The organism is Streptomyces curacoi, from assembly GCF_001513975.1.
Classification (GTDB): domain Bacteria; phylum Actinomycetota; class Actinomycetes; order Streptomycetales; family Streptomycetaceae; genus Streptomyces; species Streptomyces curacoi.
Genome location: NZ_KQ947991.1, coordinates 415,033 through 501,793 on the forward strand (window position 1 = coordinate 415,033; position 86,761 = coordinate 501,793).

The 86,761-nt window shown below is 71.7% G+C and carries 79 protein-coding genes and 2 pseudogenes (1 of these 81 cut by a window edge); 29 read left to right on the top strand and 52 right to left on the bottom strand.

All coding sequences use genetic code 11. The features are described 5' to 3' along the window. Together AQI70_RS27785 and AQI70_RS27790 are read left to right on the top strand one after the other, a co-directional pair. Positions 1 to 140, top strand: partial view of a polysaccharide deacetylase family protein gene (locus AQI70_RS27785; protein WP_062154789.1) — the 3' portion only. Its footprint begins 661 nt before the window's first position; only the last 140 of its 801 coding nucleotides appear in the window; its start codon lies beyond the left edge, outside the window; it ends in the stop codon at positions 138 to 140. Next, positions 133 to 3,987, top strand: coding sequence for a lipopolysaccharide biosynthesis protein (locus tag AQI70_RS27790; protein WP_062154791.1), 3,855 nt, complete (start codon positions 133 to 135; stop codon positions 3,985 to 3,987). The genes AQI70_RS27785 and AQI70_RS27790 overlap by 8 nt, the downstream gene beginning before the upstream one ends. A 36-nt stretch (positions 3,988 to 4,023) precedes the next feature. Here AQI70_RS27790 and AQI70_RS27795 read toward each other — a convergent pair whose 3' ends face one another. Continuing rightward, on the bottom strand, positions 4,024 to 5,436 hold the full coding sequence (locus AQI70_RS27795) for a GH39 family glycosyl hydrolase (protein ID WP_062154793.1): 1,413 nt from the start codon (positions 5,434 to 5,436) through the stop codon (positions 4,024 to 4,026). A gap of 256 nt (positions 5,437 to 5,692) precedes the next feature. On the opposite strand from AQI70_RS27795, the gene AQI70_RS27800 reads away from it, so the two are divergent. Further along, positions 5,693 to 6,787 (top strand): DUF5925 domain-containing protein, encoded by a 1,095-nt coding sequence (locus tag AQI70_RS27800; RefSeq protein ID WP_062154795.1) that lies wholly within the window; start codon positions 5,693 to 5,695, stop codon positions 6,785 to 6,787. Between the two features lie 37 nt (positions 6,788 to 6,824). Further along, complete coding sequence (locus AQI70_RS27805) at positions 6,825 to 7,598, top strand: DUF72 domain-containing protein (protein ID WP_062154797.1); 774 nt, start codon at positions 6,825 to 6,827, stop codon at positions 7,596 to 7,598. Positions 7,599 to 7,750: 152 nt separating this feature from the next. On the opposite strand, the gene AQI70_RS27810 is transcribed toward AQI70_RS27805, so the two are convergent. Next, positions 7,751 to 8,119 (bottom strand): GntR family transcriptional regulator, encoded by a 369-nt coding sequence (locus tag AQI70_RS27810; protein ID WP_062154799.1) that lies wholly within the window; start codon positions 8,117 to 8,119, stop codon positions 7,751 to 7,753. Between the two features lie 70 nt (positions 8,120 to 8,189). On the opposite strand from AQI70_RS27810, the gene AQI70_RS27815 reads away from it, so the two are divergent. Then, positions 8,190 to 9,119, top strand: coding sequence for a GNAT family N-acetyltransferase (locus AQI70_RS27815; protein WP_062154801.1), 930 nt, complete (start codon positions 8,190 to 8,192; stop codon positions 9,117 to 9,119). Further along, on the top strand, positions 9,100 to 9,603 hold the full coding sequence (locus AQI70_RS27820) for a ribonuclease FAU-1 family protein (RefSeq protein WP_062154803.1): 504 nt from the start codon (positions 9,100 to 9,102) through the stop codon (positions 9,601 to 9,603). Before AQI70_RS27815 ends, AQI70_RS27820 begins: the two co-directional genes overlap by 20 nt. Here the strand turns inward: AQI70_RS27820 and AQI70_RS27825 are convergent. Next, complete coding sequence (locus AQI70_RS27825; RefSeq protein WP_062154805.1) at positions 9,600 to 10,214, bottom strand: class I SAM-dependent methyltransferase; 615 nt, start codon at positions 10,212 to 10,214, stop codon at positions 9,600 to 9,602. The two genes, AQI70_RS27820 and AQI70_RS27825, sit on opposite strands and share 4 nt — an antisense overlap. A gap of 138 nt (positions 10,215 to 10,352) precedes the next feature. On the opposite strand from AQI70_RS27825, the gene AQI70_RS38755 reads away from it, so the two are divergent. Continuing rightward, a complete protein-coding gene (locus tag AQI70_RS38755) occupies positions 10,353 to 10,490 on the top strand; it encodes a hypothetical protein (protein WP_107117093.1) in 138 nt (45 codons plus the stop codon). Between the two features lie 34 nt (positions 10,491 to 10,524). Here AQI70_RS38755 and AQI70_RS27830 read toward each other — a convergent pair whose 3' ends face one another. Further along, complete coding sequence (locus AQI70_RS27830) at positions 10,525 to 10,974, bottom strand: GNAT family N-acetyltransferase (protein WP_062154807.1); 450 nt, start codon at positions 10,972 to 10,974, stop codon at positions 10,525 to 10,527. A 168-nt stretch (positions 10,975 to 11,142) separates the two neighbouring features. On the opposite strand from AQI70_RS27830, the gene AQI70_RS27835 reads away from it, so the two are divergent. Beyond that, on the top strand, positions 11,143 to 12,156 hold the full coding sequence (locus tag AQI70_RS27835) for a lytic polysaccharide monooxygenase (protein ID WP_062154809.1): 1,014 nt from the start codon (positions 11,143 to 11,145) through the stop codon (positions 12,154 to 12,156). Positions 12,157 to 12,243: 87 nt separating this feature from the next. On the opposite strand, the gene AQI70_RS27840 is transcribed toward AQI70_RS27835, so the two are convergent. After that, positions 12,244 to 13,152: an esterase/lipase family protein gene (locus AQI70_RS27840; protein WP_062154811.1), complete on the bottom strand. Its 909-nt coding sequence runs from the start codon at positions 13,150 to 13,152 to the stop codon at positions 12,244 to 12,246. Between the two features lie 175 nt (positions 13,153 to 13,327). Further along, positions 13,328 to 13,555: pseudogene (locus tag AQI70_RS27845) on the bottom strand (MarR family transcriptional regulator); the annotation flags it as partial. Here AQI70_RS27845 and AQI70_RS27850 point away from each other — a divergent pair. Then, positions 13,542 to 13,889 carry a cupin domain-containing protein gene (locus tag AQI70_RS27850; protein ID WP_062154813.1) on the top strand — a complete coding sequence of 116 codons (348 nt, stop codon included), beginning with the start codon at positions 13,542 to 13,544 and terminating at the stop codon, positions 13,887 to 13,889. The pseudogene AQI70_RS27845 and the gene AQI70_RS27850 overlap by 14 nt on opposite strands. Positions 13,890 to 13,892: 3 nt before the next feature. Here AQI70_RS27850 and AQI70_RS27855 read toward each other — a convergent pair whose 3' ends face one another. Continuing rightward, positions 13,893 to 14,861, bottom strand: coding sequence for a DNA polymerase Y family protein (locus AQI70_RS27855; RefSeq protein WP_062154815.1), 969 nt, complete (start codon positions 14,859 to 14,861; stop codon positions 13,893 to 13,895). Continuing rightward, positions 14,858 to 18,337 carry a DNA polymerase III subunit alpha gene (locus tag AQI70_RS27860; protein WP_062154970.1) on the bottom strand — a complete coding sequence of 1,160 codons (3,480 nt, stop codon included), beginning with the start codon at positions 18,335 to 18,337 and terminating at the stop codon, positions 14,858 to 14,860. The genes AQI70_RS27855 and AQI70_RS27860 overlap by 4 nt, the downstream gene beginning before the upstream one ends. Positions 18,338 to 18,502: 165 nt before the next feature. On the opposite strand from AQI70_RS27860, the gene AQI70_RS27865 reads away from it, so the two are divergent. After that, the gene (locus AQI70_RS27865) at positions 18,503 to 19,534 is read left to right on the top strand and encodes a hypothetical protein (RefSeq protein ID WP_062154817.1); all 1,032 of its coding nucleotides are present in this window, start codon (positions 18,503 to 18,505) and stop codon (positions 19,532 to 19,534) included. A gap of 303 nt (positions 19,535 to 19,837) precedes the next feature. Here AQI70_RS27865 and AQI70_RS27870 read toward each other — a convergent pair whose 3' ends face one another. After that, complete coding sequence (locus tag AQI70_RS27870; RefSeq protein WP_062154819.1) at positions 19,838 to 20,920, bottom strand: S1 family peptidase; 1,083 nt, start codon at positions 20,918 to 20,920, stop codon at positions 19,838 to 19,840. A 300-nt stretch (positions 20,921 to 21,220) separates the two neighbouring features. Continuing rightward, positions 21,221 to 22,051 (bottom strand): slipin family protein, encoded by an 831-nt coding sequence (locus AQI70_RS27875; protein WP_062154821.1) that lies wholly within the window; start codon positions 22,049 to 22,051, stop codon positions 21,221 to 21,223. Positions 22,052 to 22,141: 90 nt separating this feature from the next. Between AQI70_RS27875 and AQI70_RS27880 the strand changes: the two genes are divergently transcribed. Beyond that, complete coding sequence (locus tag AQI70_RS27880) at positions 22,142 to 23,026, top strand: alpha/beta fold hydrolase (protein ID WP_062154823.1); 885 nt, start codon at positions 22,142 to 22,144, stop codon at positions 23,024 to 23,026. Positions 23,027 to 23,072: 46 nt separating this feature from the next. Here the strand turns inward: AQI70_RS27880 and AQI70_RS27885 are convergent, their stop codons facing one another. From AQI70_RS27885 to AQI70_RS27895, 3 genes are all read right to left on the bottom strand, one after another. Then, positions 23,073 to 23,744: a hypothetical protein gene (locus AQI70_RS27885; RefSeq protein WP_244181865.1), complete on the bottom strand. Its 672-nt coding sequence runs from the start codon at positions 23,742 to 23,744 to the stop codon at positions 23,073 to 23,075. A gap of 122 nt (positions 23,745 to 23,866) precedes the next feature. After that, positions 23,867 to 24,772, bottom strand: a complete 906-nt coding sequence (locus AQI70_RS27890; RefSeq protein WP_062154825.1) for a S1 family peptidase — start codon at positions 24,770 to 24,772, stop codon at positions 23,867 to 23,869. Between the two features lie 411 nt (positions 24,773 to 25,183). Then, positions 25,184 to 26,440: a DUF5685 family protein gene (locus AQI70_RS27895; RefSeq protein WP_208607456.1), complete on the bottom strand. Its 1,257-nt coding sequence runs from the start codon at positions 26,438 to 26,440 to the stop codon at positions 25,184 to 25,186. Between the two features lie 311 nt (positions 26,441 to 26,751). On the opposite strand from AQI70_RS27895, the gene AQI70_RS27900 reads away from it, so the two are divergent. Further along, positions 26,752 to 27,189, top strand: a complete 438-nt coding sequence (locus AQI70_RS27900) for a cell division protein SepF (protein ID WP_004002394.1) — start codon at positions 26,752 to 26,754, stop codon at positions 27,187 to 27,189. A gap of 36 nt (positions 27,190 to 27,225) precedes the next feature. Here the strand turns inward: AQI70_RS27900 and AQI70_RS27905 are convergent, their stop codons facing one another. After that, the gene (locus tag AQI70_RS27905; protein ID WP_004002393.1) at positions 27,226 to 28,416 is read right to left on the bottom strand and encodes an acyl-CoA dehydrogenase family protein; all 1,191 of its coding nucleotides are present in this window, start codon (positions 28,414 to 28,416) and stop codon (positions 27,226 to 27,228) included. 102 nt (positions 28,417 to 28,518) lie between these two features. Further along, complete coding sequence (locus tag AQI70_RS27910) at positions 28,519 to 30,120, bottom strand: MFS transporter (RefSeq protein WP_062154829.1); 1,602 nt, start codon at positions 30,118 to 30,120, stop codon at positions 28,519 to 28,521. A gap of 260 nt (positions 30,121 to 30,380) precedes the next feature. Between AQI70_RS27910 and AQI70_RS27915 the strand changes: the two genes are divergently transcribed. Both AQI70_RS27915 and AQI70_RS27920 read left to right on the top strand, forming a co-directional pair. Next, positions 30,381 to 31,574, top strand: a complete 1,194-nt coding sequence (locus AQI70_RS27915; RefSeq protein ID WP_062154831.1) for a glycosyltransferase family protein — start codon at positions 30,381 to 30,383, stop codon at positions 31,572 to 31,574. Between the two features lie 227 nt (positions 31,575 to 31,801). After that, positions 31,802 to 32,842, top strand: a complete 1,041-nt coding sequence (locus tag AQI70_RS27920) for a phosphatase PAP2 family protein (protein WP_062154833.1) — start codon at positions 31,802 to 31,804, stop codon at positions 32,840 to 32,842. Between the two features lie 92 nt (positions 32,843 to 32,934). Here AQI70_RS27920 and AQI70_RS27925 read toward each other — a convergent pair whose 3' ends face one another. Further along, on the bottom strand, positions 32,935 to 33,150 hold the full coding sequence (locus tag AQI70_RS27925; protein ID WP_062154840.1) for an I78 family peptidase inhibitor: 216 nt from the start codon (positions 33,148 to 33,150) through the stop codon (positions 32,935 to 32,937). Between the two features lie 467 nt (positions 33,151 to 33,617). On the opposite strand from AQI70_RS27925, the pseudogene ctaD reads away from it, so the two are divergent. Further along, positions 33,618 to 35,192, top strand: a pseudogene (gene ctaD, locus AQI70_RS27930) (aa3-type cytochrome oxidase subunit I); the annotation flags it as partial. On the opposite strand, the gene AQI70_RS37820 reads toward ctaD, so the two are convergent. The 4 genes from AQI70_RS37820 to AQI70_RS27950 all read right to left on the bottom strand — a co-directional run bounded on the left by AQI70_RS37820 (position 35,191) and on the right by AQI70_RS27950 (position 38,664). Continuing rightward, complete coding sequence (locus tag AQI70_RS37820) at positions 35,191 to 36,267, bottom strand: helix-turn-helix transcriptional regulator (protein ID WP_079051508.1); 1,077 nt, start codon at positions 36,265 to 36,267, stop codon at positions 35,191 to 35,193. The pseudogene ctaD and the gene AQI70_RS37820 sit on opposite strands and share 2 nt — an antisense overlap. A gap of 7 nt (positions 36,268 to 36,274) precedes the next feature. After that, entirely contained in the window at positions 36,275 to 36,745 is a 471-nt protein-coding gene (locus tag AQI70_RS40950; RefSeq protein ID WP_062154845.1) for a hypothetical protein, read from the bottom strand. A gap of 70 nt (positions 36,746 to 36,815) precedes the next feature. After that, positions 36,816 to 38,117: an ABC transporter substrate-binding protein gene (locus AQI70_RS27945; RefSeq protein WP_062154847.1), complete on the bottom strand. Its 1,302-nt coding sequence runs from the start codon at positions 38,115 to 38,117 to the stop codon at positions 36,816 to 36,818. After that, positions 38,092 to 38,664, bottom strand: coding sequence for an MTB12 C-terminal domain-containing protein (locus tag AQI70_RS27950; protein ID WP_062154849.1), 573 nt, complete (start codon positions 38,662 to 38,664; stop codon positions 38,092 to 38,094). The genes AQI70_RS27945 and AQI70_RS27950 overlap by 26 nt, the downstream gene beginning before the upstream one ends. A 165-nt stretch (positions 38,665 to 38,829) precedes the next feature. On the opposite strand from AQI70_RS27950, the gene AQI70_RS27955 reads away from it, so the two are divergent. The 3 genes from AQI70_RS27955 to AQI70_RS27965 are packed head-to-tail and all read left to right on the top strand — an operon-like array spanning position 38,830 to position 42,679. Further along, positions 38,830 to 39,306 carry a hypothetical protein gene (locus AQI70_RS27955; protein WP_062154852.1) on the top strand — a complete coding sequence of 159 codons (477 nt, stop codon included), beginning with the start codon at positions 38,830 to 38,832 and terminating at the stop codon, positions 39,304 to 39,306. Then, positions 39,306 to 42,005 carry an ABC transporter permease subunit gene (locus AQI70_RS27960; protein WP_062154854.1) on the top strand — a complete coding sequence of 900 codons (2,700 nt, stop codon included), beginning with the start codon at positions 39,306 to 39,308 and terminating at the stop codon, positions 42,003 to 42,005. The genes AQI70_RS27955 and AQI70_RS27960 overlap by 1 nt, the downstream gene beginning before the upstream one ends. Next, positions 42,002 to 42,679 carry an ATP-binding cassette domain-containing protein gene (locus AQI70_RS27965; RefSeq protein ID WP_062154856.1) on the top strand — a complete coding sequence of 226 codons (678 nt, stop codon included), beginning with the start codon at positions 42,002 to 42,004 and terminating at the stop codon, positions 42,677 to 42,679. The genes AQI70_RS27960 and AQI70_RS27965 overlap by 4 nt, the downstream gene beginning before the upstream one ends. Here AQI70_RS27965 and AQI70_RS37825 read toward each other — a convergent pair. Both AQI70_RS37825 and AQI70_RS27975 read right to left on the bottom strand, forming a co-directional pair. Next, a complete protein-coding gene (locus tag AQI70_RS37825) occupies positions 42,612 to 43,169 on the bottom strand; it encodes a transglycosylase family protein (protein WP_107117094.1) in 558 nt (185 codons plus the stop codon). The two genes, AQI70_RS27965 and AQI70_RS37825, sit on opposite strands and share 68 nt — an antisense overlap. A 116-nt stretch (positions 43,170 to 43,285) precedes the next feature. After that, entirely contained in the window at positions 43,286 to 43,945 is a 660-nt protein-coding gene (locus tag AQI70_RS27975; RefSeq protein ID WP_062154860.1) for a LysM peptidoglycan-binding domain-containing protein, read from the bottom strand. Between the two features lie 539 nt (positions 43,946 to 44,484). Here AQI70_RS27975 and AQI70_RS27980 point away from each other — a divergent pair. Then, a complete protein-coding gene (locus AQI70_RS27980; RefSeq protein ID WP_062154862.1) occupies positions 44,485 to 45,267 on the top strand; it encodes a hypothetical protein in 783 nt (260 codons plus the stop codon). A gap of 92 nt (positions 45,268 to 45,359) precedes the next feature. After that, positions 45,360 to 45,710 carry a hypothetical protein gene (locus tag AQI70_RS27985; protein ID WP_004002379.1) on the top strand — a complete coding sequence of 117 codons (351 nt, stop codon included), beginning with the start codon at positions 45,360 to 45,362 and terminating at the stop codon, positions 45,708 to 45,710. A 48-nt stretch (positions 45,711 to 45,758) separates the two neighbouring features. Here the strand turns inward: AQI70_RS27985 and der are convergent, their stop codons facing one another. The 5 genes from der to aroH all read right to left on the bottom strand — a co-directional run bounded on the left by der (position 45,759) and on the right by aroH (position 50,316). Further along, positions 45,759 to 47,240, bottom strand: a complete 1,482-nt coding sequence (gene der, locus AQI70_RS27990) for a ribosome biogenesis GTPase Der (RefSeq protein ID WP_062154864.1) — start codon at positions 47,238 to 47,240, stop codon at positions 45,759 to 45,761. A 79-nt stretch (positions 47,241 to 47,319) separates the two neighbouring features. Further along, positions 47,320 to 47,967, bottom strand: coding sequence for a lysophospholipid acyltransferase family protein (locus tag AQI70_RS27995; protein ID WP_062154865.1), 648 nt, complete (start codon positions 47,965 to 47,967; stop codon positions 47,320 to 47,322). Further along, positions 47,964 to 48,650: a (d)CMP kinase gene (gene cmk, locus AQI70_RS28000; protein WP_062154867.1), complete on the bottom strand. Its 687-nt coding sequence runs from the start codon at positions 48,648 to 48,650 to the stop codon at positions 47,964 to 47,966. Before cmk ends, AQI70_RS27995 begins: the two co-directional genes overlap by 4 nt. Before the next feature lie 221 nt (positions 48,651 to 48,871). Beyond that, on the bottom strand, positions 48,872 to 49,957 hold the full coding sequence (locus AQI70_RS28005; protein WP_062154869.1) for a prephenate dehydrogenase: 1,086 nt from the start codon (positions 49,955 to 49,957) through the stop codon (positions 48,872 to 48,874). Continuing rightward, positions 49,954 to 50,316 carry a chorismate mutase gene (aroH, locus tag AQI70_RS28010; protein WP_062154871.1) on the bottom strand — a complete coding sequence of 121 codons (363 nt, stop codon included), beginning with the start codon at positions 50,314 to 50,316 and terminating at the stop codon, positions 49,954 to 49,956. Before aroH ends, AQI70_RS28005 begins: the two co-directional genes overlap by 4 nt. Positions 50,317 to 50,553: 237 nt before the next feature. Between aroH and AQI70_RS28015 the strand changes: the two genes are divergently transcribed. Genes AQI70_RS28015 through AQI70_RS28030 form a run of 4 tightly spaced genes read left to right on the top strand, consistent with a single transcriptional unit; the run spans position 50,554 to position 53,034 of the window. Next, positions 50,554 to 51,231 carry a hypothetical protein gene (locus AQI70_RS28015; RefSeq protein ID WP_062154873.1) on the top strand — a complete coding sequence of 226 codons (678 nt, stop codon included), beginning with the start codon at positions 50,554 to 50,556 and terminating at the stop codon, positions 51,229 to 51,231. A gap of 36 nt (positions 51,232 to 51,267) precedes the next feature. Beyond that, the gene (locus AQI70_RS28020; RefSeq protein WP_062154875.1) at positions 51,268 to 51,852 is read left to right on the top strand and encodes a DUF6529 family protein; all 585 of its coding nucleotides are present in this window, start codon (positions 51,268 to 51,270) and stop codon (positions 51,850 to 51,852) included. Further along, positions 51,849 to 52,268: a Rieske (2Fe-2S) protein gene (locus AQI70_RS28025; protein WP_062154876.1), complete on the top strand. Its 420-nt coding sequence runs from the start codon at positions 51,849 to 51,851 to the stop codon at positions 52,266 to 52,268. The genes AQI70_RS28020 and AQI70_RS28025 overlap by 4 nt, the downstream gene beginning before the upstream one ends. 22 nt (positions 52,269 to 52,290) lie before the next feature. Next, positions 52,291 to 53,034 carry a nucleotidyltransferase domain-containing protein gene (locus AQI70_RS28030; RefSeq protein WP_062154877.1) on the top strand — a complete coding sequence of 248 codons (744 nt, stop codon included), beginning with the start codon at positions 52,291 to 52,293 and terminating at the stop codon, positions 53,032 to 53,034. Here the strand turns inward: AQI70_RS28030 and AQI70_RS28035 are convergent. The 13 genes from AQI70_RS28035 to AQI70_RS28095 all read right to left on the bottom strand — a co-directional run bounded on the left by AQI70_RS28035 (position 52,960) and on the right by AQI70_RS28095 (position 67,193). Further along, on the bottom strand, positions 52,960 to 53,709 hold the full coding sequence (locus AQI70_RS28035; protein ID WP_062154878.1) for a nucleotidyltransferase domain-containing protein: 750 nt from the start codon (positions 53,707 to 53,709) through the stop codon (positions 52,960 to 52,962). The genes AQI70_RS28030 and AQI70_RS28035 overlap by 75 nt on opposite strands. Before the next feature lie 3 nt (positions 53,710 to 53,712). Further along, positions 53,713 to 54,735: an ADP-ribosylglycohydrolase family protein gene (locus AQI70_RS28040; RefSeq protein ID WP_062154879.1), complete on the bottom strand. Its 1,023-nt coding sequence runs from the start codon at positions 54,733 to 54,735 to the stop codon at positions 53,713 to 53,715. Beyond that, positions 54,732 to 55,448 (bottom strand): NUDIX hydrolase, encoded by a 717-nt coding sequence (locus AQI70_RS28045; RefSeq protein ID WP_062154880.1) that lies wholly within the window; start codon positions 55,446 to 55,448, stop codon positions 54,732 to 54,734. The genes AQI70_RS28040 and AQI70_RS28045 overlap by 4 nt, the downstream gene beginning before the upstream one ends. Positions 55,449 to 55,513: 65 nt before the next feature. Continuing rightward, entirely contained in the window at positions 55,514 to 56,077 is a 564-nt protein-coding gene (locus AQI70_RS28050) for a TIGR03086 family metal-binding protein (protein ID WP_062154973.1), read from the bottom strand. Between the two features lie 109 nt (positions 56,078 to 56,186). After that, positions 56,187 to 57,263: a pseudouridine synthase gene (locus AQI70_RS28055; protein ID WP_062154882.1), complete on the bottom strand. Its 1,077-nt coding sequence runs from the start codon at positions 57,261 to 57,263 to the stop codon at positions 56,187 to 56,189. Then, entirely contained in the window at positions 57,263 to 57,946 is a 684-nt protein-coding gene (scpB, locus tag AQI70_RS28060; protein WP_062154885.1) for an SMC-Scp complex subunit ScpB, read from the bottom strand. The genes AQI70_RS28055 and scpB overlap by 1 nt, the downstream gene beginning before the upstream one ends. Next, positions 57,943 to 59,046 carry a segregation and condensation protein A gene (locus tag AQI70_RS28065; RefSeq protein WP_062154887.1) on the bottom strand — a complete coding sequence of 368 codons (1,104 nt, stop codon included), beginning with the start codon at positions 59,044 to 59,046 and terminating at the stop codon, positions 57,943 to 57,945. The genes scpB and AQI70_RS28065 overlap by 4 nt, the downstream gene beginning before the upstream one ends. Before the next feature lie 18 nt (positions 59,047 to 59,064). After that, entirely contained in the window at positions 59,065 to 59,682 is a 618-nt protein-coding gene (locus AQI70_RS28070) for a hypothetical protein (protein ID WP_079051510.1), read from the bottom strand. Continuing rightward, entirely contained in the window at positions 59,667 to 60,803 is a 1,137-nt protein-coding gene (locus AQI70_RS28075) for a ParA family protein (RefSeq protein ID WP_078504310.1), read from the bottom strand. The genes AQI70_RS28070 and AQI70_RS28075 overlap by 16 nt, the downstream gene beginning before the upstream one ends. A gap of 399 nt (positions 60,804 to 61,202) precedes the next feature. Continuing rightward, complete coding sequence (gene ald, locus AQI70_RS28080; RefSeq protein ID WP_062154892.1) at positions 61,203 to 62,327, bottom strand: alanine dehydrogenase; 1,125 nt, start codon at positions 62,325 to 62,327, stop codon at positions 61,203 to 61,205. A 135-nt stretch (positions 62,328 to 62,462) separates the two neighbouring features. Beyond that, on the bottom strand, positions 62,463 to 64,550 hold the full coding sequence (locus AQI70_RS28085; protein WP_062154894.1) for a tetratricopeptide repeat protein: 2,088 nt from the start codon (positions 64,548 to 64,550) through the stop codon (positions 62,463 to 62,465). A gap of 245 nt (positions 64,551 to 64,795) precedes the next feature. Next, positions 64,796 to 65,422 (bottom strand): NUDIX domain-containing protein, encoded by a 627-nt coding sequence (locus tag AQI70_RS28090; protein ID WP_062154896.1) that lies wholly within the window; start codon positions 65,420 to 65,422, stop codon positions 64,796 to 64,798. Positions 65,423 to 65,504: 82 nt separating this feature from the next. After that, positions 65,505 to 67,193, bottom strand: a complete 1,689-nt coding sequence (locus AQI70_RS28095) for a CTP synthase (RefSeq protein ID WP_062154898.1) — start codon at positions 67,191 to 67,193, stop codon at positions 65,505 to 65,507. 527 nt (positions 67,194 to 67,720) lie between these two features. Between AQI70_RS28095 and AQI70_RS28100 the strand changes: the two genes are divergently transcribed. Both AQI70_RS28100 and AQI70_RS28105 read left to right on the top strand, forming a co-directional pair. Further along, positions 67,721 to 69,523 (top strand): glycoside hydrolase family 15 protein, encoded by a 1,803-nt coding sequence (locus AQI70_RS28100; protein ID WP_062154900.1) that lies wholly within the window; start codon positions 67,721 to 67,723, stop codon positions 69,521 to 69,523. Between the two features lie 106 nt (positions 69,524 to 69,629). After that, a complete protein-coding gene (locus tag AQI70_RS28105; protein WP_062154902.1) occupies positions 69,630 to 71,012 on the top strand; it encodes an FAD-binding oxidoreductase in 1,383 nt (460 codons plus the stop codon). Positions 71,013 to 71,149: 137 nt separating this feature from the next. Here AQI70_RS28105 and AQI70_RS40390 read toward each other — a convergent pair whose 3' ends face one another. Further along, positions 71,150 to 71,374 carry a hypothetical protein gene (locus AQI70_RS40390; protein ID WP_244181867.1) on the bottom strand — a complete coding sequence of 75 codons (225 nt, stop codon included), beginning with the start codon at positions 71,372 to 71,374 and terminating at the stop codon, positions 71,150 to 71,152. Positions 71,375 to 71,668: 294 nt separating this feature from the next. Between AQI70_RS40390 and AQI70_RS28115 the strand changes: the two genes are divergently transcribed. Then, complete coding sequence (locus AQI70_RS28115) at positions 71,669 to 73,321, top strand: PucR family transcriptional regulator (protein WP_062154905.1); 1,653 nt, start codon at positions 71,669 to 71,671, stop codon at positions 73,319 to 73,321. 32 nt (positions 73,322 to 73,353) lie between these two features. Here AQI70_RS28115 and AQI70_RS28120 read toward each other — a convergent pair whose 3' ends face one another. The 6 genes from AQI70_RS28120 to AQI70_RS28145 form a co-directional block, all read right to left on the bottom strand. After that, a complete protein-coding gene (locus tag AQI70_RS28120; RefSeq protein ID WP_062154907.1) occupies positions 73,354 to 74,490 on the bottom strand; it encodes a glycosyltransferase family 4 protein in 1,137 nt (378 codons plus the stop codon). Between the two features lie 313 nt (positions 74,491 to 74,803). Further along, positions 74,804 to 75,562 (bottom strand): hypothetical protein, encoded by a 759-nt coding sequence (locus tag AQI70_RS28125; RefSeq protein ID WP_062154909.1) that lies wholly within the window; start codon positions 75,560 to 75,562, stop codon positions 74,804 to 74,806. Positions 75,563 to 75,716: 154 nt separating this feature from the next. Continuing rightward, on the bottom strand, positions 75,717 to 77,435 hold the full coding sequence (recN, locus tag AQI70_RS28130) for a DNA repair protein RecN (RefSeq protein ID WP_062154911.1): 1,719 nt from the start codon (positions 77,433 to 77,435) through the stop codon (positions 75,717 to 75,719). 236 nt (positions 77,436 to 77,671) lie between these two features. After that, the gene (locus AQI70_RS28135; RefSeq protein ID WP_037890074.1) at positions 77,672 to 78,577 is read right to left on the bottom strand and encodes an NAD kinase; all 906 of its coding nucleotides are present in this window, start codon (positions 78,575 to 78,577) and stop codon (positions 77,672 to 77,674) included. Next, a complete protein-coding gene (locus tag AQI70_RS28140; RefSeq protein WP_062154913.1) occupies positions 78,574 to 79,389 on the bottom strand; it encodes a TlyA family RNA methyltransferase in 816 nt (271 codons plus the stop codon). The genes AQI70_RS28135 and AQI70_RS28140 overlap by 4 nt, the downstream gene beginning before the upstream one ends. Positions 79,390 to 79,396: 7 nt before the next feature. Further along, complete coding sequence (locus AQI70_RS28145; protein WP_062154916.1) at positions 79,397 to 79,717, bottom strand: hypothetical protein; 321 nt, start codon at positions 79,715 to 79,717, stop codon at positions 79,397 to 79,399. Between the two features lie 42 nt (positions 79,718 to 79,759). On the opposite strand from AQI70_RS28145, the gene AQI70_RS28150 reads away from it, so the two are divergent. Further along, positions 79,760 to 80,107 (top strand): SCP2 sterol-binding domain-containing protein, encoded by a 348-nt coding sequence (locus AQI70_RS28150; RefSeq protein WP_062154917.1) that lies wholly within the window; start codon positions 79,760 to 79,762, stop codon positions 80,105 to 80,107. Here AQI70_RS28150 and AQI70_RS28155 read toward each other — a convergent pair. From AQI70_RS28155 to AQI70_RS28170, 4 genes are all read right to left on the bottom strand, one after another. Continuing rightward, a complete protein-coding gene (locus tag AQI70_RS28155; protein WP_063801620.1) occupies positions 80,091 to 80,978 on the bottom strand; it encodes an ABC transporter ATP-binding protein in 888 nt (295 codons plus the stop codon). The two genes, AQI70_RS28150 and AQI70_RS28155, sit on opposite strands and share 17 nt — an antisense overlap. Continuing rightward, positions 80,975 to 82,021: a FecCD family ABC transporter permease gene (locus AQI70_RS28160; protein WP_062154921.1), complete on the bottom strand. Its 1,047-nt coding sequence runs from the start codon at positions 82,019 to 82,021 to the stop codon at positions 80,975 to 80,977. Before AQI70_RS28160 ends, AQI70_RS28155 begins: the two co-directional genes overlap by 4 nt. Positions 82,022 to 82,098: 77 nt before the next feature. Further along, positions 82,099 to 83,142, bottom strand: a complete 1,044-nt coding sequence (locus AQI70_RS28165; RefSeq protein WP_062154922.1) for a FecCD family ABC transporter permease — start codon at positions 83,140 to 83,142, stop codon at positions 82,099 to 82,101. Between the two features lie 84 nt (positions 83,143 to 83,226). Further along, positions 83,227 to 84,255, bottom strand: coding sequence for an HAD hydrolase-like protein (locus tag AQI70_RS28170; RefSeq protein WP_062154924.1), 1,029 nt, complete (start codon positions 84,253 to 84,255; stop codon positions 83,227 to 83,229). A 72-nt stretch (positions 84,256 to 84,327) separates the two neighbouring features. On the opposite strand from AQI70_RS28170, the gene AQI70_RS28175 reads away from it, so the two are divergent. Continuing rightward, a complete protein-coding gene (locus tag AQI70_RS28175; protein ID WP_062154926.1) occupies positions 84,328 to 85,620 on the top strand; it encodes a DUF1015 domain-containing protein in 1,293 nt (430 codons plus the stop codon). A gap of 54 nt (positions 85,621 to 85,674) precedes the next feature. On the opposite strand, the gene AQI70_RS39840 is transcribed toward AQI70_RS28175, so the two are convergent. Further along, entirely contained in the window at positions 85,675 to 86,424 is a 750-nt protein-coding gene (locus AQI70_RS39840) for a tetratricopeptide repeat protein (RefSeq protein WP_079051514.1), read from the bottom strand. Positions 86,425 to 86,761: the final 337 nt, after the last annotated feature.

An 86,761-nucleotide genomic window follows, 5' to 3' on the forward strand; every position in this document is an offset into this window, starting at 1 on the left:
GCATCGAGGAGTTCGGGCGCATGGTCGAGGGCCGTGCGATCGCCCGCACCTTCGCCGGGGACCGCGCCCTCACCAAGGGCTACGCCCTGGTCCGCAGAGCACGACAGGTCCGCCGGAAGGCCATCCGTTCCCGTGTCTGACACGACGACCACGACCGAGCCCGCGTCGACCGACGCGGCGGCGCCCGAGCAGTCGGGGCGCTGGCTTCGCCTGCCCGGCATGGGCAGGTCCTCCGGGGGCAGTCAGCTGTTCCGCAACGCCTACGCCCTGATGATCAACACGGGCATCTCCGCCGTGCTGGGCCTCGGTTTCTGGCTGGCCGCGGCCCGCTACTACTCCGAGTCCGCGGTCGGCCAGGGCTCCGCCGCGATCGCCGCCATGAAGTTCCTCGCTGGGCTGACGGCGGTGACGCTGACGGGTGCGCTGGCCCGGTTCATCCCGGTGGCGGGCCGTGCGAGCGGCCGTCTGATCTTCCGGACGTACGCGGGCAGTTGTGTGGTGGTGGCGCTGGCCGCGGGCGTCTTCCTGCTGACGCTGGACCTGTGGGGGCCGTCGTACGGGTTCCTGAACGGGGCGGCGGGCGGAGTCTTCTTCGTCATGGCCGTCATCGCCTGGAACCTGCTCACCCTCCAGGACGGCGTGCTGACCGGGCTGCGCAGCGCGGTGTGGGTGCCGGTCGGCAACACCGTGTTCTCCGCTGTGAAGCTGGGGCTGCTGGTGGCCTTCGCGGTGGCGATCCCCACCGCCGGGGTGTTCGTGTCGTGGGTCGCGGCGATCGCGGTGTCGGTGCTGCCGCTGGGCTGGCTGGTGTTCCGGCGCCTGGTGCCGCGCCATGTGAAGGCGACCGAGGACCACGCCGCCCCGCCGTCCCTGAAGGAGGTCGGGACGTTCCTGGCGGGCGACTACACCGGCTCGCTGTTCTCCCTCGCCGTGGTCTATCTCGTCCCGGTGATCGTGGCGGCGCAGGTGTCCTCCGAGAACAACGCGTACTTCTACATCACGGCCACGATCGGCGGCACGGTCAATCTGCTCGCCATCAACATGGGCGCCTCCCTGACGGTCGAGGGCTCGCACGACCCGGGACGGCTGGCCGCGAACACCCGGGCCGCGCTCAGGCGCATGGCGCGGATCATGCTGCCGGTCGCCGCGATCCTGTTCTTCGGCGCGCCCTGGATCCTGGGCGTCTTCGGCCAGGGTTACGCGGACGCGGCGACCCCGCTGCTGCGCTGGTTCGCCGTCGGCGCGCTGCTGCGGGTCGTCATGGAGACGTACTTCGCGGTCCTGCGCGCGCAGAGCCGTACCGCCGGACTGGCCTGGCTGCAGGGCCTGCTGTGCGCCCTGGTGCTCGGTCTGACGCTGCTGCTGCTCCCCCGCATGGGCCTGACCGGCGCGGGCGTCGCCGAGATCGCCGCTCTCGCGGTGATCGTCGCCATTGCCGCGCCCAAGCTGTACAGGACGGCGAAGGGCGCCACCACCGTCCCCGAGGACGCGGCCCCCGACGGTGATCTCGCCGACCTGGGGGCGCGCGAGCTTCCCCAGGGGGCGCGGGGGCGCATGCCCGCCTGGGCGCTCGACACGGACACCCTCGCCCTCGGCATCCATGTCGACTTCGACCACCTCGATCGCCGGCCCGACGTCCGCCCGGGGCCGGGTACGCCGCCCACGGGCACCCCGCCGGCCCACCCGGAGCACCGCCCTGCCTGGGCCCGCAAGCCGGAGCTCGGGTTGCCGGTGGAGGAGCGCGAGCCGGGCTCGGAGGCTTCGCTGGGACCCGCCGAGGTGGACGCGCCGTTCGACAGGGCCGAGTTCGACACGGGCCCGGACGACGAGGCCGCACCGAGGGAGGGCGAGGAGGCTGCCGTACGGGAGGAGGCCGTCGTACGGCAGGAGGCCGCCGTACGGGAAGAGCCGCCCATGACCGACGAGGCCGTACGACCGCCCGCCGCGCCCTCGCCCACCTGGCGTGAACGCCTGCTGCCCACCCGGCTCGGGGTCGTCCTCGGCTGTCTGCTGATCGCCGCGCTGCTGCTGTACTGGGTGCCGGCGCTGCGGCTCGGCGAGGCCGACCTGGACGGGATGGGCGGGCTCGGGCTGGTCTCCGTGCTGCCGCTGCCGACGCTGGCCGGCGCCGCGCTGCTGGCGGTGGTGTTCGCCTCGCTGCTGTGGCTGGGCCGGGAGCACAGGGCGCTGCTGCTGGTCACCCTGCTCGCCACGGTCGTGTCCCTGCACTCCCTGCCCGCGCTGATCGAGACCGAGCCGCGGTTCGCGACGGCTTGGCAGCATCTCGGTTTCCTCGACTACATCGACCGCACCGGGTCCGCCGTGCCCGACCTGGACGCGCGCTGGAGCTGGCCGGGCTTCTTCGCGGTGGCCGCCTTCGTCGCGAAGGCGTGCGGGGTCGGCGACCTCACGGAGGTCATCCGCTGGTGGCCGCCGGCCATGCAACTGCTGTATCTGGCGCCGATGTTCCTGCTCGTGCGCTCGATGCGGGCGAGCTGGCGCGCCAAGTGGACCGGCATCTGGGTCTTCGTGCTCAGCGGCTGGGTGGGCCAGGACTACTTCTCGCCGCAGGGCTTCACCTATCTGCTGTACCTGGTGTTCGCGGCGATCCTGCTGGTCTGGTTCCGGGCGCCGCGGGTGATCTGGACCAAGCGGCGGCCCGGCGAGGTCGAGGTCGAGCCGGCGGACCGGCGGCAGCGGGCCGTCCTGCTGATGGTCGTCACCGGACTGTTCGCGGCGAGCGTCCCCGCCCACCAGCTCACGCCGTTCGTGATGCTGGGCGTGCTGACGGCCCTCGTGCTGATCGGCAGGTCCGAACTGCGCGGCCTGCCCATCCTGTTCGGTGTCATGGTGACGGTCTGGATCGGCTTCATGGCCGAGCCGTACTGGTCCGGGCACTTCGACGAGCTCTTCGGCGGGGTCGGCGGCGTCGGCAGCAATGTGTCGTCCTCCGTCTCCGGCCGTATCGAGGGCGGCAGTTCCACCCACAAGCTGGTGCTGTACACCCGCGTGCTGCTGGCCGGCGGTGTGATGGCCATGGCCTGCTGGGGCTGGTGGCGCCGGCGCTTCCACCACTACCGGGAGCGTTCGCTGCCGGTCCTGACCTTCGTGCCGTTCCTGGGCTTCGGCATGCAGTCGTACGGCGGTGAGATGGCCCTGCGGGTCTTCATGTTCGCCCTGCCCGGCGCGGCCCTGCTCACCGGACTCGCCCTCTTCCCGCGCACCGGCGTCACCGCGAAGGAGCGCGACAAGGACAGGGTGAGCCTCGCCCCGCTGGCCGCGCTGATGGCGGGGCTGGTGCTCATGGGCGGGTTCCTGGTGGCGCGCTGGGGCAACGAGCCGTTCGAGCGGGTGCGGCCCGGCGAGGTCGCCGCCATGGAGTACGTGTACGCCCATGACGATCCGAGCCTGCGGCTGCTGTGGCTGAGCGACGACCCGGTCAACGTCGTGACGCCGTCGATGCCGTGGGGCGCCGAGGACATGGAGAAGGTGGAGTACCGGCCGACGCTCGCGCCGGCCGACCCGGTGCTGGTGTCGGGGCTGGTCAAGGCGCTGAAGGACGCGGGCCCGAACTCGTATCTGATGATCAACCGCAGTCAGGTGACCTATCTCCGGCTGGACGTCGGCTATTCGGCGACCTGGGAGTCACGCCTGCTCCAGAACCTGGACAAGCGGCAGGAGCTGAAGAAGGTCTTCGCCAACGCCGACGCGACGATGTACGCGCTGCGGAAGCAGCCGCCGGGCGAGGTTCCGAAGGCCGATCCCGGGCCGATCGGGCCGCAGGTGACCTGGACGCCGTGGTCGGTGGTCGGCGGGCTCGCGGCGGTCTCGCTGATCCTGCTGCTGATGGCGCGGGAGGTCGTCCGGGTGGCGATGGCGCCGAGCGTGCGGCAGCTGCGGTGGCTGCAGAGCAGCTTCTGGTTCTCGCTGCCGCTGCTGGCGGTGCTGCTGGCCTCGCTGGTGCAGCGGTTCCTGACGATCGAATAGGCGGTCGCCCAGGGAGTCGCTCAGCGGTCAAGTGGCTCAGCGCTTGAGCCACTTGACCTCGTACGCCTGCAGCTCGACCTTCTTGCCGCCGATCTTCGCGCTGGTCCGCCGGTCGAGGGTGTTCACGACCAGGACCACCTTGTCCGTGGCGAGGACCCGGACGTCCGGCTTGTCCACGGACACCGCCTCGTACCCGGTGCCCGGCCGGAACTCCCTGCTGAACCGTGCCACCAGGTCGTACATCGGCAGCTTCTCGCCACCGCTCGCGGTGCCGGTCGGCGTCCACAGACAGCCCGGGCAGTCGGCGCCCTTCTCCTCCTGCGGGTTCCAGTAGAAGCCGGAGGAGGCGCCGCCCTTGGCCATGGCGATCATTCCGGAGGCCTGGACGGCGACCCGGCGGGCCTCGGACCAGCCGTGGCGGTCGTCGTTGCCGTCGGCGGGCTCGACGTAGTACTCGGCCCACCACAGCGGCAGGTCGCCGGTCTGCTTCCGCACCCACCGGCTCACGGCCGTGAACTTGTCGGTGGCCGTGAACTCGTCCGGCAGGAGCTCGTCGTCCCGGGTGTAGCTGGAGCCGTCCACGACGGCGAAGTCGGCGCCTGCCTTGTGCCTGTTCCAGTACTCGAAGGCGTCGACGGTGCGCTGGTCCAGAGCGCCCCAGGGGCCGGTGAGGGTCTTCGAGGCCTCCTGCGCGCGCGGGTCGACACTGTCCATCACGAGGTACGGCCCGCCGACCATGATGTCGGGGTCGACCTTCTTCAACGCCTTGTGGACGAGGTTGTAGAGCTTGGTGTAGCCCTCGTAGTCCCAGCGGGCCTCGGCGTCGTTCCAGAAGCCCTTGAACTCGTTCCAGACGATGAAGTGGCGTACGTCCGGGTAGCGCTTGGCGACGGTCACGGCGAGCGCGGCGAAGTCCTCGAAGTGCTCGGGCTCGGGTGCCGTCTCCAGGGCGGCCTGGCTCCAGTCGGTGTTGTCGACGCCGGCCTTGCCGCCCTTCATCCAGTCGGGGGCGCAGCACAGGGTGACGACCGGGGTGCTGCCGGAGGCGCGGACGAAGTCGATCCGGCGGTCCATCGCCTCGAAGTCGTAACGCCCCTCGACCGGCTCGGGGTTGTCGGCGCCCCAGCCCATGATGTGCTGGATCTGCGGCAGTCCCCCGGCGTCCGCGAGCCGTCCCCCGACGCGCTTGACGGCGGCCGGGGCGCCCTCGTCGGCGCTGTGCCGGGTGTGGGTGAACCCCCAGCCCACCTCCGGGTTCGTCGCGTCGGGAGTGGCGGTCGGGTTGCCGTGCACCTTGTCGCCGTCCCGTGAGGTGCCGTCGGTGTTCACGCCGTTCCCCGGCAGTGTGCTGAGCAGGGTCACCACCAGCGCCAGAGCCGCCGCGCCCACCCCGAGCAGCGCGGTGAGCCGCCACCGCCCCGCCCCCGAATTCCACCCATGACGTCCCATCAAGGACAACGGTATCCGGGGGGACAGCCGGACGGGCGGGTTTCGGCGGTACAGGTGCGGCAGCCGGCCGCGGCAGTACAGGTGCAGCAGCCGGCCGCGGCAGTACAGGTGCGGCAGGCGGCCACGGGGGTACAGGTGCAGCAGCCGGCCGCGGGGTGCGGCGGGAGCGGCGGCGCGGTCCCGGGGCGTGGACCGTTGGCGGGACGTGCGGCGGAAACCGGGTGCGCGGGGCCGCCGCGTGCCGGATCATGGCCGCATGTCTGCGAACCCACACGACGCTCTGCCGATCCGGCTCAACGTCGACGACAGCGACTCGCCGTCCGACGTCGTCGACGCGCTGTTCCTCGGCCGCTTCGCGACGGGCGAGCAGCCGTACTCGCACGCGGCGAACATCGACCGCGTACGGTCCGGGGCGACGCTGCTGCCGCCGGGCGCCCGCGTGCTGCGCGCCGCCCGCGACGACGACCGCAGCGCCACGCTGGCGGAGGGCGACGGCTGGACCGTACTGATCTCCCGCTGGAACCGGGGCGCCGACGTCACGGTGACGGCGACCAGCGAGGAACTGGCGGCGCAGGTGCTGGGCGAGGCGACGGACGGCGCGGCGGACGAGCCCGAGCCGCAGCCGGAGAACGTGACCATGGGCTTCTGGTACGTCTCCCCCAGGCGCGGCCCGCACCGCACCACCCGGCAGATCTCGGCGGGCACCTGGGACGAGGTGCGGGCCAACTACACCGCGCCCGTCGCGGACGCCATGGACCGTCTGATGAAGACGACCCCGGAGGACATCGCGGGCCGTCTGCTCCTGCTGCACGGACCGCCGGGCACGGGCAAGACGTCCGCGCTGCGCACGCTGGCCCGCTCATGGCGGGACTGGTGCCAGGTCGACTGCGTCCTGGACCCGGAGCGGCTCTTCAGCGATGTCGGGTACCTGATGGACATCGCGATCGGCGAGGAGGACGGCACGGGCAAGGGGCGCTGGCGGCTGCTGCTCCTGGAGGACTGCGACGAGCTGATCCGCGGCGAGGCCAAGCACACGGCGGGCCAGGCGCTGTCCCGGCTGCTGAACCTGACGGACGGCCTGCTCGGCCAGGGCCGCAACGTCCTGGTCGGCGTCACGACCAACGAGGACCTGGAACGCCTGCACCCCGCCGTCGTCCGACCCGGCCGTTGTCTGGCCCGCATCGAGGTGGGGCCGCTGACCCGCCGGGAGGCGGTGAACTGGCTCGGCACCGAGGAGGGCGTCGGCCGGGAGGGGGCGACGCTGGCGGAGCTGTACGCACTGAAGCGGGGCACGTCCCCGACGTCGCTGCCGGAGCCGCGGGACGGGGCGGACGCGGGGCTGTACCTGTAGCGGGCCGCACGGGGGCACGGGGTGCTTTGATGGACGTATGACCCTGCTTGTCGGCACGTCGGGGTGGCAGTACAAGGACTGGCGGGACGTCCTGTATCCGGCCGACGTCCCCATGCGGCTGTGGCTGGAGGAGTACACGACGCACTTCGCGACGGTCGAGCTCAACAACGCCTTCTATCGCCTGCCGACACGGGAGAACTTCGAGGCGTGGCGGGGCCGGGTGCCGGAGGACTTCGTCGTCGCGGTGAAGGCGAGCCGCTACCTGACCCACATCAAACGGCTTCGGGAGCCCGAGGAGCCGGTGAACCGCCTGATGACCCACGCCGAGGGGCTGGGCGACCGGCTGGGCCCGGTCCTCCTCCAGCTGCCGCCCACGCTGCGAGCGGACACCGAACTGCTGGACGCCTGCCTGTCCTGCTTCCCCGCCGCCACCCGGGTCGCGGTGGAGCCACGCCACGACAGCTGGTGGACGCCGGAGGTCCGTGCGGTGCTTCGGGCGCGCGGTGCGGCCCTGTGCTGGGCCGACGTCGAGTCCCGTCCCGTGACCCCGCTGTGGCGGACCGCCGACTGGGGCTACGTCCGCTTCCACCAGGGCCGAGCCCGGCCCTGGCCGCACTACGGCCGCCAGGCGCTGGACACCTGGGCCCACCGCATCGCGGACACCTGGTCCAGCGGCGAGGACGTCTACGCGTACTTCAACAACGACCCGACGGGGGCGGCGGTGGAGGACGCGATGGCGTTCGCGCGAGTGGCGAGCGGGGCGGGCCTGGAGCCGACCCGCACCCCACGACACCTGCCCGCACCGGCTTAGCACCTGCCCGCACCGGCTCAGCACCCGCCCTCACCGGCTCAGCACCTCCCCTCACCGGATCAGCACGCGCCCGCACCGGCTCAGCACCCGCCCTCACCCGGCTCAGCACCCGCCCTCACCGGATCAGCGAAATCCCTACCGAGGCAGGCGCCCTACCTCCCGTAAGCCGCCCGCAGGGCATCCCGCACGGCGGCGAGCGCCGCGTCCTCGTCCAGCCCCAGCCGCCGGGCCCGCTCCGCGTAGGCCTGTGCGGCCGACGCCAGCTCCCGCTCCGCGGCCGAGCCGGCGGCAGCGACGAACGTGCCGTTGCGCCCCCGCGTCTCGATCACCCCGTCGCTCTCCAGCGCCCGGTACGCCTTGGCGACCGTGTTGGCCGCCAGCCCCAGCGACTCCGCGAGCCCCCGCACGGTCGGCAGCCGGTACCCCACCGGCAGCGCGCCCGACCGCGCCTGCTCGGAGATCTGCGCCCGCACCTGCTCGTACGGCGCGGCACTGTCGTCGATGTGGATCTTCAAGGTCACAGGCCGATTGTCCCGTACCCGCCGGAAAATGAGAGGCACCCGGCCGGATCCCCCCGTAGCGTGCGCCTTCATGACCGTGACCGTGCGCGACCTCCGCCTCGAAGTGCCCGCAGACGTCGAGCGCTTCGCCCACAGCCGCCACCTCGCTCTTCCCTACGTCCTCTGGGTCCCGCAGGCCATCGTCCACCGGCAGGCCCACACCCACCCCGACGCCCACTACCGCTCCCTCGTCGCGGAGGAGGACGGCGAGACGATCGGCACCGCCCAGGTCGGCCTCGCGTACGACAGCCCGGAGCCCGGACAGGGCTACCTCAACGTCTATGTGCGCCCGGACCGCACGCGCCGCGGCGCCGGCGCACTCCTCGTCCGCGCCGCCGAGGAGCACCTGATCGCGCGGGGGGCGACCAAGCTGTTCTCCTGGGTCCTCGACGAGCCGGGCAACCGCGCGTTCGCCGAGCGGCACGGCTATCGCGCGAGCCGCTCCGCCCACTTCCTCCGCCTGGACCTGGCGAACGGCAGGCTCCCGCCTCTGCCGGACCTCCCGCCGGGCGTCGAACTGCGCACGGCCGCCGACTTCGCGGACGACCCGCGTCCGATGTTCGAGCTGGACGCGGAGACGACGTCCGACGAACCCAGCGACATCGACGCCGAGTTCACCGACTACGAGGCCTGGCTCCAGGAGACCTGGAAGCATCCGCTCCTCGACCTGGACCTGACGTCGGTCGCGGTCGTCGACGGCCGTCCCGCCGCCTTCAGCGCCGCCCACACGGACCGCGGCACCCGCTACGCCACGGCGATGACCGGCACCGCCCGCGCCTTCCGCGGCCGTGGACTGGCCAAGCTCGCCAAGAACGCCTCCCTGCACCGCGCCCGCGCCGCCGGCTACAAGGAGGCGTTCACGGGCAATGACACCGACAACGAACCCATGCTCGCGATCAACCGGTCGTTCGGGTACGAGATCTGCGCGACGGAGGTCCGCCATGTCCGCGAACTCGGCTGACCGGGCCCGCCCGCTGGAGGTGGTCCTCGTCAAGGCCGGCCGTACGAAGATCCGTTACGCGGCCGAGCTGATCGCCGACGACGGCACCCGTATCGCCGTGCGCGCCCCCTGGTCCGGCGACGGAGTCCGTGACTTCGGCTTCGTCCGCTTCGAACCGGGCGACGTCTTCACCGAGTACTACTGGCGCGACCGCTGGTACGCGATCAAGGAGGTCCGGGACGCGAAGGGCACCCTCAAGGGCTGGTACTGCGACATCACCCGGCCCGCCACCCTCTCCGGAACCGAGCTGGTCGTGGAGGACCTGGACCTGGACCTGTGGCGCTCGGCCGACGGCACGGACGTACACCGCCTCGACGAGGACGAGTTCGCCGAGAGCGGCCTCGCGGAGCGGGATCCGGCAGCGGCGGGCGCCGCGATGACCGCCCTGGACGAGCTGGAGGTGTTCGCCACCGTCGAGGGCGGCCTGGAGTCGCTGCTGGCCTAGATGCCCGCCAGCACGGCATACCGCTCGTCGTCCACGGCCTTCCCCCACAGCGCCTCGTCGTCCGACAGCCGCTCCACGCGCACCTGCCCGGCGAGCGGGGCGAGGAGGCCGGTGAGCCGGTCGGCCGGTATGCCGACGGGGCTCACCCTCCCCCACACGCCCTCGACCAGCACCAGCCGGCCCCGGGGCCGCAGCAGCCCCGCCCAGTGCCGCAGCACGCGCGCGGGGTCGGGCAGCGCCCACAGGACATGGCGGACGAGCACCACGTCGAACCGCTCCTCGCCCACCGCCGGCGCCGCCGCGTCACCGACGAGGAACGCCGCGTCACGCCCGGCGAGCTTGGCGCGGGCGACGCCGACCATCGCCGGGGACCGGTCGACCCCCGTGACCCGGTGTCCCTGTTCGGCCGCGAGGAGCGACAGGCTGCCCGTGCCGCAGCCGAGATCGAGGACGTCGGAGGCGGGCTCGGGCAGCCAGGACCGCAGCCGCGAGGCCCAGGCCCGGCGCACGTCGGGGTCGCGCAGGCCGTGGTCCGGCTCGTCGTCAAAGGAGGCGGCCGCCGCGTCCCAGTCCACGTCCGCCCCCGTGATGGCGTGTTCACCGTTCGTCATGGCCCAAGAGTGACACCCGCCACTGACAGTCCAATGGTGACTGCCGCCACTGACAGACCTGCACCGATGAGCAACTCTCGCGAAAAGGGTCTACCTCCGTGACAACACGGAACTCGGTAGGCACTGAAGGAGGCAGCCATGCGCCGTGTGACCGTGCAGAAGCCCCTGAAGAGGAAGTCGGACGTCCGCCGGGTCCAGGAGGAGGCGGACGAGCGCCCCTCGGGACGACCGGAGGTCCGCAAGGACATCGCACGCACCTGGTGGCCGGACGGCTGAAACGCCCTGCCGGTCTCACAAGACGGAAAACGCGTCAGGTCAGCCGCTTGCGGTAGTGGACACGGTCGTACGGCCCGTCCATGCGCCGCTCGGTGATCTCATAGCCGTACTTCGGGTAGATCTTCTGGTTCTCCCACATCAGCGCGTTCGTGTAGAGCCTGACCTCGGTCAGGCCGAGCGCACGCGCGTGTGCGTCCACGAAGTGCAGCAGCCGCCGCCCCACGCCCCTGCCGTGCGCGTCGGGGTGGACGGCGATGCTGTCGAGGAACAGATGGTCCTCGTGGGCCTCGACGACGACGAGCCCGAGCACGGGATCGCCGGTCACGAACACCTTCCCCGCGGCCACGTTCGCCCCGTGGTCCGCCTCCATGGGCACGGGCGCCCTTCCGATGCGCTCGATGTAGTGGTGGTAGGCGGCATCGGTCACGGCCTTCACTGCGGATACGTCGGCGGCCACCGCCGACCTGATGTCGTCGTCCGTCATGCGGCGACGGTACCTACCTGATCGCAGTCCGAACACTCCCTTAAGGGGACCCTAAAGATCGCCATCGCCCGCCTTCAGCAGGCGATTTCGCGGCTTTCCCGGGCTAGCTTCTGATCACCCCCACGGGATTCACCCCCACGCGTCAGGACCCCCTTGAGGAGATCTTCCATGCCCGCACGCCGCAAGGCCGCCGTCGTCGCCACCCTCGGCCTGGCCCCGCTCGCCCTCACCGCCCTCGCCACCGCCCCCGCCGCGGCGCACGGTTCGATGGGCGACCCCGTCAGCCGGGTCTCGCAGTGTTACGCGGAGGGCCCGGAGAGCCCGAAGTCCGACGCGTGCAGGGCGGCGGTCACGGCGGGCGGTACGCAGGCCCTCTACGACTGGAACGGCATACGCATCGGTGACGCGGCCGGGCGCCACCAGCAGCTGATTCCGGACGGCAGGCTGTGCAGCGCGAACAGCGAGGCGTTCAAGGGCCTGGACCTGGCCCGCGCCGACTGGCCGGCGACGAGTGTGCGCAGCGGGTCGTACACCTTCAAGTACCGCGTGACCGCCCCGCACAAGGGCACCTTCAAGGTCTACATCACCAAGGCCGGTTACGACCCGACGAAGCCGCTGGCCTGGGACGACCTGGATCTGGCGAACCCGGTGGCCACGGCCACCGACCCGGCGGCCACGGGCGGCTTCTACACCTTCTCCGGCACCCTGCCCGAGCGCTCCGGCAAGCAGTTGCTGTACGCGGTCTGGCAGCGCTCGGACAGCCCGGAGGCGTTCTACTCCTGCTCGGACGTCACGTTCGGCGGCGGCAACGGCGACAGCGGCACCGGCACCGGCACCGGCACCGGCACCGGCACCGGAGCGTCGGCGGCCCCGAGCGCGTCCGCGCCCTCCGAGGAGCAGATCGAGGACGGTGCCGACAAGTCGACGGTCGAGCACCACGGCCATGGGGACCAGGAGGCCGGTACGTCGGCGGAGCCGGTGGCGGGGGCCGAGGACGCGCGGCCCGCCCCGGCCAACGAGCCGAAGGCGGCCGGCGCCGCCGAGAACCTCGCCGAGACCGGTGGGGACGGCAGCACGGCGTATCTCGCGATGGGCGGTGCGGCGACCCTGGCGCTCGGTTCGGCGGTGCTGTTCACGTCGGTGCGCCGACGGGCGGCCGGCGGCGGTCACCACGGCCGCTGATCCACGGCTCGGCTGTTCCCAGTACTCCGGGGTCTGACCGGCGGCTCAGGCCGGTCAGACCCCGGCGGTGTGTCGCCCACTCACGGCTCAGCTGATCGCGGAGGCGCAGGTGGTGGCGGTGGCGTGCGCCGGGTCCAGCGCGTTGGCCACCTCGTGGAAGGCGATCCGGTCGGTCAGGCCCAGGAAGGCGTGCTCGGACAGGTCGACCGCGCACAGGTCCTGGATGAGGACGTTCTTCACGCCGGGACCGGTCAGGAACTGGCTCCGGTACGGCGTGACCACCTGGTCGTACTTGGTGGCTATGACCGTGTAGCGGACGCCGGGAACGGTGTCGCCGCCCTCATTGAGCCTGGTCATGAAGTCGGATCCGGCCATCTGCTGGGCGAGGGCGGGGGTGGCGGCGGTGATCAGGTCCTCGGCACCGGGGAAGTACGGCAGCAGGTTGGTGAGCCCTGCCAGATCGGTGCCGTGGTTGTTGGGCGCGATGCCGACGAGGGCGTTCACCTTGGCGGCGCCGCCAAGGAACTTGAGGTAGTAGCGGGGCATCATGCCGCCCTGCGAGTGGCCGACGAGGTCGGCCTCGGCGGCGCCGGTCGCGGCGAGCACCTTGTCGACGTAGGCGGACAGTTGCTCGGCCGACTTGTCGATGGGGCCGAGGGCATGGAAGAACGGCACGCCCGGCAGCTGGCCGTAGTCGAGGGAGAAGACGCAGTAGCCGCGGTCCGTCAGGTAGGGCGCGAGTCCCAGCCAGTTGTCGACGGAGTTGGCGAAGGTGCCGTGTACGAGGACGACAGGGCGGGGGTGGGCGGCGGACGGCTTGCAGGAGTAGTCGTTCCAGCCTCCCCCAAGCTCTCGGCTCCGCTCGAGCAGGGGGGACCCCCAGCTCGAGGTCGCCGCCGCGTCGGCCGCCTGGGCGGTGGTGGCGGGGACGACGGCGACCGCGGTGGTCAGCAGCAGTGCGGCCAGGGGTCTGAGCACTCGTTTCCAGGGCAGCATCGGGTGATCTCCTTGCGGCTCAAAGGGGAGGTGCGACGGCCTTACGCCCTGTGATCCGGATCACGAGGATGCTGTTCACCCGTCAAGTTACGGGCGGGTAGGAGAGGTGTGAAGTTACGCGTCAGTAAAAACTTCCAGTGATAGTCAGGGCCGGTTCACGACTTCTGAGGAACCCTCACCAGGCGGGCCGGATGGGGCCATGGGGTGCGATGCGCACCAGCCGGTCGAGCAGTGCCCGCACGTCACCCTCACCCAGCACCTCGGCCCACGCCCGTACGGCCTCCGCGGCCGCGTCCTCGGCCGCACGCGTGCAGGCCCACCCCCGCTCGGTCAGCACGACCAGCCGGGCGCGCGCATCGCCGGGGTGCGGCCGGCGCTCGGCATACCCCTTGCGCACGATCTCGTACGGTGCCCGCTTCGTGTCGTACGCCACTCCGCTCACGGGAAGCAGAGAACTGTGCGCCTGGCGGGGAGAGATCCCGCCCGGCGCCAAGGCGCCCGCGCACACCGTCAACAAGGAGGAGATCCTGCACGTACTCGACGGCGATCTGCTCGTCGCCCTCGACGGGGACACGGTCCGCATCACCGCGGGCGACACGCTGATCGTCAATCCCGGCGCGACCCTCGCCGTCGAGAACCCGACCGACCGGACCGCGACGACCTGGGTCACCACCTCCATCGGCCTGGAGGCCGAACTGTCCGACGGGACACGTGTCGCACCCCCGTGGGCACGTTGACGCCTACGCCGCCAGCGCCCCCGGCATCACCGCACGCGGCCCGAACTTCGCTCGCGCGCGGTCGGCGACCTCCTCGATCCGGCGGGCCTTCTCATCGAGCGGGTCGAAGGTGAGCTGGTAGGAGGCCTGCTCGGCGGGGTCGAGGCCCTCGGCGCGCAGGGCGAGGGCGCGGACGCGGGCGCGCTGGAGACCGAGGGCCTCGTACATGCCGTACGCCGCCCTGGTCAGCGCCGCCGAGTGGGCCGTCGGTTCCTTCAGCGTGCGGCTGCGGGTTGTCGAGGAGCGGTCGGCGTAGCGGACGGTGAGGGTCAGGGTGCGGCAGACCTTGTCCAGGGCGCGCAGCCGGGCGCCCAGTTCCTCGGCGGCGGAGAGCAGGGCGCGGCGGTGCCGGTCGGGGTCCAGCTCGTCGCGGGTGAAGGGACGTTCGGTGGCCAGCGAACGGGACACGGCGTTCGGCACCACCCGGCCCCGGTCGATTCCGCTCGCCTTCTCGTGCAGATCCCGCCCGGCTTTCGCGCCGACCAGCCGCTGGAGCGTGGACAGGGGTGCGGCGGCGACCAGGCCCAGGGTGTCGAGGCCGTACTCGCACAGGGTGCGGGCGGTGGCGGCACCGACGCCGGGCAGTGCGGCGACGGGCTTCTCGGCGAGGAACTCCGCGACGGCGTCCTCGGGGACGGCGCAGGTCACCCCGGGCCGGGCGTCCCGCAGTGCCACGCGGGCCAGCATCGGGCCCGGGCCGGCGCCGATCGCACAGTCGACCCCATGGTGGGCGAGGGCGCGCACCCGGATCACCGACGCCAGCTCGACCGCGTCGCGCCCGAAGTACCGCTCGGCACCCCGCAGATCGGCCAGCGCCCCGTCCGGCGGCAGCGCCTCGACGACCGGGGTGAAGTCCTCCAGCAGTCCGAGCAGCCCCGGCAGGGCCGCCTCGTCCGTCGGCGGCAGCTGGAAACGTACGCAGAGGATGGTCATCCCGCACTCCCCGGACTCTGATGCCACAACTTCCTTACCTGTGAGGGCTCTTGACCCGCCGGGCGCAGATCGGCCCACGGGTTCAGTTCGTATCCGGTGGACATCTGGATGCGCCGCCCCCGTGCCGGATCCCCACCGTCCCCCTCCGCCACCGGCTCCGCCAGCCGCGCCGCCACCACGTCCAGCCCGCCCTCGGCCCGCAGCTCGATCAACTCGGCGAGGTTCCAGGCGGCGGACCCCACCACACTCAGACTGCGCGGACCGCGGCGCTGCACCACCCCACGCACCAGCAGCAGCCAGGAGTGGAAGACGGTGTGGGCACAGGCGTCGTGCGAGTCGTCGAAGAAGGCGAGATCGACCAGCCCCGTACCGTCGTCCAGCGTGCTGAAGATGACCCGCTTGCCGGACCGGATCGGCGGCGTCTGGGTGGCCGCCTTGGCGCCCGCGACCAGCACCGTCTCACCGTGCCGGGCATCGCGCAGCCGACGTGCGCTGACCACGCCCAGCTCCGCCAGGAACTCCCGGTGGTCGTCCATCAGATTGCGCGAGGCGTCCATGGACAGCACGCCCAGCTCGGCGCTGAGCCGCTCCGCCGAGGTGAGGTCGGGCAGCCCGGCCGGGGCCGTCTTCCGCCCGCCGGCTGGGGGTACATCCCACACGTTGAGTAGTGGGGGAGGGAGTTGGTCCCCGCCGCCGCCCCGGGCACCCCGGTGGAGTTCGGTCAGGTGCAGTTGCAGATCGCGCCGGTTGTCCCCGAAGGCGTCCAGCGCGCCGACCTGGGCGAGCCGTTGCGCGAGCGGCCGGCTCGGGCGCGCCCGTTCCCAGAAGTCGAGCAGCGAGGCGTACGGCTGCCCCTGCGCGATCCGCGCGGCCTCGGCCTCACTGATGCCGTGCACGTCGGACAGTGCGAGCCGCAGCCCCCAAGTCCCCCCAGCCCTTCCGGATTCAGACACCAGTTCGATCCGGTGTGCGACCCCCGACACGTTCACATCCAGCGGCAGGATCGGCACCCCACGCCGCCGGGCGTCCGCCAGCAGCAGCCGCTTCGGATACATCCCGGGGTCATGGGTGAGCAGCCCCGCGTAGAAGGCGGCCGGGTGATGGGTCTTCAGCCAGGCCGACTGATAGGTCGGCACGGCGAAGGCGACCGCGTGCGCCTTGCAGAAGCCGTACGACCCGAAGGCCTCGACGATCTCCCAGGTCCGCCGAATCGTCTCCGCGTCATACCCCTTGGCGGCCGCGTGCTGCGCGAACCACACCCGGATCCGCCCCTGGGACTCCGGATCGGAAAGACCACGCCGCACCCGATCCGCTTCATCACGCCCGCACCCGGTCATGATGTGCACGATGTCGATGATCTGCTCGTGGAAGACGACGACCCCGTACGTCTCCCGCAGCGGCCCCTCCAGGTCCGGGTGCGGATAACGGACGGGCGCCCGCCCGTGCCGCGCCTCGATGAAGGGCCGCACCATGTCGGCGGCGACCGGCCCGGGCCGGAAGAGCGAGATATCGACGACGAGGTCATGAAAACCGGCCGGCTGAAGCCGCCCGACCAGGTCCCGCTGTCCGGGCGACTCGATCTGGAAGCAGCCGAGCGTCTCCGTCGAACGAATGAGCCGGTACGTCGCCGGATCGCCGTCCCCCCGCTCGAAGTCGAGCGCGTCCAGGTCGATCCGCTCCCCCGTGACCCGCTCCACCTCCGCGACGGCGTGCGCCATCGCCGACTGCATCCGCACGCCCAGCACATCGAGCTTGAGCAGCCCGAGGTCCTCGACGTCGTCCTTGTCGAACTGCGACATGGGAAAGCCCTCACCGCTGGTCGGCATGACCGGCGTACGGGAAAGCAGCGAAGCATCGGAGAGCAGCACCCCGCACGGATGCATGGCGATGCCACGCGGTAGGGCGTCGAGAGCCTCGACCAGCTCCCAGAGCCTGCCGTATTTCTCCCGCTCCCTCGCCAGTTGCCTGAGCTCGGGCAGCTCGTCCAGCGCGGCACGGGCGTCCCGTGCCCGGATGTGCGGGAAGGACTTGGCGATGCGGTCGATGTCGGCCGGGTCCATGGACAGGGCGGCACCCACGTCCCGGATCGCATGCCGCACCCGATAGGTCTCCGGCATCGAGACGGTCGCGACCCTCTCGCTCCCGAACCGGTCGATGATCGCGCGATAGACGTCCAGCCGCCGCGCGGACTCCACGTCGATGTCGATGTCGGGCAGCACCAGCCGGCGCTTGGACAGGAAGCGCTCCATCAACAGCCCGTGCTCCACGGGGTCGGCGTGCGCGATGCCGAGCAGATGGTTGACGAGGGACCCCGCACCGGAACCCCGCGCGGCCACCCGGATCCCCATCTTCCTTACATCGTCCACCACCTGAGCGACCGTCAAGAAGTAGGAAGCGAACCCATGGTGGGCGATGATGTCCAGCTCTTGATGCATCCGCTCCCAGTACGCCCGCCGCCCGTCGTAGCCGCGCAGCACCATGCCCGCCACCGCCCGCGAGGCGAGCGCCCGCTGGGCGGTGCGCCGCCCGGCGCCGACGAGATGGGGCTCGGGGAAGTGGACGCTGCCCATCCCGAGATCGCCCTCGGGATCGACGAGGCACTCGGCAGCTGCCGCCTCGGTCTGCTCCAGCAGCCGGTGCGCGGTGTCGCGCCGGAAGCCCGCAGCCTCGACGACCCGCTCGGCAATCCGCCCCATCTCACCCGCACCCTTGAGCCAGGCCTCACCGGAGTCCAGTTCCTTGGTGGCGTCGACGGGCACGAGCCGGCGTGCGGCGTCCAGCACATCGGCGACCGGTCCCAGACCGGGATCGGCATACCGGACGGCGTTGCTCAGCACGGGCCGCACGCGCTGCTCGGCGGCGAAGCCGACGGTACGGGCGGCCAGCCGCAGGGAGCCCGGACCGGTGCCCTTACGCCCGTGCCAGACGGCCTCCAGCCGCAGGGAGTCGCCGTAGACCTCCCGCCAGAGCCCAAGCAGCCCGGCGGCCCGATCGGGACGACCGGCGGCAAGCGCACGTCCGACATCGGAGTCGGGACCGAGCAGCACGATCAGTCCGTCACCCCGGTTGTCGCCCCGAGGCAGCAGCGGCGGCCCGTCACCGGCATGCGCAGCCGAAACGATTCGGCACAGATCACTCCACCCCCGAGCCCCGTCCCGGGCAAGAAAGGTGACCCGAGGAGTCGACTCATCGACAAAAGCCCCTCCCCGCACCGGGACCCGACGCCGCCGCACGGGCTCCTCCGACCCCGGCAGCCCGAGCGCCTCCACGGCCAGCTCCACCCCGAACAACGGACGCACCCCCGCCGCCGCGCAGGCCTTGGCGAACCGAACCGCACCTCCGAGCGAGTCACGGTCGGTGAGAGCCAGGGCGTCCATGCCCCGCTCGGAGGCGCGCTCAGCCAGCCGCTCCGGATGCGAGGCCCCGTAGCGCAGGGAGAACCCGGAGACGGTGTGCAGATGCGTGAAACCCGGCACACGCACCTCCCGCACTCACGAGCCCGAGAGCGACTCTCGAACATCAGTTCCCAACTCTCCCACCCCCACCATAGACCATTCCAGGACCGTTCTCGAACATCCGTACGACATCCGTTCGGCCGCCTCCCACCTGCACAAACACCCCGGGACCCGGACCGTGGGCACATGACGCAGACCACCGGCGCCGACACTCCGCGCAACCCCTTCCTGGCCGAAGTGAAGGACGCCGTCACCCCACGAGCCACCCTGCTCGTGATCGGCGTGGTCGCCCTCCACCTCCTCTTCATCGCCTCCTATGTGGGCGCGCTGCACGACCCCAAACCCAAGGACGTGCCCTTCGGGGTCGTAGCACCCCAGGCGGCCGCCCAGCAGGCGGTGACCCGGCTGGCGAACCTGCCCGGCGACCCCCTGGACCCGCGCGCCGTGCCCGACGAGGCAACCGCCCGAACCAAGATCCTCAACCGCGAACTCGACGGCGCCCTGCTGATCGCCCCGGACGGCACCACCGACACCCTCCTGGTCGCCACCGGAGGCGGAAGAGTGCTGGCCACCACCCTGGAGACACTCGTCACCACCCTGGAGAAATCCGAGGCCCGCACCCTCCGCACCCTCGACGTGGCCCCGGCCGACCGGCACGACGCCAACGGTCTCTCCTCCTTCTACGTGACCGTGGGCTGGTGCGTGGGCGGCTACCTGTGCGCGTCGATCATGACGATCAGCTCAGGCGCCGGCCGCCCCACATCCAGGCGCTCGCTGATCCGCCTCATCGCCATGGCCCTGGTCGCCATCGCCGGCGGCCTCGGCGGCGCCCTGATCGTCGGCCCGATCCTGGGCGCCCTGCCGGGCAGCATCGCCGCCCTCTGGGGCCTCGGCGCCCTGATCATCTTCGCGGTCGGCGCCGCCACCCTCGCCTGCCAGGCCATGTTCGGCCTGGCAGGCATCGGCCTGGTCATCCTGATCGTCGTCATCCTGGGCAATCCGAGCGCGGGCGGCGCCCTCCCACCCCCACTGCTCCCCCCGTTCTGGAGAGACATCGGCCCAGCCCTCCCACCCGGCGCGGGAACTTGGGCAGCACGCTCGATCGCCTACTTCAAGGGCAACGACACCACGGCCGCCCTCCTGACCCTCTCGGCCTGGGCGGCAGTCGGAACCGCGATCACGCTCCTGACGGCAGGACTCCGAAACCGGAAGCCGTAGAGGGCACGCGCACCCCCGCGACGCGGCAGCCGCGTACGGCGGGAAGGGGACATGCCGGGGGGTGTCCGCCCGCAATGACCGGCGTCAACACGCGGCACCTCCCGGCCGAAGTGGCCGCCGGTCCGAGGACGGACACCCCCCGGCGCGGCCCCGACCCACAAACCCACCGCAGGCGCTACGCGCACCCCCACACACCCGCACAGGCCGCCGCAGGCATCACACCGGCACCCCCACACACCCGCACACACACGAAAGTCCCGCCCCTCACACAAGGGGCGGGACTTCCCAAAAGCCACGAAACCGTCAGCCGATCTCGGTTCCGGTAGCCGACAGCGCCTCGGTCACCGGCTGGAAGAACGTCTCCCCACCGGAGGTGCAGTCACCGCTGCCCCCGGACGTGAGCCCGACCGCCTTGTCACCGGAGAACAGCGAACCACCACTGTCACCGGGCTCGGCGCACACGTCGGTCTGGATCAGCCCGTTGACGATGTCGCCGTTGCCGTAGTTCACGGTGGCGTCAAGCCCGGTGACCTTGCCCTCGTGCACCTGGGTGGTCGACCCGCTGCGGGTGACCGCCATGCCGACCGTCGCCTCCGCGGCCCCGCTGATGGCCTGCGAGGAACCGTTGTAGAGGTTGACCTCGCTCGGGTGGGCGACCTCGGCGGTGTACTTGACCAGCCCGTAGTCGTTGTCCGGGAAGCTGGACACCTCGTTGGTGCCGATCTCCTTGCCGCTGGAGTCCGACCAGGTCGAGATGCCCTCGGTGCAGTGTCCGGCGGTCAGGAAGTACGGCTCGCCGCCCTTGACGACGTTGAAGCCGAGCGAGCAGCGCCCGCCGTTCCCGGTGATCGCGTCGCCGCCCGCGATGAAGGGCTTGAACTCCCCCTTCGTACGCTGGAGTTCGACCGTGGCACCCAGCCCGTCGACGACCTTGCCGAGCTTGGCCCACTCGGTCTTGGAGACCGTACGGTCGGCGGTGACGACGACCTTGTTGGTCGTCGGGTCCGTCACCCAGGAGGTGCCGGGAATGGTGGCGTCCTGCTTGAGGGTCGCGCGGGCGCTCTTCAGCTCGGCCAGCGAGTTCTCGACAACCCGGGCCTTGGCGCCGGCGGCCTCGACGGCATCGGCGGCGGCCTTGTCGAGGACGTTCACGACAAGGTTCTTGGTCTGCGCGTCGTAGTAGGTACCCGCGGCATCGGCGCCGAGGTCCTTCGCGAGCGTCGAGGCGAGCTTTCCGGCCGCCGCGACCGACAGGGTCTGGGGCGCGGAGGTCTCCGGTGTCTCGCTGGCGTTCGCAGTCTGCAAGGTCACTCCCGCGGCAACGAGTGCGGCAATGCCCGCACCTGCCACGGCTGCACGCCGCTTGGGTATGCGTCGGTGCTTCAACTCACGTCCTCCTGTGGGGGGTCGGCCCGAGAGGTTATGGGGACCTCGCGAACCGGAAGGCGTACGGCAACAGGGGCGAAACACAACAAAAGCCGCACCCGCGCCGGTTGAACAACGTTCACTATTCCTGTTTCCACAGGGAGCGCACAAGGTCGACTTCCGGACGCGCGTAGAACGCCGCCACACGCCCCCACCATCTTGACCGTGCACAGTCACGCCCGGACTCTTCGCACAGCAAACACCAGGAGCAAGCGGCCCATAGGCAACGCGTAAGGTCTACTCCTGTCTTGAATTCACCCCTCAGGGGTCCGAATTCGAGCGGGGCTCACCAGGTGGCAGCCCGTCCTGCACAGCCGACGACTCACCGGACGGCGTCGCACCCTTCTCCAGAAACCGCAACAATTCCACCGGAATCGGCAACACCAACGTGGAGTTCTTCTCGGCCGCCACCGCCATCACCGTCTGCAGCAACCGAAGCTGCAGAGCCGCAGGCGTGTCGGCCATCTGGTGAGCCGCCTCCGCCAGCTTCTTGGAGGCCTGGAACTCCGCGTCGGCGTTGATCAGCCGCGCCCGCCGCTCACGGTCCGCCTCGGCCTGCCGTGCCATCGACCGCTTCATGGTCTCGGGCAGCGACACATCCTTGATCTCCACCCGGTCGATCGTCACGCCCCACTCCACGGCCGGGCTGTCGAGCATCAACTCCAGCCCCTGGTTGAGCCGTTCGCGGTTGGACAGCAGATCGTCCAGCTCGCTCTTGCCGATGATGGACCGCAGCGACGTCTGCGCCATCTGCGAGACCGCGAAGCGATAGTCCTCCACCCGGACGACCGCGTCGGCCGGCGAGGTCACCTTGAAGTAGACGACGGCATCGACCCGCACGGTGACGTTGTCCCGTGTGATGCCTTCCTGGGCGGGCACGGGCATCGTCACGATCTGCATGTTGACCTTGCGCATCTTGTCGATGCCCGGAACGATCATGGTGAACCCCGGCCCGCGCACCTGGGACCGCAGCCGCCCGAGCCGGAACACCACACCGCGCTCGTACTGCTTGACGACCCGCGCCGCCGCCGACACATACACCGCCCCGGCGGACGCGAGTGTGACTCCCGCCGCCACCAGCTCCTCGACCATGACGACCCCCCGGGGACCGATTGAGGCGCACCAGGTGTGTACTTCGACGGTAGCGCCGGGAGGTACACGAAGGGGAGACGGAGGACACAAGTGGTCGACGGGGTGCGGATGCGGGACGGCCGTTGGCTGACGGTCGAGGAGCGCGGCGACCCGGACGGCACGCCGGTGGTGCTGCTGCACGGCACCCCCGGCTGCCGGCTCGGAGTGGTGCCCGAGGACGTCATGGCCGCGCACCCGGGCGTACGGTTCATCGCCTACGACCGCCCCGGATACGGAGGCTCGGACCGCCTGCCGGGCCGCAGGGTGGCCGACGCCGCCCGCGATGTGGCGGAACTGGCGGACGCGCTCGGGCTCGGCCGGTTCGCCGTCCTCGGCCGCTCGGGCGGCGCCCCGCACGCGCTGGCCTGCGCCGCGCTGCTGCCGGCGCGGGTACGGCGGGCGGCGGCGCTGGTGTCCCCCGCGCCGCCGGACGCACAGGGGCTGAGCTGGTTCGACGGGATGGCCCGGTCCAATGTCGAGGAGTACACCCGGGCGCTCACCGACCCACTCGGCCACGCCGACCTGCTCGCCGCCCGCGCCGCCGCCATCCGCAGGGATCCGGCGCAACTGCTGGTGTCCATCCGCGACGGGCTCACCGACGCCGACCGGCGGATCGTCTCCACGCCGGCCGTCGCCGAGATGCTGCTGCGCAACTACCGTGAGGCGCTGCGCACTTCGGCGTACGGCTGGCTCGACGACAACCTCGCCCTGCTGAGCGACTGGGGCTTCGCCCCGGCCGCCGTCACCCGGCCGGTCCTGCTGTGGCACGGCGCCCTGGACACGTTCTCGCCGGTGGGCCACTTCCAGTGGCTCGCGGCCCGCATTCCCCGCGCCCGTCCCGTCCTGGAGCCGGACGCGGGCCACTTCGGGGCGCTGGAGGCCCTGCCCGCCGTACTGGACTGGCTCTGCGCCTCACCGCCGCACCCCGCACCATGACCACGGCATGCCGCGACACCGGGACGATCCGCCGGGCGGGCAAACCTCAGGGCCGCCCGGGGCGGCTGCCCGGCCACTCCACGCGGGCGCCCCGCATCAGGTCCATGGTCCGCTCATGGCTGTCACCCACGGCGTCGGTGACCCGCAGCCGCATGCGCAGCTGGTCGATCTCGTCGACGAACCGCCTCCCGAAGGCACCCGCCCGCATCGCCTCGCTGCCCAGGGGGAACCCCGCACCGGTCAGCCGGAGGTAGTAGTTCTTGCCCTGCAGGAGCCCTCGGTCGGCGAGCGCCTCCCGCAGCCCGGCGTGATCGGTCCACTCGGTGGGCTCGCCGTCACGCGGGACGACGCAGTACTCCGCCCGCTCCACCACGGCGTGCTGCGAGCCGCCGTTCACTATCTCCACGCGCCAGGCCGACTCGTCAGGACCGAGGTCGCCGACCGTCCAGCTGGACCTCCAGCCCAGCGCCGGCCGCACCGTCCGCCCGTACTGGGCCCGGCCGAACACGGCGGCGAGCGCGACCGCCAGCAGACTGCCCAGGGGATTCATGTCCATCAGGCGCAGCCGCCAGGGCCATTCCCGGCTCGCCGGGCCGGTCACGTTCGACCGCACGATCTCCCACAGCAGCACCAGCGTCAGCAGGATGAGCAGCACGAGCGGCGCCACGAACAGCAACGGGCTGCGCCGGACCCGCCGTTGCCGGTCGTCGAACTCCAACTCCGCTCCCTCCCCCGTGGTGGCGCCGACAATAGCGGGCCCCCGCACGGAGATTCCGTGCGGGGGCTCGCCTGCCGCTGGCTGCGGATCAAGCCATCAGGTGCCGGCGTCCGGCGTGAACGTCAGTAGACGCTGACGCCATAGGCGCTGAGGGCCTCCGTGACCGGCTGGAAGAAGGTCGTGCCGCCGGAGGAGCAGTTGCCGCTGCCGCCGGAGGTCAGACCGTACGCGGTGCCGTTGCTGCCGTAGAGCGAGCCGCCGGAGTCACCGGGCTCGGCGCAGACGTTGGTCTGGATCAGACCGGAGACGATGTCGCCGCCGCCGTAGTTGACGGTCGCGTTGAGGGCGGTGACCCGGCCGCTGTGCGTACCGGTGGTGGAGCCGTCGCGGATGACGGTGGTGCCCACGCTCGGCGTGGCCGCGCGGGTGATGTCCACGCCGTTCGCGGTGCCGGGCCGGCTGACGGACCCGCTGTAGCGCACGATGCCGTAGTCGTTGCCCGGGAAGCTGGAACCGGCGGTCGAGCCGATGACCTGGGTGCGGCCGGAGTTGGAGTACCAGGTGCCCGCGCCGTCGGTGCAGTGTCCGGCGGTCAGGAAGTACTGGTTGCCGCTGCTGTCCTGGACGTTGAAGCCGAGCGAGCAGCGCCAGCTACTCGCATAGATGGCGTCGCCGCCCTGGATGAACTTGCTGAACTTGCCGGGGGTGCGCTTGATCGTGAGCGCGTCGGCGTTGGCCCCGGCCTGCTGCTTTATCTTCGCTATCTCCGCCTGGGAGACCGTGCTGTCGACGGTCACCATGACGCGGTTGGTCTTGCTGTCGACGGCCCAGGCGGTGCCCGGGATGTCGGCCTTCAACACCGAGCCGCTGGCGCTCTTGAGCTCGGCGGCGCTGAAGGTGCTGGGGGTGTCGGCCGCGGTCGCGTTGGGGATCGCGATCGCTGCTGCGGCTACGAAGCCGGTGGAAACGGCGATCAGCCGGGTCCGTCTCGTGACGCCGCTGCGGGGGGTGGTGCGCTTGATCCTCACTTGTCGTTCCCTCCAAGGGAAGTCGGGGGCCCGCGTGGGGTCGGGGCCCGTGAGGCGCAGTCAGAGGCCGCGTTCTCCGGATTCCGAACACGCCGTGCCCCTGACAAGCGCTGAGGGGGAGTATTCGGCCGAACGAACGGTAGGCGCAAGGGCGCCTTTCGGCCGTCAACCTTTGAACGATCTACGAAAGTTGACCCCGGCGTCGGCGGCGTGGCGCAGCGCGAGCCGTCGCCTCGGCCGAGTGCTGAAGTGCGAGCTCCCGACCGTCCATCGGCGTTCTCGCCCGCCGCGGTTCACCCGCCCCGATCAGCCCGGTGGCAGCGGTGGCCCCGGAAGGCCCTCGTGTCACCGCCGGTCACCCACGTCCCGGGGATGTCCGGAAGTCGCCCTTCCGTTACTCGTGCCCCAGGGCTAGCAGCCGTCGCAGGGGCAGCAGCAGTCGCAGCCGTCACCGCAGTCACGGCAGCAGCCCTCGCGCTTCTTGCGGGACCACGGGCCCTCGTACTCCTTCGCGCAGCACAGCTTGCAGGTGCAGCACAACAGCCAGAACATCCCGCAGCCCGCCCAGAACCCACGCCGCCCCTTCGGCGGCTGGGGGGCCGGCCCGCCGCCGAACCCACCGAAGTCCCCGCCACCACCACCGCCGCCGCCGGGCGCTCCCCCGCCGCCGGCGTACGGGTGCCCGCCCGAGTGCGGGTGCTGTCCGGCATACGGGTTCCCGCTCGCGTAGGGATTCTGCGGCGCCCCGTACGGCCCCTGCCCCTGCTGCGGCGGGCCGCCATAAGGCCCCGGCTGGTGGGACGCGCAGGTCGGCACGGTGCCGAAGGCCCGGTCCACCGAGCGCCGCAGCTCGTGCACCAGCAGCAGGTGCGCGAGCCCGGCATCCCGGAACTCCACCTCACGCAGCGCCAACCGCACCCCGTGCGCGGCGTCGTCGGCGAGCCGCCGCGCCTCGGCGAGCGAGGTCCCGGTCGCGGTGAGCGGGTTCCACGCACCCGCCGCGGCGTCGGCCGCCTGGTCCTCCACGGCGTCCAGGAGATGCGCCAGCCGGCCGAAGAGGCGGCCGGCCTCGGCGAGCGGCTCGGCGTTGTGCGGCCGTCCGGCCAGGAGCGCGGTGTGCGCGAAGGCGGCGGCGGTCGCCGTCTCGGTCGGTTCGGTGACCGCGAGGATCGGCGTCCCGGGCCCGGCGAGCGCCTCGATGCCGCCCTGCCGGTCCACGGCGTCGACCAGTATGGCGGTGTCGAAGCCTACGGCCGAGCCGGTACGGGCGCCCGCCGCATCCCAGCCGGCGGCCATCCGGCGCGCGGCGAGCGCCACCGGCTTACGGGCCAGCAGCCCGTCCCCGTCGGCGACATGGTCACGCACCTTGGCCGAGGCGAGCACCAGCGAGACGGCGGCGGCGAGCCGCGCGCCCTCCCCCTGCGCGACGGAAGCGGTGCGCATCCCGCGCAGCGGGCACGGTCCCGCCGTACGCCGCGATCCGCTGTCCCACTGTGCCTGAGCCTCCGTCAGAACAGAGATGAGGAGCCCGTCGTAGTTGGTCACGATCCGCGCCAACTGACCGTGGTCTCCGCGCAATGCGAGGCACAGCCCGCACAAATGAGCCATCCATTCACCGGAGAGCTTCTCTCCGAGCCGATGACGGCAGGGCCTGACAATTCCGAACATGACGCTCCCCCGTGGCTATTACGACGCTGAGCTGGCGCATCGTACCGATCGACGCGCCGATCGCCCTGTCCGCGTCGTTCACCCGGACGCACCCCGTCTCACCCGTACGCCGCGAAGAATCATATTTCACTCACAGTCAGCAGCCGTACGTGGCATGCCCCTTGCGGGACACGGCCTCTCGACGTATTGGCTGTGCACCAGTACCGTCACAAACCCCCCGCGCGGCGTCTATCCACTTGGCGCGACGTCCGCATCATGGATGACCATAGGGATGCGGAAGGTAAAAGAGACCGCTGTGAGAGGAGGCGTCCATGGGATCGGTGCGCAAGGCGAGTGCCTGGCTGGGCCTCGTTGACGACAACGATGACGAGCGTTACTACGACGACGACTACTCCGAAGGGACCGAGCCCGGGGATGCCTGGGTCACCGACCCGCGGGTCAAGGTGGCCACGGACGTCGCCGAGGAGAAGGGCCGCCGCATCGGTACGGTCACCCCGGACAGCTTCCGGGACGCCCGCGCCATCGGCGAGCTGTTCCGGGACGGGGTTCCGGTCATCATGAACCTCACGGCCATGGAGCCCGCCGACGCCAAGCGCGTCGTCGACTTCGCGGCGGGGCTCATCTTCGGTCTGCGCGGCTCGATCGACCGCGTGTCCAACCGTGTCTTCCTGCTGACCCCGGCCGACACGGAGATCATCAGCGGTGAGTCCGCGGCGCACCGCTCGGACGGCTTCTACAACCAGAGCTGAGGCAGGGCCGCTCACCGGCCCTGCCCCCTGGTGGGTTCAACGGAACGCGTCGAGTCCGGTGAGCGCCTTGCCCAGCACGAGCTGGTGCATCTCGACGGTGCCCTCGTAGGTGAGCACCGATTCCAGGTTGGTCGCGTGCCGCATCACGGGATATTCGAGCGAGATCCCGTTGGCACCGAGGACCGTCCGGGCCGTACGGCAGATGTCGATGGCCTCGCGGACGTTGTTGAGCTTGCCGAAGCTGACCTGCTCGGGACGCAGGCGGCCGGCGTCCATCCGCCGCCCCAGATGATGGGCGAGCAGAATCCCCTTGTGCAGTTCGAGCGCCATGTCGGCGAGCTTGGCCTGGGTGAGCTGGAAGCCACCGATCGGCCGGCCGAACTGCTCCCGTGACTTCGCGTAGTCGAGCGCGGCCTCGAAACAGGACCGCGCCGCCCCCATGGCACCCCACACGATCCCGTACCGGGCGTGCGAGAGACAGCTGAGCGGCCCCTTCAGACCGACGACCTCGGGCAGCACGGCATCGGCGGGCAGCCGTACATCGTCCAGGACGAGCTCACTGGTGACGGAGGCGCGCAGCGACAGCTTGTGCTTGATCTCGGGGGCGGAGAACCCGTCGCTGTCGGCCGGCACGACGAACCCGCGAATCCCCTCCTCCGTCTGCGCCCACACGACGGCGACCCCGGCCACGGAGCCGTTCGTGATCCACATCTTCCGCCCGTTGAGCACCCAGTCGGAGCCGTCCTTCTTGGCGTACGTCCGCATGGACGCCGGGTCGGACCCGTGGTCGGGCTCGGTCAGTCCGAAGCACCCGATGACCTCCCCGGAGGCCATACGAGGCAGCCACTGCTGCTTCTGCGCCTCGCTCCCGAACCGGTGCACGGCGTACATGGCGAGAGACCCCTGCACGGAGACCAGGGAGCGGATCCCGGAGTCGGCGGCCTCCAGCTCCAGACAGGCGAGCCCGTACTGCACGGCTGAGGCACCGGCACAGCCGTACCCGCTGAGGGACATCCCGAGGGCGCCGATCGCCCCGAGTTCCCGGGCCAGTTCACGGATGCCGGGCAGCTCGCCCCGCTCGTACCAGTCCGCGACGTACGGCACCACCCGGTCCGCGGCCCACTGCCGCACGGTGTCCCGGACGGCCAGGTCCTCGGGCTCCAGCAGATCGTCGATGCCGAGGGGGTCGGCGGGGTCGAACGGGGGCAACTTCGAGGACGCGGACATGGGACACCCTCCGGCAACGACTAAAACTAGCGGCGCTAGTCACGGCTCTGCGCCGACGCTACGACGCAGCGTCCCGGACGTCCAGTAGGGCTCCCACCGGGGTCAGGCGGAGACGCGGGACTCCGCGACCTCCCGCGGCTTGGGCAGCTCCACCGCAGGGGCCTCACACTGCATGGCGCGCGGCAGCCGCAACGCCATCACCGCCCCCAGCAACAACAACGCCGCACTCACGAGCAACGTCACATGCAGCCCGTGCACGAAGGAGTTCCGCGCCGCGTGCTGCAGGGCCACCCCGGCAGGCCCGCCCAGCTGCGCGGCCACCTCGTACGCCTCCCCCAGCGAATGCGAAGCCGCCGAGGAGGCCGACGCCGGAACCCCCGACACGGCCGCCAGCCCGGGGGCGTACGCGGCGTTCATCACGCTGCCCAGCAACGCGATCCCGATCCCCGCACCCAGCTGGTACGACGTCTCCCCGATCGCCGCGGCCCCGCCGGCCTGCTCCTGCGGAGCCTCGCTCAGCATCGACTCGTACGCCCCGAAGAGCGTCGTCTCCAGGCCGAAGCCCAGCAGCACGAACCCGGACAGCAGCAGCGCGGGATTGTCCTCGCCGCCCATCGCCGTGAGCAGCACCACCGCCACCGCGGTCAGACAGAACCCGGCGCACACCATCCGCCGCGGCCCGAACCGCCGCAGCATCCGCGCCCCCGCCAGGCCCGCCGCCATCGCGGCGAAGGTCAGCGGCAGCAGGCGCAGCCCCGTCTCCAGCGGGGACAGCCCCAGCACCAGCTGGAGATACTGCGCCGCGATCAGTTCGAGGCCCACCAGCGCGAGCATCGCCAGCACGATGCACCCGACGGACGTACTGAACGCCGGTCGGGCGAACATCTTGAGGTCCACCAGCGGATACACCCGGCGCCGCTGCCGTCGGACGAAGAGAACCAGCAGCGCCGCGCCGACCACCAGCGGCACCAGGGTGAACAGGCTGGCCACCGCCTCCCCGCCGCCGAGCCGCTTCACGCCCAGGACGACGCCGAACAGCCCGGCCGCCGCCATCAGCGCGCCGACCACGTCCCAGGGGCCCTTGCCGTCGCCCTTCGACTCGGGCAGCAGCAGACGTCCCACCGGGAGGCTGACCAGCATCAGCGGGATGTTGACGAGGAAGACCGAGCCCCACCAGAAGTGCTCCAGGAGGAAGCCGCCGAGCAGCGGCCCGACCGCCGCGCCGACCGCGGCCACCGCGCTCCAGATGCCGATGGCGAGGGCCCGCTCCCGCCGGTCCGGGAAGACCTGGCGCAGGATCGACAGGGTCGCGGGCATGATCATCGCGCCGCCGACGCCGAGCAGGGCGCGGGCCAGGATCAGCAACTGCGGGTCGTGCGCGAGGGCCGCGAGGCCGGAGGCGAGGCCGAAGAGGCCGTATCCGAGGAGCAGGACCCGTCTGCGGCCCACCCGGTCGCCGAGTGTGCCGAAGAGGATCAGCAGCGAGGCGCAGACGAGCGGATAGATGTCGACGATCCAGAGCAGTTCTATCGCGCCGGGCTTGAGGTCCTCGGTGACCGCGGGTACCGCCACGTGCAGCACGGTCGCGTCCACGGCGACGAGCAGCAGGCTGACGCAGAGGACGACGAGGACGACCCAGCGGTTGGCACCGGCCCCGGCCGCCCGACGGCGCAGCGCAGCGGCGGCCGTGGTCGTCCCGGACATGTACGTACCTCCCAGATGTTCCCTCGCCCTCGGCGGGCTCACGGGGCGGGGACTCCCCGTGACTCGGCCGGAGAGGAGCGGTGGTCTCCGGCCCGCGCAACGAAGGGCGAGTGACTCGTCAGGGTACGCGAGTTCCGGTCGGTGCCGAGTGGCGGACCTCTCACCCGCCCGGACGAAGGAGTGTGGCGTACGCCACTCCCCGCCCCTGCGGTCATGGTGAGGCCGACGACCCGGTCCGCCCCGGGCCGATAATCGGGTCCGTGACCGATCTTGCGACGCGCGTGGCACCGACCCGCGCCGGGGCCCTGCGCCGGGCGGCCCCGGCGCTCCTCGGGTACGCGGCCGTACGCGCCCTGGGCCTGCTCGTCCTGGCCCTGTGGAGCGCGGTGCGCGACAAGGACCCGTACACCCTGCTCACCGCCCGCTGGGACGCGCTCTGGTACACGAGGGTCGCGGAACTGGGCTACGGCTACGAGGTGCAGCTGGCCAACGGGGACGTGCACTCCAACCTCGCGTTCTTCCCGCTCCTGCCCTGGCTGGAGCGGCTGGTCGCGGCCGTGTCCCCGCTGTCGTACGCCGACGGCGGCTTCGTCGTCAGCCTGCTCGCCGCGCCGGCCGCGGCCTGGGGGATCTTCGCGGTGGCGGAGCATGTGTACGGCCGTCGCGCCGGTGTCTGCGCGGTCCTGCTGTGGGCCGTCCTGCCCGTCGGGATCGTGCAGTCGATGGCGTACAGCGAGTCACTGTTCACGGCGCTCGCCGCATGGTCGCTGTACGCGGTCCTGACCGGCCGCTGGGTCACGGCGGGCACCCTGGCCCTGCTGGCCGGGCTGACCCGCCCGGTGGGGCTGGCCGTGGTGGCGGCGGTGTGGGCGGCGGGCGTCGCCGCGTTCGTACGGGACCGGGGCGGCGCGGGCGAGGCACGGGGCGCGGACGGCGCGACGCGCCTCCCGGGCGTGTCCGTGCGCCGCGCCCTCGGCATGCTGCTCGCTCCCCTGGGCGCCGCCGGATACGTGCTGTGGGTCGGCCACCGCACGGACAAGGGGCCCCTGGGCTATCTGGACGTCCAGGCGGGCTGGCGCAACGGCTTCGACGGCGGGTACGCCTTCGCCGTGTTCGTCGCCGAAAAATTCACGTCGTTTCCGTCGGCCCTGGCGGGGGCCGGACTGGTCGTCGGCGTGGGTCTGGTGGTCTGGCTGTACGTCGTCTGCGTACGGCAGGGCCAGCCGCTGCCGCTGCTGGTGTACGCGGGGGTCGTCACCGCGCTCGCGCTGTGCGCGTCCAGCTACTTCGGCTCGAAACCACGTCTGCTGCTCCCCGCCTTCCCACTGCTCCTGCCCCCGGCCCGGTCCCTCGCCCGGCTGGGTACGCGCAGGTCAGCGCTGGTGGTGGGGGCCCTGGCCGTGGCCTCGGCGGGGTACGGGGCGTTCTGGCTGAACGGCAGCGGTCCGCCCTGACCACCCATGAGCGCCGGGGGAATTCCGCACGAGGACCCGGTGAACGAATTCAAAAGCGCAATAAACCCGTCCTCCTGAATGATCAAAAGAATTGAAGGCCACAGCGGCCGATGATTGCGGATTCATTGGAAATAAACCTCCTGCTGAGAGGAATCCCACATCACATCGTCATCACAAAGCCGCTGAATCGACCGGGATCTGAGCTCACTCGCTGTAACGTCGATTGGGTGCGTACCAATCGGAAGCTCACCCGTCTGGACCGGGTGTTCGCCAGGCTGGATCGTGAGCCGGAACGACCGGCCCACATCGATGTGCCGAAGATGAGCCGGCACCGGGTCGTGCTGTTCGCGGCGACCCTGGCCTTCTACGGGGCCATCGTGTGGGCCGTCGTCATCACCTCGTGGCTGGTCCGCCTCGACTGGCAGGTCATGTTCTTCCGGCCGTACCAGCAGTGGTCGGAGATCCACGCCTTCGTCGACTACTACGTGGTGCTCGGCCAGCGCGGCCCGACCGCCGTGATGGTCGCGGCCTGGCTGGGCTGGCGCTCCTGGCGGCAGCACACCCTGCGCCCGCTGCTCGCGCTCGGCGTCTCGCTGCTGCTGCTGAACATCACCGTCGGCGCCGCCAAGATCGGCATGGGCCGTCTCGGACCGCACTACGCGACCAGCATCGGCTCCAACGAGATGTGGCTGGGCGGCGATATATTCCCCAGCGGCCACACCGCCAACGCCGTGGTGACCTGGGGAATCCTGGCCTATCTGGCCTCGACCCCGAGAGCGCGCCGCTGGCTTTCGGCCCTGTCGGCGGTGACCTCGCTGGGCGTCGGTCTGTCCACCGTCTACCTCGGTACGCACTGGCTCAGCGACGTGCTGCTCGGCTGGGCCGCCGGGCTGCTGATCCTGCTCGCCCTGCCGTGGTTCGAGCCGCTGATCGCGCGTGCCGAGACCGGGATCTTCGACCTGCGGGACCGCTGGCGGGAGCGTCGGGCCGACGCCGTCGCCGCACCGCCCGCCGGTTCGGTCACGGCCCCGGTGCTGCTCAAGCCCCTTTCCGCGCCCGCCGACGACGAGGTCGCGGCGTGCGAGGCGGCCCCTGCGGCGCGCCCGGCCCGGGCGATCGTCCACCCGCCCGTCTACCTGGCCCCGGGCCCGCACACGGCCCGCGCGGACCGCATGCCGGTCACCCCGGCCGGCAGCCGCCGCCCACCGCATCCGGACCGCAGCACCCGTGGCGCGGCCCCGACGGCCCGCCCCCTCACGGGCGGCTGACCGGTCCTCCTGACAGCGGGTTCGGTACGCACAACCAGCCCCGCACGGTGACGGCCCCGGCTCCTTGACGGAGCCGGGGCCGTCGCCCGTTCTCAGCCCTTCCAGGCCCGCGCCACCTGGCCGTCCTTCACCTCGAAGTTCAGCCGCCCCTGGCGGTACTCCATGGTGATGATCGCCCCGGGCGGCAGCGAACGCACCGTCGACCAGCCTCGTGCACGGGCGAGTCGCTCGGCCCGGTCGGCGTCGAGACCGACATATGTGTCCGGGCTGTCCTGAGGTTCGGCGGGGGGTTTCGGAATGGGTGCCATGCCGCCACGCTAGGGCCTGCGCGAGGGATCGGGCCAGCGCCGACCGCGAACCTTTGTAGCGGCCAACCAGGTCGCACATCCCTCCCCGGTCACGCTTTTGTCACAGAATCACGACACGCGTTTCGACCACGCTTCGTCACACGGATGAGCGGTTCCGTAGGCCTTCCGCAGGCATTCCATCGTAATTCCTGCGTGTCGGAGAGACCCGGCCGATAACCCGGCGGAAAAGTTCCCGGGGAACTGCCGCCGGACTCTTTTCCCCGCGCCGAGATCAACTGCTGCCGCAGCGAACGCGCGGGCCGCGAGAGCCGGTGCCGCACAGAAAGTACATGGTTCCGACACAGAACCCCCGTACGCCCCCTGTCGGCGTGCCGCCGACGCGAGCATCATGGCGTGAGCTCGCGTCGGCGCGTGCGGCGCGGGCTTCAGCGGGCCCGGGGCGCGACGAGCGAAGGGGCGAGCGAGCGATGGGGACGCAGACCGTACGGGCGGCGGCAGAACCCGCGCGGGCCAAACAGCCCGGTGGCCGCGTGGTCGTCGACTGGCTGACCACCACCGACCACAAGAAGATCGGTCATCTCTACCTGATCACGTCGTTCGTGTTCTTCCTGGTCGGCGGGGTCATGGCACTGCTGATGCGAGCCGAGCTCGCCCGGCCCGGACTGCAGCTGCTGAGCAACGAGCAGTTCAACCAGCTGTTCACCATGCACGGCACGATCATGCTGCTGCTGTTCGCCACCCCGACCTTCGCGGGCTTCGCCAACGAGCTGATGCCCCTGCAGATCGGCGCCCCGGACGTGGCCTTCCCGCGGCTGAACATGTTCTCGTACTGGCTGTTCCTGTTCGGCGGCCTGATCGTGCTGGGTTCGCTGATCGTGCCGAACGGGCCCGCCTCCTTCGGCTGGTTCGCCTATGCGCCGCTCAACAGCCTGGAGCGCTCCCCCGGGGTCGGCCCCGACCTGTGGATCATGGGCCTGGCGCTGGCCGGCTTCGGCACGATCCTCGGGGCGGTCAACTTCATCACCACGATCATCGGGATGCGCGCCCCCGGCATGACGATGTTCCGGATGCCGATCTTCACCTGGAACACCCTGTTCACGTCGATCCTGATCCTGATGGCGTTCCCGGTGCTCGCGGCGGCGCTGCTGTGCCTGGAGGCGGACCGGCGCTTCGGCTCCCACATCTTCGACGCGGCCAACGGCGGGGCGCTGCTGTGGCAGCACCTGTTCTGGTTCTTCGGGCATCCCGAGGTGTACATCATCGCGCTGCCGTTCTTCGGCATCATCACCGAGATCATCCCGGTCTTCTCGCGCAAGCCGATGTTCGGCTATCTGACGCTGGTCGCGGCGACGATGGCGATCACCGGCCTGTCCATGGTGGTGTGGGCACACCACATGTTCGCCACAGGCGCGGTGCTGCTGCCGTTCTTCTCCTTCATGACCTTCCTGATCGCGGTGCCGACGGGCGTGAAGTTCTTCAACTGGATCGGCACCATGATCAAGGGCTCGCTGTCCTTCGAGACGCCGATGCTGTGGTCGGTCGGCTTCCTGGTGACGTTCCTGCTCGGCGGGCTGACCGGGGTGATCCTGGCGTCGCCGCCGCTGGACTTCCATGTCACGGACACGTACTTCGTGGTCGCGCACTTCCACTACGTCGTCTTCGGCACGGTCGTCTTCGCGATCTTCGCCGGCTTCTACTTCTGGTGGCCGAAGTTCACCGGGAAGATGCTCGACGAGCGGCTCGGCAAGATCCAGTTCTGGACGCTCTTCATCGGCTTCCACACCACGTTCCTCGTGCAGCACTGGCTGGGCGCGGAGGGCATGCCGCGCCGGTACGCCGACTATCTCGCCGCCGACGGCTTCACGGCGCTGAACACGGTCTCGACGATCGGCGCGTTCCTGCTGGGCCTGTCGACGCTGCCGTTCCTCTACAACGTCTGGAAGACCGCCAAGTACGGCCCGAAGGTCGAGGTCGACGACCCCTGGGGGTACGGCCGCTCCCTGGAGTGGGCGACCTCCTGCCCGCCCCCGCGGCACAACTTCACCTCGCTGCCGAAGATCCGCTCCGAGTCCCCGGCGTTCGACCTGCACCACCCCGAGCACGCGCTGGAGGCTCCGCAGCCCGAGCCAAAGAGCGAGCAAGCAGGCCGTGAGCCGTCCTGATCGCCTCGACGAGTTCGTCCGGCTCCACGACCTCGAACTCGAAGCCCATCAGCATCACATGGATCACCATCACGTCGATGCTTCCGGCCCCGGTACGCAGCAGGCAGCTGTCGGGCCCCTCCGCCTCCAGCTGCCCGGCGGAGGGCGAGATGCGCCCAGCCGCCTCCTCCAGGGGCACCAGCAGCCGGATGACGGCGTGCGAGGCGTACGCGCGCGTGGAGACGCCTCGGGAGACGTACGCGGCGAGGTCCTCGGCGGGCGGGGTGCGCGGGGTGAAGCGCGGGCCGTGCGGGGGCCTGGGGGTGATGCGGTCGACGCGGAACGTACGCCAGTCCTCGCGGTCGAGGTCCCAGGCGACCAGGTACCAGCGGCGCTCGGTGCACACCAGGCGGTGCGGTTCGACGCTGCGGCGGGTGGGGGCGCCGGTGGGGGTCCCCCCGGTCGAGGTTGTTCGAGACTGGGGGAGGTCGCGGTACTCGAAGCGCAGGCGTTCGGCGTCCCGGCAGAGGTTGGCCAGCTCGGTCAGGACGGCCGGGTCCACGGCGGAGGACTGAGGGCCGCGCAGCATCGGCACGGTGAAGGCGTTGAGGGCGCCCACGCGGCGGCGCAGCCGGTTCGGCAGGACCTGCTCCAGCTTGGCCAGGGCCCGTACGGAGGTCTCGCCGATGCCCTCGATGCCGTGACCCGCGGCGGTGCGGAGGCCTACGGCGACTGCAACGGCCTCGTCGTCGTCCAGGAGCAGGGGCGGCAGCTCGGCGCCCGCCCCCAGCTGGTAGCCGCCGCCTGTTCCGGGGCTGGCGTTGACGGGGTAGCCGAGTTCGCGTAGGCGGTCGATGTCACGGCGGACCGTGCGGGGGGTGACGCCGAGGCGTTCGGCGAGTGCGGCGCCGGACCATTCGCGGTGGGCCTGGAGGAGGGAGAGCAGCCGCAGGAGTCGTGCGGAGGTGTCCAGCATGGGGCGCCTAATAGCTCGGGGGTACGCGTTCTACGCGCGAGTGCGGGTCCATCGTGGCTGATCGCGCCCGCGCGGCGGAGCCGCAATTGTCACAGCCCCGCGCCCCTAAGGGCGTTGCCGGTACCCGGCACTCCACGCTCAGGTTGCCCTGCCGTGTCTCGTACGGGACCCGGGAAGCGAGGGAGTGCACCTTCATGGCGCCCGGTGCCAGGCGGTGCGGTTCCTCGTCCGTCACGCGCGCGTACGCGTCCCAGTGGCCCTCCGGCAGGGCGACGCTGCTGGGCAGGGCTGCGCGCAGGCGGCCCTTCGTGGCCGGGGTCAGGGGCAGGCTGACCTCCTCGGGGCCCTCGCGGTGGCGCAGCACGAGGTGGGCCGCCTCGGTGGCTCCGGGCGCGCTGACGTCGAAGGTCAGCCCGCCGGCCGAATCCGCGATGCAGTCGGCGCGCAGCGGTGCGGTCCGCGACAGGGGCGTCGTCATGCGGTGCGGTTCCTCCCTCGGCTTTCCGGCTCCGTCAGTTGGACCGGCGAGGCGGCCTTTTGGTTGCCCGTCACGGCCGGTACGGCAGCTGCGGGACCTCGAAGCACGTGTTGTTCATGTCTCCTTGGGAGACCCAGCCCTTGCCGTCCTCCCAGCGGGCCACCGACAGACAGGTCCGGCGGCTCTTCGGCGGTTCGGCCAGCCGCTCGAACCGGACGGGGATCAGCAGGCCGTCGGCGGTGTAACCCTGGCTGCGGTTCATGAAGTCGTCGACGCACGCGCGCGTGATGCCCTTCTCGGCGCACGCCTTCGCCGCGTCCGTGAACCACATCGCCGCCGCCCAGCCCTCCAACTGCCACTGGGAGCGGGTCTTCAGCCCCTTCGTCGCGTCCCGGAACTCCCGTACGGCGTCCAGGTCCGCGTCCTGGTGGTTGCGGGACGACCCGGTGGCCCACAGGGCGTTGCGGCAGCGCGGGGAGTCCCTGTAGTCCTCGGCGACGGTGGACGTCCAGTTCTGGACGTTCGTGACCTTGGCGGTGACCTCGGCTCCGACGTCGTCCATCGCCTTGCACAGCCGGGCGTTGCCGTGGCTGTCGATGGCGTCGAAGACGAGGTCGGCGCCCTGCTCCTTCAGATCGGCGGCCACCGCGCGGAAGTTGGGCAGCGCGAAGTCCACCTGCTCGGTGACCACCTGGTAGCCCTCGGCCTTCAGTCCCCGCTCGACGAGCCGGGCGTAGGCGGCGGACGCGGCCTGGTTGTACGAGACGACGGCGGCCGTACGGGCGCCGTGCTCGCGCTTGAAGTAGCGGTAGACCTCGGTGCCGCCGTACTGCTCGCCGTCCCAGCCGGTCGTGCCGTCGCGGGGCGCGAGGCTGCCGTAGATGCCGTACAGGTGGGGGTAGGTGTCGTAGGCGGCTCCGATGGGCTGGCCCCCGATGTCGGGCACGCGCGCGCGTGACACGCGTTCGGCGCCCGCGTAGTCCAGGGCGGTGGTGGCGACCAGGGCGACGACGTCGTCCTCGTCGATCAGCTGGTGCACGCACTCGTTGTTGCCGACGCCGCTGCCGCCGTCGTCGCACTCCCGCACCTCGACCCGGCGGCCGTCGATGCCTCCGCGCGCGTTGAGGCGGTCGAAGAAGGCCTTGGCGCCGTCGCGCGGGCCGGTGAAGGCGTTGCCGCCGACCGGGCTGGTGGCGCTGGTGACGATGCCGACGCGGATCGGCGTGCGGTCCCCCGCGGGCGCCGGGGGAGAACTCCGGTCACGATGCTCGAAGTCGCTCTCCGGCAGCCTGCTGCCGCACGCCGAGCTCAGAGCCAGCACCAGCACCAGCACGGCGATCGCCGCCTCAGCACCCCGGGACCGGCGACCCATTGCCGCTCATCTGGACCAGCGCGCACAGGGTCTTGGCGGACACCTTCCAGGTGCCGTCCTGTTCGACGGCGGTTCCGGCGGCGTTCGGCAGGGCGGTCGCGCCCTTGAGCGTCAGGTCGTATGTCACGTTCGCCTCGGTCGGCGAGGTGAACTCGACCTTGGAGACCTTCGCCTGGACCTGACCACCGCGCTCGTCACCGCTGAACGCCTGCAGGACGGGCGCCATCTGCTCGCCGTTCTCCAGGACGGTCTGCTTGTCCTCCAGGGACGTCGCCGGGTCGAAGAACTTCTGCCAGTTCTGCTTGATCTCCGTCTCGGCCGCCCCCGCGTCGGCGGGCGCCGTCGCGGCCGGAGACCGCTCGGTCTGCTCGACGGTCGGCGTCGGCGGCGTCGCGTTGCCGCCGCCGCCCTCGTCGTCAGTGCAGGCCGCGAGGGCCGGGGCGAGGAAGAGAAGCAGGGCGGCCGCCAGCGCGGTCCCCCGTCCCGCCGCCCGTGGGCCACGCTCGCTGTGTGCGTTGCTCCGCCTGAGGTCGCTCCCGAGAACCATCTGGCTCACCACCGGGTGTCGGTCCGGGCCGTGTGCGCCCGGTGCTTTCAGGGTCAGCTTGCAGGAGGCATAGTGCAAGTCCATTGGCCGAGAGTGGAATAGGGCAGGGCACACGCACCGAAAGCCGCCGTGCACGCACCAGAACCCGACTCATGGGAGCCAGCGATGCGGACAGCCCGACTGCGGACCGTGCACCCCGTCCTCTGGGCCGGCTGGGCCGCGCTCGCCGCGGGTGCGGTGCTGTGCGTCATCGGCTGGTACGGCGTCTCCGGCGAGCGGTTCGCCGAGCGGCAGCTGCCCTACCTCGCGTCCTGCACGGTCCCCGGCGCCGCGCTGATCATCGCCGGGTCGGTGCTGCTGACCCACGGCCGGGGCGCGCTCGCCGCCGCGCGCGTGGAGGAGCTGTACGGCCTTCTGGTGGCCGCCGGGCCCGCCGAGGACGAGGAGTCCGGGCAGCCGGCCGCGGCGCCGCTCGCGGTCAGCGGCGACCTGCTGATGGTGCCCGGCGGAACCCTCTGGCACCGCGCGGACTGCCCGCTGGTCGCCGGGAAGGCGGAGGCCGTACCGGTCGATGGGAAGCTGGTGAGGAGCGGCGAACTGGGCCCGTGCCCGATCTGTGAGCCCGCCGAAGCGGATGACTGATGTCCTCCCTGACGTACGACCTCACGCTGGCCGGTCTGTCGGTCGGCAGCGCCGCCGCGCTCACCGGGGTCGGCCTGATCGTGACCTACCGCGCGACCGGCGTGCTGAACTTCGCGCACGGGGCGATCGCGATGGTGTGCGCGTATGCGCTGCGGCAGTGCGTGGTGGAGTGGGGCTGGCCGCTGTGGGCGGGCGCGACGGTGACGCTGCTGGTGCTCGCGCCCGGGATCGGGATGGTGCTGGAACGGTTCGTCTTCCGCCCGCTGTCGGTCCTGGGCAGTGATCCGGCGCAGACCCTCGTCGCGTCGATCGGGGTGTTCGTGCTGCTGGTGGGCGGTGCGGCGCTGCTGTGGGGCCAGGGGGCGCGGGACGACGCGCCGGAGCTGGTGCCGGCGGATCCGTGGGGTCAGCTGGCGGTGGCGCTGCTGCTGGCGGCCGGCGTCGGGGCGGTCATCCGCTGGACGCGCTTCGGCCGGGAGCTGCGGGCGGTGGTGGACGATCGGGAGCTGGCCGTCCTGGGCGGCATCGACGCGGACCGGGTGGCGGCGGCGGGCTGGGCGTTCGGCTCGTTCACGGCGGGTCTGACGGGCGTTCTGCTGGCGCCGTACGTGCGCCTGGACCCGTACGGCATGCCGCTGCTGGTGGTCGAGGTGGTGGCGGTCGCGGTGGCCGCGCGGATGCGCAGCCTGCCCGTGGCGGTGGTGACGGCGCTGGCCATCGGGGTGGCACAGAGCCAGCTGACGCGCCTGCACCCGTCGGGCTGGGGCGCGCCGCTCCTGCAGGCCGTCGGCACGAACCTCTTCGTGGTGGCCCTGCTGATCGCGGCCCTGGCCCTCCCCCGCGTCGGCACGCGCGACGCCCTGCCGCGCACGGCCACCGCGCACGTGCCGACCCCGCCGGGCGCCTGGATCGTGGCGGCCGTGCTCTTCCTGCTGCCCCTGGGCTTCGCGGGCCCGGACCTGCACACGTCGGTGCAGGTGCCGGCGCTGGGCGTGGTGCTGCTGTCGCTGGTGGTCGTGACCGGCCGCGGCGGCCAGATCTCGCTCGGCCAGGCGGCCTACGCGGGCCTGGGCGCCCTGTTCACGGCGTTGCTGGCGGCGGGCCGCTTCCCGGGGCTGCCGCGCCTGCCGGAGCTGGCCGCGCTCGCCCTGGCGGTCGTCCTGGTGGCCCCGCTGGGCCTCCTCACCGGCTGGCCGGCGATCACCCGTCAGGGCCTGGCGCTGGCGCTCGCGACCTTCGCGGTGGGCGTCGGCGTGAGCCGCTTCGTCTTCGCCCAGCCGTACGCGATCTCGGGTCTGTCCCTGGGCCGCCCGGCGGGCTTCGAGGGCGACCGCGCCTACTACGTCCTGGAACTGACCCTCCTGGCGGCCGCCCTGCTGACGACCTGGCTGCTGCGCCGGGGCCGTACCGGCCGGGCCCTGGCGGCGATGCGGGACCACGAGTCGGGGGCAGCGGCGGCGGGCGTCCCGGTGCCCTCCCTGAAGCTCCTGGCCTTCGTCTGCGGCGCCGCCCTGGCCGCGCTGGGCGGCGGAATGCTCGGCATGGGCCTGCGTGCCTTCGAACCGGCCGCCTACGACCCGGTCCGCGGCCTGCTGTGGTTCGCGGCGGTGGTGGTGCTGGGCGCCGACAGCACCCTGGGCGCACTGGCCGCGGCAGCCCTCCTGGTAGGCCTCGACGCGGGCGCCCGGGGCGGGGTGGCGGCAGCGCTCATCGGGGTGCTGGCGGTGCTGGTGGGCCGGTTCCCCGGCGGGCCGTACGAGGCACTGCGGGCGGCGGCGGAGAGGCTGCGCCCGCGGCGGAGGGCGACGCTCACGGCGTTGGGCGCGGAGGTGCGCGGGCGACTGCGGCCGGTGGAGCGACATGCCGCTGGGCAGCCCCGAAACCCCGCAGCCGCCGACGGCGCGGAGCCCCCTCAAGGGCCGCCCGCGTCCGACGACGAAAGCAGTACGGGTGGTGCCGGTGGGAACCCCACCGCGCCCGAAGGCCGCGTGCGCCCCCACGCACCCGCACTCACGGCCCATCGCCTCCAGGCCCGCTACAACGGCTTCACCGCCCTGGACGACGTCACCCTCACCGTCCCGCCCGGCCACGTCACCGCGATCATCGGCCCCAACGGTGCCGGAAAGAGCACCCTGTTCCACTGCCTGGCCGGCACCCACCGCCCCGCCCAGGGCCAAGTCCTCCTCGGCGCCCGGGACATCACCCGGCTCCCCGCGCACGCCCGCACCCGCCTCGGCATCGCCCGCACCTTCCAGCAGCTGGCCGTCTTCCCCTCGTTGACGGTGGCCGAGAACGTCCGCGTGGGCGCCGAGCAGGGACGGCTCCAGGACCCGTCGGCCGTGGAGCGAGCCCTCAGACTCCTCTCCCTCGACGGCCCCGTACGGTCCCTGCCCGCCGCCGCCCTCCCCACCGGCACCCTGCGCCGCGTCGAGCTGGCCCGAGCCCTCGCGGGCAGCCCACGCGTGCTGCTGCTGGACGAGCCCGCCGCCGGCCTCGACACGGCCGAGGTCACCGCGCTGGCCCGGATCCTCAAAGCCCTCGCCGCCGACGGCACGGCCCTGCTCGTCGTCGAGCACGACCTCGACCTGGTGGCCGACCTCGCCGACACCGTGCATGTCATGAACGCGGGCCGCATCGTCGCCTCCGGCCCACCCGACCGCGTACTCGACGCCGCGCGCTCCCAGGAGAACACCGCATGACGACCATCTCCCTGCGCCACGCGCGCGTGCGCTACGGCCCCCTGGAGGCCCTCCACGGCGTCACCCTGGCCGCCGCCGGCCCGGGCCTGACCGTCCTTGTGGGACGGAACGGCTCCGGCCGTACGACCGCCCTGCGCGCCCTGGCCGGCACCGTGCCCCTGTCCGGCGGCGCGGTGGTGTGGGAGGGCGTCGACGTGACGCGCGTGCCCGCGCACGAGAGGGCCCGCCGCGGACTGTGCCTGGTCCCGGAGCGGCAGGCGGTGTTCGGCTCCCTCACCGTGCGCGAGAACCTCGAACTCGCGGCTCCCTCGTACGACATGGCCCTGGACGCCTACCCCCGGCTCGCGCCGCTCCTCGCCCGCCGCGCCGGCACCCTCTCCGGCGGCGAGCAGCGCATGCTCGCCGTCTCCCGCGCCCTGCTGGCCCACGCGCGCGTGGTGCTCGTCGACGAACCCGCGCAGGGCATGTCGCCGACGGTCGCCGCCCGTACGTACGAGCTGCTGAGCGGGCTCGACGCATGTGTGGTGATCGCCGAGCAGCGGCTGCCGCCCGTGCCGCACGGCCGGGCGGCGCTCGTCCACGAACTGCGCCGCGGCACGGTGGTGTTCAGCGGCGAGGCGAACGAGTGGGAGCGCCGTGCAGCGCGCCGAACCGGGTCGAGCCCTTACGGATGAGCCGCGACGCGGCCGAGGTCAGCCGGTCCGTGACGCTCGGTTTCGACATGTGCATACGGCCCTTGAGCCCGTACCGCCTGGAGCACTGCGGCCAGGCCCCCCACCCCTGCACGGCCACCACCTTCCGGGCGATCGCGATCTGTTCCTTGCGGGAGGCGAGATCCGCGCGCGGGGCGTACTTGCCCCCGCCGAAGCCCTCCCAGGTGGGCTGCGAGAACTGCAGTCCCCCGTAGTGGCCGTTGCCGGTGTTGATGTGCCAGTTGCCGCCGCTCTCGCACTTGGCGACACAGCCCCAGGGCCAGTCCTTGCCGCAGTCGTACGCCGCGGGTTTGGGGGGCGGTCCGGGGTCCTTTTGTGGCGCCGTATGGCTGGCGCCTGTTGGGTGCGTCGCGTGTGTTGTCTGCGCTGTGGGCGCGGCATGTGACGTCCCCGGGGCGGCGGCGGTGAACAGCGTGGCGGCGAGGACGATCATGAGCGGTCTACATTTCATATGAGCACGCTAGGCAGCTGGTTGCGGACGATCGCTGCGGCGCGTCCGACGACCGGCGGGGCCCCACCCGGTCGGCGGACCGAGTGGGGCCCTGGGCCCGGGGCCGGGAGCGATGCTCAGAGTTCGAGGCGCTGCCCGGGCACGATCGTGTCGGGATCACCGCCGATGACGGACCTGTTGGCGTCGTAGAGCTGCTGCCAGGTGGTCCCGTGCCGGGCGGCGATGCCGCTGAGCGTGTCGCCCGCACGCACGGTGTAGTCACCGCGGGAGGAGCTGCGGGCCGTGTGTTCCGACGAACGTTCCGGTGTCTGTGCCGGAGTCGACGGGGCTGCCTTGGTGGATGCCGAGTTGGTGGCGGGAGCCGCGGGTGCGCTCCCGTTCGCTCCGGCCCGCGCCGAACAGGTCGGCCACGCGCCCCACCCCTGGGAGCGCTGGACCTTGGTGGCCACTTGGATCTGCTGGGCCTTGGTGGCCTGGTCCGCCGTCGGCGCGTAGGCCGTACCGCCGTACGCGCGCCAGGTGGAGGCGGCGAACTGCAGTCCGCCGTAGTAGCCGTTGCCGGTGTTGATGTGCCAGTTGCCCCCGCTCTCGCACTGGGCGATGCGGTCCCACACTCCGCTGTCCGCCGCTGCGGCGTTGCCGGTCGCGGCCAGCAGCCCGAGCGGGGCGAGCAGTGCCGCCCCGGCGAGGACCGCCGTCGTACGGGTCCGGCTCCCGTGCGGAGCCTTCTGCGTCCTGCGAGCGTTGTCGTGAGTGTTATCGGCACATTCGGACATGTAGTTCCCTCTCGAAGGACTCGGGGTCCCCCAAGGCGGAACGCCACTCCCCACGCCATGCAGCGGGTGAGTCGCGCTCGCCCCGTCCGCCGGAGGCCGGTGCTGCGAGTCGGCTGGTGCGGCCGGCGGACGTACCCGAGCGGTGCTCGTTGCACACGGCGGAGGAATTTAGGGAGGGTGACCGGCCGGTATCAACCAACTCCTCGTCATTCCAGGCCAGTTCGCCGTTACCTCCGGTATCGGCGATTTTCAGCCACCCACTTCATTCGCTGATTTCCGGATTTGTCGACCACCCACCCCCATGATCTGTGACCCACTTCACGCAACCAACTTCCTTGGCGATCCAGGCACTTGACGGTGAGTGGGCGATTTCGCGCCCGAGGTGACCGTGTGCGTTGGATGATTCGATTCCGTTCGCCGTGGTGCGTGACTCCCGCCACAGATCGTCCGTTGTCATCTTCATGAGCCCGGGACCGCCCGGTTCACGGGCCGGGAGCCACCCGGCCCCCGCCACGTACCACATCCCGAGGGAGCCATCCGTGCCGCGCATGCTCGACGTCAGCGACGAGGTACGTGCCGAGATCGGCGACGAAGAAGCCGACCGGCTGCTCGCCGGAGAGAACGCCCCCGGCAGTTACGACTGCACGTCCTGCCGCACCCCGGGCGACTCCGAACAGGAGCGCACCAGCACCGTCCTGTTCATCGGGGACGAGACCGCCGTCCTCGCCTTCGCCCATGCCACCTGCCTGCCCTCGCAGGTCGTCCAGGTCACCGAGGAGCAGTTGCAGGGCGCCGTGAAGTCCATCACCGGCGACTCGGTCGACCTGGAGCCCGACAAGGCCACTCCGGAGCAGGCCGTGCTCGGCGTGACCAGCGGACTGGTCCTGATCGCCGGGGAACTGCACCCCGCCCTGGTCGTCGAGCCGACCGCGCCCGTCGTGCGCCCCGGGGCGACCGGCGCCGGGGACGACTTCCTGCCGCTGCTCATCGAGCAGGGGTTCATGCCGGTGACGGAGCTGGCCGATGTGCCGCCGGTGCTGCACGGCTGGTCCGTGCTGCTGGCCATGGGGCAGCTGCACGCGGTTCTGCAGCCGGGCACGAACGGGGGGCAGCCGGTCGCCTGGTGGCAGGCGCATCAGCCGCTGCTGGTGACCGACGGGTGGCGGGCCGCCGCGAACAAGCACCAGCAGGTGCTGATGTTCGCGGCGCCGGTGGGGTCCATCGGGCGCCAGCCCCGGGAGGACCTGCTGCGGGAGGCGCTGGACAAGGCCGCGGCGAACGGGAAGTTGGTCGCCGCGGCGATGCCTCTCGCCGGGACGTGAGCGCGCCCGCGGGGCCTCGCCCGTGCCCCCGATGAGCAGGCGATCCTCCACCACGGCCGCATCTCTTCGAGCGCGGGGTCGTTTGGACATACGTGCATGCATACGACGTTCCCCGCCTTCAGGGCGGCCCCTCGCCCACGCCGATCTACGACACGCTCTACGCCGAGTACGTCAAGTCCTTCCGCTCGCTGCCGGGTGACCGCAGCGGCGAGGAGGAGCTGGGGTTCATCGCGTTCAGGAACATCCCCCGGAGTACGGGCTCGTACGGCGGCCACCGTCCGGGTTCGTTCAGCAGCTCGTACAGCGCCTACAGCGCGGGTGCCCACAGCGCTCGCCATGGCGGCGGTCAGCAGCCGCAGTGGCAACGCGTCGGGCACATCGGCCCGCAAGGCGCAGGGGTGCACCACGTCCCGGCCGCGCTGCCGCCGGCGCGCAGAGGCTGAACACAGCGGAAGGGCGGCCCCGACCGGGCCGCCCTTCCGCTGTGTCGGCTACTTCTTCTTGCCTCCGCGCTTCTCCCGCACTCGCACGGAGATGTGGATCGGCGTGCCCTCGAAGCCGAACTCCTCGCGCAGCCGGCGCTCGATGAAGCGGCGGTAGCCCGCCTCGATGAAGCCGGAGGCGAAGAGCACGAACCGCGGGGGCCTGGTGCCGGCCTGGGTGCCGAACAGGATGCGGGGCTGCTTGCCGCCCCGGATCGGGTGGGGATGGGCGGCGACCAGCTCGCCGAGGAAGGCGTTCAGACGGCCGGTCGGGACCCGGGTCTCCCAGCCCGCGAGGGCCGTCTCGATCGCCGGGACCAGCTTCTCCATGTGCCGCCCGGTACGGGCCGAGACGTTGACGCGCGGCGCCCAGGACACCTGGCCGAGCTCGGTCTCGATCTCCCGCTCCAGGTAGTAGCGGCGCTCCTCGTCGAGGGTGTCCCACTTGTTGTAGGCGATCACCAGCGCGCGGCCCGCCTCCACCGCCATGGTGACGATGCGCTGGTCCTGTACCGAGATGCTCTCGGAGGCGTCGATCAGGACGACGGCGACCTCGGCCTTCTCGACGGCGGCCGCGGTGCGCAGCGAGGCGTAGTAGTCGGCGCCCTGCTGGAGGTGGACGCGCTTGCGGATGCCCGCCGTGTCGACGAACTTCCAGGTCACGCCGCCCAGTTCGATGAGCTCGTCGACGGGGTCGCGGGTCGTGCCGGCCAGTTCGTTGACGACGACGCGCTCCTCACCGGCCACCTTGTTCAGCAGGGAGGACTTGCCGACGTTCGGCCGGCCGATGAGAGCGATGCGGCGCGGACCGCCGATGCCGGCCCCGCCGAAGGTCTCGCGCGGCGCCTCCGGCAGCACCTCCAGGACGGCGTCCAGCATGTCGCCGGTGCCACGGCCGTGCAGGGCCGAGACCGGGTACGGCTCGCCGAGCCCCAGCGACCACAGATACGCGGCGTCGGCCTCACCGCTGGGACCGTCGACCTTGTTGGCGCACAGCACCACGGGCTTGCCGGCCTTGCGCAGCAGTCGTACGACGGCTTCGTCGGTGTCGGTCGCCCCCACCTTGGCGTCGACGACGAACACGACGGCGTCGGCGGCCTCGATCGCGTACTCGGCCTGGGCGGCCACGGAGGCGTCGATGCCGAGGACGTCCTGCTCCCAGCCGCCGGTGTCGACGACCTTGAAGCGGCGGCCGGCCCACTCGGCCTCGTAGGTCACGCGGTCGCGGGTGACGCCGGGCTTGTCCTCGACGACGGCCTCGCGCCGCCCGATGATCCGGTTGACGAGAGTCGACTTGCCGACATTGGGCCGGCCGACGACGGCGAGGACGGGCAACGGCCCGTGCCCGGCCGCCTCGATGGCCCCCTCGACGTCCTCTGGATCGAAGCCCTCTTCCGCGGCGAGCTCCATGAACTCCGCGTACTCGGCGTCGCCAAGCTCTCCGTGGTCGTGCTCTTCGAGCGAGCCCTCGGAGTGGTTGTGGTCGTTCATGAAGTCCGTACCTCGTCGTTCATCGTGGTGATCGGTGGATCAGCCGGTTTCTCCGGTTTGATCCACTACTCAGTGTCGCCTAGCGGCCGGTCAGCCGCCTGGCGTTTTCCAGGTGCGCGGTGAGCTGCTTCTGGATGCGCTCGGTCGCCTCGTCCAGCGCCTTGCGGGTACGCCGTCCGCTGCCGTCGCCCGCCTCGAAGGGGTCGCCGAAGACGACGTCGACCCGGCTGCGCAGCGGAGGCAGCCCCTTTATCAACCGCCCCCGCTTCTCGGAACTTCCCAGCACCGCGACCGGGACGATCGGTGCCCCGCTGCGCACGGCGAAGTAGGCGAGCCCGGCGCGCAGCGACGCGAAGTCGCCCTCGCCACGGGAGCCCTCGGGGAAGATCCCGAGGACACCGCCGTTGGACAGCACATCGAGCGCCCGCGTGATCGCCGTACGGTCCGTGGTGTCACGGTCCACCTTCAGCTGGCCGATCCCGGTGAGGAACGGATCCAGCAGCCCGACGAACGCCTCCTTCTTGATCAGGAAGTGCGTCGGCCGGGGTGCGACGCCCATGACCATCGGGCCGTCGATGTTGTGGGAGTGATTGACCGCGAAGATCACCGGTCCGGTGGCGGGCACCTTCCACGCACCCAGCACCCGTGGCCTCCACAGCCCGTACATCAGGCCGACGCCGATGCGCCGCCCGACCTCGGCTCCCCGCGCCGAAGGCAGCTCGCTCACTTCCCGGCCCGCTTCTCCTCGACGAGGGTGACGACGCACTCGATGACCTGCGGCAGGGTGAGCTCGGTGGTGTCCACCTCGACCGCGTCATCCGCCTTGGCGAGCGGCGAGGTCTTACGGCTGGAGTCGGCCGCGTCGCGCTTGATCAGCGCCTCGCGGGTCGCGTTGACGTCGGCGCCCTTCAGCTCGCCGCTGCGGCGGGCGGCGCGGGCCTCCGGCGAGGCGGTGAGGAAGATCTTCAGGTCGGCGTCGGGCAGCACGGTCGTCCCGATGTCCCGGCCCTCGACGACCATGCCGACCTCCGCGGAGGCCGCCAGGGAGCGCTGCAGCTCGGTGATCCGCGCACGGACCTCCGGTACGGCACTCACCGCGCTGACCTTGGAGGTGACCTCCTGGGTGCGGATGGGGCCGGACACGTCGGTGCCGTCGACGTTGATCGTCGGGTTGCCCGGGTCGGTGCCGGAGACGATCTCGGGCTTGCCGGCCACGGCGGCGATCGCGGACGGGTCCTCGATGTCGATGCCGTTGGTCACCATCCACCAGGTGATGGCCCGGTACTGGGCGCCGGTGTCGAGGTAGCTCAGCCCGAGCTGCGCGGCGACGGCCTTCGACGTGCTCGACTTGCCCGTGCCGGAGGGGCCGTCGATGGCGACAATCACGGGCTTGGCGGCACCGTTTTCCACGGGGGGACACCTTCCTGGTGCGGTGTGGCGGGAGTGGCGGGGCGCGAACGTGCCCCGCACAAGGTTACTGGGTACGCGTCACTCGTCCGGCCGCGCACTGACGAGGCCCGTTCAGGGCCGAAGCGGGGGTCTGGGGGCCGCAGGCCCCCAGGGGCCGGGGTCGAAGGGGCGGAGCCCCTGGAGGACGGGAAGGGTAGGGGCGGCGGGGGCGCGAAAACCCGCTACTGCCGAATCGCCCAGCCCCGCTCCCGCAACGCCGCCGACAGCACCGGGGCCGCCTTCGGCTCCACCATCAACTGCACCAGACCCGCCTGCTGCCCCGTCGCATGCTCGATCCGCACGTCCTCGATGTTGACCCCGGCCCGCCCCGCATCCGCGAAGATCCGGGCCAGCTGCCCCGGCTGGTCGTCGATCAGCACCGCCACGACCTCGTACACCCGAGGAGCGGCCCCGTGCTTACCGGGCACCCGCACCTGCCCCGCGTTCCCCCGCCGCAGCACGTCCTCGATACCGGACGTGCCCTCCAGCCGCTTGGCCTCGTCGGCGGACTGCAGCGCGCGCAGCGCCCGTACCGTCTCCTCCATGTCGGCGGCGACGTCCGTGAGCAGGTCGGCGACGGGCCCCGGGTTCGCGGAGAGGATGTCGATCCACATCCGGGGGTCCGAGGCGGCGATCCGGGTCACGTCGCGGATGCCCTGACCGCACAGCCGTACGGACGCCTCGTCGGCGTTCTCCAGCCGCGCGGCGACCATGCTGGACACCAGCTGGGGCATGTGGGACACCAGGGCGACCGCGCGGTCGTGGGCGTCGGCGTCCATCACCACCGGCACGGCACGGCAGTGCGAGACCAGCTCCAGGGCGAGGTTCAGCACCTCGGTGTCGGTGTCCCGGGTCGGCGTCAGCACCCAGGGCCGGCCCTCGAAGAGGTCGCCGGTCGCGGCCAGCGGGCCGGACTTCTCACGGCCCGCCATGGGATGCGTACCGATGTACGCGGACAGATCCAGCCCCAGCGCCTCCAGCTCCCGCCGCGGCCCGCCCTTGACGCTGGCCACGTCGAGGTAGCCGCGGGCCACGCCCCGCCGCATGGCGTCGGCGAGCACCCCGGCCACGTGCGCGGGCGGGGCGGCGACGATCGCGAGGTCCACGGGCCCCTCGGGCGCCTCGTCCGTGCCGGCGCCGAGCGCGGCGGCCGTACGGGCCTGCTCGGGGTCGTGGTCGGCGAGATGGACGACGACACCGCGCTGGGACAGGGCGAGGGCGGCGGACGTACCGATGAGGCCGGTGCCGATGACGAGTGCGGTTCTCACTGGGCGATGTCCTTGCGCAGGGCGGCCGCGGCGCCGAGGTAGACGTGCGCGATGTCGGCACGGGACTTGTCGGACTCGATGTGGGCGAGGACACGCACGACCCGGGGCATGGCGCCCTCGATGTCCAGTTCCTGGGCGCAGATCAGCGGGACGTCGACGATGCCGAGCTTGCGGGCGGCGGCCGCCGGGAAGTCGCTGTGCAGATCGGGCGTGGCCGTGAACCAGATGCTGATCAGGTCGTCCGCGGTCAGGCCGTTGCGCTCCAGGATCGCGCTGAGCAGGGCACCGACCTGCTCGTCCATGTGGCCGGCCTCGTCCCGCTCCAGTTGGACGGCCCCCCGGACCGCTCGTACCGCCACGGCGCTGCTCCTTGCTGACGTACGGATCGCTCTTCGCGTGTCCAGCCTAGTCAGCCCGGGTGCGGCAGGCGTATGTCGCCCGCCCGCTGAGACGGCGGGCGGGTACCGCCCCCGCGACTGCTGCCGGGTGCCGCCCCACCGCAGCCCCCACCCCCCGCGAACGCCTCCGTGCGCCTCTGGACGCCGGGGCACGGGTCGGCTCTCATGGGCGGGGAAGCCCGCCTCGGGGGAGGCCACATGAAGCGTCCCGGACCCTTGCTCAACCTGCTCGCGGGACTGTTGGTCGGCGCGTTCATGCTGTCGCTCAACACGACGGCGGGGACGAGGAGCACCTCCTCCTCGGCCGCTCAGCCGGCCGACACCACGAGGGAGTCACCGGCGGCAACGGCCGCACCGGCCCCCACCCAGGCGACTTCGTCACCGTCCCCGTCACCGTCGAAGATCCCGGTTCCCGATGCCAGGTACACCGGCCGCACCGACGACGACACCTCTGCCGTCGCCCTCACCCTGCGCGACGGCAGGGCGCTCGCGTACTTCTGCGACGGCCGCGCCAAGGAGTCGTGGCTCAGGGGTCCGGTGGACGACGACGGGACCATGCGGCTCACCGGCAAGGACGGCTCCGTACTGAACGGCGCCCTCAAGGACGGCAGGCGGATCCGCGGCACGGTCGACATCGGCGGCGGGCACCACGCGTTCACCGCCGACCAGGCGGAGAAGCCGGCGGGCCCGTACCGGGCCACCGCCACCGTGCGCGACGCGAGGGTCGACGGCGGCTGGATCGTGCTGCCGGGCGGCTGGCAGGTCGGCGTCCTCACCCGCGACGGCGAGCCCGCGCCCGCCCCGCGGATCGACCCGGAGACCGGCGCGGTGACGGTCGACGGACAGCGGCTCACGGCCCGTCCCGCCGCCCCCTGACCCCCTCCTCGATCCCTCTCCTGCTGGGAGTCGATCATGACCGTCGACCCGAACGCCGCCACCCAGGGCTTCGCGTCCCCGCCGCCCGGCCACCGCCGCCCGCACCCCGCGCGCTATCTGGTCCCCGCGCTGGTCGCCGGGGCGGTCGCGGTGGCCCTGGGGGTGTACGGCAAGGTCCACGACCCGGCCGGGACGGCCTTCAACCTCGCCGGGTTCAGCAGCTCGGGCGCGGTGAAGTCCTGGCTGGCGACGGTGGCGGTGTTCTTCGCGCTGGTCCAGCTGGTCTCGGCGCTGATGCTGTACGGCAGGCTGCCGGGGCCGGCCTGGTCGTCCGTGCTGCACCGCTGGTCGGGTCGCGCGGCGTTCCTGGTCTCGGTCCCCGTGGCGGTGCACTGCCTGTACGCGCTGGGCTACCAGACATACGAAACGCGCGTTTTCTGGCACTCTCTCCTGGGTTGCTTCTTCTTCGGTGCTTTCAGTGCAAAGATGCTGTTGCTCCGCTCGGAGCGACTTCCCGGCTGGCTGCTGCCGATCGTCGGCGGGCTGGTCCTCACCGCTCTCACGATCATCTGGCTGACCTCCGCCCTCTGGTTCTTCCGCACCTTCGGAGTGACGACATGACCCACCGTCCGACGCGGCGCACGATCCTCATCGCGACGGGCGCGGCGGCGCTCGTCGCGGGCTGCGGCGAGTACGACGACAACGGCGACACGTCCTCGGACACCACCCCCGGCGAGGACGCCTCCCCCGGCCGGCAGCTGGCCACCACGGGCGAGATCCCGGTGGGCGGCGGCAAGATCTTCAGGGACGAGGAGGTGGTGGTGACCCAGCCGAAGGACGGCGAGTTCAAGGCCTTCTCCGCCATCTGCACCCATCAGCGGTGCACGGTCGCCACGGTCGCCGACGGCACGATCAACTGCACGTGCCACGGCAGCAAGTTCAACATCGGGGACGGTTCGGTGGCCAACCCGCCGGCGACGAGGCCGCTGCCCGAGAAGAAGATCACCGTGGCCGGGAATTCGATCCGCCTGGCGTGATCCGCCGCGTACGCTCCGGGGCATGCATCCCGAGACCCTGGTACGCGACCACACGATCTACGCCTGTGTGATGGGCTCGCGCGCCTTCGGTCTCAGGACAGACGGCAGCGACACCGACCGCCGGGGCGTGTTCCTCGCTCCCACTCCCCTGTTCTGGCGCTTCGACAAGCCCCCGACGCACGTCGACGGCCCGCTGCCGGAGCAGTTCAGCTGGGAACTGGAGCGCTTCTGCGAGCTGGCCCTGCGCGCCAACCCGAACATCCTGGAGTGCCTCCACTCCCCGCTCGTGGAGTACGTCGACGACACGGGCCGCGAGCTCCTCGCCCTGCGCGAGGCCTTCCTGTCCCGCCAGGCCCATGAGACGTTCACGCGCTACGTGCTGGGCCAGCGCAAGAAGCTGGAAGCCGACATACGCGTGCACGGCGCCCCGCGCTGGAAACACGCGATGCACCTGCTCCGCCTCCTGGCGAGCGCCCGCGACCTGCTGCGCACCGGCCGCCTGACGATCGACGTGGGCGACCGGCGAGAGCCACTGCTGGCGGTCAAGCGCGGTGAGGTCCCGTGGACGCAGGTCGAGTCCCGGATGGTCCGTCTGGCGAGGGAGGCGGAGGAGGCCGCCCACCGCAGCCCGCTCCCGGCCGAGCCGGACCGTCGCCGCGTGGAGGACTTCCTGATCCGCGCCCGCCGTGCGTCAGCCCTCCAGCCGGGTCCGTACGACGAAGGCGTGCAGGGCGTCGTAGGCGCTCGGAGCGTCGGGCAGCGCTGAAGCGGCCTGCGCCTCGTCCAGCACTTCGTGCAGCCGCTCGACGTCGGCCTGCACGCGCGCGTGGTCGACGTCGGCGGCTCCGTGCTCCTGCTCCGCCTTGGCCGCGATCAGCTCCGGCAGACAGGCGGGGGCGTCGACCTCCCCGATCAGCGTGGGCAGATGTGCCTGCACCTCACCGCTGCGCATCAGATGGACGCCGGTGAGCAGCGCACGGAAGGTGTAGAGCAGCGGCTTGAGCTCGCCGGTCTTCTCGAACAGCCGCCACTGGGTGGTCGCGAACCCGCGGTAGTGATGGGCGTGGTGGCTGGTGAGGACGCCCGGCGCCAGCTCGGCCAGCTCCCGGTGGGCGTCCGTGGTGTGCACGACGAGCGGCGAGAGCAGTTGTTCCAGCACATAGCCGTTGCGGCGCAGCATCAGCCGTACGAACTTGCGCAGGTCGTGCGTGACCAGGTCCATCTCGACGCCGTCCCGGTCCCACATCCGCGACCGCGTCTCGTCCGGCTCCCGCAGCCCGACGAGGTCGGCGGCCGGCAGCAGGTGCACACCACGCAGGTCCACGTCGGAGTCCCGCGACGGGAAGCCGTACAGGTGCGCGCCGGAGACGGTCGCGAACAGCACCGGGTCGGGCTGTTCGGCGACGACGGGCGTGAGGTCGATGTCCAGGGCGTCGATCATCCGTCAAGCGTCCCAGAGCGCTCCGAGGGTCAGCAGATCACCCCGGTACTCGATCCGGTCCGCCCACTCGGTCGGCCAGGCGTCGGCCCCCAGCCAGGCGCCCGCGAACGCGCCCGCCAGGCACGCGATCGAGTCCGAGTCACCGGCGGTGCAGGCGGCCCGGCGCAGGGCCGTCAGCGGCTCGTCCACGAACCACAGGAAGCACAGCAGAGCGGTGGCCAGGGCCTCTTCGGCGATCCAGCCATCGCCGGTGGCCAGGCACGGGTCGGTCTCGGGCGAGACGGCGCGCACGGCCTCCTGGAGGCGGTCCAGGACCCCCAGGCACTCGTCCCAGCCGCGCGCGATGAAGTGCTCGGGCGTGGGGTCCTGGCTGCGGGTCCACAGGTCGCCGAGCCAGCGGTCGTGGTAGCGGGTGCGGTTGGCGTGGGCGTACGCGCGCAGGAGGTCGACCAGTCCGGCCGGCTCGACGCCCTGCGCGAGGAGGCGTACGGCGTGGGCGGTCAGGTCGGACGCGGCGAGTGCCGTGGGATGCCCGTGGGTGAGGGCGGACTGCAACTGGGCGGCGCCCGCGCGCTGTTCGTCGCTCAGGCCGGGGACGAGCCCGATCGGCGCCACGCGCATGTTGGCTCCGCAGCCCTTGGAGCCGATCTGGCTGGCGTCCTGCCACGACCGGCCCTCGTCCTTGAGCAGATTGCAGGCGACCAGGCACGTCCGGCCGGGGGCGCGGTTGTTCTCCGGTGACTGGTACCAGTCCACGAACTCCTCCCGCACCGGCCGCTCAAGCCGCTTGGGCGCGAGCAGCCCCCGGTCCATGGCCGTCCGCAGCCCCTTCCCCAGCGCCAGCGTCATCTGTGTGTCGTCGGTGACGATCGCCGGCGTCGGCAGCTCCATCTCGCGCCACGGCCCGCACTTGGCGACGATCGACGGCACGTCGTTGAACTCGGTCGGGAAGCCGAGCGCGTCCCCGAGCGCGAGGCCGAGCAGGGAGCCGGTGGCGGCGCGCTTGCGAACGGTGGTCGTGGTCATGCGGGACGTCCTTCCGAGGTCGGCCGGAGCAGGGGCGGACGGAGGGTGGTGGCGGCGCCCGCGCGGTACAGCGTGGCCGGTTTGCCGCGCCCGCCGGTGAGCCGGGCGGCGCCGGGCACGGGTTCGACGAAGCCGGGTGTGGCGAGGACCTTGCGGCGGAAGTTGGGCCGGTCGAGGGCGGTGCCCCACACCGTCTCGTAGACCTGTTGCAGCTCGCCGAGCGTGAACTCGGGCGGGCAGAAGGCGGTGGCGAGACAGGTGTGCTCGAGCTGGGCGCCGACGCGTTCATGAGCGTCGGCCAGGATGCGGTCGTGGTCGAAGGCGAGCGGCCCCGCGGTGTCGTACGGCACCCAGCGCGCCTGCGCGGCGTCGCTGCCGCCGTGCGGTTCGGGCGGATGGGGCAGCAGCGCGGTGAAGGCTACCGTCACGACCCGCATCCGGGGGTCGCGGTCGGGCTCGCTGTAGGTCCGCAGCTGCTCCAGGTGCAGCCCGGAGACGTCCGACAGGCCGGTCTCCTCGGCGAGTTCACGCCGGGCCGCCGTCTCCGCCGACTCGTCCGGCTGGACGAAGCCGCCGGGCAGCGCCCAGTGCCCCTGGTACGGCTCCTGCCCGCGCTCCACGAGCAGGACGTGCAGGACGCCGTCGAGGATCGTGAGGACGGCGAGGTCGGCGGTGACGGCGAATGGTTCGTGGGCGTACTTGTCGTACTCCATGCGAACCCACCCCCTTAATAGTCAGTACGACTATAAAGAGGGTGGGGGTGCTGCCGCAACCCCTGTCAGCCGGGCAAGGAGCCACGCCGCCCGAGGAAGGCCAGCAGCCGCGCCTCGGCGCCGGCCCCCACCGGCACGGCGACCGGCGCCCCGAACCGAACCCCCCGGTCCGCCTCCCCGACCACACACCGCGCGATGGGCAGCAGCTCGGCCGCGAGCGCCTCGGGGATGGGTCTCGGCCGCCCGCAGGCCTGGGCGACGTCCCATCCGTGCACGGCGATCTCCACCGCCCCCACGGCGGCCATCACCCGCACATCCAGCGGCCGTTCACCCACCAGCGCCGACTCCGGCGTCCCGGCCGCCCAGGCGCCGAGGACCGCGCACGCGCGCCTACGGAAGCCGCAGGCGCGGTCGGCGCGCGGGAACAGCCCGGTCCGCCCGCCGGTCAGGCCCTCGTACAAGGCGTCCAGCGAATCGTCGAGATGCCCGAGCAGTTCCCCCAGGTCCCACTCGGCACACGGCGTGCCGCACCCCAGACCCCCGGCCTCCACCCCGGCGACGGTGCCCAGCGCATAGCCGAGCGACCGTTCCAGCAGCTCCCCGCAGTCCGGGCCCGTGCTCGTCCTCATCCCCGCTCCCTCCGTCACCGAATACAGACCGGCGGCAAGACGAAAACACATCGGCCGGTCCCGGGACACCCCGGAACCGGCCTGCACGCGCGCGCGTGGGACTTTGGGACTACAGATCGACTTCCTTCATCAGCATGCCGACCTCGGTGTTCGACAGCCGTCGCAGCCAGCCCGACTTCTGGTCGCCGAGGGTGATCGGCCCGAAGGCGGTGCGCACCAGCTTGTCGACGGGGAAGCCGGCCTCCGCAAGCATGCGGCGCACGATGTGCTTGCGGCCCTCGTGCAGGGTGACCTCGACCAGGTAGTTCTTGCCGGTCTGCTCGACGACCCGGAAGTGGTCCGCGCGCGCGTAGCCGTCCTCCAGCTGGATGCCGTCCTTGAGCTTCTTGCCCAGGTCACGCGGGATCGGGCCGACGATGGCCGCGAGGTAGGTCTTCTTCACGCCGTACTTGGGGTGGGTGAGGCGGTGGGCCAGCTCGCCGTGGTTGGTGAGCAGGATGATGCCCTCGGTCTCGGTGTCGAGCCGGCCGACGTGGAAGAGCCGGGTCTCGCGGTTGGTGACGTAGTCACCGAGGCACTGACGGCCCTCGGGGTCCTCCATCGTCGAGACCACACCGGCGGGCTTGTTGAGCGCGAAGAACTGGTACGACTGCGTGGCGACCGTCAGCCCGTCGACCTTGATCTCGTCCTTCTCGGGGTCCACCCGCAGGCCCTGCTCGGTGACGATCTCGCCGTTGACCTCGACCCGCGCCTCGTCGATCAGCTCCTCGCAGGCGCGCCGGGAGCCGTAGCCGGCCCGGGCGAGCACCTTCTGCAGCCGCTCGCCCTCCTGCTCGGCGCCCGGGAAGGTCTTGGGCAGCTTGATGTCCTTCTTGCCGGCGTACCGCTCACGGTTGCGCTCCTCGGCCCGCGCCTCGTACTCACGCGAGCGCGCGGGGGCCGTACGGCCGCGACCGCCGCCCTGCTGGGACTGCTTGGGGGCGCCCTTGGCCCCGCCGCGCGCGGAGGCGCCGCGACCGGACTTCGGGCCGTCCTTCGTCGCCCCGGGGCCCACGTCGTAGCGGCGCTCCTCGGGACGGGGCTTGCGCGGACGGCCGCCCTGGCCGCCCTGCTTCTGGTCCCTGTTGTTGCCGGCACCGCGGTAGTTACCGCGCCCGCCACTCTTGCCGCTGCCGCTGCTTCGCATCAAAGTTCCGTCTGGTCGTCTACGTCGTCGGTACCCCGGGCGACCGGGGTGTCCGGACCGTCATCGGGAGCGTCCGGGTCGAACGACGGCACCCCTTCCTGGGTCTCGGCCTCGATCGCCTCCGCCTCCGGGAGGAAGGGCGCGAGCTCCGGGAGCTCGTCCAGGCCGCGCAGGCCCATCCGCTCCAGGAAGTAGTTCGTCGTCCTGTACAGGATCGCACCTGTTTCGGGTTCCGTGCCCGCCTCCTCGACCAGCCCGCGCTGGAGAAGGGTGCGCATCACGCCGTCGCAGTTCACTCCGCGTACGGCCGAGACGCGGCTGCGGCTGACCGGCTGGCGGTAGGCGACGACGGCGAGCGTCTCCAGGGCGGCCTGGGTGAGCCGGGCCGTCTGGCCGTCCAGGACCAGGCGCTCGACGGCGGCCGCGTACTCGGGCCGGGTGTAGAAGCGCCAGCCGCCCGCGACGAAGCGCAGCTCGAAGCCGCGCCCCTGCACGGCGTACTCGTCGGCCAGCTCCCGCAGAGCGTCGGCGACCTGCCGTCGGGGCCGCTCCAGGATCTTCGCGAGATGCTCCTCGGTCGCGGGCTCGTCCACGACCATGAGCATCGCCTCCAGGGCGGGCCTGAGGTCGAGGTCGGCGACGGTGCGCAGCCCGGCCGGCAGCTCGGTGGTGTCCTCACTCACGCCTTCTTCTCCTCCTTGGGCGGCTCGGGCGGCCGGTCGAACTCGTCGGTCACCCTGGGCGTCTCGTCCCCGTCCCCACCGGTCCACCGCACGATGAGCTCCCCGAGAGCGGCCTCCTGGTCGAGAGCCACGGCTTTCTCCCGGTACAGCTCCAGCAGGGCGAGGAAGCGGGCCACGACGGTGAGGGTGTCGTCGGTGTCCTCGACGAGGGCCCGGAAGCTGGCCTCACCGAGCTCCTTGAGCCGCGCGACGACGATCCCGGCCTGCTCCTGCACGCTCACCAGCGGCGCGTGGATGTGGTCGACGTACACCTGCGGCTTGGGCTTGGGCTGCATCGCCTTGACCGCGAGCCTGGCGAATCCTTCCGCCCCGATGCTGATGACCACCTCGGGCAGCAGCTCGGCGTGGTGCGGCTCCAGCCCGACGGTACGGGGGTAGCGCCGGGCCTCGTCGTCGAGCCGCCGGCTGAAGATGTCGGCGACCTGCTTGTACGCCCGGTACTGCAGCAGCCGCGCGAACAGCAGGTCCCGGGCTTCGAGGAGGGCCAGGTCGGCCTCGTCCTCGACCTCGGCGGCGGGCAGCAGCCGGGCCGCCTTGAGGTCGAGCAGGGTGGCCGCGACGACGAGGAACTCGGTCGTCTCGTCGAGGTCCCAGTTGGGCCCCATCGCCCGGATGTGCGCCATGAACTCGTCGGTCACCTTGGACAGCGCGACTTCGGTGACGTCGAGCTTGTGCTTGGAGATCAGCTGGAGGAGGAGATCGAAGGGGCCCTCGAAGTTGGAGAGGCGAACCTTGAAGACACCGTCTGCGGATTCCTCGGCGGCGACGGGCTCGGTGCCGGCGGAGACCTCGGGCACCGCCTCGGGCTCGACGACCTGAGGTTCCGTTTCCTGCTCGCCGACCGGAGGTTCGGGTTCCGGGACGGCGATCTCCGGTTCGGGTTCCGGGACGGCGATCTCCGGCTCCACCGGCTCCGGAACCGCCGCGGGAACCGGCTCGACCGGCGCAGCCACTCGCGCGGCGCCCGGCCCCCGTCCCAGCGCGCGCCGGCGACCGCCGGAGGCACCGGCGCCGGGGGCGGGAACGTCGTTCGAGGTCATAGCCCCCGCAGGCTACCGCTACCGCCCGCGGAGCCGTCGTACCAGGATGCTGGCGTCCCCTCGGGTCTCCAGATCGGCGAGGACCACGGCCACCGCCTCGCGGACGATCCGCCCACGGTCGACGGCCAGCCCGTGCTCACCGCGGAGCACGAGACGCGCGTGCTCCAGATCCATGAGTTCCTCGGCGGAGACATACACGGTGATCTTCTCGTCGTGCCGTTCCCGGCCACTGGGGCGGCGCGTGGCCGTCCGCCCGCGCTTGCGCGGGGCGGCTGCGGAAGGGGCGGCACCGGACGCGGCCGATCCGCCGGAGGCACTGGCGGACGCCCCGGCAGAACCTTCCTGCGCCCCCTGACGGCGCGCGGAACGCTCCGTGGCGGCGGCCCGGCTGCGGGACTCCCCGGCCTCGGCCTGCTCGGCGTCGATCGCCACGTGCTCCGCGCCGTCACCGTCACCGCCCTGCACGGGCACCGACTGCGGCGCGTCCTCGGCGGCGGCGTTGTCGCTCTCCCCCGCGGGAGCCGGCACCCGGGCCTCGCCGTTGGCCGGGCGCCGGGGAGTGGACGGCTGGAGCGCCATACCCCCTGTCGTACGGAACAGTTCGTCGGCCCCCGGCAGACTCACTCGGCGTGACACCGGGCGAGCACCTCCCTGGCGAGCTGGCGGTAGGCGGCGGCACCGACGGAGTTGGAGGCGTAGGTGGTGATCGGCTCACCGGCGACCGTGGTCTCCGGGAAGCGGACCGTGCGCCCGATGACCGTGTGGTAGACGTGGTCGTCGAACGCCTCGACGACACGCGCGAGCACCTCACGGCTGTGCACGGTGCGCGAGTCGTACATCGTGGCGAGGATCCCGTCGAGCTCCAGCTCCGGGTTCAGCCGCTCCTGGACCTTCTCGATGGTCTCCGTCAGCAGCGCGACACCTCGCAGGGCGAAGAACTCGCACTCCAGGGGCACGATCACCTTGTGTGCGGCCGTCAGCGCGTTCACCGTGAGCAGACCCAGCGAGGGCTGACAGTCGATCACGATGAAGTCGTAGTCGGGCAGCAGCGGCTTCAGGGCGCGCTGGAGCGTGGACTCGCGCGCGACCTCGGAGACCAGCTGGACCTCGGCGGCCGACAGGTCGATGTTGCTCGGCAGCAGGTCCATGTTGGGGACCGCCGTCTTTAGGAGCACCTCGTCGGCCGACATGCCCCGCTCCATGAGCAGGTTGTAGACCGTGAGGTCGAGCTCCATCGGGTTCACGCCGAGGCCGACCGACAGCGCGCCCTGCGGGTCGAAGTCGACGAGCAGGACCCGGCGTCCGTACTCCGCGAGCGCGGCACCCAGGTTGATGGTCGACGTCGTCTTGCCGACGCCGCCCTTCTGGTTGCACATCGCGATGATCTTCGCGGGACCGTGGTCGGTCAGCGGACCCGGGATCGGGAAGTACGGCAGCGGGCGCCCGGTCGGGCCGATGCGCTCGCGGCGCTGGCGGGCAGCGTCGGGCGCGAGCGTGGCCGCGTACTCGGGGTCGGGCTCGTACTCCGCGTCCGGGTCGTAGAAGTGCCCTTCGGGCAGTTCGTCGTAGTCGGCGAAGTGGTTGTGGGGCGCGCCACTTCCGTCGCCGGCCATGGCGTTCACGTGATGGCCATCCATGCTCTGGTTTGCTGACAGAGCCGTGTGGGGGCTGGTCTGGCTCTGGTGGGCTGCGAAGGTTCGGACAGCGACGGAGCCGACAGCCTCGAATCCCGCGGGACCCTGGCCCCGTACAGGCATTCCTGGTTGACCACCCCCGGGAGAAAATGTCGACTCATTCACAAGTCGTCTTACCTCCTTGGTGACCAGGAAACTTCTAGACAGGTCAGCGTGGCACCATGCCGACGGTTGGCGACTCTATGGCGTGTCGGCGGTCCGCAGCAACACAATCCGCCGGACCGGGCAGATGTGTCGACAATGAAACATCGCGCTGTCAAGGGCGTACGACCGTCGCACAGCAGGTTTCACGGGTGTACGAATCGCCCGAAGGGTTGCGTTCGAGGCGAGTTGACCGAGAGTCGCAAAGTGACCATACACACATCCAGCCGGACCTTTTTGAGCAAGGTCCGGCCGGGTGCGTACGGTTGACGACGCGTGTTGACGTATCGCCTTTACCAGAAAGTGACTTAGTCGAACGGCTCAGCCGAGCAGCGACTCGAGCTCCACGTGCTCCAGGCCGTGCGCCTCCGCGACCTCCCGGTAAACGACCTTGCCGTCATGCGTGTTGAGGCCCTTGGCCAGCGCGGGATCGCGGCGCAGCGCGTCCACCCAGCCATGGTTGGCCAGTTCGACGATGTACGGCAGCGTGGCGTTGGTCAGCGCGTAGGTGGAGGTGTTGGGCACCGCGCCGGGCATGTTGGCGACGCAGTAGAAGACCGAGTTGTGGACCTGGAAGGTCGGCTCGGCGTGCGTCGTCGGCCGGGAGTCCTCGAAGCAGCCGCCCTGGTCGATCGCGATGTCGACAAGGACACTTCCGGGCTTCATCCGGGAGACCAGCTCGTTGGTGACCAGCTTCGGCGCCTTGGCACCCGGGATGAGCACGGCGCCGATGACGAGGTCGGCCTCCAGGCAGGCCTTCTCCAGCTCGAAGGCGTTGGAGACGACGGTCTGGATCTTCGTACCGAAGATCTTGTCGGCCTCCTTGAGCTTGTTGATGTCCTTGTCGAGCAGGGTCACGTGGAAGCCCATGCCGATGGCGATCTGCGCGGCGTTCCAGCCGGAGACACCACCGCCGATGACGACGGCCTTGCCGGCCGGCACGCCCGGGACACCGCCGGGCAGCACACCGCGGCCGCCGCCCGCGCGCATCAGGTGGTAGGCGCCGACCTGCGGGGCGAGGCGGCCGGCGACCTCGGACATCGGGGCGAGCAGCGGCAGGGCCCGGGAGGGCAGCTCGACCGTCTCGTAGGCGATCGCGGTGGTGCCGGACTCGATGAGGGCGTCCGTGCACTCCTTGGAGGCGGCCAGGTGCAGGTAGGTGAAGAGCGTCTGGTCCTTGCGGAGGCGGTGGTACTCCTCGGCGATGGGCTCCTTGACCTTCAGCAGCAGGTCGGCGGTGGCCCACACCTCGTCGGCGGTGGGCAGGATCTGGGCGCCCGCGGCGACGTACTCGCTGTCCGGGATCGACGAGCCGACTCCGGCGCCCTGCTCGATGACGACCTGGTGGCCGTGGCGCACCAGCTCGTGCACACCGGCGGGGGTGATAGCCACCCGGAACTCGTTGTTCTTGACCTCGCGGGGGATGCCGACCTTCACGTCGATCACGGTCCTTGGCTCAGAGGGTGTAGGGCATTGCTAGACATACCCGGTCATGCACGGGCACACCGGTAGACACCGCAGGAGAAGGTGCGGCAGAGCCAGTCTAATGAAGGTGTTCCCGCTGTCTAGCCTTTCATTGCATCAATCTTCAGCGGATGTACTACGGATTTCGCAGGCGTTAGCGTCGTGTTCCGGCTCGAAAGCGTCTTGCTCGGGCGCCGGCCCGGCCGCATCGGGGCCCTGAACCTCCTCCCCCAGCATCCGCTCGGCGGCCCCCCGGTGCAGTTGCGCCGCCGCGGGATCACCGAGGTGCTCCAGCGTGTCGGCCAGCCGCAGATACAGCGCCCCCTGCAGCCGGGTGTCCTCGGCACGGCGCGCCAGCTCGACCGCCTCCTGGCAGGTGCGCAGCGACTCCTCGGGCCGCCCGGCGTACTCCTGGACCCGCGCCAGCTCGCTCAACGCCCGTGCGTGTCCGGCGACATCGCCGAGCTTGCGGTACCCGGCGACCGCGGCCCGCCAGTTCCTGAGCGCCTCGCCGTACGCGCCCGCATAGGTGTGAGCGGTGGCGATACGGCCGTACAGCCGGGCGGCGTCCGCGCGCTCGTCCCGGGCTAGCCGCTGGGCGAGGGCGCGGCCGAACCAGTCGGTGGCCCGGTCGTAGTCCCCGAGCTCCAGGTGGGCACCGCCTACGGATTCCATCGCCCGGCCGGTCGCGTACGGGTCGTTTCCCTCCCGCCCGGCGTCCAGTGCCGCCCGATAGCGCGCCAGGGCGGCCTTCGTGCGCCCCGTCCGGGCGTCGACGTCGCCGAGGTTCAGCAGCGCCGCGGCCTTCTCGCGGTGCAGGTTCCGGCGCTCGGCCACGTCGAGGACCAGACCGTGGATGTCGTACAGGTCACCGGCCGCCGCCTGGGTACCGACGTGCACGACCATCGCCCGGACCAGCTGGGACATCAGCCGCCGGGCGAGGGTGTCCAGCTCCCCGTCCGCCACCGCGGCACGGGCCGAGGCCAGCAGGGCGGGCCGGCGGATGCTCAGCCAGTCGGCCGCCGCCCGGGGGTTCGGGAAGCGCAGGGCCTGAGGCATATCGAGGAGCTTTTGACGGGTCTCGGGACTGTCGGTCTCGGTGATCGCCCGGCAGGACTGCAGCAGCCGTACGGTCCGCTCCAGCATGCGGGCCCGGGCGAGCTGCAGCTCGGCGGGGCGGTCCTGGGTCTCGGTGCGGGCCTTGAGGTGGGCGTGCAGACAGCCGGGGACCACGTACTGCGGCAGCGGCGAGTCGACGGCGTGCAGCATGCCCAGGGCGACGAAGTTGTCCAGGGTGGTGCGGGCACTGTCGACCGAGGAGCCGGCGAGAGCGGAGGCGGTGTGCGGATCGACGAGGCCGCCCGGGGCGAGGGAGAGCAGTCGCAGCATCCGGGCGGCGGGGACGGACAGGGACGCGTAGGCGAGCCGGAAGACGCGGTCGAGCGGCGTGCCCTCGTCCCCCTCCGCGCGCAGCTGCTTGGCCAGGTCGGAGACGGCCGCCTTGGGGCGGGCGGCGAGCCAGCCGCCCGCCAGCATCAGCGCCGCGGGCTGGCCCTGGCACACCTCGACGAGGCCCTCGGCGGAACGCGGGTCGACGGTGATGCGGACCGAGCCGGCGTACCGGGACAGCAGCTCCACCGCCGACTTGGTGTCGAGGCCGCCGAGCGTGCAGGGCCGTACGTCCGAGATCCCGGTCAGCGGTCCGCCGGAGACGGCCACGACCAGGCACTCCGGGGTGTCCGGCAGCAGCGCGTCGACCTGCTCGGCCTCGGCCGCGTCGTCCAGCAGGAGCAGCACCCGGCGGTCGGCCAGGGCCTTGCGCAGGGCCGCGGTGAGATCGTCCGCGGCGGCGCCCGGCGGGGTCGGCCGGTCCAGGGCAGTGAGCAGTTCACGGGCGGTGCGCTCGACGGGGACGGGGGTGCCGTCGGGCTCGCTCAGACGGGCGCGCAGCACACCGTCGGCGTAACGGTCCGCCACCTGTCGCGCCAGTTCCTCGGCGAGCGCGGTGCGGCCCGAGCCGGGACGGCCCGCGATGAGCAGCACGCGCGCGCGTGGCGACTTGCGGCCGGAGAGAGTGTCGAGGCCGGCGCGCGCGATGTCGGCGCGCAGCTCCTTCAACTCGCGGGTACGGCCCAGGAATTGGTTCCCCTCGGAAGCCTGTGCCGACACCTGCACGCCGCCTGTGTCCACCACCTGATCCGTCACGGGCACACTCCCGTCCCACCACACGCGCAAGCCCGCCGGGACTTCGGCCAGGGCGTTCTCAGAGCCTAGTTCACGCTCTGCGACGTTCCGGCCGGAGCACGGCGGGCACGGCGGGGACATCCCTCGATCGGATCAACAGATCGTAGGACTGACACCTCTGAACGAGGCCGAGAGCGGGGAAGCCGCTTGTCGCGGGCACCCATGTGACGACGGCACCCATGTGTCGCGCCCCCCGCGCGGAGCGCCTACGCCTCGAAGGGCCGCGCCGGCCAGGGTGCCTCCGCCGGCCGCAGCGCGTCGAGCCCGTCCCCGGCGCGCGCGGCGACCAGCGAGAGGACGCCGACGACCAGGCAGTTGTTGTGCAGCTCGCCGGCGAGCACACCCCGGACGAGCTCCTGGAGCGGCACCCGGGCCAGCTCCATGTCGGCCTCCTCGTGCTCGACCTCGAAGTGCTCGCCCTCGGCTTCGGACAGGCCACGGGCGAGGAAGACCCGTACGGACTCGTCGCAGCCGCCGGGAGTCGTGTACACGTCCGTCAGCACCCGCCAGTCCTCGGCCTTGACGTGCGCCTCCTCGTACAGCTCGCGCTGGGCGGCGGTCAGCGGGTTCTCGCCGGGGATGTCGAGCAGGCCGGCCGGGATCTCCCACAGCTTGTGGCGCACGGGGTGGCGGTACTGGTGGATGACCAGGACGCGGTCGGCGTCGTCGAGGGCGAGCACGGCCACGGAACCCGGGTGGACCTGGTAGTCGCGGCGGACCACGGATCCGTCGGGCATGACCACGTCGTCCACGCGGACGGAGGTCTTGTTGCCCACGAAGGGGGTGTCCGTCGCCCGGATCTCCCACTCCTCAGGGGTGTCCTTGATCGTCATGCCCTGCCCTTCCACGTGCACAAAGAGAACCGGGGTGCGCCCCTTTGAAGGTTTGCACCCCGGCCACCGTACAACTCTTGTGTCAGTTCGAATTCTTGCCCGCGCCCTCGCCCCGCTGGCGCTCGACGGCGGCCTTCACCAGGCCGGCGAAGAGCGGGTGCGGACGCGTCGGACGGGAGCGCAGCTCGGGGTGGGCCTGCGTGGCCACCAGGTAGGGGTGGACCTCGCGCGGGTACTCCACGTACTCCACGAGCTTGCCGTCGGGCGAGGTGCCGGAGAACAGGATGCCGGCCTTCTTCTCCAGCTCCGCCCGGTAGGCGTTGTTCACCTCGTACCGGTGACGGTGCCGCTCCTCGACGTACTCCTTGCCGTCGTACACCTCGCGCGCGATCGAGCCCTCGGCCAGCTTGGCCGGGTACATGCCGAGGCGCATCGTGCCGCCCATGTCGCCCTCACCGGCGACGATGTCGAGCTGTTCGGCCATGGTCGAGATGACCGGGTGGGCGGTGGCCGGGTCGAACTCGGTGGAGTTCGCGTCGCCGATGCCGGCGAGGTTGCGGGCCGCCTCGATCACGATGCACTGCAGGCCCAGGCACAGGCCCAGCAGCGGGATCTTGTTCTCGCGGGCGTACTTGATCGCGCCGACCTTGCCCAGCACACCGCGGTCGCCGAAGCCGCCCGGGATGCAGATGCCGTCCACGTCGGCGAGCTGCTGCTTGGCGCCGGCCGGGGTCTTGCAGTCGTCGGAGGTGACCCACTTGATCTTCACTCGGGCCCTGTTGGCGAAGCCGCCCGCGCGCAGCGCCTCGGTCACCGACAGGTAGGCGTCGGGCAGGTCGATGTACTTGCCGACCAGCGCGAGGGTGATCTCGTGGTCCGGGTTGTGGACGCGGTCGAGCAGGTCGTCCCAGGTCGTCCAGTCCACATCGCGGAACGGCAGGTCCAGCTTGCGGACGACATAGGCGTCCAGGCCCTCGCCGTGCACCGTCTTCGGGATGTCGTAGATCGAGCGGGCGTCGGGGCAGGCGACCACGGCCGCCTCGTCGACGTCGCACATCAGCGAGATCTTCCGCTTGATCGCGGTCGGTACCTCGCGGTCGCAGCGCAGCACGATGGCATCTGGCTGAATACCGATGTTGCGCAGCGCCGCAACCGAGTGCTGGGTCGGCTTCGTCTTCAGCTCTCCCGAGGGGCCGATGTACGGCAGGAGCGAGATGTGCACCACAAAGACGTTGTCCCGGCCGACCTCGTGACGGACCTGGCGGACGGTCTCCAGGAACGGCAGCGACTCGATGTCGCCGACCGTGCCGCCGACCTCCGTGATCACGACGTCCACCTCGTCCGTCGCCATCCGGCGGATGCGGTGCTTGATCTCGTTGGTGATGTGCGGGATGACCTGCACGGTGTCGCCCAGGTACTCGCCGCGCCGCTCCTTGGCGATCACCGTCGAGTACACCTGGCCGGTGGTGACGTTCGCGGAGCCGTCCAGGTCGCGGTCGAGGAAACGCTCGTAGTGGCCGATGTCCAGGTCGGTCTCGGCGCCGTCATTGGTGACGAACACCTCACCGTGCTGGAAGGGGTTCATCGTGCCAGGGTCGACATTGAGGTACGGGTCCAGCTTCTGCATGACGACGCGCAGGCCCCGCGCCTTGAGCAGCATGCCGAGGCTGGAGGCCGTCAGGCCCTTGCCGAGCGAGGAGGCGACACCCCCGGTGACGAAGATGTGCTTGGTCGTCGTGGCTGTGCTGTTTCGAAAAGCAGCGGGCGGCATGGCCAAGAGGGGGCTCCCGTGGTCGCGGTCTGGGGTGCGGTGCGGCTGTCTGACCGGAGAGTTCTCCGGGGTCGCCGTCGCTGCGGTTCCGGGGTTTGTCTCCCACCGGTCCACGGGCTACCAGGGTATCAGCGACGGGGACCGATGGCTTCCGGCCACGCTCCGCACACGTCTCGCCACGAAGGTGCACAGGTGTTTCGGTTTCTCACCCGTTGCTCACCCGTTCGGCCGACCCGGGTTGCCCGGAGCGGCACGCAGATCATCTACGTGCGTCGTATCCTGCTCGGACATTCGCTGCCGAGCCCGGCCGGCAAACACGGCACCACCCCCGCCCGTCACACCCGGAACAACGAGAGCTCGTCAGTTCGTTGAGCAGAGATTGTTGAGAAGAGACTGTCGTTTGCCTCACGGCGGAAGCGACTGCTTTGCTTCACGGCTCAACGACGCATTACAACCACCCCTTGACCGCACTAGCGAGAGCCCCCTTGCCAGGAGGGGGTGACGTGGCCGTTCGACTGGAGTTGCACGTGGCCGGGCGCATCGAAGACTACGCACTCATCGGAGACATGCAGACCGCCGCGCTGGTCTGCCGGGACGGCACAGTGGACTGGCTGTGCCTGCCCCGCTTCGACTCGCACGCCATCTTCGCCGGCCTGCTGGGCACCGAGGAGCACGGTTTCTGGCGGCTCGGCCCCGCACACGCCTCCGACGCCCCGCCGCCCACCGCGGCCCGCAGAAGCTACCGCGGCGACTCCCTGATCCTGGAGTCCGAGTGGGACACGCCGCGCGGCACGGTCCGGGTGACGGACTTCATGCCCCCGCGTGACGGCGCGCCCCAGCTGATCCGGATCGTGGAGGGCGTCTCCGGCCGGGTGCCGATGCGCTCGGCGCTGCGGATGCGCTTCTCGTACGGCCGGGTGGTGCCGTGGGTGCACAAGCACGAGGGCCGGACGGTCGCCGTCGCCGGCCCGGACTCCGTGTGGTTCGACACGGAGGCCGAGACCTACGGCAAGTCGCTGACGACGTACTCGGACTTCACGGTCGCCCCGGGTGAGCGGATCGCCTTCACCATCTCCTGGGAGCCCTCGCACAAGCAGCCGCCGGGGCTGCCGGAGCCGGAGCAGTCGCTGGAGGCGACGGAGGAGTTCTGGCGCGACTGGGTCGAGCACTGTACGTACCACGGCCCCTACCGTGAGGCGGTCGTCCGCTCGCTGATCACCCTCAAGGCGCTGACGTACGCCCCGACGGGCGGCATCGTCGCCGCGCCGACGACCTCTCTGCCCGAGGACATCGGCGGCGTCCGCAACTGGGACTACCGCTACACCTGGCTGCGCGACGCGGCCATCACCCTGTCCTCGCTCCTGCGCACCGGCTATCGCGAGGAGGCCCGCGCCTGGCGCGAGTGGCTGCTGCGCGCGGTCGCCGGTGACCCGGAGAACCTGCAGATCATGTACGGCATCGCCGGCGAGCGCGAGCTGGGCGAGGCCGAGCTGGACTGGCTGCCCGGCTACGAGAACTCCGCGCCGGTGAGGGTCGGCAACGGCGCCGCGCACCAGCTCCAGCTGGACGTGTACGGCGAGGTCACCGAGGCCCTCCACCTGGCCCATATGACCGGCCTGGCCCGCAGCGACTACGCCTCGCTGCTCCAGCTGAAGCTGATCCGGTACCTGGAGGACCACTGGCAGGAGCCGGACGAGGGCATCTGGGAGGTCCGCGGCCCGCGCCGCCACTTCGTCCACTCCAAGGTGATGGCCTGGGTCGCCGTCGACCGCACGATCAAGCTGATCGAGTCCGGTGACGTGGACGGCCCGCTGGAGCGCTGGAAGGACCTGCGCGACGAGATCCACCGGGATGTGTGCGAGAAGGGCTACGACAAGGAGCGCAACACCTTCACGCAGTCGTACGGCTCCAGGGAGCTGGACGCCTCCCTGCTGCTGATCCCGCAGATGGGCTTCCTGCCGCCGGACGACAAGCGCGTCATCGGCACCATCGAGGCGATCCAGCGCGAGCTGTCCACGCCGGACGGCTTCATCCTGCGCTACCCGACGCAGGGTGACCACGAGGGCGTCGACGGCCTCCCCGGCGACGAGGGCGCCTTCCTCGCCTGCTCGTTCTGGATGGCGGACGACCTGGCGATGATCGGCCGCGTCGACGAGGCCCGCAAGCTGTTCGAGAAGCTGCTGTCGCTGCGCAACGACCTCGGTCTGCTGGCCGAGGAGTGGGACCCGCGCCTGCAGCGCCAGGTCGGCAACTTCCCGCAGGCCTTCAGCCACGTGCCGCTGATCGACACCGCCCTGCGGCTGACGGCCTCCGGGGCGTACGGCGGCTGAGCCGGGCCGCCGTGACGCTCGACAGGACGGGGCTCGACAGGACGGACGTGGCGGGCCCGCCTAGCCTGGAAGGAAGCGTTACCCCCTTGCCGGAAGGGGGGCCGCCATGGCTTCCCACTCGAAGGCGGGCGCGGCCCTCGACGCGCTGCGCGAGGATCTCTCGGGTGATGTGTTCGCCCCGGCAGATCCCGGTTACGACGACGCCCGGGCCGTCTTCAACACCATGATCGACCGGCGGCCCGCGGTGATCGCGCAGTGCGTGGACGAGGACGACGTCGTGCGGGCCGTGCGGTTCGGCCGGGAGCTGGACCTCAACATCGCGGTGCGCGGGGGCGGGCACAGCGTGGCGGGCATGGCGCTGAACGACAACGGCCTGGTCGTCGACCTGCGCCATATGCGCGCGGTCACGGTTCACCCCGGGGCCGAGGCGGTACGCATCGCGGGCGGCGCCACCATGAGCGATCTGGACCGCGCCACCCAGCCGTACGGCCTCGCCACGACCGGCGGCCGGGCCTCGACCACCGGCGTCGGCGGCTTCGTCCTCGGCGGCGGCACCGGCTGGCTGGACCGCTGCTGCGGGCTCGCGGTGGACAATCTGCTCGGCGTAGAGCTGGTCACCGCGGGCGGCGACCGGGTCCACGCGAACGCGGACGAGAACCCGGACCTGTTCTGGGCCCTGCACGGAGGCGGCGGCAACTTCGGCATCGCCACCGCGATCACGCTCAAACTGCACGAGCTGCCCGAGTTCGCCATCGCGCTGCTGCTGTACCGGCCGGAGTTCGCGCCGGACGCCGTGCGCACCTTCCGCGATGTGATCGAGTCCGGCCCCGACGAGGTGGGCGGCGGCGTCCTGTCGTTCACCGGCCCGCCCGAGGAGTTCGTGCCGCCGCCTCTGGTCGGCGCGCTGGTGTGCGGTGTGCTCCTGACGTACGCCGGTGCCGAGCAGGACATGCGCAAGTACGCCGAGCCGCTGCTGGCGCTGCCGCACGACGCGGAGATCGTCGGCGCGATGCCGTACGCCGATGTGCAGTGCATGATCGACGATCCGCCCGGCATGCGGCACTACTGGTCGGCGGAGTATCTGACGGGCGCGCCGGACGACTTCGTCGACGTCTACTGCGCCGACGCCCGGGCCATGCCCGTACCGACCGGCACCCAGCATGCCCTCCTGCCGCAGGGCGGCGCGATCGCCGCCGGCCCGCACGAGTACCCGGTGCCCTACCGGGACGCGCCCTGGGCGGTCCATCCCTACGGCATGTGGCAGGATCCGGCGGACGACGAGCGGTGCGTGCAGTGGGTCCGCGGCGTCCGCGCCGACGTCCGGCCGTGGACCACGGGCGCGGTCTATCTGAACTTCATCGGCGACGAGGGCGCGGAACGCGTGATCGCGGGCCTGGGCGCCGAGAACACCCGGCGGCTGGCAGAGCTGAAACGGCAGTGGGACCCGGACAACGTCTTCCGGTTCAACCACAACATCAGGCCGGGCTGACCCTCCGGGGGCGTGGCCCCTGTTCCGATCGGCGTGTGCGACGGCGGCCGGCAGCCAGGCGACCGGCTCGGCGGGGTACGGCCGACGCGCTCGGCGGCCGCTTCGAGCTTTGCCCGCAGCATCCGCACCTGCTCCGGCTAGACGATGTCGAGGAGCATCCGGTCGGCGTGCGCGGCCGCCGTGGCGATCGCTCGGTCACCGAAGGCCGCCACGGTGAGCGGGCCGCCGGGCGGCTGGAGCCGGCGCGGGAAGACGCTGCCGGGGACGACCGGCTCGCCGACCTTGCCGTGCAGGAAGCCCCGTACGGCCGCAGCCGAGGCCTCCATCGCCGCCGCGGGCCGCACCCGCGCCACCTCATGCACGCCCTCGACGACCCGCTTGCTGGATGTCCCCAGCGCCCTCCGACCGGCCGCCCGGTGACGGCGGCGGCCGAGGCGGCACCCCGCGCGATGCCGAACGGCTCTCGCACCGACACCTGACTGTCGACCTCCCGTGCCACGGCAACCACGCTGAAGTCCATGGGAGCGCCGCTACCCGGCCGAGGGTGCGCCAACCGTGGGCCGAAGGTGGAGGCCGCCGTTCGCTTCGGACGGGTGATCGCCTTCGGCACGGCCCGGATATGTCGTGGAGGCATGCCCGCGGGTAGCGTCCGGTTCATGGACAGCGGAACGGGCGGTACGGACAGCGGATTCGGCACCCATGGCGCCGGGATCACCGTGCGGCGGGCGCTGGAGCTGCCCGGGCTGCGCAGCGGCCTCCCCGAGATCGTGGCGGGCGCCGACCGGCTGGGCCGGACGGTGCGCTGGGTGCACGCGGGCGAGGTGCCGCACATCGCCTCGCTGCTGAAGGGCGGGGAACTGCTGCTGACCACGGGCTACGGCCTCGGCACCCGCCCGGCCGACCAGCGCGCGTTCGTGCGCACCCTGGCCGAGCGCGGCATCGCGGCCCTCGTCATCGAGCTCGGCCCGCGCTTCACGCGCCTGCCCGCCGCGCTGGTCGACACCGCGCGCACGGCAGGACTGCCGCTCGTCCAGCTGCATCGCGAGGTGCCCTTCGTGACGGTCACCGAGGAGATCCACACGGAGATCGTCAACGGCCACTACGCGCTGCTGCAACGGGCGGAGGAAGTGCACCGCCGGTGCACGGAAGCACTGCTCGGCGGCGGTGGCGTGCCCCAAGTGCTCGGCATCCTGGCGGACTTCAGCGGCAACCCGGTCTTCCTGGAGACGACGGACGGCCGGCTGCTGTACGCGGCCGGGGCCGGGCCCGAGGGCGCGGATCCGTTGCAGGTGTGGGAGGGGCTGCGGGGGCAGCACAAGGACGCGCCGCCGCCGGTCGGGTCGGTGCTGGTGGATGTTCCGGGCGGCGGCCCGGGGGCGGGTTCGGTCAGGGCCCGTCTGGTGCTCCTCCCCGTACGCGGCCCACTCGCGCCCGTGCACCGGATCGCCGCCGAGCGGGCCGCGGGCATCCTGGCCGTGGTGCTGATGCAGGCACGCCAGGAGGAGGAGCTGGCGGCCCGCGGGCGCGGCGACTTCCTGACCGACCTCGCGGAGGGCCGGGTCGCCGCCGGGGACGCCCCGGCGCAAGCGCGCGTGCTGGGCTTCAAGCCGGGGGACAGCCCGCTGCTGCCGGTGGTGATGCGGCTCGGGGACGTGCTGTCGCCGGGCGGCGGATGGGCGGTGCTGGCGCGCGCGGTCGCGGAGGAGCTGGCCTCGGTGGGCGTGCCGGTGCTGTTGGGCGTACGGCCGGTGGAGGGCCGGGTCCTGGTGCTGCTGGGCCTGCGGTCGGAGTCGGAGCGGTCGGCGGTCGCGGACCGGGTCGCGACGGCGCTGCGGGCGGGCGTGGAGCGGGCCGGGATACAGCGGCCGGGCGCGCAGCAGCCGGTCGTGGTGGTCGGGGTCGCGGGCGGCTGGACGGCGGCCTCGGCGGGCCTCAGACACGCGGCGGAGACGGCGACGGCGGCGCAGGGCCTGTCGGACCGCCCCTGGTACGACGCCCGCCGCCTGGACATCGACCTGCTGCTGTGGCGGCTGCGCGACCATCCCGACCTCGCGGCCTTCGTGGACCGCGCGATCGGCCCGCTCCGCGACCACGACAACCGCTCGAAACCACCCCTGCTGCCCACCCTGGAGACGTACTTGGCGCACGCGGGCCGCAAGGCGGAGACGGCCCGCGAGCTGCACCTCAACCGGCAGACGCTCTACAACCGCCTCGCCCGTATCGGCGAGTTGCTCGGCACCGACCTGGACGATCCACAGACGGTGCTGGCGTTGAGCCTGGCACTGCGGGCCCGGCGACACGTCCCCTGACGCACCGCGGCTCCAGGGCGCCTGGACGGCGCCTAGATCATGGGCTGCGGCTGCGTCAACTCGTCGTAGACGCTGAGGACTTGGGCCACCGTCTCGTCCTCGGTCGGCCAGGTGGCCGCCTGCCGCACGCCTCGCTCCTTGAGGAACTCCCGCCGTTCGGGATCACCGAGCAGCCGTACGACGGCGTCGGCGAGCGCCTCGGGGTCGCCGTACGGGACGAGTTCGGCCGCGTCCCCGACGAGCTCCGGCATGCCGCCGACGTCGGTGGCGACGAGCGGCACGCGCGTGTGCAGGGCCTCCTGCGCGAGGACGGACCGCGACTCCCAACTGCTGGGGAGGAGCGCGAGGTCGGCGGCGGCGAGCAGCTCGGAGACGTCGTCGCGGCTCCCGATGAGCCGCACGGGCAGCCCCTCGTCCTCGATACGGCGCTGCAGACCGGCCCGCAGCTCCCCCTCCCCCGCGATCACGACCAACGGCACGGGATCGAGCCGCCGCCACGCGCGCGAGGCGTCCAGCAGTACGTCGTACCCGCGATGCCGCTCGAGCGAGCCGACGGCGATCAGCAACGGCCGCCCGGTGGCGCCTAGTTCGGCCCGCACCTTGGGTCGCAGCCGGTCGGGATCGTCGCGCTCGACGGTACGGCGCGGCGCGGGCAGGGCCACGGCGGCGAGCCGCGCGTCCCGCGCACCGGTCCGGCGGGCCCGGTCCACCAGCGCCGAGCTGGTCCCGAGCACGACGGAGGCGGCCTTGACGACCCGCCGCTCCAACAGCCGTACGAGATGGGCGCGGGCCCCTTCGGCCTGGGCCCGGTCGTGCCAGGTGACGACGAGCGGAGTACGCCGCCCGCTCAGGGCGAGCACGGCACGGAAGGAGGCGTGCAGCCCGTGCGCATGCACCAGGTCGGCGTCCGCGCACGCCGCCCGCAGGGCGGCCACGGAGGCGGGGTCGCTGCTGCGCGGCACATGCACATGATCGGCGCCGGCCCCGGTGAAGTCGTAGACGCGATCGGCCTCGACAGGGGCGCACACGGTGACCCGCACACCCCGCGCGACCAGCCCCGAGGCCAGCGATCGCACATGCGCGCTGCTGCCGGCGTTGCCGCCGCCCAGCACCTGCACGGTGCGCAGCGACGACTGGCCGTGCGGTGAGTGGCTGCTCACGGGGGTCACGTGGCCGGGCTCCTGGTTCGGGTCGGGCGGTCACGAAGAAAGTACAGAAGGATCGTGCGGAGGGGGTGTACCGCGAGGATCCCTACGCGTACGACGTGTTTACGCCAAGGATGCCAGGATGTACGGGGGTTCCGGGAACGGCGGGAGGCCGGAAGGCGGGCAACACGGCATGGCGAGTCACCCGCACGAGTGAAGCAAGGGCAGGGGGTATGCCCGAACACACGCACGCGGAGCGCGCTCCGGCGTCACCGCCCGTCCCCACCCCGCCGCGCCACAGCGAGGCCACCCCTCACTCCATCCCTCTCACCGCCCCTCACTCCACCCCCCGCGCCACCTCACTCACCTTGTCCCCGTACACCGCCGCGGCCACAAGGGCGGCGGCGTGCGCGACCAGTCCGGCCCGGCCGTTGGCGGCGACGACGGCGGCGCCCAGGGCCGCGCCCAGCGCATGCGCGCCGGTGTCGCCGATCATCGCCCGCTCCCCGAGGTCGTCGGGCAGTACGGCCGCGGCGGCTCCCATGGCGGTGGCGGCGATCTCGGCCCCGGCCCCTGCGCGGAGCAGTCCCGGCGCCCCCAGCGCGAGCACCGCGGCGGCGGCCCTGCCCGGGCGTACGTCCACGAGATTGACGAAGTGCGCGGCCCCGGCGATCACCACACCCGCGAGCAGCTTGTCCACGGGCCGCTCCTTCAGCAACGCGCCCGCGACGAGCCCCGCCGCGGATATCCCGAACAACTTGACCGCGCCGCTGGTGACTTCGCCGTCCCGGAGGGCGGAGAGGTGCGCCCGGAACCCGCGTCGGGGGTCACCGGCCCCGGCGACGTCGTCGTACGCCCCGCAGACCCCCGCGACGGCCACGGCGACCCCGGCGGCCGGCGACACCCGCCCAGTCCCGAGCGCAGCCGCCACGGCGGAGGCGGGCCCGGCGTACAACTCCACGGTCCGGCCCGCGTAGTTCTTCCGCTGCCAGCGGTCACGGCCGCCGGGAGCCTTGGCGCGCAGGGCGCTGACGGCGGCGCGGGTGACGGCGGCGGAGAGGCCGAAGGCGGTGGTCCTGGGGGCACGTTCGATCATTCGGCCACCCTACGGGCCACCACTGACAACCAGCCCTCCACGAGCACCGGCCGCCGGCACCGACCTCACAGCGGAGCCCTCAGACACCCGGCCCCAGACGTCCGCCTAAACGTACGCCCCAGACATCTGCCCAGACATCTGCCCGAACATCCGCCTAGACATCCGCCCTGGCCGTCGCCAGCAACTCCTCCGCGTGCGCCCGAGCGGTCTCCGAGTCCTCCTGCCCGGCGAGCATCCGGGACAGCTCCCGGATCCGCTCCTCGCCCTCCAGGACCTTCACCCCGGACCGGGTGACCGACCCGTCGTTGGTCTTCTCGACCAGCAACTGCCGGTCCGCGAAGGCAGCGACCTGCGGCAGGTGGGTGACGACCACAACTTGCGCGGTCTTGGCCAGCCGGGCCAACCGCCGCCCGATCTCCACGGCCGCCTTGCCGCCGACACCGGCGTCGACCTCGTCGAAGAGATACGTCGGCACGGGATCGGTCCCCGCGAACACGACCTCCACGGCGAGCATCACGCGCGAGAGCTCACCGCCGGACGCGCCCTTGGCGATCGGCCGGGGCGGCGCTCCCGGATGCGGGGCGAGCAGCAGCTCGACCTCGTCGACACCCGACGGCCCGTAGGCGACCGTACGCCCACCGACTTCCACGCCCTCCGGGTCCTCGGTCTGCCGGATGTCGAAGGACACGCGCGCGTGCGGCATGGCCAGCGAGGCCAGCTCCGCCGTCACGGCGGCGGCGAACCGCTCGGCGGCCTCCGCCCGCGCGTCCGTCAACGCCTGCGCCAGCCCGCCGAGCTCGGCCCGCAGCGCGTCCCGCTCGGCGGTCAGCTCCTCGATCCGCTCGTCGTCGCCGTCCAGCTCGGTCAGCCGCGCCGCGCTCTCCTCGGCCCAGGCGAGCACGGCGGCGACGTTCTCGCCGTACTTCCGCGTCAGGGCGTTCAGCGCGGCCCGCCGCTCCTCGACGGCCCCGAGCCGCAGGGGGTCGGCGTCCAGATCGTCGGCGTACCCCGCCAGCTCCCCGGCGACATCCCCGAGCAGGATCCCGATCTCCCCGATCCGCTCGGCCAGCGCGGCCAGCGCCGGATCGTGCGACCGCACGGCGTCCAGGGCCCGCTGCGCACCGGCGACGAGCGTGGCCGCGTCGATGCCCTCGGGGTCCTCCGGGTTGCCGGCGAGGGCGGCGTGGGCGGCCGTGGCGGCCGACGACAGCGCCTCCGCGTGTCCGAGCCGCTCGGCCTCCTCCGCGAGCTCCACGTCCTCACCGGCCCGCGGCTCGACCCCGGCGATCTCGTCGAGCCCGAACCGCAGCATGTCGGCTTCCTGGGCCCGCTCACGCGCGCGCGTGACGATCTCGTCGAGCTCGACGGAGACGGCCCGCAGCCGCCGGTACGCCTCGGTGTACTTGGCCAGCGGCACGGCGACCGCGTCGCCCGCGTACCGGTCGAGCGCCTGCCGCTGCCGGGACAGCTTCAGCAGCCCCTGCTGGTCGGTCTGCCCGTGCACGGCCACCAGATCGTCGGCGAGCTCGGCGAGCAGCCCCACCGGCACACTGCGCCCACCGACATGCGCCCGCGACCGCCCCTCGGCGGAAACGGTACGGCTGATCAGCAACGCCCCGTCGTCGAGCTCGGCCCCGGCCTCCTCAGCCCGCACCACGGCCGACGCGCCCGCGGCGACGGTGATCCGCCCCTCCACGACCGCCTTGTCGGCCCCGAGCCGCACGAGCGCCGGGTCCGCCCGTCCGCCCAGCAACAGCCCGAGGCTGGTGACCACCATGGTCTTGCCCGCACCCGTCTCGCCGGTGACGGCGGTGAACCCCGGCGACAGCTCGACGACCGCGTCGTCGATGACCCCGAGCGACCGTATCCGCATCTCCTCCAACACGGACACGACCTTACGAGGTCGGGGGCCGGGAGTGCGACGGCCCCCGGTCCCAGTCATGTGAAGGTCCAGGTGACGAATGTGTACCGACCGCACATTGTCACTCGGGTGAGTGGTCCGGCCCAAGGGGCGCCGGGGCTGTATCGATTTGCGGCTCCGCCGCGTGGGCGCGAGCAACCACGAACCACCCGCAGCCGCCCGCGCTCCCGCACCACCCCCACAGCCGGCTAGTGAGGCGCCCCCCGCCACCCGGAAACCGGCAACGCGAACTTCGCGACCAACCGATCCGTGAACGAAGCGTGATGCAACCGAGCCAGCCGAACCGGCACAGCCCCCCGCCGCACCTCGACCCGAGCCCCCGGCGGCAACTCCACGGTCCGCCGCCCGTCACACCACAGAACACCCGGCGGGATATGCGGCAGAACCTCCACCGCGAGCACGGAGTTCGGCGAGGTCACCAACGGCTTCGCAAACAGCGCATGCGCACTGATCGGCACCATCAACAGCGCCTCCACCTCCGGCCACACCACGGGCCCACCGGCGGAGAACGCATACGCCGTCGACCCCGTCGGCGTGGACAGCACGATGCCGTCACAGCCGAACCCGGTGACCGGCCGCCCGTCGATCTCCAGCACGACCTCGAGCAGCTTCTCCGCCCCGGCCTTCTGCACGGCCGCCTCGTTCAGCGCCCAGTCGGTATGAACGACGTCACCGTTCTGATGGACCACGACGTCGACGGTCATCCGCTCCTCGACCTCGTACGCCTTGGTCACCACCCGGTCGACAACCTTGTCGAGATCGTCCCGCTCGGCCTCCGCGAGGAACCCCACCCGCCCGAGGTTGACCCCGAGCATCGGCACCCCGGAGGCACGCGCGAACTCGGCCCCCCGCAGCAGCGTCCCGTCACCGCCCAGCACGATGAGCAGCTCACACCCGTCGAGGCACTGCGGAGTCGCCTCCCTGACCAGCTCCACCTCGTCCGGCAGCGGCAGGTCCTGCGCCTCCGCCTCCAGCACCCGCACACCGATCCCCGACCTCAGCAGCCCCTTGACCACGAGCTCGGCGCTGCGGATGGCGGCGGGCCGCCCGGTGTGGGCGAGGAGAAAAACAGTACGAGCTCGGTTCTGCATCAACGCGGCCCCTCCGCCACTGCACGGTCAACGTCGGCCGGGTCCAGGGCGGGCGCCCCGGCACGCAGCCACAGAAAGTACTCGACGTTCCCGGAGGGCCCGGGCAACGGACTGGCCGTGACGCCCTTCGCCCCGAGCCCGAGTTCCCATGCCTTCTCGGCCACGCCGCGCACGGCCTCGGCCCGCAGCTGAGGGCTGCGGACGACCCCGCCGCTCCCCAGCCGTTCCTTCCCCACCTCGAACTGTGGCTTGACCATCATCACCAGGTCGGCGTCCGGCTTCACGCACCGCACCAGTGCGGGCAGCACCAGTCCGAGCGGGATGAAGGACAGATCCCCCACGACTAGATCCACTGGTTCCCCATCGATCGCTTCGAGCGTCAACTCGCGTACGTTCGTACGGTCCTTGACGGTGACGCGTTCATCACTCCGGAGAGTCCAGGCGAGTTGTCCGTATCCGACATCGACGGCGACGACATGCGCGGCCCCGGCCCGCAGCAGCACATCGGTGAACCCGCCGGTCGACGCACCGGCGTCCAGCGCCCGCCGCCCTTCAACCGCGAGCCCCTGGGGTACGAAGACCTCCAGCGCGCCCGCGAGCTTGTGCCCGCCCCGCGACACGTACTCGGGATCGCTGTCGTCGGCCGAGACGACGATCGCCGCCGCGGTCTCCACCTGCGTGGCCGGCTTGGTCGCGACGGTCTTGCCGACGGTGACCCGCCCGGCGGCGATCAGCTGGCTGGCGTGCTCGCGCGAGCGCGCGAGCTTCCGGCGGACCAGCTCCGCGTCGAGACGGCGACGTGCGACTCCTGCCACGTTCGGTTCAGCTCCTATGTCCGTACGACGGTGAGGGCGCCGGAGGTCCCGGGCGGGCGTCGAGCGCGGTCAGCGCGTCACGCAGCCCCTGATGTACATCCTCGTACACCTCGATGTGCCCGTCGGTGGCGAGGTGGTCGGCATCCCCCAGCCGCTCCAGCCGGGCGTCGACGTCGGCGTTGCCGGTGGGGGTGCGGGGGACGTTCAGCGGGGCCGGGGCGGCGGGGTCGTACGCGTCCTCGGCTTCTGCCTCGGCCGCCTCCTGCCGGATCTCCGCCTCCGGGATCTCCGCCTCCCGGATCTCCGTCTCCGGAACTGTGTCGCTCATGCCCAGACGCTACCCCGAACCGCTGGGGTACCGTCGATCGCGATGGCCACGATTGAGGAGTGCCGCGCCGCACTCGAAAAACTGTCGGACAACATGCAGCGCGCCGAAGGGGACGCCCGCACGGCCGCGGCCCTGGACCGCTCGGTGAGCTGCCACATCACCGACCTGGACGTCACGTTCGCCGGACGCATGGCGGGCGGCCGGATCCATGTCCACGACACGATCCAGGGCCCACCACGCGAGAAGGCCCAGATCAGACTCAGCATGGCCGGCGACGACCTGGTGGCCCTGGTCAACGGCGAGCTGAACTTCGCCAAGGCCTGGGGCTCGGGCCGGGTGAAGTTGTACGCCGGCGTACGCGACCTGCTGCTCCTCAGGAAGCTTCTGTAGCCGCGACCTTCTCGACCACCTTGCGCGCCTTCCGCGCCGCCGGCACCACCAGCGGTGTCCCGGTCTCGGGGTCGTCGATCACCTGGCACCGCAGGCCGAAGACCTCCTCGACCAGCCCGGCCGTGACGATGTCGTTCGGCGCGCCCTCGGCGATGATCTTCCCGCCGCGCAGCGCGATGAGGTGCGTGGCGTAGCGAGCGGCGTGGTTGAGGTCGTGCAGCACGGCGACCAGCGTGCGCCCCTGCTCCTCGTGCAGCTCGGCGCACAGGTCGAGGACGTCGATCTGGTGCTGGATGTCGAGGTAGGTCGTCGGCTCGTCGAGCAGCAGCAGCGGCGTCTGCTGGGCGAGCGCCATCGCGATCCACACCCGCTGCCGCTGGCCGCCGGACAGTTCGTCGACATAGCGGTCGGCGAGCTCGGCGACACCGGTCTGCTCCATCGACTCCTGGACGACCCGCTCGTCCTCGGTCGACCACTGGCGCAGAATCCCCTGGTGCGGGTAGCGGCCACGGCCCACCAGGTCGGCGACGGTGATCCCGTCCGGCGCGATCGACGACTGCGGCAGCAGCCCCAGCGTGCGGGCGACCTTCTTCGCCGGCATCGACTGGATGACCTGCCCGTCCAGCAGGACCCGGCCCTGGCTGGGCTTGAGCATCCGCGACAGCGCCCGCAGCAGCGTGGACTTGCCGCACGCGTTCGGGCCGACGATCACGGTGAAGGAGTTGTCGGGTATCTCCACCGACAGCTGCTCGGCGATGACCCGCTGGTCGTAGGCGAGGGTGACGTTGTCGGCGGACAGGCGGTTCACAGTGCTCCTTCGGTTGTTCAGCCCGTTGTTCGGCCCGCTGCTGTTGCTGCTGTCGGCGCTCATATCCGGCCCGCCTTGCGCTCGATGACCAACAGCCACAGCAGATATACGCCGCCGAGCACGCCCGTCACCACGCCCACGGGCATCTGGTCGGCTCCGAAGACCCGCTGGGAGACCCAGTCGGCGGCGACGAGGAGGGTGGCGCCCATGCACAGGGAGGGCAGCAGGTTCGGGCCGGGCGAGCGGGTCAGGCGCCGGGCGAGCTGCGGGGCGGTGAGCGCCACGAAGCTGACCGGACCGGCGGCGGCGGTGGCGGCCGCGGTGAGCAGCACGGCGGACAGCATCAGCAGCAGCCGTACGCGTTCCACCCGCACGCCGAGGGCGTACGAGACGTCGTCGCCCATCTCCATCATCCGCAGCCCGCGCGCATTGCCGAGGACGAGCGGTACGAGCACGGCGCACAGCGCGAGCAGCGGCCAGACCTGGGCCCAGTCACGGCCGCTGAGGGAGCCGGTCATCCACACCACCGCGCGGGCCGCGTCGACCAGGTCGGCCTTGGTCAGCAGATAGCCGTTGACCGCCGTCATGATCGCGGACATGCCGATACCGACCAGCACCAGTCGATACCCGTGCACGCCCCGCTTCCAGGCCAGCAGGTAGATCGCGAGCCCGGCCCCGAGTCCGCCCGCGAGCGCACCCACGGTGACCTGGGTGGCGTTCCCGGAGAACAGCACGATCACCAGGAGCGCCCCGGCCGTGGCCCCCTGCCCGAGGCCGAGGATGTCCGGGCTGCCCAGCGGGTTGCGGGACAGCGCCTGGAACAGCGCTCCGCCGAGGCCGAGCGAGGCACCGACGAGGAGCCCGACGAGGACCCGCGGCAGCCGCAGTTCGTTGACGATGAACTCCTGCCCCGCGTTCCCGTCGCCGAGCAGCGTCCTGAGCACGTCGCCCGCCGCGATCGGGAAGTCGCCGGTGCCGATCAGTACGACGCTCGCGGCGAGCGCGGCGACCAGCAACAGGACGACGACGGTCAGTGCCCGGACGTCGAGCCGGACGGAGAGCCCGCCCGGGGTCCGCACGGCACGGTTGGCACGGGTCTTCCCCACAGCGCTCCCCGCCGTCCTCGCTTCCTTCTTGGATGCGCTCTTGGACGCGCTCTTCGCGTCGCTCTGCACTGCGGTCTTCACAGCTGGGCCGTCCTCCGCCGTCGTACGAGAAAGATGAAGACCGGTCCCCCGAGGATCGCCGTGACGATGCCGACCTGGAGCTCGGAGGGCCGGGCGACGATCCGGCCGAGGACGTCGGCACCGAGCAGCAGCACGGGCGACAGGACGGCGGCGTACGGCAGGATCCAGCGCAGGTCGGGCCCGGTGAAGGACCGTACGACGTGCGGCACCATCAGACCGACGAACACGATCGGCCCGCAGGCCGCGGTAGCGGCCCCGCACAGCACGGTGGCGGCGAGCATCGACAGCACCCGGGTGCGGTTCAGGTTGGCGCCGAGGGCCCGCGCGGTGTCGTCGCCCATCTCCATGGCGTTCAGCGGCCGGGCGAGGGCGAGCGCGAGGAGCATGCCGACCACGAGGAACGGCAGCACCTGCTGGATGATCGAGTCCGTCGCCGAGGTCAGCGAACCGACCGTCCAGAAGCGCATCTTGTTCAGCGCCGCGTCATCCATGATCATCACGGCCTGCAGATAGCCGTAGAGCGCGGCGCTGATCGCCGTACCGGCGAGCGCCAGCCGTACCGGTGTCGCGCCCCGGCTGCCGCCGAGGAACCAGACCATCGTCCCGACCGCGGCCGCACCGAGGAAGGCGAACCAGACGTAGCCGCTCAGGCTCGTGACGCCGAAGAAGGTGATGGCGGTGACGACCGCGGCGGACGCGCCCGCGTTGATCCCGAGCAGTCCGGGGTCGGCCAGCGGATTGCGGGTGAGCGCCTGCAGCACGGCCCCGGCCAGACCGAGCGCGGCACCGGCGAGCAGGCCGAGGACGGTCCGCGAGATCCGGTCGTCGACGACCACGTCCCCGTAGGTGCCCGAGTCCGCGAAGAGGCCGTGCCAGACCTCCCCCACGGACAACTGCTTTGCCCCGATCGCGATGCTCGCCAACGCGACGACCACCAGGATCAGGACAGCGACGAGCAACCCAACAGCACGTATCGCCCGTCGGGTTGGGGGCGCGGACACGGACTCCGCGCGCTGTTCGGGAGGACTGTCGACCAACACGCAGTTAGGTTAGCCTACCCTGCCATTCGGCCACGATCCCGCTGCGCGCCCATGCCGCCCTTCCTGCGGGAACCGCCCGGCGGCTCACCACCCCAGCCGCGCCAGCGCCTTCCCCGTGTCCAGCTCGCACACACCCGCACCGGCCGCCGTCCAGGCCGCCGCACACAAGGCCCGCAGCCCGTCCAAGGCCCCACCGTCACCGTCCAGTTCCAGCCGCTCGGCCCCGGCAGTGGCGGTCCAGCCACCGCACCGGAACCCGTCCCCGTCCGCCACGACGTCCGGCTGCCCGGTCAGCAACCCCCGCAGATCGGCGTCGACATACGTCGGCCGGTGCTGCGGCGGCGCGGCGAGCAGCTGGGCGCCGTCGGTCACGCCGGTCAGCACCAGCAGCGAGTCCACATCCCCGTTGAACGCCCCCTCGATGTCCGTGTCCAGCCGGTCCCCGACCACCAGCGGCCGCTCGGCGCCGGTCCGCAGGATCGTCTCCCGGTGCATGGGAGGCAACGGCTTGCCCGCCACCTGCGGCTCGGCGCCGGTGGCTATCCGTACGACCTCCACTGCCGCCCCGTTGCCCGGCCCGATCCCGCGCGGGCCCGGAATCGTCAGGTCGGTGTTGGAGGCGAACCAGGGCACCCCACGAGCAACCGCGTAACAGGCCTCCGCGAACCGCCCCCACGGCAGCTCGGGCCCGCCGTACCCCTGCACGACCGCCGCCGGATCGTCGTCCGCCGACTCCACCGGCTCCAGCCCGCGCTCCCGCAGCGCCACCCGCAGCCCCTCCCCACCGATCACCAGCACCCGGGCGCCCGCCGGCACCTGCTCACTGATCAGCCGCGCGACCGCCTGCGCCGAGGTGATGACGTCGTCCGCGCCCGTGGGTATCCCCAGCTCGGTCAGATGCGCGGCCACGGCGTCCGGAGTCCGCAGGGCGTTGTTCGTGACGTACGCCAGATGCATCCCGCCCGCCCGGGCCGCGGCGAGCGACTCGACGGCATGAGCAATCGCGTCGCCCCCCGCGTACACCACACCGTCGAGGTCGAGCAGCGCCGTGTCGTACGCCTCGCTCAGGGCCCGGCCACTGCCCTCGGGCCTCGTCCTGACGCTCTGGCTCATTCCGCATCGCTCCTCGTTCGACGGCTTTCCCCCGATCATCCCCCATGCCACTGACACCCGTACGATGCCGGGATGAACACAGCAGGTCACCCGGAAGCAACGGCGCGCCGAGGCCTGGAACTCACCCCGTTCCGAGGACTTCGCTACGACCCCGACCGGGTCGGCAGCCTTGCCGCCGTGACATCCCCTCCGTACGACGTCGTCGTCCGCCCCGACGGCCTGCACCACCTCCAGGACGCGGACCCCCACAACATCGTCCGCCTGATCCTCCCCCAGGCCGGCACCCCCAGCGCCCGCAACGAACAGGCGGCCGACACCCTGCGCCGCTGGCTGTCCGAAGGCGTACTGACCGCGGACCCCGCCCCCGGCCTCTATGTCTACGAACAGCACGACGGCGACGGCATGCTGCAACGCGGCATCATCGGCGCGCTGCGCGTCTCGGAGCCGTCGGAGGGCCTGGTCCTGCCGCACGAGGACGTCATGCCGCACGTGGTCGCCGACCGAGCGGCCCTGATGCGCGCCACGTCCGCGAACCTCGAACCCCTGCTCCTGACCTACCGCGGCAACGGCACGGCAGCCGACACGACCGCCGTCATCGAGCGCACGATCGAACGCCCGCCGCTCCTGTCGACCACCACGGAGGACGGCTTCAGCCACCGCCTGTGGTCCCTCACCGACCCCACCGACCTGGCCCGCGTCCAGTCGGACCTGACCCGCCACCAGGCCCTGATCGCCGACGGCCACCACCGCTGGGCGACCTATCGCCGTCTACGCGCGGAGCACCCCTCGCCCAGCCCCTGGGACTACGGCCTGGTCCTCCTGGTCGACACAGCCCGCTACCCCCTGCGCGTGCGCGCGATCCACCGCCTCCTGCACGGCCTGCCGGTGCCGGACGCCCTGGCCGCCCTCGACGGCCTGTTCCGCGTACGCCGCCTCGAACTGCCCCTGCCCGAGGCCCTCCAGGCACTGGCCGACGCGGCCCACGCGGGCAACGCCTACCTCCTCGCCGGAGACGGCGCCTTCCACCTGGTCGACCGCCCGGACCCGGCCCTCCTCGCCCGTACGGTCCCCACCGACCGCCCGGCCGCCTGGCGCACCCTGGACGCGACAGTCCTGCACGCCACCCTCCTCGCCCACATCTGGCACATCCCCGAGGACGACCCCACCCGCATCGCGTACATCCACGACACCGCCGCCACCGTCAGAAAGGCGGAACGCGACGGCGGTACGGCCGTCCTGATGCACCCGGTCCGCGAGGACGTCGTCCGCGACCTCGCCCGCCAGGGCGTCACCATGCCCCGCAAGTCGACGTCGTTCGGCCCGAAGCCGGCCTCGGGCCTGGTCCTGCGCGCTCTGGACCTCTGAACGCCGAAGGGCGGGACCCCAGCCCGGGATCCCGCCCCTCACCTCACGCGTAGCTCACTCCTTGTCGCCCTCACCGGGCCCGGCCGGAGCCTGCTCCTCGCCACTGACGTCCTCGTCCTCGTTCTCGTCGAGGGCGTCGACGAACTCGACACCGTCCAGCTCGGCGAGCCGGTCGGAGGCGTCCGTGCTGCCGTCCTTGTCGGCCTCGACGGCCTTGGCGAACCACTCACGCGCCTCACCCTGCCGCCCCGCGGCGAGCAGCGCGTCGGCATACGCGTACCGCAGCCGCGCCGTCCACGGCTGTACGGCGTTGGAGGCCAGCTCGGGGCTCTGCAACGTCACGATGGCCGCGTCCAACTGCCCCATGTCACGCCGGGCGCCGGCCGCGACGAGCCGCATCTCGACCTGACCGGCCTTGTCCAGCTTGTGCACCTCGGGAGCACCGGCCATGTCCAGCGCCTTCTCCGGCCGCCCGAGCCCACGCTCGCAGTCGGCCATGACGGGCCACAGCTCGGTGTTGCCGGTCATCCGCCGAGCGGCCCGGAACTCGGCGAGCGCCTCACCGTACTTCTGGTTCGCGTACGCCGCGAACCCGGCCGCCTCACGTACGGCCGCGACACGCGACGCCAGCCGCAGCGCCACCTTGGAGTAGCCGTAAGCACCCTCGGGGTCCTCGTCGATGAGCCGCGCGACCATCACCAGGTTCTTGGCGACATCCTCAGCGAGTGTCTTCGGCAGGCTCTGCAGCTCCTGCCGTACGTCCTTGTCGATCTCGTCGCCCGTGACGTCCTCGGGGATCGGCAGCCGCTTGATCGGCTCCCGGTCCCGGTCCCGCTCGTCGCGGAAACGCCCGCCACCGCCGCCACCGCGCCGGTCGTCACGCCCACGGAACCCACCGGGACGCCCACCACGGTCGTCCCGACGGGGCCCACGGCCGCCACGGTCGTCCCGCCCACGGAACCCACCGCGCTCGCCCCGGCTGTCATCCCGCCGGAAGCCACCGCGATCCCCACGGTCCTCACCACGCCGGTCGTCCCGCCGGAAGCCACGGTCCCGGTCGCCCCGCTCACCGCGGTCGTCACGCCGGAAGCCACCGCGCTCGCCGTCACGGCGGTCATCCCGGCGGTCGTCCCTGCGGAAG

What these genes read in the sequence shown, in the direction of transcription:
- AQI70_RS27795 (WP_062154793.1), bottom strand. Translation starts at nt 5,436, where the DNA reads ATGGGACGTCATGGGTGGAATTCGGGGGCGGGGCGGTGGCGGCTCACC.
- AQI70_RS27800 (WP_062154795.1), top strand. Translation starts at nt 5,693, where the DNA reads ATGTCTGCGAACCCACACGACGCTCTGCCGATCCGGCTCAACGTCGAC.
- AQI70_RS27805 (WP_062154797.1), top strand. Translation starts at nt 6,825, where the DNA reads ATGACCCTGCTTGTCGGCACGTCGGGGTGGCAGTACAAGGACTGGCGG.
- AQI70_RS27815 (WP_062154801.1), top strand. Translation starts at nt 8,190, where the DNA reads ATGACCGTGACCGTGCGCGACCTCCGCCTCGAAGTGCCCGCAGACGTC.
- AQI70_RS27820 (WP_062154803.1), top strand. Translation starts at nt 9,100, where the DNA reads ATGTCCGCGAACTCGGCTGACCGGGCCCGCCCGCTGGAGGTGGTCCTC.
- AQI70_RS27825 (WP_062154805.1), bottom strand. Translation starts at nt 10,214, where the DNA reads ATGACGAACGGTGAACACGCCATCACGGGGGCGGACGTGGACTGGGAC.
- AQI70_RS38755 (WP_107117093.1), top strand. Translation starts at nt 10,353, where the DNA reads ATGCGCCGTGTGACCGTGCAGAAGCCCCTGAAGAGGAAGTCGGACGTC.
- AQI70_RS27830 (WP_062154807.1), bottom strand. Translation starts at nt 10,974, where the DNA reads ATGACGGACGACGACATCAGGTCGGCGGTGGCCGCCGACGTATCCGCA.
- AQI70_RS27835 (WP_062154809.1), top strand. Translation starts at nt 11,143, where the DNA reads ATGCCCGCACGCCGCAAGGCCGCCGTCGTCGCCACCCTCGGCCTGGCC.
- AQI70_RS27840 (WP_062154811.1), bottom strand. Translation starts at nt 13,152, where the DNA reads ATGCTGCCCTGGAAACGAGTGCTCAGACCCCTGGCCGCACTGCTGCTG.
- AQI70_RS27855 (WP_062154815.1), bottom strand. Translation starts at nt 14,861, where the DNA reads ATGACCATCCTCTGCGTACGTTTCCAGCTGCCGCCGACGGACGAGGCG.
- AQI70_RS27865 (WP_062154817.1), top strand. Translation starts at nt 18,503, where the DNA reads ATGACGCAGACCACCGGCGCCGACACTCCGCGCAACCCCTTCCTGGCC.
- AQI70_RS27875 (WP_062154821.1), bottom strand. Translation starts at nt 22,051, where the DNA reads ATGGTCGAGGAGCTGGTGGCGGCGGGAGTCACACTCGCGTCCGCCGGG.
- AQI70_RS27895 (WP_208607456.1), bottom strand. Translation starts at nt 26,440, where the DNA reads ATGTTCGGAATTGTCAGGCCCTGCCGTCATCGGCTCGGAGAGAAGCTC.
- AQI70_RS27900 (WP_004002394.1), top strand. Translation starts at nt 26,752, where the DNA reads ATGGGATCGGTGCGCAAGGCGAGTGCCTGGCTGGGCCTCGTTGACGAC.
- AQI70_RS27905 (WP_004002393.1), bottom strand. Translation starts at nt 28,416, where the DNA reads ATGTCCGCGTCCTCGAAGTTGCCCCCGTTCGACCCCGCCGACCCCCTC.
- AQI70_RS27910 (WP_062154829.1), bottom strand. Translation starts at nt 30,120, where the DNA reads ATGTCCGGGACGACCACGGCCGCCGCTGCGCTGCGCCGTCGGGCGGCC.
- AQI70_RS27925 (WP_062154840.1), bottom strand. Translation starts at nt 33,150, where the DNA reads ATGGCACCCATTCCGAAACCCCCCGCCGAACCTCAGGACAGCCCGGAC.
- AQI70_RS37820 (WP_079051508.1), bottom strand. Translation starts at nt 36,267, where the DNA reads ATGCTGGACACCTCCGCACGACTCCTGCGGCTGCTCTCCCTCCTCCAG.
- AQI70_RS40950 (WP_062154845.1), bottom strand. Translation starts at nt 36,745, where the DNA reads ATGACGACGCCCCTGTCGCGGACCGCACCGCTGCGCGCCGACTGCATC.
- AQI70_RS27945 (WP_062154847.1), bottom strand. Translation starts at nt 38,117, where the DNA reads ATGGGTCGCCGGTCCCGGGGTGCTGAGGCGGCGATCGCCGTGCTGGTG.
- AQI70_RS27950 (WP_062154849.1), bottom strand. Translation starts at nt 38,664, where the DNA reads ATGGTTCTCGGGAGCGACCTCAGGCGGAGCAACGCACACAGCGAGCGT.
- AQI70_RS27955 (WP_062154852.1), top strand. Translation starts at nt 38,830, where the DNA reads ATGCGGACAGCCCGACTGCGGACCGTGCACCCCGTCCTCTGGGCCGGC.
- AQI70_RS27960 (WP_062154854.1), top strand. Translation starts at nt 39,306, where the DNA reads ATGTCCTCCCTGACGTACGACCTCACGCTGGCCGGTCTGTCGGTCGGC.
- AQI70_RS27965 (WP_062154856.1), top strand. Translation starts at nt 42,002, where the DNA reads ATGACGACCATCTCCCTGCGCCACGCGCGCGTGCGCTACGGCCCCCTG.
- AQI70_RS37825 (WP_107117094.1), bottom strand. Translation starts at nt 43,169, where the DNA reads ATGAAATGTAGACCGCTCATGATCGTCCTCGCCGCCACGCTGTTCACC.
- AQI70_RS27975 (WP_062154860.1), bottom strand. Translation starts at nt 43,945, where the DNA reads ATGTCCGAATGTGCCGATAACACTCACGACAACGCTCGCAGGACGCAG.
- der (WP_062154864.1), bottom strand. Translation starts at nt 47,240, where the DNA reads ATGAACGACCACAACCACTCCGAGGGCTCGCTCGAAGAGCACGACCAC.
- AQI70_RS28015 (WP_062154873.1), top strand. Translation starts at nt 50,554, where the DNA reads ATGAAGCGTCCCGGACCCTTGCTCAACCTGCTCGCGGGACTGTTGGTC.
- AQI70_RS28020 (WP_062154875.1), top strand. Translation starts at nt 51,268, where the DNA reads ATGACCGTCGACCCGAACGCCGCCACCCAGGGCTTCGCGTCCCCGCCG.
- AQI70_RS28025 (WP_062154876.1), top strand. Translation starts at nt 51,849, where the DNA reads ATGACCCACCGTCCGACGCGGCGCACGATCCTCATCGCGACGGGCGCG.
- AQI70_RS28030 (WP_062154877.1), top strand. Translation starts at nt 52,291, where the DNA reads ATGCATCCCGAGACCCTGGTACGCGACCACACGATCTACGCCTGTGTG.
- AQI70_RS28035 (WP_062154878.1), bottom strand. Translation starts at nt 53,709, where the DNA reads ATGATCGACGCCCTGGACATCGACCTCACGCCCGTCGTCGCCGAACAG.
- AQI70_RS28040 (WP_062154879.1), bottom strand. Translation starts at nt 54,735, where the DNA reads ATGACCACGACCACCGTTCGCAAGCGCGCCGCCACCGGCTCCCTGCTC.
- AQI70_RS28045 (WP_062154880.1), bottom strand. Translation starts at nt 55,448, where the DNA reads ATGGAGTACGACAAGTACGCCCACGAACCATTCGCCGTCACCGCCGAC.
- AQI70_RS28050 (WP_062154973.1), bottom strand. Translation starts at nt 56,077, where the DNA reads ATGAGGACGAGCACGGGCCCGGACTGCGGGGAGCTGCTGGAACGGTCG.
- AQI70_RS28055 (WP_062154882.1), bottom strand. Translation starts at nt 57,263, where the DNA reads ATGCGAAGCAGCGGCAGCGGCAAGAGTGGCGGGCGCGGTAACTACCGC.
- AQI70_RS28065 (WP_062154887.1), bottom strand. Translation starts at nt 59,046, where the DNA reads ATGACCTCGAACGACGTTCCCGCCCCCGGCGCCGGTGCCTCCGGCGGT.
- AQI70_RS28075 (WP_078504310.1), bottom strand. Translation starts at nt 60,803, where the DNA reads ATGCCTGTACGGGGCCAGGGTCCCGCGGGATTCGAGGCTGTCGGCTCC.
- AQI70_RS28090 (WP_062154896.1), bottom strand. Translation starts at nt 65,422, where the DNA reads ATGACGATCAAGGACACCCCTGAGGAGTGGGAGATCCGGGCGACGGAC.
- AQI70_RS28095 (WP_062154898.1), bottom strand. Translation starts at nt 67,193, where the DNA reads ATGCCGCCCGCTGCTTTTCGAAACAGCACAGCCACGACGACCAAGCAC.
- AQI70_RS28105 (WP_062154902.1), top strand. Translation starts at nt 69,630, where the DNA reads ATGGCTTCCCACTCGAAGGCGGGCGCGGCCCTCGACGCGCTGCGCGAG.
- AQI70_RS28115 (WP_062154905.1), top strand. Translation starts at nt 71,669, where the DNA reads ATGGACAGCGGAACGGGCGGTACGGACAGCGGATTCGGCACCCATGGC.
- AQI70_RS28125 (WP_062154909.1), bottom strand. Translation starts at nt 75,562, where the DNA reads ATGATCGAACGTGCCCCCAGGACCACCGCCTTCGGCCTCTCCGCCGCC.
- recN (WP_062154911.1), bottom strand. Translation starts at nt 77,435, where the DNA reads ATGCGGATACGGTCGCTCGGGGTCATCGACGACGCGGTCGTCGAGCTG.
- AQI70_RS28145 (WP_062154916.1), bottom strand. Translation starts at nt 79,717, where the DNA reads ATGAGCGACACAGTTCCGGAGACGGAGATCCGGGAGGCGGAGATCCCG.
- AQI70_RS28150 (WP_062154917.1), top strand. Translation starts at nt 79,760, where the DNA reads ATGGCCACGATTGAGGAGTGCCGCGCCGCACTCGAAAAACTGTCGGAC.
- AQI70_RS28155 (WP_063801620.1), bottom strand. Translation starts at nt 80,978, where the DNA reads ATGAGCGCCGACAGCAGCAACAGCAGCGGGCCGAACAACGGGCTGAAC.
- AQI70_RS28170 (WP_062154924.1), bottom strand. Translation starts at nt 84,255, where the DNA reads ATGAGCCAGAGCGTCAGGACGAGGCCCGAGGGCAGTGGCCGGGCCCTG.
- AQI70_RS28175 (WP_062154926.1), top strand. Translation starts at nt 84,328, where the DNA reads ATGAACACAGCAGGTCACCCGGAAGCAACGGCGCGCCGAGGCCTGGAA.